The sequence below is a fragment of the Pseudomonas sp. ML2-2023-3 genome (assembly GCF_037055275.1).
Taxonomy (GTDB): Bacteria; Pseudomonadota; Gammaproteobacteria; order Pseudomonadales; family Pseudomonadaceae; genus Aquipseudomonas.
In genome coordinates this window covers 592,501-707,843 of the sequence record NZ_CP146343.1, presented here as the reverse complement: position 1 = coordinate 707,843, position 115,343 = coordinate 592,501, and the positions used below count along the sequence as shown (strand labels likewise).

The window sequence follows — 115,343 nt, the reverse complement described above, 5'->3', positions numbered from 1 at the left end:
GTCGGTCTGTATCAACTGCTCTATACCCGTATTCCGGCCCACGCTGCCATCGGCGAAACCGTAGGCTGCGCCGACAAGCTGAAAAAGCCGTGGGCCAAAGCCCTGCTCAACGCCGTGCTGCGCAACGCCCAGCGCGAGAGCGAAGCCTTGCTGGCCGAGCTGGAGCATGATCCCGTGGTGCGTACCGCCCACCCGCGCTGGCTGCAAAAATCCCTGAAGGCCTTCTGGCCTGAGCAGTGGGAAGCTATTTGCGCGGCCAACAATACCCACCCGCCGATGATTCTTCGGGTTAACCGTCGTCACCACAGCCGCGATGGGTATCTGCAGTTGCTGGTCGAGGCCGGGATCGAGGCCCAGCCGTGTGTCTACAGCCAGGACGGGATCGTGCTGGCCCAAGCCTGCGATGTACGCAATCTGCCGGGCTTTGCCGAAGGATGGATCAGCGTGCAGGACGAGGCCGCGCAACTGGCCGCCAACCTTCTGGATCTGGCGCCGGGCCAGCGTGTGCTTGACGCCTGCTGCGCACCGGGCGGTAAAACCTGCCACATCCTGGAAGTCGAACCTGCACTGGCGGGCGTAGTGGCGGTCGACCTGGAAGCCAAGCGTCTGGTGCGCGTGCGCGAAAACCTTGAGCGTCTGGGCCTGAGCGCCGAGCTGATCGCTGCCGATGGCCGCGACACCGCCACCTGGTGGGACGGCAAGCCCTTCCAGCGCATCCTGCTGGATGCGCCGTGTTCGGCGACCGGTGTTATCCGCCGTCACCCGGACATCAAGCTGACCCGCCAACCCGATGACATTGCCGCGCTCGCAGCCTTGCAAGGCGAACTGCTGGACGCGATGTGGCCAACTCTGGAAGTTGGTGGCATCTTGCTCTATGCCACCTGCTCGACGTTGCCGACTGAAAACACCGACGTGATCGAAGCCTTTCTCGCCCGTACCCCGGGTGCCCGAGAGCTGGATATCGCCGGGCAGTTCGGTCTCAAGCAACCCCACGGCCGCCAGTTGCTGGCGCAAGAGGGCGGGCACGACGGCTTCTACTACGCCAAATTGATCAAAATCGCGGCCGCTCGCGGCTAACTGATTAGGGATTGCAGGCATGAAAATCATCATCCTCGGCGCAGGCCAGGTCGGCGGTACGCTGGCAGAACATTTGGCCAGCGAAGCCAACGACATCACCGTGGTCGACACTGATGGTGAGCGCCTGCGCGACCTCGGTGATCGCCTCGATATTCGGACCGTGCAGGGCCGAGCCTCGCTGCCCAATGTGCTGCGTCAGGCGGGGGCGGATGACGCGGACATGCTGGTGGCGGTCACCAACAGCGACGAGACCAATATGGTCGCGTGCCAGGTGGCCTACACGCTGTTTCATACCCCGACCAAAATCGCCCGGGTCCGCGAGGCGGCTTATCTGACACGCGGCCAGGAGTTGTTCGACAACGACGCAATCCCGGTCGACGTGCTGATCAGCCCCGAGCAGGTAGTAACCAATTACATCAAGCGCCTGATCGAACACCCCGGCGCCTTGCAGGTCATCGACTTTGCCGAAGGCAAGGCACAACTGGTTGCGGTCAAGGCGTACTACGGCGGCCCGTTGATTGGTCAGCAACTGCGCCAGCTCCGTGAACACATGCCGAATGTGGATACGCGAGTAGCAGCGATTTTCCGACGTGACCGGCCGATCACCCCCCGTGGCGATACGGTGATTGAGGCTGACGATGAGGTCTTTTTCATCGCCGCCAAGGCCAACATTCGCGCCGTAATGAGCGAAATGCGCCGTCTCGACGAAAGCTACAAGCGCATTGTGATCGCCGGTGGCGGGCAGATCGGTGAGCGTTTGGCCGAGGCGATTGAAAGCCGGTATCAGGTCAAGATCATCGAGATGAACCCGGCACGTTGCCGTTATTTGTCCGACACCCTCGACAGCACTGTGGTGCTGCAAGGCAGCGCTTCTGACCGCGATTTGATGCTCGAAGAGAACATTGCGGACGCCGACGTATTTTTGGCCCTGACCAACGACGACGAGGCCAATATCATGTCCTCGCTGCTGGCCAAGCGCCTGGGTGCAAAAAAGGTGATGACCATCATCAACAACCCGGCCTACGTGGATCTGATCCAGGGCGGCGAGATCGATATCGCCATCAGCCCCCAGTTGGCCACCATCGGCACCTTGCTGGCCCACGTGCGCCGTGGCGATATCGTCAGCGTGCACTCATTGCGCCGTGGAGCGGCCGAGGCGATCGAGGCGATTGCCCACGGTGATTCGAGGTCAAGCAAAGTGATTGGTCGTCGTATCGGCGAGATCAATCTGCCGCCGGGCACTACGATTGGCGCGATTATTCGCGACGAAGAAGTACTGATTGCCCACGACTCTACTGTGATCAATGCTGGCGACCACGTGATCTTGTTCCTTGTGGATAAAAAGCATATTCGCGACGTAGAGAAGCTGTTCCACGTGGGATTGAGCTTTTTCTAAGGAGTCAGGAATGCTGGAGTCACTAGAGAAAATGCTGGCCAAGGGTGTGGATAACTCATTGCTGCGCTTTGGCCTGGGCAAGGGTTATCTCGACCTTGGGGATAACCTCAAGGCGGCGGAGCACCTGCAACGCTGTGTGGCGTTTGACCCCAAGTATTCCGCAGCCTGGAAGCTGCTGGGCAAGGCGCAACTGGCGGCGGGCGATCGTGTGGCCGCGCGCACGGCATGGGAGCAGGGGATTGCAGCAGCCCAGGCCCATGGCGACAAACAGGCCGAGAAAGAAATGACCGTGTTTTTGAAGAAACTCGATAAAGTCTCCTGACACTGCCCATCCAATGTGAGAGCGGGCTTGCTCGCGATGCAGACAGCGCGGTTCAGTTTTAAAACCGCGTCAATGCAATCGCGAGCAAGCCCGCTCCCACAGGGGTGAGTGGCTTTAGTACCAGCGCGCTTCTCCCGGCGGACGCTTTTTGAAGCGCTTCATGCTCCACATGTACTGGCTCGGGTACGCCCGCACATATTTTTCGACCACCTTGCTCATGGCCGCACACGAGGTTGCCGTGTCGGTGCTGTACATCTCTTCGGGCGCCGCTTCCAGAATCACTTTAAAGCCCGAACCGTCCGGCAGGCGCAGTGCGTGCAGGAACACGCCCACTGCCTTGCCACCCGCCAGCATGTTGGGCACAAACTTGCTGGTCAGGGCCATCGTGCCGAGGAACGGTACAAAGATACCGGCTGACTCTGCTGGCTCCGGGTCGGCCGGAATCCCGACCTGACCGCCTTTTCGCACTTCCTTGATGACACTCAAAATGCCTTCTTTGGTCGATGCGGCCACGCGGTTGCCCAGTTGCACACGTTGTTTTTGCAGCAGTTCGTCTACCGCCTTGAGCTTGGGCGGGCGATAAAAAATGATCGGTTTGCACTGGCTGCAGTAGAAGTGGTTGAGCACTTCCCAGTTACCCAGGTGGCTGGTGATGCCCACTACGCCCTTGCCGGAGGCCAAAGCGTCCTTGAGCACGTCCAGGCCTTCGACTTCACGCACCAGATCAATGGAACGCTGGGCGGGCCAGATCCAGGCGCAAGCGCTCTCGGTCAGGCTTTTGCCGATGTCCTTGAGGCTTTGGCCCACCAGTTGCTCACGGGCGACCGGGTCCATCTCGGGGAAACACTTGGCCAGGTTGATACGCACTACATCACGCGATCGGTTAGGCAGTTTCCACATCAACCAGCCAATGGCCGACCCCACGCGCTGCACCGCGCCCCACGGGAGCATGGCAAACAATCGCAAAGCCCCGACCAGCAAGGCGCCTTTAAACTTTTCCACAGGGTTATCCCATTCAAAACAAAACGGCTTTGTAGTCGCTGACGAGGTACGAGGCTGCGATGGGTTGCGCAGCAGCCCCATTGTTGAAGGTCCTTCGGACCTTATCGCAGCCTTCGGCAGCGACTACAGGATTTAATGCAATAGGCCAGCATTCTAACCGCCGTTTGCCAGTTCGGCGTAACGGTCGCAATAGGTGGCGTGGTCCATGACCATGCCGCTGGCCTGCATAAAGGCGTAGCAAATGGTCGGGCCGACGAACGTGAATCCGGCTTTTTTCAGGCCTTTGCTCATGGCTTCGGCCTCAGGTGTCACAGCCGGAAATTCATGGCGTTCGGTGAAGTGGTTGATCTTCGGCTTGCCGCCCACGAACGACCATAAAAACTCGACGGGGTTGTCCAGCGCCAGCCAGGCCTGGGCATTGCGCCGTGCTCCAGCCACCTTGAGCCGGTTGCGGATGATCCCGGGATCTTGCAGCAACGCTTCTATTTCGGCGTCGCTCATGATCGCCAAACGCTGCACATCGAAGCCGAACATGACCTTGCGATAATGCTCGCGCTTCTTTAAAACCGTGATCCAGGACAAACCCGCCTGGAACCCTTCGAGCAATAACAACTCGAACAGCCCATGCGCATCGCGCAACGGCACTCCCCACTCTTGATCGTGATAAGCGGTGTACAGCGGATCGTCTGAACACCAGAAGCAACGTGCCATATAGGCTCCAGGGGGTGGAGGGGCGACCGAATCGGGTATACTCCCGCTCTTTAAATCGCAGCCCAAGAAACAGGTGAATTTGTGAGCCAGCCTACGCCAGCAGTGCGTACCTTCCAAGACTTGATCCTCGCCCTCCAGCAATACTGGGCCGAGCAAGGTTGTGTGGTGCTTCAGCCCTACGATATGGAAGTGGGCGCCGGCACATTCCATACCGCCACGTTTTTGCGCTCTCTGGGCCCGGAAACCTGGAACGCCGCTTATGTGCAGCCCAGTCGTCGCCCGACTGACGGCCGCTACGGCGAAAACCCTAACCGTTTGCAGCACTACTACCAGTTCCAGGTAGTCTTGAAACCAAACCCGCCAAACTTCCAGGAGCTGTACCTGGGTTCGCTGAAACACATCGGCCTGGACCCTCTGGTACACGACATCCGTTTCGTCGAAGACAACTGGGAATCGCCAACTCTGGGCGCCTGGGGTCTGGGCTGGGAAATCTGGCTTAACGGTATGGAAGTCACCCAGTTCACCTACTTCCAGCAAGTCGGCGGCATTGAGTGCTACCCGGTAACTGGCGAAATCACCTACGGCCTTGAGCGCCTGGCGATGTACCTGCAAGGCGTAGATTCCGTCTACGACTTGGTATGGACTGACGGCCCGTTCGGCAAAGTGACCTACGGCGATGTGTTCCATCAGAACGAAGTCGAGCAATCGACCTACAACTTCGAACACGCCAACGTCGACAAGCTGTTCGAGCTGTTCGATTTCTATGAAAGCGAAGCCAAGCGCCTGATCGAACTGGACCAGCCGCTGCCGTTGCCAAGCTACGAAATGGTGCTCAAGGCGTCGCACACCTTCAACCTGCTTGATGCCCGTCGCGCCATTTCCGTGACCGCGCGTCAGCAGTACATCCTGCGTGTGCGCACCCTGGCCCGTGCGGTGGCTCAGGCCTATCTCGAAGCTCGCGCCAAGCTGGGCTTCCCGATGGCTCCACCTGATTTGCGTGATGAAGTGTTGGCTAAGTTGGAGGCTGCACAATGAGTGCTCAAGATTTTCTGGTTGAACTGGGCACTGAAGAACTGCCGCCAAAAGCCCTCAATACCCTGGCTGATGCGTTTCTCGCCGGGATTGAAAAAGGTTTGCAAGGCGCAGGTCTGAACTTCAGCGCGAAGAAGGTTTACGCCGCGCCGCGTCGCCTGGCCGTGCTGCTGACCCAGCTCGATACCCAGCAACCGGACCGCAGCATCAATATCGATGGCCCGCCACGTCAGGCAGCCTTCGACGCTGAAGGCAACCCGACCCAGGCAGCCCTTGGCTTCGCCAAGAAGTGCGGCGTTGAGCTGAGCGAAATCGATCAGAGCGGCCCAAAGCTGCGTTTCAGCCAGGTGATCGTCGGCAAGCCGACCGCCACCCTGCTGCCGACCATCGTTGAAGATTCGCTCAACGACCTGCCTATCCCCAAGCGCATGCGCTGGGGTGCCCGCAAGGTCGAATTCGTGCGTCCAACCCAATGGCTGGTGATGCTGCTGGGCGATGAAGTGATCGACTGTACGATCCTGGCGCAAAAATCGGGTCGCGATTCCCGTGGTCACCGTTTCCATCATCCGGAAAACGTCACCATCACAGCACCGGCCAACTACCTCGAAGACCTGCGCAAAGCCTACGTGCTGGCAGACTTCAATGAGCGTCGTGAGCTGATTTCCAAGCGTGTAGCCGAGCTGGCGACGATGCAGGAAGGTACTGCAATCGTACCGCCAAGCCTCCTCGACGAAGTTACCGCGCTGGTTGAATGGCCGGTGCCACTGGTGTGCTCGTTTGAAGAGCGCTTCCTGGATGTGCCGCAAGAAGCCCTGATCACCACCATGCAGGACAACCAGAAGTATTTCTGCCTGCTGGACGTTGATGGCAAGTTGCTGCCGCGCTTTATTACCGTGGCCAACATCGAGAGCAAAGATCCGAAGCAGATCATTTCGGGTAACGAGAAAGTGGTTCGCCCACGTCTGACCGATGCCGAGTTCTTCTTCAAGCAAGACAAAAAGCAGACACTCGAAAGCTTCAACCTGCGCCTGCAAAACGTAGTGTTCCAGGCTCAACTGGGCAGCGTTTACGACAAGGCCGAACGCGTGTCCAAACTGGCGGCATTCATTGCCCCGCGCATTGGCGGCGATGCTTCGCGTGCAGCCCGTGCCGGTTTGCTGTCCAAGTGCGACCTGGCCACGGAAATGGTCGGCGAGTTCCCGGAAATGCAAGGCATTGCCGGTTACTACTACGCGCTGAACGACGGTGAGCCTGAAGACGTCGCCCTGGCGTTGAACGAGCAATACATGCCCCGTGGCGCTGGCGCCGAGTTGCCAAGCACCCTGACCGGCGCTGCAGTGGCCATCGCTGACAAGCTGGACACCCTCGTAGGGATTTTCGGCATCGGCATGTTGCCGACCGGCAGCAAAGACCCGTACGCACTGCGTCGTGCCGCGCTGGGTATCCTGCGCATTCTGATCGACAAGAAACTCGACCTCGACCTGACTGAAGCGGTGAACTTCGCTGTCAGCGCGTTCGGTGCCAAGATCAAGTCGGCCGGTTTGGCCGACCAGGTCCTGGAATTCATCTTCGACCGCCTGCGTGCGCGTTATGAAGATGAAGGCGTGGACGTTGCCACTTACCTGTCGGTACGTGCCCTCAATCCAAAATCGGCGCTGGACTTCGATCAACGTGTGCAAGCCGTGCAGGCGTTCCGTCAATTGCCGGAAGCCGCTGCACTGGCCGCCGTGAACAAGCGTGTATCGAATCTGCTGAGCAAGGTTGAAGGCACGGTTTCAACTCACGTTGAAGCCCGCTATTTCGACAATGCCAGTGAATTCTCGTTGTTCTCGGCCATCCAGAAGGCTGACGAAGCGGTACAGCCAATGGCTGCTGCCCGTCAGTACAACGAAGCGCTGACCCGTCTGGCCTCCCTGCGCGAGCCGGTGGATGCGTTCTTCGAAGCGGTGATGATCAACGCTGAAGATGCGAGCGTGCGAGCTAACCGCTATGCATTGCTGGCACGTCTGCGTGGCCTGTTCCTGGGCGTTGCCGATATTTCACTGCTGGGCTGAGGGGTTACCGTTGAAACTGCTGATTCTCGATCGGGACGGAGTGATCAATGTCGACTCCGACGCTTACATCAAGTCAGTTGAGGAGTGGATTCCACTGCCCGGCGCGATCGAGGCCATTGCGCAGTTGAGCAAAGCCGGCTGGACCGTCGCCATCGCGACCAACCAGTCCGGCATTGCCCGCGGCTATTACGATGTCGCCACACTCGACGCCATGCACGCCCGTTTACGGGCGTTGGTGGCGCAGCAGGGTGGCGAGGTCGGGCTGATCGTTTATTGCCCCCATGGTCCTGATGAGGGCTGCGCTTGCCGCAAGCCCAAACCAGGCATGCTCCAGACGATTGCCGCGCATTACGGCGCCGATTTGACCCAATGTTGGTTTGTCGGTGACAGTTTGGGTGACTTGCAGGCTGCGCAAGCCGTCGATTCTCAGCCCGTTTTGGTAAAAACCGGAAAAGGCCTACAAACTTTGGCCAAAGTTCTACCGGTTAATACCCTAATATTTGACGATCTGGCGGCAGTTGCCGCAGAACTTATCCACAAATAGAGCAGGTTTGAACACGCCCCATCACACGGTGGATCGGGTTGTTCAGTCGTGCTCTATCCGCAACGGTAAAAGTCGCTATGTCGATCCTGCAGGCCATCAGAACCTTCTTCTTTTACCTGCTGCTGGGCACCAGCTCTCTGCTGTGGTGCTCGCTGAGCTTTTTTGTCGCCCCCTTTTTGCCGTTCCGTGCGCGTTATCGGTTTATCAACGTGTACTGGTGCCGCTGTGCGCTGTGGCTGACGCGAGTGTTTCTGAACATTCACGTCAACGTGACGGGTGCTGAAAACATCCCGCAACGACCTTGCGTGATTCTGGCCAACCACCAAAGTACCTGGGAGACGTTCTTCCTCTCGGCTTACTTTCAGCCGTTGAGCCAGGTTCTCAAGCGTGAGCTGCTGTATGTACCGTTCTTTGGCTGGGCGATGGCGATGCTGCGTCCGATTGCCATCGACCGTGACAACCCGAAGGCGGCGCTCAAGCACATCGCCAAAAAAGGTGATGAGCTGCTCAAGGACAATATTTGGGTGCTGATCTTCCCGGAAGGGACCCGCGTCCCGTTTGGCCAGGTGGGCAAGTTTTCCCGTGGCGGTACGGCCCTGGCGGTCAACGCCGAGTTGCCGGTACTGCCAATTGCCCACAATGCTGGCAAGTACTGGCCAAAGACCGGCTGGGCTAAAAAGCCCGGTACGATCGAGCTGGTCATTGGTGAGCCGATGTACGCCAACGGCACTGGACCACGGGCGATTGCCGAGCTGAACGACCGTGTTCAAGCCTGGAACGAACAGGCTCAGCGTGACATGGGTTCACTGCCTCCAGTGGCGGCACCCATCACCACCGCCGTGGGTCAGTAAAATTGTGGATAAGGTGTGCACAAGATTTTGATATTTTTCAAAAATCATCTGTAAGTCGATGATTTAAATAGTTATTTCGATTTCAGACTTTTTACCGAAAACCGTGCATAAGTTTTTCTTGGAACATAAAAAAACCGGCTTATTCCAGCCGGTTTTTTTGTGTCTGACAGTCTGACTGACCGCCGTGTTGACATCGCGGACAAGCCCCGCTCCCACCGAACAACTCTGTGGGAGCAGGCTTGCTCGCGATGGGCTAGACCTTGTCGATGTTCACGTTCCTGGTTTCCTTGAGGAAGATCATGCCCACCACCAGGCTGACCCCGGTAATCACCACCGGATACCACAGGCCATAGAAGATATCCCCGGTGAAGACCACCAGCGCAAACGATACCGTTGGCAGGAACCCACCAAACCAGCCATTGCCAATGTGATAGGGCAGGGACATGGAGGTGTAACGGATGCGGGTCGGGAACAGCTCGACCATCACCGCCGCCAGCGGGCCATAGGTCATGGTGGCGATGAGGGTCAGCAATACCATGATCAGCACGACCATCGGCTGATTGACCGAGCTTGGGTCGGCCTTGGCCGGGTAGCCCGCTTCAGTGACTGCAGCGCGCATGGCGGCTTCGTCGAAACCGCTGATTTTCTTCTCGCCCACGGACACCTGAACCTCGGTGCCTGCTGCAACTGACTGCGAGGTGTACGGCAAGCCCTGTTTCACCAGAAAGGTTTTGACCTTGTCGCACGGGCTGTCAAAACGAGCCTTGCCCACCGGGTCAAACTGGAAGGTGCACGTGGCCGGGTCAGCCATCACCACAATCGGTGACTGACGGCTGGCAGTATCAATCTGCGGGTTGGCGTAATGGCTCAATGCTTTGAACAGCGGGAAGTACAACACGGTGGCGAGCAACAGGCCGAGCATCAGGATCGGCTTGCGCCCCACCTTGTCCGATAGCCAGCCGAAGAAGATAAAGAACGGCGCACCGATGATCACGCTGATAATCAGCAACATGTTGGCCTGGGCCGGGTCAATTCTGAGCATCTGCGTGAGGAAGAACAGCACATAGAACTGCGCGGTATAGAAGGTCACCGCCTGGCCCGCGTTGATGCCGAACAGCGCAATCAGAACAATTTTAAGGTTTTCCCATTTACCGAACGACTCGCGGATCGGCGATTTACTGGTCTTACCTTCGGCTTTCATTTTCACGAAAGCCGGCGATTCGTGCATGCTCATGCGAATCCAGGTCGAGATGCCCAGCAGCACGATGGACAGCAGGAACGGCAGGCGCCAGCCCCATACTTCAAACTGATCACCGGTCAGGTAACGGCAGCTCAATACAACCACCAGCGACAGCAACAAGCCCAGGGTCGCGGTGGATTGAATCCAGCTGGTGTTAAAGCCGCGTTTGCCGGGAGCTGCGTGCTCTGCAACATAGGTGGCCGCACCGCCATACTCACCCCCCAGCGCCAGCCCTTGAAGCATGCGCAACACCACGAGCATGATCGGGGCCGCAATGCCGATACTGGCGTAAGTCGGCAACAGACCGACAGCAAAGGTCGAAAGGCCCATCAGAATGATGGTCATGAGGAAGGTGTATTTGCGCCCGATCATGTCACCCAACCGGCCAAAAACCAGTGCTCCGAAGGGTCTGACCAAAAAGCCTGCGGCAAAAGCCATCAAGGCAAAAATGAACGCCGTGGTGTCGTTTACACCCGCAAAGAACTGCTTGCTGAGCACGGTTGCCAAAGCGCCATACAAGAAAAAGTCATACCACTCGAAAACCGTCCCGAGGGATGACGCAAAAATGATTTTCCGTTCTTCACGACCGGTTGTTCCCTTGGCGGGAGCTGCTTGTTCTGCAATTGCGTCTGACATGTTCAATGTCCTCAGCCCTGTTGGGCCACAGTGATTATTGTTTTTGTCCACTGCCGGTTCCGGATGACTGCGCCCGAAACCACGATCGCACTCAAGCGACCGGTGTTTCTACCGCGCGATTGACCTCAGTTGCGTGCTCCAGTGAGTCAAGTGACGCCTGCAGGATTAACTGCGCGGCTTTTTCGCCAATCATCAAGGTCGGTGAACAGGTATTACCCGACACGATGCTGGGCATGATTGAAGCGTCTGCCACCCTCAACCCCGGTACGCCATGAACGCACAACTGGTCATCGACCACTGCCTCGGCGTCCTGGCCCATGCGGCAGGTGCCCACAGGGTGAAAAATGGTCGTCCCGATGCGGGCGGCAGCTTCATACAGCTCTTGCTCGGTTTTCAGGTCCTTGCCAGGCAAGTACTCCTCTGGCGTAAACGCCTGCAAGGCCGCACTGGACACGATGCGCCGGGTCAGGCGAATCGCATCCGCTGCGACTTTCAAATCGTCAGGATGGCTCAGGTAATTGGGATCGATCAGCGGCGCGTCATCCGGATTGGCAGAGCGGATATCGACCCGACCACGGCTTTTTGGGCGCAAGTTACACACCGACGTCGTGAACGCGGGAAAGGTGTGCAGCGGCTCGCCAAAACGCTCAAGGGACAACGGCTGTACGTGGTACTGCAAGTTGGCCGAGGGTTGATCGGGATCGGACTTTACGAATGCACCCAACTGACTGGGTGCCATGGCCAATGGGCCGCTACGGTCGTAGGCATAACGCAGGCCCATGCCGATCTTGCCCCACAGGCTGTTGGCCACCTGATTAAGGGTGCGCGCTTTGGTCAGTTTGAAGATCAGGCGCAGTTGCAGATGGTCCTGCAGGTTTCCACCCACACCGGGCAATTCGTGTTGAACGGTTATCCCCAAGCTTTCCAGCAGGGGGCGGGGGCCAATACCCGAGCGCTGCAAGATCCCAGGAGAGCCAATCGAACCCGCACACAAGATGATCTCGCGACCGGCCGAGAAAACATGCTCAGCGCCTTGCCAGCGGGCACTGACCTGCGTCGCACGGCCATTTTCAAGCAGCACTTTATCGACCTGAACATCAGTCAACACGGTCAGGTTCGTACGCTTGAGCACTGGCCGCAAAAAAGCCTTGGAAGCATTCCAGCGCACACCGGATCGCTGGTTGACCTGAAAGTATCCACAGCCCTGGTTGTCGCCACCGTTGAAGTCGCTAACGCTGGCAACTCCGCTTTCGGCGGCCGCGTTGCGAAAGGCATCCAGAATCGGCCAGGTATAACGCTGCTGCTCAACCCGCCATTCGCCATCAGCGCCATGCAGGTCGGAGTTGCCGGCAAAGTGTTTTTCGCTGCGTTTGAATAGCGGCAGGACGTCTTTCCAGGCCCAGCCCGCATTGCCTTGCTCGGCCCAACGGTCGTAATCGCCCGCCTGACCGCGCATGTAGATCATGCCGTTGATCGACGAGCTGCCGCCCAATACCTTGCCCCGCGGATAGCTCAGGCTGCGACCTTGCAAGCCGACCTGCGCTTCGGTTTTGAAGCACCAGTCGGTGCGCGGGTTGCCGATGCAATACAGGTAACCGACGGGAATATGGATCCACGGGTAGTTATCTTGCCCACCCGCTTCGAGCAGCAACACGTTGTGACGTGAATCGGCAGACAGCCGATTCGCCAGCACTGAACCCGCAGGCCCGGCGCCCACAATGATGTAGTCGTACACCTTACTGGCTGATGGCATTGATCACCTCGCCTTTATTGTTCTTGTCCTACACCATCCTATTGATTAATTTCGAGTTTGAAACGCGTGATTTCACCCATGGCTTGTGCGTTTTTGCACAGCTGATTATCAATCGTGCTGGGGGGCTGACATGTTTGACTGGAATGACCTGCGATACTTTCTGGAACTGCAACGCAGTGGTCGCTTGCTTGCCGCCGCCAAACGCCTGAATACAACCCACAGCACTGTCGCCCGGCATATCGAGAGCATCGAGCAGCACCTCGGCGCTGCGCTGTTCGTGCAACATGCACAAGGTTACGAACTGACGCCCGCAGGCCAGGCATTGCTCAAACACGCTGAAGCCATGGAAAACGTCGCATTGCTGGCGCAAGAGGAAATCACCCAGGCCATCGCTCCCATGGGCAAGATCCGGCTTGGGGTCACTGAAGGGATTGGGATCATGTTCATCACGTCGCGACTACGCGGGTTGTTTGAACGCTACCCTGGGCTGGAAGTGGAGCTGGTGGCGGTGCCGCGCTTTGTCAGCATCCTCAACCGCGAAGCTGAAATCAGCATCCACCTGGAACGCCCCAACGCTGACCTGTTGATCACTCGCAAACTCACCGACTACCGCCTGGCGCTCTACGCCAGCCGCGTTTACCTCGACAAGGCACCGCCCTTGAACAACCGCGATGACCTGGCCAATCACTACTGGATCGGCTACGTCGACGACTTGCTGTTCAGTCAGGAACTGCTGTTTCTCAACAACTTCTGCCGTACCCCGACCGTGACCTTTCGCAGCACCAGCGTCATTGCCCAGCAGCAAGCGGCGAGAGCAGGGCTCGGCATCGCCGTACTGCCCAACTACATGGCCAGCCATGACCCGGAACTGGTGCGCGTACTGCCCGAAGAGTCGGTCCAGCGCAGCTACTGGATCAGCACCCGCCGTGAGCTGCACAAGTCCGTAAGGCTGAGGGTTGTGTGGGATTTTTTGCTGGAGCTGTGCCAGGAAGAGCAGGGGGTTTTGCTGGCGCCGTAGGTGATTTTTTACCAAAAAAAAGGCCAACGCTAAGCGTTGGCCTTTTTTAACTGCACTACACCATCAGAAGTCCAGGTTGGACACTGCCAGTGCGTTGTTCTCGATGAACTCACGGCGCGGTTCTACGGCGTCGCCCATCAAGGTGTTGAAGATCTGATCGGCGCCGATCGCGTCTTCAATGGTGACTTTCAGCATGCGGCGCACGCTTGGGTCCATCGTGGTTTCCCAGAGCTGATCCGGGTTCATTTCGCCCAGACCTTTGTAGCGCTGGATGGTATGGCGCTTGGTGCTTTCTGCCATCAACCATTCCAGTGCTTCCTTGAACTCGGTCACTTGCTTGCGACGTTCGCCACGCTGGATGTATGCACCGTCATCCAGCAGAGTGCTCAGCTGAGCGCCCAGGGTCACAACGGTTTTGTAGTCGTTGCTGCCGAAGAAGTCGCGGTTGAAGGTGATGAAGGTCGAGTGGCCGTGGGAGATCAGTTCGACCTCTGGCAACCAGACATTACGCTCACGGTCTTCACGCAGGCTGGCTTTGTAAACCAGGCCCGATTTCTCAACCAGACGCAGACGCTCTTCGAACTTGGCCATCCAGTCTTGCATGGCCGCGTGGTCGCCCAGCTGCTCCAGAGTAACGGCTGGCAGATAGATGAAGTGCTCGGTCAGCTCCTGCGGGTACAGGCGCGACAAACGCTTGAGGGTCTTCATCACCATGCGGAAGTCGTACACCAGACGCTCCAGCGCCTCACCCGAGATGCCCGGGGCTTCTTCGTTCAAGTGCAGGCTGGCGTCTTCAAGGGCCGACTGGGTCATGTACTCTTCCATGGCCTCGTCGTCTTTGATGTATTGCTCTTGCTTGCCTTTTTTCACTTTGTACAACGGCGGCTGAGCAATGTAGATGTAGCCACGCTCAATCAGCTCCGGCAACTGACGGAAGAAGAAGGTCAGCAGCAGGGTACGGATGTGCGAACCGTCGACGTCAGCATCGGTCATGATGATGATGTTGTGATAGCGCAGTTTTTCGATGTTGTATTCATCGCGGCCAATGCCACAGCCCAAGGCGGTGATCAAGGTGCCTACTTCTTGCGAAGAGATCATCTTGTCAAAGCGGGCTTTCTCGACGTTGAGGATTTTACCCTTCAACGGCAGGATGGCCTGGGTACGGCGGTTGCGGCCCTGCTTGGCGGAACCGCCAGCAGAGTCACCTTCCACGAGATACAGTTCGGACAGCGCCGGGTCTTTTTCCTGGCAGTCGGCCAGCTTGCCCGGCAAGCCTGCGATGTCCAGAGCGCCTTTACGACGAGTCATCTCACGGGCTTTGCGCGCGGCCTCACGGGCACGGGCGGCGTCGATCATCTTGCCGACAATCAGCTTGGCTTCGTTCGGGTTTTCCAGCAGGAAGTCGGAGAAGAACTTGCCCATTTCCTGTTCAACAGCGGTCTTCACTTCGGAAGAAACCAGCTTGTCTTTGGTCTGGGAGCTGAACTTCGGATCCGGTACTTTCACCGAGATGATTGCAGTCAGGCCTTCACGGGCGTCATCACCGGTAGTGGCGACTTTGTGCTTTTTGGCCAGGCCTTCAGCTTCGATGTAGGTGTTGAGGTTACGCGTCAGGGCAGAGCGGAAGCCCACCAGGTGCGTACCGCCATCGCGCTGAGGAATGTTGTTGGTGAAGCACAACAGGTTCTCGTTGAAGCTGTCGTTCCACTGCAAGGCGATTTCTACGCCGATACCGTCTTCACGTTGAACATTGAAGTGAAACACCTGGTTGACCGGGGTCTTGTTGGTGTTCAGGTAGTCAACGAATGCACGCAAGCCGCCTTCGTACTTGAACAGCTCTTCCTTGCCGCTGCGCTCGTCCTTGAGGACGATACCCACACCGGAGTTCAGGAAGGACAGCTCACGAATACGCTTGGCCAGGATGTCCCAGCTGAAGTGGATATTCTTGAAAGTCTGGTCAGACGGTTTGAAGTGGATCTGAGTGCCGGTAGTTTCGCTCTCGCCAACGATGGCCATAGGCGCTTGAGGAACACCGTGGACGTAGGTCTGTTCCCAGATCTTGCCGCTGCGACGTACAGTCAGGACCAGCAGTTCGGACAGGGCGTTTACCACCGAAACACCTACGCCGTGCAATCCGCCGGATACCTTGTAGGAGTTGTCATCGAACTTACCGCCAGCGTGCAGTACGGTCATGATGACCTCGGCTGCAGAAACGCCTTCTTCTTTATGCACGTCCACCGGAATACCGCGGCCGTTGTCGCGCACGGTGATGGACTCGTCCGGGTGGATCGTAATGGTGATGTCGTCGCAATGGCCAGCCAGCGCTTCGTCGATGGAGTTGTCGACTACTTCGAACACCATGTGGTGCAGACCGCTGCCATCGTCAGTATCACCAATGTACATACCGGGACGTTTGCGTACGGCATCAAGGCCTTTCAGCACTTTAATGCTCGTTGAGTCGTACGTGTTTTCTTCGCTCAATGCCTTCACTCCCGATGGTCGTGGGTCTGGGTGATACAGCCCTGTTCCACGTGGAACAGGGCAACTGGCGTTTCCGTCTGCCAGCCTTCCCTCAATAATTCGTGGTCTACACAGGTAATGAATACCTGGCAGCGTAAGTCTTCCAACAAGCGACACAATGCGTTGCGATGCTGCTCATCCAGTTCGGAAGGCAAGTCATCTACTAGATAAATACATTGGCCACGCCGGGCTTGGCTGACCAAATGCCCTTGAGCAATGCGCAGCGCGCAGACCACCAACTTCTGCTGACCCCGCGACAAAATATCTGCTGCGTTGTTTGCACCCAACTTGAGACGCAAATCAGCACGTTGTGGCCCTGCCTGGGTATGCCCCATTTGCTGGTCCCGGTGGACAGACGCGGCGAGTACAGCACTCAGCTCACGGTCTTTGTCCCAACCACGGTAATAGCTCAGCGTTAACCCTTCGAGATCAAGTAGCTCACTCAAGGTCTGCTCAAAGACTGGTTTCAAGGCTTTGATGTAGGCGCGGCGGTATTCATCAATTTCAGCACTGGCCAGGCAAAGTTCCCGGTCCCAGGCCGCTTGTGAAACGGCGTCGAGTGTACCATGCCGCAGCCATGAGTTCCGCTGCCGCAGGGCCTTCTGTAGCCGCTGCCAGGTCGACATGAAGCGGGGCTCAACATGGAACACCCCCCAATCGAGAAACTGCCTGCGGATCTTTGGGGCACCTTCCAGCAAGCGGAAGCTGTCAGGGTTAATCAATTGCAACGGCAGGATCTCGGCCAGCTGCGCAGCACTGCGCGCATTTTGGCCGTCGATACGGATCTGGAACTCCCCTTGCCGGTCCCGCGAGATACCGAGCGCGCTGTGCCCGCCTTCAGCCAGTTCAACCTGACCAAAAACCGTACAGCTCTGCTGCTCGTGCTGGATCACGGGATTGAGCCGCACACTGCGAAACGAACGCGCCAGCCCCAGCAAGTGGATAGCTTCCAGCACGCTGGTTTTTCCGCTGCCGTTGGCGCCGTACAGGATATTGATGCGGGGAGAGGGGGAGAAGGTCACCGGGTGCAGGTTACGCACCGCGGTGACTGTGACACGACTGAGGGACATCTAGCGTGGGCTGTGCATGGTTACAGGCGCATCGGCATAACAACGTAGGCCGAGTCGTCGTTGTCCGACTCTTGCACCAGAGCGCTGCTGTTGGAGTCCGACAGGATCAGACGCACTTGTTCCGTGGTCATGACCCCCAGCACGTCCAGCAGGTAGCTCACGTTGAAGCCGATCTCCAGTGAACCGCCGTTGTACTCAACGCCCACTTCTTCTTCCGCTTCTTCCTGCTCCGGGTTGTTCGCCTGGATTTTCAGCTGGCCATTGGCCAATTGCAGACGGATGCCACGATATTTCTCGTTGGACAGGATCGCGGTACGGCTGAACGCTTCGCGCAATGCCTGACGGTCACCGATAACGACCTTGTCACCACCTTTAGGCAGCACACGCTCGTAGTCCGGGAACTTGCCATCAACCAGCTTGGACGTGAAGGTGAACTCGCCGGTGGTGGCACGGATGTGGTGTGCGCCCAGAACGATGCTCACTTCGCCGTCCGGCTCAGTCAGCAAGCGCGCCAACTCAAGAATACCCTTGCGCGGAACGATCACTTGATGACGGTCTGGCTGGCCGATGTCGGCTTTCATCGAGCACATGGCCAGACGGTGACCGTCGGTTGCCACAGCACGGATGATGCCTGCCGATACTTCCAGCAGCATGCCATTGAGGTAGTAACGAACGTCCTGCTGCGCCATGGCAAAGCTGGTGCGCTCGATCAGACGACGCAATTTGCTCTGCTGCAAGCTGCACGTCAGCGAGCCCGGGCCTTCTTCAACCGTCGGGAAGTCGTTGGCAGGCAGGGTGGACAAGGTAAAGCGGCTACGGCCTGCCTTGACTACCAGCTTGTTGTCATCGAGTTTGATGTCAATCAGTGCGTCGTTGGGCAGGCTTTTGCAGATATCCATCAGCTTGCGCGCAGGCACGGTGATTTCGCCTGGCTCAGCCGGCTCTTCAAGTTGCACTCGACCAACCAGTTCGACTTCAAGGTCGGTACCGGTCAGCGACAGTTGCTGGCCTTCGACAACCAACAGCACGTTGGACAATACCGGCAAGGTCTGGCGGCGTTCAACGACGCCTGCGACCAGTTGCAGGGGTTTCAACAGGGCTTCGCGTTGAATGGTGAAATGCATGGTCTAGTCCCTTGCCTTAATAAGCTGCGCTGGTGTCATCAGGTTGTCAGTGTACGCAGCAGGTTCTTGTAGTCCTCACGGATGTCCGCGTCGGATTCCTTGAGTTCGTTGATCTTGCGGCATGCGTGCAAGACCGTGGTGTGATCGCGACCGCCAAACACATCGCCGATCTCCGGCAGGCTGTGGTTGGTCAGCTCTTTGGACAACGCCATCGCCACCTGGCGTGGTCGCGCCACCGAGCGCGAACGGCGCTTGGACAGCAAGTCCGAAATTTTGATCTTGTAGTACTCAGCCACTGTGCGCTGGATGTTATCCACAGAGACGAGTTTGTCTTGCAGCGCCAGCAGGTCTTTAAGGGATTCGCGGATCAGCTCGATGGTGATGTCGCGGCCCATAAAGTGCGAGTGAGCGATAACACGCTTGAGCGCGCCTTCGAGTTCACGCACGTTGGAGCGAATGCGCTGGGCAATAAAGAAGGCGGCATCGTGAGGCAGATCGACCTTGGCCTGATCGGCCTTCTTCATCAGGATCGCAACACGGGTCTCAAGCTCTGGCGGCTCGACGGCAACCGTCAAACCCCAGCCAAAGCGTGATTTGAGACGCTCTTCAAGGCCTTCGATTTCTTTCGGGTAACGGTCACTGGTCAGAATCACTTGCTGACCGCCTTCAAGCAGGGCGTTGAAGGTGTGGAAGAACTCTTCCTGGGACCGTTCCTTGCGCGCAAAGAATTGAATGTCATCGATAAGCAAGGCGTCTACCGAACGGTAGAAGCGCTTGAACTCGTTGATGGCGTTGAGCTGCAAGGCTTTAACCATGTCGGCTACAAAACGCTCGGAATGCAGGTACACGACCTTGGCATTCGGGTTCTTCTTTAGCAGGTGGTTGCCCACCGCGTGCATCAAGTGAGTTTTACCCAGACCAACGCCGCCATAAAGGAAGAGCGGGTTGTAACCGTGCTTGGGGTTATCTGCCACCTGCCACGCCGCAGCGCGAGCCAGTTGGTTGGACTTGCCCTCAACGAAGTTTTCGAAGGTAAAGGTTCGGTTCAGGTAGCTGGTGTGCTTGAGCGCACCCTCGACCTGGACGGTGCGCTGTTCGGCGCGCACTGGCGCTTGCTGCGAGCTTGCACCGGCCATTGGGTCGAAGCTGGCCCGCGAAGGTTCTTCGCTGGCATGCCCGGACTGTTTTGGCGCGGGTGCAGGAGCGGGTGCCGCTGCTGTGTTGACAGGTGCGCTGGGCGCCGGGGCCTGAGAGGCCGCTGCAGCCAATGGCGCATTAGGGGCAGCACGAGGCGCCGAGCTGCGTTTGCTGCCTATTAACAAGGACAACGCAGGCGCCATGCCATTGCTGTGCTCGTTCAACAGTTCAAGCAAACGGCTCAGGTATTTTTCGTTGACCCAGTCGAGAACGAATCGGTTGGGTGCATACACACGCAACTCGTCGCCTTCGGCTTCGACCTGTAGTGGACGGATCCAGGTGTTGAATTGCTGGGCAGGCAGCTCATCGCGCAAAAGCTCCACGCACTGCTGCCAAAGTTCCACTGACACGGATATCCCCTAAGTTGAAAGCCGGTGAGGCAAAAACAGGTGCCATTGTAGCGACCGTGGCCCCACTTATCCACATGTAGGTGACGTGCATATAAGGAGAGATCCGGCTTTTTACTGTGAACAAAGCGACAAATGGTATGTGCATAAGCTCTGTGGATAAGCGGGCCTAAGCTCGTTGCACAAGTGGGGTCGAAAGTCTGTGCATAAGTCGCCTGTGGATAAAAGCCCCTTTCATGCACAGCTTATCCGAGGGTGCAGCACAGGTGGAGCACGGCTTCTCGACAGTGTTGTCATCTTCTGTACGCCTTGTTTTATATGGCCTTAAGCTAGTTACCCACAGAAGATCGCTTCCCTAAGTTTAATAAGCTTTATAAAAGAGCTTTAAATACTTCGTTTTTTTATTTCTATAGTTGGCAGGTGCAAGACAGGTGCGAAAGGGCAAACATCTATTTAGCGGTAAACGCTGGTTGGAAATTGACCTATTGGCTTGCTTTCTCTAGAATCGCCGGTCTCTTAAAACGGGGGCCATTCCGGCCCGTTGTGGACGAACCAGGTAGCACGACATGAAACGTACTTTCCAACCAAGCACTATCAAACGCGCCCGCACTCACGGTTTCCGTGCACGCATGGCTACTAAAAACGGCCGTGCAGTCCTGTCGCGTCGCCGCGCCAAAGGCCGTGCACGTCTGGCAGTTTGATAATCAGACAATGGTGGTGAGTCAGGACTTCAGTCGGGAAAAGCGGTTACTCACTCCCCGACACTTCAAGGCAGTCTTTGACTCCCCCACCGGCAAGGTTCCGGGGAAAAATCTCCTGCTCCTTGCGCGTAGCAACGATCTTGATCACCCCCGCCTGGGGTTAGTGATCGGGAAAAAGAGCGTAAAGCTCTCCGTTGAGCGCAATCGCCTTAAGCGTTTGATGCGTGAATCGTTTCGTCTCCACCAGGATTTACTGGTTGGTTGGGATATCGTTATCGTCGCGCGCAAAGGTTTGGGTGACGTAGAGAACCCCGAATTGATTCAGCATTTCGGCAAACTCTGGAAGCGTCTGGCCCGTAACACGCCAGTTCCAGCAGTTAAAACCGAAACTGTAGGGGTAGGCAGTCCTGATGCGTAAACTGGCGCTCGTTCCGATCCAGTTTTATCGCTATGCCATTAGTCCTTTGATGGCCAGCCACTGCCGTTTCTACCCCAGTTGTTCCTGCTACGCGTTGGAAGCCATAGAAAATCATGGCCTTCTGCGCGGCGGCTGGCTGACCTTTCGTCGTTTAGGTCGCTGTCACCCGTGGAATCCCGGTGGTTACGACCCGGTTCCGCCTATCCCTACCTCCCGTTCTTCTTGATGGCCGAGTAATCATGGATATTAAACGCACGATCCTGATCGTCGCTCTAGCAGTCGTGTCCTACGTTATGGTTCTGAAATGGAACCAGGATTACGGCCAAGCTGCCCTGCCGACTCAGAATGTTGCCGCCAGCAGCACAACCGCGCCGGCTTTGCCCGATACGGTTTCAGGTAACAACGCTTCAAACAGTGCCGATGTACCCAGCGCCAATACAGATACCAGCACACCGACTGAAACTCCGGTGGCTGCAAGCAAAGACCTCATCCAGGTAAAAACGGATGTTCTGGACATCGCGATCGATCCACAGGGTGGTGATATTGCCCAGCTGCGTCTGCCGCTTTATCCACGTCGCCAGGATCACCCGGATGTTCCTTTCCAGTTGTTCGATAACGGCAACGAACGCACCTATCTGGCACAAAGTGGCCTGACAGGCGTTGATGGCCCGGACGCCCGTCCGTCAGGTCGTCCTGTTTTCAGCGCTGAGAAAAAGAATTTCGAACTGGCCCCAGGCCAGGATCAACTGGTTGTTGATCTGAAATTCAGCGAAAACGGCATCAACTACATCAAGCGTTTCACGCTCAAGCGTGGTTTGTACGATGTACAAGTCAGCTATTTGATTGATAACGAGAGCGGCAAGCCGTGGAATGGCAACCTGTTCGCGCAATTGAAGCGTGACGCCAGCTCCGATCCTTCTTCCAGCACCGCCACCGGCACTGCTACTTACCTGGGCGCTGCCCTGTGGACAAGTTCGGAGCCGTACAAAAAAGTGTCGATGAAAGATATCGACAAGGCTCAGCTGAAAGAAACCGTTCAAGGCGGCTGGGTTGCCTGGTTGCAACACTATTTTGTGACGGCGTGGATTCCACAGAAAGGCGATAACAACGTCGTTCAGACCCGCAAAGACAACCAGGGCAACTACATCATCGGTTTTACTGGCCCAACCTTGACCGTTGAGCCGGGCAAAACAGCTGAAACCAGCGCTACGTTGTACGCCGGTCCAAAAAGCCAGGGTGTACTCAAAGAGTTATCCCCAGGTCTGGAACTGACTGTCGACTACGGCATTCTGTGGTTCATTGCCCAGCCTATTTTCTGGCTGCTGCAACATATCCACAGCCTGGTCGGTAACTGGGGCTGGTCGATTATCTTCCTGACCATGCTGATCAAAGGGATCTTCTTCCCTCTGTCGGCCGCCAGCTACAAGTCGATGGCCCGCATGCGCGCCGTGGCACCAAAACTGGCTGCTCTGAAAGAGCAGTTCGGTGATGATCGCCAGAAAATGTCGCAAGCAATGATGGAGCTGTACAAGAAAGAAAAGATCAATCCACTGGGCGGCTGCTTGCCGATTCTGGTGCAGATGCCGGTCTTCCTGTCCTTGTACTGGGTACTTCTGGAAAGTGTTGAAATGCGCCAGGCGCCGTTCATGCTCTGGATTACCGACCTGTCGATCAAAGACCCGTTCTTCATTCTGCCGATCATCATGGGCGCAACCATGTTCATCCAGCAGCGTCTGAACCCGACTCCGCCGGACCCGATGCAGGCCAAGGTAATGAAGCTGATGCCAATCATCTTCACCTTCTTCTTCCTGTGGTTCCCTGCTGGTCTGGTGCTGTACTGGGTTGTGAACAACTGCCTGTCCATCGCTCAACAGTGGTACATCACCCGTAAAGTTGAAGCTGCTACCAAAAAAGCAGCCGAGTAACCTACTCTGGTGAGCACCACTCAAAACGCCCCCTAGTGGGGCGTTTTGCTATCCGTCACTTTTGTTTTGAGGCCTGTTTTATGAGTGTTCCGGCTGAGACCATTGCCGCAGTAGCGACCGCCCAAGGCCGAGGTGGTGTGGGAATCGTGCGTATTTCCGGCCCGCTTGCCAGTGTTGCGGCGCAAGCGTTCAGCGAACGCGAGCTGAAACCGCGCTACGCCCATTACGGCCCTTTTTACGGCGAAAACCGTGAAGTGCTGGATGAGGGGATTGCGCTGTACTTCCCCGGCCCCAACTCCTTTACCGGCGAAGACGTACTGGAACTTCAAGGCCACGGTGGCCCGATTGTTCTCGATATGCTGCTCCAGCGCTGCATCCAGCTAGGTTGCCGCCTGGCTCGTCCGGGGGAATTCAGCGAGCGGGCATTTTTGAATGACAAACTCGACCTGGCGCAAGCCGAGGCAATTGCCGACCTGATCGAGGCAAGTTCTGCACAGGCTGCACGTAACGCATTGCGTTCCTTGCAAGGCGCTTTCTCACAGCGTGTGCATAACTTGACTGAGCAATTGATCAGTTTGCGTATCTATGTCGAAGCGGCGATTGATTTCCCGGAAGAAGAAATCGACTTTTTGGCCGATGGCCATGTGCTTGGCATGCTGGATAAGGTTCGGGAAGAGTTATCGACCGTTCAACGCGAGGCCGGGCAGGGGGCTTTGCTGCGCGATGGCATGACCGTGGTTATCGCGGGCCGTCCAAACGCCGGCAAGTCGAGTTTGCTCAATGCCCTGGCCGGGCGCGAAGCGGCCATCGTGACCGAAATTGCCGGTACCACCCGGGACGTATTGCGTGAACATATCCACATTGATGGCATGCCGTTGCATGTGGTCGACACCGCGGGTCTGCGTGATACAGACGACCATGTGGAAAAAATCGGTGTACAACGGGCACTCAAGGCCATTGGCGAAGCCGATCGGGTGCTCTTGGTGGTCGATGCCACGGCTCCGGAAGCGGATGACCCGTTTGCGCTATGGCCAGAGTTTCTTGAGCAGCGTCCAGATCCTTCGAAAGTGACCTTGATCCGTAACAAGGCAGATCTGAGCGGAGAAAATATTGCCCTGCAGGTGTGTGACGATGGCCACGTGACGATTAGCCTTAGCGCCAGATCAACGGATGGGCTGGACCTGCTGCGTGAACACCTCAAGGCTTGCATGGGATACGAGCAAACGTCTGAAAGCAGCTTCAGCGCACGCCGTCGGCACCTGGAGGCGTTGCAGCACGCCAGCCGGGCACTTGAGCACGGCAGGGCGCAACTGACCCTGGCGGGCGCAGGGGAGTTGCTGGCTGAGGACTTGCGTCAGGCGCAGCATTCCCTTGGTGAGATTACCGGCGCATTCAGCTCTGATGATCTGCTGGGACGGATCTTCTCCAGCTTCTGCATCGGCAAGTAACAGCACACGTTGTAGTCGCTGCCGAGGAACGAAGGCTGCGAGCGGTTTGCAGGCTATCGCAGCCTTCGTTCCTCGGCAGCGACTACAACGTGTAACACTGCTACAGTTATTCACATTCATACGAGGTGTTAGTCCAATGCGCCATTGATGCCGCCGCGATGTTTGCGGCCAGTTCTTGATTCCCCTGCAACAGGGGGTAGATCTGTGCATCTCTGGAGTGCGTATGACTCTCGTTACCTCTGTAACGCTCAAAGGCGTTTCTTTTCACCTGCCCGATGGCAGTGCTCTCTTCTCGGACCTTGATCTGCATCTCGACCAGCGACGTACTGCTCTGGTGGGGCGCAATGGTGCAGGTAAAAGCGTTTTGGCACGCCTGATAACCGGGGATATCTTCCCTTCAACAGGCCATTGCACCCGAAACGGCACGGTGTATTACCTGGCCCAGTATGTCAGCCCCGACCCCGGTCACACCGTTGCAGACCTTGCCGGCGTACAGCACATCATCAGGGCCCTTGAGCACATCGAGCAGGGCAGCACTGAGCAAGCAGACTTCGACTGCATCGGCGAACGCTGGGGTATCCGTCAGCAATTACTCGACCAGTTGGCCCAGAACAACCTTGCACACTTGACGCCTTCTACCCCCACCTCAGCCCTCAGCGGAGGCGAAGCCATGCGCGTGGCCCTGATGGGGGCCTTCTTGTCTCAAGCTGACCTGTTGATACTGGATGAGCCCACCAATCATCTGGATCGCCAGCACCGTGATGCGCTCCATGAGCAGTTGCAGAACTGGCCCAACGGTTTGCTCGTGATCAGCCATGACCGCGATTTGTTGGAACACATGGAGCGTATTGTTGAATTGTCATCCCAAGGACTCATCAGCTATGGCGGGGGGTTTTCGTTTTATGCACAGGCAAAAGCCGAGCAACTACAAGCGGCGCAGCAACAACTGGCGTCAGCCAAGCTAGAGCGCAAGCGTCAGGAACACGCCATGCGTGAACACAAAGAACGCCTTGAACGCAGCCAATCCCGCGGCCACAAGCAGGCCAGTGATGCCAATCAGGCTAACATTTTGCTGGGCCGGCAAAAGGAGCGCAGCCAGGCCAGTAGCGGCAAGCAGCGAGTACAACAAGACGCTGCACGGGAACATTTGTCTGCCCTGGTACGCCAGGCTGCGAGTCAGGTAGAAGAACAACAGGCCATCTTTGTTTATCCGCCTCATGCTTGCCAAAGCGCACCGTTGCAAATAGCTGAGTTGATCAATGCTCGTCTGCCCCAGGGGGCTGAGTATTTACGCACGATCAATCTCACGCTGACTCGTGGCCAGCGTATTGCCCTGGTGGGAGCGAATGGCTGCGGCAAGTCGACTCTGCTCAAGGTACTGGCCGGTCAACTGTCGGTCATTTCAGGCCAGGCCAGGACCTTCGTAACCACTGCTTATCTCGACCAAGATCTGGGGCTGTTAAAACCTGAGCAGTCCGTACTTGAGCAATTGCTGTCCCAAAATCGGCAGCTCAATGCAGGAGAATTACGCACCCGACTTGCGCAATTGGGTCTCAATGCCGATCGAGTCAACCAGCCATGCCATCGACTGAGTGGCGGTGAGCGCCTGAAAGCCGCCATGGCTTGCGTGTTCTATGCCGCTTCACCGCCGCACCTGCTATTGCTCGATGAACCGGCCAATCACCTGGATCTGCCTTCGGTTCTGGCCCTGCAGGACATGCTTGAGCAGTATTCGGGAACTCTGATTGTCACCTCACACAATGAGGTGTTTTTGGCTGCAATCGGGGTTACCCACAGACTGCAGGCATCACCCACAGGGTGGCTGAACCAGCCCGTCTGATGAGACAGGCTTGTACCGTTTATCACTTTTATGACTCACCGATTGTACGACCGCTTGATGGATTAGCCATTCCAGCGGTTTTCGGCTGCCTGTTTATTGGCCAAAAACCGCATAAATCGTTGAATAAGCTCTGTGTATAACTGGCCCTCAGGTCAGTGGGTAAGTAGGCCTGAAAACTGAAGATAACCACCCCTGTGGATAAGCACCTGTTTTACCCACAGGCTTAAAGCACTTATCCCAACCCCTCATCGGTGCATAACCACAGACTTTTGAATCTCTGTACAGTACGTAGAATATAGCTTGTAGCAATCTATCCACAGAAAGGTGGCTCAGTATAAATAAACATAAAAACAAAGCTTTATAAATTTCTTCTCTATTTATTTATCTATCTTGCCTTTATCCACAGCTGGTTAAATTTTGTGCAAAGGGTTCTTTAAGAAGGGCGAAGTCCCTATACTTCGCGGTCTATCCAAAAAACCCCTAGTAACAGGCACGAGGTGCGTGGTGAATTTCCCTTCCCGTTTTGCAGTGATCGTCATCGGCGGCGGTCACGCCGGAACCGAGGCTGCACTTGCTTCAGCACGCATGGGCGTAAAAACCCTGCTGTTGACCCACAACGTGGAAACCCTCGGGCAAATGAGCTGCAATCCTGCGATTGGCGGGATTGGTAAAAGCCATCTGGTTAAAGAAATCGACGCCCTGGGCGGCGCGATGGCAATGGCTACCGATAAAGGCGGCATCCAGTTCCGTGTACTTAATGGGCGTAAAGGCCCGGCAGTACGGGCAACCCGTGCACAGGCCGACCGCATTCTGTACAAAGCGGCAATTCGCGAAACGCTGGAAAACCAGCCCAACCTGTGGATATTTCAACAGGCTGCTGATGACCTGATCGTTGAACAGGATCAAGTGCGTGGCGTAGTGACCCAAATGGGTCTGCGTTTTATGGCTGATGCTGTGGTTTTGACCACAGGTACTTTCCTCGGTGGACTTATCCACATCGGGATGCAGAATTACTCGGGTGGCCGAGCCGGTGATCCTCCTTCGATCGCCCTGGCACACCGCCTGCGTGAACTGCCCCTGCGAGTTGGTCGCCTGAAAACCGGTACACCACCGCGTATCGATGGCCGCTCTGTAGATTTCTCGGTCATGACCGAACAACCAGGCGATACACCGATTCCAGTGATGTCGTTCATGGGCAACAAAGAACAGCATCCGGCTCAGGTCAGTTGCTGGATTACCCATACCAACGCCCGTACTCACGAAATCATCGCGTCCAACCTCGACCGCTCACCGATGTACTCGGGCGTAATCGAAGGGATTGGCCCGCGTTACTGCCCGTCAATCGAAGACAAGATTCACCGCTTTGCCGATAAGGAAAGCCATCAGGTTTTCATTGAGCCGGAAGGTTTGACCACTCACGAGCTGTACCCGAACGGGATCTCCACATCCTTGCCGTTCGACGTGCAAATCCAGATCGTGCAATCGATTCGCGGCATGGAAAACGCCCATATCGTGCGGCCCGGCTATGCCATCGAATACGACTACTTCGATCCGCGGGACCTGAAATACAGCCTTGAAACCAAGGTAATCGGCGGCTTGTTCTTCGCAGGGCAAATCAACGGCACTACCGGTTACGAAGAAGCCGGGGCCCAAGGTTTGCTGGCTGGCGCCAACGCGGCATTGCTCGCACAGGGCAAGGAAAGCTGGTGCCCGCGTCGCGACGAGGCGTACATCGGAGTATTGGTCGACGACCTGATTACCTTGGGTACTCAAGAGCCGTACCGGATGTTTACATCCCGTGCCGAATACCGGCTGATCCTGCGCGAAGACAACGCCGACATGCGCTTGACCGAAAAAGGTCGCGAATTGGGCCTGGTCGATGATGCCCGTTGGGCCGCTTTCTGCACCAAGCGTGAAAGCATCGCGCAAGAAGAACAGCGCCTGAAAAGCACTTGGGTTCGCCCGGGCACTGAGCAGGGCGATGCCATTGCAGCAAAATTCGGCACGCCGCTGACCCATGAATACAATTTGCTGAACCTGCTGACACGCCCCGAAATCGACTACGCCGGTCTGGTTGAAGTGACCGGGAAAGGCGCAGAAGATCCGTTGGTCGCCGAGCAGGTTGAGATCAAAACCAAGTACGCCGGTTATATCGATCGTCAACAAGACGAAATTGCCCGTCTGCGCGCCAGTGAGAACACCAAACTGCCTGTGGATATCGATTACACGATCATCTCCGGGCTGTCGAAAGAGATCCAGAGCAAGCTGGGCGCAACCCGTCCCGAGACCTTGGGGCAGGCTTCGCGTATTCCAGGTGTGACGCCTGCGGCGATTTCCCTGTTGATGATTCACCTGAAAAAGCGCGGCGCTGGCCGCACGTTGGAGCAAAACGCTTGAGTTCGCTGGTTACCGCGCAACACGCCGAAGAGTTATCCACAGGTGCACGCCAATTGGGCGTAGCACTGTCCGAAAACCAGCATCAGCTATTGCTGGGTTATTTGGCCCTGTTGATCAAATGGAACAAGGCCTACAACCTCACGGCTGTGCGTAACCCGGACGAAATGGTTTCGCGCCATTTGCTCGACAGCCTCAGCGTGATGCCCTTCATCGAAAATGGCCGTTGGCTGGATGTGGGCAGCGGCGGCGGCATGCCGGGCATTCCCCTGGCGATCCTGTTTCCCGAGTCCCAAGTGACCTGTCTGGACAGCAACGGCAAGAAAACCCGTTTTCTGACCCAGGTGAAACTCGAGCTCAAGCTGGATAACTTGCAAGTTATCCACAGTCGCGTTGAAGAGTTTCAGCCAGAGCTGCCATTCAATGGAATTGTTTCCAGGGCTTTCAGCAGCATGGAGAACTTCAGCAACTGGACACGCCATCTGGGCAACAGTGAAACGCGCTGGTTGGCAATGAAGGGCGTTCATCCGGCTGATGAGCTGGTAGCATTGCCGTCTGATTTTCGTCTAGATAGCGAACACGCCTTGACTGTTCCAGGTTGCCAAGGCCAACGCCATCTGCTGATACTGCGCCGCACGGCATGATTGGGAACGCAAGCAAGAATGGCTAAGGTATTCGCAATAGCGAACCAAAAGGGTGGTGTGGGTAAAACCACCACCTGTATCAACCTCGCAGCATCGCTGGTCGCGACCAAGCGCCGCGTGCTTCTGATCGACCTCGATCCACAAGGCAACGCCACCATGGGTAGCGGTGTGGATAAACATGGTCTCGAGAATTCGGTCTACGACCTGTTGATCGGTGAATGTGATCTGGCCCAGGCCATGCACATCTCCGAACACGGTGGGTACCAGCTTCTGCCCGCAAACCGTGATTTGACGGCAGCTGAAGTTGTATTGCTCGAAATGCAGATGAAAGAAAGCCGTCTGCGTACTGCACTGGCGCCGGTTCGCGAGAGCTACGATTACATTCTGATCGATTGCCCGCCGTCTCTGTCGATGCTGACCCTGAACGCTCTGGTTGCTGCCGATGGGGTCATTATCCCCATGCAGTGTGAGTACTTCGCACTCGAAGGCTTGAGCGATCTTGTGGATAACATCAAGCGCATTGCCGAACTCCTGAACCCGAACCTGAAGATCGAAGGCCTGCTGCGGACCATGTACGACCCGCGTCTGAGCCTGATGAACGATGTATCGGCTCAGCTCAAGGAACACTTCGGCGAGCAGCTCTACGACACGGTGATTCCGCGCAACATCCGCTTGGCCGAAGCGCCGAGTTACGGCATGCCGGCGCTGGCGTATGACAAAAATTCCCGTGGCGCGATTGCTTACCTTGCCCTGGCGGGCGAGCTGGTTCGTCGTCAACGTCGTACCACCCGCACGCCTCAGCCAACTTAAGGAAATCCCATGGCCGTCAAGAAACGAGGTCTCGGACGCGGACTGGATGCACTCCTTAGTGGTCCAACGGTCAGCTCGCTGGAAGAGCAAGCGGTCAAGGTTGATCAAAGCGAACTGCAACACTTGCCACTGGACCTGATCCAGCGCGGCAAGTATCAGCCTCGTCGCGACATGGATCCCCAGGCGCTTGAAGAGCTGGCCAGCTCGATCAGGACCCAAGGCGTGATGCAGCCAATCGTGGTTCGCCCGATTGATGGCAACCGCTTTGAGATCATCGCCGGTGAACGTCGCTGGCGCGCCAGCCAACAGGCAGGCAAGGACACCATCCCGGCGATGGTGCGAGATGTGCCGGATGAAACCGCCATCGCGATGGCGCTGATCGAAAACATTCAGCGCGAAGATCTCAATCCGATTGAAGAAGCCGTTGCCTTGCAACGCTTGCAGCAAGAGTTCCAGCTGACTCAGCAGCAAGTTGCCGACGCTGTGGGTAAGTCCCGGGTGTCTGTGGCTAACTTGTTGCGATTGATTTCCTTGCCGGAAGTCATCAAAACCATGCTGTCCCACGGTGACCTTGAAATGGGTCATGCGCGGGCATTGCTCGGTTTGCCTGAAACTCAGCAGGTTGAAGGGGCGCGACACGTTGTCGCACGAGGTCTGACAGTACGTCAGACCGAAGCACTTGTTCGCCAGTGGTTGAGTGGCAAACAAGAGCCTGCTGAACCGGTTAAACCAGATCCGGACATTGCCAGGCTCGAACAGCGTCTGGCAGAGCGCCTAGGCTCTGCGGTGCAGATTCGCCACGGAAAGAAGGGAAAAGGCCAGTTAGTGATTGGTTACAATTCTCTGGATGAGCTTCAAGGAGTGCTTGCTCACATCCGCTGAAACAATTCCCCATGTAGCGTGCAGTCGGAAATCACTACCTGACAGTTGAATAGGGGCTTAAGCGCCCCTATACTCTGCGCGCATTTTGTCGGCACAAATTATGCCAAGTTTTCTGTTTTTGGTAGCCGACCTTTGAGGAGCAGTTGTGATGGAAACCCGCACGCCAAACCGCTTGCCGTTCCATCGCTTGGCGGTTTTTCCGGTTTTGCTGGCTCAATTTGTCGTTTTATTGCTGGCTGCTCTGGGGCTCTGGCAATGGCATGGAGTCGTCGCCGGATATTCAGGACTCTGCGGAGGCCTGATAGCTTTGCTACCCAATGTGTATTTTGCTCACAGGGCTTTTCGGTTTTCCGGCGCCCGAGCAGCGCAAGCCATCGTCCGGTCGTTTTACGCTGGCGAGGCGGGCAAGTTAATTTTGACGGCAGTGCTGTTCGCGCTGACGTTTGCAGGTGTGAAGCCATTGGCGCCGTTAGCAGTATTCGGCGTCTTCGTGTTGACCCAACTGGTCAGCTGGTTCGCTCCCCTGCTAATGAGAACAACACTTTCGAGACCTTAGGGCGTTTGAGGCAACCATGGCAGAAACAACCGCTTCGGGCTATATCCAGCACCACTTACAGAACCTGACCTTTGGGCAGCTACCTGATGGCGGCTGGGGCTTTGCTCACACCGTTGCAGAAGCTAAAGCAATGGGTTTTTGGGCTTTCCACGTCGATACCCTCGGCTGGTCGCTTTTTGTAGGTCTGATCTTCATCCTCGTATTCCGCATGGCGGCCAAGAAGGCAACTTCCGGTCAACCAGGCGCACTGCAGAACTTCGTTGAAGTACTGGTGGAATTCGTCGATGGCAGCGTAAAAGACAGTTTCCACGGTCGCAGTGCAGTTATCGCACCGCTGGCGCTGACCATTTTCGTGTGGGTGTTCCTGATGAACGCCATCGACCTGGTTCCGGTTGACTGGATTCCTCAGTTGGCGATCCTGATCACTGGCGATGAGCACTTCCCGTTCCGTGCCGTACCGACGACTGATCCAAACGCGACCATGGGCATGGCCCTGTCGGTATTCGCGCTGATCATCTTCTACAGCATCAAAATCAAGGGCATCGGCGGTTTTATCGGCGAACTGACCCTGCACCCGTTTGGCAGCAAGAACATTTTTGTTCAAGCGCTGCTGATTCCGGTGAACTTCCTGCTCGAATTCGTGACGTTGATTGCCAAGCCTATTTCGTTGGCTCTGCGTCTGTTCGGCAACATGTACGCTGGCGAACTGGTGTTTATCCTGATCGCCGTGATGTTCGGCAGCGGCCTGCTTTGGCTTAGCGGTCTGGGCGTGGTGCTGCAATGGGCGTGGGCTGTATTCCACATCCTGATCATCACCTTGCAAGCGTTCATCTTCATGATGTTGACCATCGTCTATCTGTCGATGGCACACGAAGATAACCACTAAGATCCGCTTCGGCGAGTCTGGTGCTCCTCTCACCTTCGGGTGAGAGGGCGTCGCAAAATGATTTTGTTTTACCGCTTTAATCTAAAAACCTAAACCATACGACGTAAAAGTCGGGAGGAAAGATGGAAACTGTAGTTGGTCTAACCGCTATCGCTGTTGCACTGTTGATCGGCCTGGGCGCACTGGGTACCGCAATTGGTTTCGGCCTGTTGGGTGGCAAGTTCCTGGAAGGCGCAGCGCGTCAACCAGAAATGGTTCCAATGCTGCAAGTTAAAATGTTCATCGTTGCCGGTCTGCTCGACGCCGTAACCATGATCGGTGTTGGTATCGCACTGTTCTTCACCTTCGCGAACCCCTTCGTTGGTCAACTCGCTGGCTAATCACTCGAATTTTCGAGTTGATTAGAGTGATGGACAACGAACGAGCGAGGTGTTGGCGTGAACATTAATGCAACCCTGATTGGCCAGTCCGTTGCGTTCTTCATTTTTGTACTGTTTTGCATGAAGTTCGTGTGGCCTCCGGTCATCGCGGCATTGCAAGAACGTCAGAAGAAGATTGCGGCTGGACTGGACGCTGCTAACCGAGCAGCTCGCGACCTGGAGTTGGCCCAAGATAAAGCGGGTCAACAACTGCGCGAAGCTAAGGCTCAAGCAGCTGAAATCATTGAGCAAGCCAAGAAACGCGGTACTCAGATCGTAGACGAAGCCCGTGAACAGGCTCGCGTTGAAGCTGACCGTGTGAAGGCTCAGGCTCAGGCCGAGATCGAACAGGAACTGAACAGCGTTAAAGACGCCCTGCGTGCCCAATTGGGTAGCTTGGCTGTTGAAGGCGCAGAGAAGATCCTGGGTGCCACAATCGATCAAAACGCGCACGCGGAGCTGGTTACTAAACTGGCTGCTGAAATTTAAGCGAGGGCGATCATGGCAGAATTGACCACGTTGGCCCGACCTTACGCTAAGGCAGCCTTCGAGCACGCCCAGGCCCACCAGCAACTGGCCTCTTGGTCAGCCATGCTCGGCCTGGCTGCAGCAGTGTCGCAAGACGACACTATGCAGCGCGTGCTCAAGGCCCCGCGACTGACGAGCGCAGAAAAGGCCGCCACGTTTATTGACGTGTGCGGCGACAAGTTCACTGTAGAAGCACAGAACTTCATCAACGTCGTTGCCGAAAACGACCGTCTCCCGCTATTGCCGGAGATCGCCGCTCTGTTTGACCTGTACAAGGCTGAACAAGAGAAGTCGGTAGACGTAGAAGTGACCAGCGCTTTTACATTGGACCAAGAACAGCAAGACAAACTCGCCAAGGTTCTCAGTGCACGACTCAACCGGGAAGTGCGCCTGCAAGTTGCGGAGGATGCCAGCCTTATAGGTGGTGTCATCATCCGCGCCGGCGACCTGGTTATCGATGGCTCGGTTCGCGGAAAACTCGCAAGCCTTGCCGAAGCATTGAAATCTTGAGTTTGAAGGGGCAGCAGAGCAATGCAGCAACTCAATCCTTCCGAAATAAGTGAAATTATCAAGGGCCGCATCGAAAAACTCGATGTGACCTCCCAAGCCCGTAACGAAGGCACTGTCGTCAGCGTATCTGACGGTATTGTGCGGATTCACGGTCTGGCCGACGTAATGTACGGCGAGATGATCGAGTTTCCGGGCAGCGTCTTCGGTATGGCTCTCAACCTGGAGCAAGACTCTGTAGGTGCCGTAGTATTGGGCGCATACACGACTCTGGCTGAAGGCATGAGCGCCAAGTGCACTGGCCGCATCCTGGAAGTTCCGGTTGGTAAGGAACTGCTGGGTCGCGTTGTCGACGCACTGGGTAACCCAGTTGATGGCAAAGGTCCACTGGGCAACACCGAGACTGATGCAGTCGAGAAAGTTGCTCCAGGCGTGATCTGGCGTAAGTCGGTAGACCAGCCTGTACAGACTGGCTACAAGGCTGTCGATGCCATGATCCCTGTCGGCCGTGGCCAGCGTGAGCTGATCATCGGTGACCGTCAGATCGGTAAAACCGCTCTGGCGATCGACGCGATCATCAACCAGAAGAACAGCGGCATTTTCTGTGTATACGTAGCGATCGGTCAGAAGCAATCGACTATCGCCAACGTGGTTCGCAAGCTGGAAGAAAACGGCGCGTTGGCTAATACCATCGTCGTTGCTGCCAGTGCTTCCGAATCCGCAGCGCTGCAGTTCCTGGCACCGTACTCCGGTTGCACCATGGGCGAATACTTCCGCGACCGCGGTGAAGACGCACTGATCGTTTATGACGATCTGTCCAAGCAAGCAGTGGCTTACCGCCAGATTTCCCTGCTGCTGCGCCGTCCACCAGGCCGTGAAGCTTACCCAGGCGACGTGTTCTATCTCCACTCCCGTCTTCTGGAGCGCGCATCCCGCGTATCCGAAGAGTACGTAGAGAAGTTCACCAACGGCGCAGTGACCGGCAAAACCGGTTCCCTGACCGCACTGCCGATCATCGAAACCCAGGCTGGCGACGTTTCCGCGTTCGTTCCGACCAACGTGATTTCCATCACCGACGGTCAGATCTTCCTGGAATCGGCCATGTTCAACTCCGGGATCCGTCCTGCAGTGAACGCCGGTGTTTCGGTATCCCGTGTGGGTGGTGCCGCTCAGACCAAGATCATCAAGAAGCTGTCCGGTGGTATCCGTACCGCTCTGGCTCAGTACCGTGAACTGGCAGCATTTGCCCAGTTCGCATCTGACCTGGACGAAGCGACCCGTAAGCAACTTGAGCATGGTCAGCGCGTTACCGAGCTGATGAAGCAGAAGCAATACGCACCAATGTCGATCGCTGACATGGCGCTGTCGCTGTATGCCGCTGAGCGTGGGTTCCTGACTGACGTCGAAATCACCAAGGTCGGTAGCTTTGAACAAGCGCTGATTGCTTACTTCAACCGCGATCACGCCGAACTAATGGCGAAGATCAACGTTAAAGGTGACTTCAATGACGAAATCGATTCTGGCATCAAAGCCGGTATCGAGAAGTTCAAGGCCACCCAAACCTGGTAAGCCGCAGCGGGAGCCGCAAGGCTCCCGCTTGCTAACCTGATAGGTGTTACATGGCAGGCGCAAAAGAGATTCGCAGTAAGATTGCGAGCATCAAAAGCACGCAAAAGATTACCAGCGCCATGGAAAAAGTGGCGGTCAGCAAAATGCGCAAGGCACAAATGCGCATGGCTGCTAGCCGTCCTTATGCGGAGCGTATCCGCCAGGTTATTGGGCATTTGGCTAACGCCAACCCGGAATACCGCCACCCATTCATGATCGACCGCGAAGTTAAGCGTGTGGGTTATGTGGTTGTGAGCAGTGACCGTGGTTTGTGCGGTGGTTTGAATACCAACCTGTTCAAGGCTTTGGTCAAGGACATGGCGGTAAACCGTGAAAACGGCGTCGAGATTGATCTGTGCGTGGTCGGCAGCAAAGGTGCGGCATTTTTCCGTAACTTCGGCGGTAACGTCGTCGCTGCTATCAGCCATCTGGGTGAAGAACCGTCGATCAATGACTTGATCGGCAGCGTTAAGGTGATGCTGGATGCTTACCTGGAAGGCCGTATTGACCGCCTGTCCGTGGTATCCAACAAGTTCGTCAACACCATGACGCAACAGCCTACTGTGGAGCAGTTGATTCCACTGGTGGCGACCCCGGATCAAAAACTCAAGCACCACTGGGACTATCTCTACGAACCGGATGCCAAAGAGCTGCTAGACGGCTTGATGGTGCGTTACGTGGAGTCGCAGGTGTATCAGGCGGTGGTCGAGAACAGTGCAGCTGAACAAGCTGCGCGGATGATCGCAATGAAGAACGCCACTGATAACGCCGGTGACTTGATCAGCGATTTGCAGCTGATCTACAACAAGGCACGTCAGGCTGCGATCACCCAAGAGATCTCGGAAATCGTCGGCGGCGCTGCCGCGGTTTAACGGTTCAAATATTCAGAGGATCCAGCTATGAGTAGCGGACGTATCGTTCAAATCATCGGCGCCGTGATCGACGTGGAATTTCCACGCGAAAACGTACCGAGCATCTACAACGCGCTGAAAGTACAAAGCGCGGCCGGAACCACTCTGGAAGTTCAGCAACAGCTGGGCGACGGCGTGGTTCGTACCATTGCGATGGGTTCCACCGAGGGCTTGAAGCGCGGTCTGGAAGTCACCGACTCTGGCGCAGCCATTTCCGTTCCAGTCGGTAAAGCGACTCTGGGCCGGATCATGGACGTTCTGGGCAACCCGATCGACGAAGCTGGCCCGATTGACACCGAAGAGCGTTGGGGCATTCACCGCCCAGCACCGTCCTTCGCTGAGCAAGCTGGCGGCAACGACCTTCTGGAAACAGGCATCAAGGTTATCGACCTGATCTGCCCGTTTGCTAAAGGCGGTAAGGTTGGTCTGTTCGGTGGTGCCGGTGTAGGCAAAACCGTAAACATGATGGAACTGATCCGTAACATCGCCATGGAACACAGCGGTTACTCTGTGTTTGCTGGTGTGGGCGAGCGTACCCGTGAGGGTAACGACTTCTACCACGAGATGAAGGATTCCAGCGTACTGGACAAAGTGGCACTGGTTTACGGTCAGATGAACGAGCCGCCGGGTAACCGTCTGCGCGTAGCACTGACTGGCCTGACCATGGCCGAGAAGTTCCGTGACGAAGGTAACGACGTACTGTTGTTCGTTGACAACATCTACCGTTACACCTTGGCCGGTACTGAAGTATCCGCACTGCTGGGCCGTATGCCTTCGGCAGTAGGTTACCAGCCGACTCTGGCTGAAGAGATGGGTACTCTGCAAGAGCGCATCACTTCGACCAAGAACGGTTCGATCACTTCGATCCAAGCGGTATACGTACCTGCGGATGACTTGACTGACCCGTCGCCTGCGACCACGTTTGCCCACTTGGACGCTACCGTCGTTCTGTCCCGTGACATCGCTTCCCTGGGTATCTACCCAGCAGTAGATCCACTGGATTCGACTTCGCGCCAGCTGGATCCGAACGTTATCGGCCAGGAACACTACGACACCGCTCGCGGCGTTCAGTACGTGTTGCAGCGTTACAAAGAACTGAAGGACATCATTGCGATCCTGGGTATGGACGAGCTGTCGGAAACCGACAAGCAGTTGGTATCCCGCGCTCGTAAGATCCAGCGTTTCTTGTCTCAGCCGTTCTTCGTGGCAGAGGTCTTCACTGGCGCTTCGGGTAAATACGTTTCCCTGAAAGACACCATTGCTGGCTTCAAAGGCATCCTCAACGGTGACTACGACCACCTGCCAGAACAAGCGTTCTACATGGTCGGCGGCATCGAAGAAGCGATCGAGAAAGCCAAGAAACTGTAATTCCGGCGCCCGGCAACGGGCGCTAATCAGGTTGAGGCAATCAGATGGCTAATATGATGACAGTCCATTGCGATATCGTCAGTGCGGAAGGAGAAATCTTTTCCGGTCAGGTCGAGATGGTGATTGCGCACGGCAGCCTGGGTGATCTTGGTATCGCTCTGGGTCATGCTCCGCTGATCACTGAACTCAAGCCAGGTCCGATCCGCCTGATCAAATTGGGTGGTGAAGCCGAGGTGTTTTACATCTCCGGTGGTTACCTCGAGGTTCAGCCGAACATGGTCAAGGTTCTTGCCGACACCGTGCAACGTGCTGCCGACCTGGATGAAGCCTCCGCTCAGGAAGCCGTCAAGGCTGCCGAGAAGGCCCTGAACGAAAGAGGCGCAGAATTCGATTACGGATCTGCTGCTGCACGACTGGCCGAGGCTGCAGCTCAGCTGCGCACCGTTCAGCAAATCCGCAAAAAGTTTGGCGGCTAAGCCTCCTGCTTCATTGTGTGATTGATTAAAAAGGGTAGCCTCGGCTACCCTTTTTCTTTTTCCGCGAAATACTTTTTGGTCGCAACCGCTGACCACCCAGGATTGGTAGCCAGTCATGTCTCTCGATATCGTTATTCTCGCTGCAGGTCAGGGAACCCGCATGCGTTCATCCTTGCCAAAGGTTCTGCATCCCGTGGCAGGCAACTCCATGCTCGGCCATGTTATCCACAGCGCTCGCCAGCTCAAGCCGACCGGCATCCACGTCGTTATCGGGCACGGTGCCGAACTGGTCCGCGAGCGTTTGGCAGCTGATGATCTGAACTTTGTGCTGCAAGACAAGCAATTGGGGACTGGCCATGCCGTGGCCCAGGCATTGCCATTTTTGACAGCTCAAAATGTGCTGATCCTTTATGGGGATGTGCCGCTGATCGAAGTTGAGACCTTGCAGCGTTTGCTTAAGCAAGTCGGCCCTGAGCAATTGGGTCTGCTGACTGTGAACCTGGCCGATCCGACCGGTTATGGCCGGATCGTGCGTGACGCCAACGGCAACGTCAGTGCCATCGTTGAGCATAAGGATGCGACCGAAGCCGAACGTGCCATCAGTGAAGGCAACACCGGGATTTTGGCGTTGCCGACCCAGCACCTGGGTGACTGGATGAGCCGCCTTTCGAACAATAACGTCCAGGGCGAGTATTACCTGACCGACGTGATTGCGATGGCAGTGAATGATGGTCTGGTCGTGGCTACCGAACATGCACACGACCCGATGGAAGTGCAGGGCGCCAATGATCGCAAGCAACTCAGTGAGCTGGAGCGTCATTACCAGTTACGCGAAGCCCGACGCTTGATGGCATTGGGTGTGACCTTGCGCGACCCGTCCCGTTTCGATGTGCGCGGTGAAGTGACGGTGGGCCGTGACGTGCTGATCGATATCAACGTGATTCTGGAAGGCCGTGTGGTCATCGAAGATGACGTGGTGATTGGCCCCAATTGCGTGATCAAAGACAGCACCTTGCGCAAAGGCGTGGTAGTTAAAGCCAACAGCCATATCGACGGCGCCGTGATGGGTGAAAACAGCGATGCCGGCCCATTCGCTCGTTTGCGCCCGGGTAGCGTGCTGGATGCCCGTGCCCATGTGGGTAACTTTGTCGAATTGAAAAATGCCCACCTGGGTGAAGATGCCAAGTGCGGCCATCTGACTTACCTGGGGGATGCTGAGGTCGGGCCACGCACCAACATTGGCGCGGGCACGATCACCTGTAACTACGATGGCGCCAACAAGTGGAAAACCGTGTTGGGGGCCGATGTGTTTATCGGTTCGAACAACTCTCTGGTAGCGCCTGTGGATATCTCCAACGGTGCAACCACCGCAGCGGGCTCAACCATCAGCCAGGATGTTGCCCCTGAGCAACTGGCAGTCGGTCGTGCGCGCCAGCGAAATATTGACGGCTGGAAGCGTCCGGTTAAGCAGCCAAAGGCTTGATGTCAACTTATCCACAGATCGGCTTGGCGATCTGTGGATATCAACAAGTCATCCTATAACTGTTTAAAATCAATAAGTTACCTAAAGCCTTATCTACAGCCTGTGGATAAGGCTTTATTTTTATCCGCTTTGAATAACGATAGGTCCCATTAATACAGGGCGACATTGAGTTATTCACAGAAAAAGCCTGCAACATTTTCTTGACGGGGATTTCGAGATAAGGTTTCATTGCTTTCGTTATCTTTCGAAACGAAACTTAAGCCGTTATGTCCAAACGCAATACACCACAACGCAGACACAACATCCTGGCCATGCTTGCAGAGCAAGGCGAAGTCAGTGTGGATGAGCTGGCCAAGCGCTTCGAAACCTCCGAGGTTACGATCCGCAAGGATTTGGCTGCACTCGAAAGTAACGGTCTGCTTTTACGTCGTTACGGTGGTGCTATCACCATGCCGCAAGAACTGGTCAGTGATGTTCCCCAACCGGTTTCACTTTATAAGCAAGCCATTGCCCGCGCGGCGGTTGGCCTGATTAAAGAGCATGCGCGCATCATCATCGACAGCGGCAGCACCACGGCTGCGATGATTCCACAATTGGGCCTGCAGCCGGGCCTGGTGGTGATGACCAACTCCCTGCACGTCGCCAATGCACTCAGTGAACTTGAACACGAGCCTGTGTTGCTGATGACCGGGGGCACCTGGGATCCGCACTCTGAATCCTTTCAGGGGCAGGTTGCCGAACAGGTGTTGCGATCCTACGACTTCGATCAACTATTCATCGGTGCTGACGGCATAGACCTGCAGCGCGGCACGACAACTTTTAACGAGTTGTTGGGTCTGAGCCGGGTCATGGCTGACGTCGCGCGAGAAGTGATCGTAATGGTCGAGTCGGACAAGATTGGTCGCAAGATACCCAACCTGGAACTGCCCTGGAGCAGCGTCCACACCCTTATTACCGATGATCGCCTGCCGCTGGAGGCACGCGAACAGATTCAGGCCCGGGGCATAACACTGTTATGCGCGGCCCTAAGCTAGGAGAATTTTATGTGCGGAATTGTAGGCGCAGTCGCTGAACGCAACATCACGGCCATTTTGCTTGAAGGCCTGAAACGACTTGAATACCGTGGCTACGACAGTGCAGGTGTTGCTGTTTTCACCAACAACGGCACCCTGGAACGCATGCGCCGCAACGGTAAAGTTGCTGAGCTTGAGCAAGCGCTGGCCGGTGAACCACTGGCAGGGCGACTGGGCATCGCTCACACCCGTTGGGCAACTCACGGCGCGCCTTGCGAGCGTAACGCTCACCCGCATTTCTCCGGTTCCGATCTGGCTGTGGTTCATAACGGTATCATCGAAAACCATGAAGCCTTGCGCGAGCAACTTAAAGGCCTGGGTTACGTTTTTACTTCGGACACTGATACTGAAGTCATTGCCCACCTGCTTGAGCACAAACTCAAAGACCACAACGACCTGACTGCTGCCCTCAAAGCCACTGTTAAAGAGTTGCACGGTGCGTACGGTCTGGCCGTGATCAGCGCCAAACAACCGGATCGTCTGGTTGCTGCCCGCAGCGGTAGCCCGCTGGTGATCGGCCTGGGTCTGGGTGAAAACTTCCTGGCTTCCGACCAATTGGCATTGCGCCAGGTAACTGACCGCTTCATGTACCTGGAAGAAGGCGATATCGCTGAAATCCATCGTGACAGCGTTCAGATCTGGGATATAGATGGCCACAGCGTTCAGCGTGAAACCGTGCAGTACAGCGATGGCGCTGAAGCGGCTGACAAGGGTGAATACCGCCACTACATGCTCAAGGAAATCCACGAGCAGCCAGCAGTGGTGCAGCGCACCCTGGAAAACCGCTTGGGTCTGGACCATGTGCTGGTACAAGCCTTCGGTCCACAGGCCAAGGAATTGTTCGCCAAAGTACGCAATGTTCAGATCGTAGCCTGTGGCACCAGCTACCACGCCGGGATGGTGGCTCGTTACTGGCTTGAAAGCCTGGCCGGTATTCCTTGCCAAGTCGAAGTGGCGAGCGAATTCCGTTATCGCAAAGTCGTGGTGCAGCCAGATACCTTGTTTGTTTCGATCTCTCAGTCGGGCGAAACCGCAGACACCCTGGCCGCTCTGCGTAATGCAAAAGAACTGGGCTTCCTTGGCAGCCTGGCGATTTGCAACGTAGGTATCAGCTCGCTGGTGCGTGAGTCTGATCTGACGCTGCTGACCCAAGCAGGTCGTGAAATTGGCGTGGCTTCCACGAAAGCCTTTACCACCCAGCTTGTAGGCCTGTTGCTGTTGACGCTGTCACTAGGTCAAGTGCGCGGCACCCTGGAAGCGGGCGTTGAAGCTCAGCTGGTTGAAGAATTGCGTCGTTTGCCGACACGTTTGGGCGAAGCCCTGGCGATGGACTCGGTTGTCGAAAAAGTGGCTGAATTGTTCGCCGACAAACACCACACCCTGTTCCTGGGTCGTGGCGCTCAGTTCCCGGTGGCAATGGAAGGTGCACTCAAGCTCAAGGAAATTTCGTACATCCATGCTGAAGCGTATCCAGCGGGCGAGTTGAAGCACGGCCCTCTGGCGCTTGTGGATAACGACATGCCGGTAGTGACTGTTGCACCGAACAATGAATTGTTGGAAAAACTGAAATCCAACCTTCAAGAAGTTCGTGCCCGTGGTGGTGAGCTGATCGTGTTTGCAGATGAACAGGCAGGCATGACCAATGGCGAAGGCACCCATGTGATCAACATGCCGCATATCCATGATGTGCTGGCACCGATCCTCTACACCATCCCGCTGCAATTGCTGTCGTACTACGTGGCCGTGCTTAAAGGCACGGACGTCGACCAGCCACGTAACCTGGCTAAATCCGTGACTGTGGAATAAGTGGCAGTACGATAACAGGCAGTGTTTTAGAAAACTAAAACTGTCGCAGGAGCCGGCCAGGTCTGTCCTACCGCCTCCTGCTTTCGTATCTGGCTCCGCTCTTACCCTTGACCATCCAACGGGCCGTTCAGGCACGGAATGCGAGGCCCCGTCCGGGATCCTCGCGCTGATAGACGCACACTGAGCCTACGGCTCAATTACAGGTGGAAGTGGCCTGCAGCCTCCGGCTGGTAAAGCACTTTCCTGATCTCAATCCGGCGGGTCCGATCAGAAATTCGCCAGTCGATAGTATCCCCCTCCTGATAGCCCAGAATGGCGGCGCCGATGTCGGAATACACGGAATGCTTTCCTGCGTTGCTGTCCGCATCTTCAGGGTAGACCAAGGCCACTTCGATCTCTTCGTCGTCCAGTTGCAGCAAGGCCCTGGAGTTCATCGTGACGACATTGCACGCCACCTGTTGCGGCTTGACGACAATGGCACGCTCAAGCTCATGTTCGAGTTCAACAACGACCGGGCCTTGCTCGAGCGCGATCAGACTCTCCAGCCTGGCCTTGTCGATTTCGGTGATGTAGATCCTGGTGGAGTCGCCAACGGCACCTTCTCGCAAGAGCTTGAGATAGCGCCCCGCCGTCATGGAAAATGACTTCAATGTCGGCGATTCGCTCTCAAGCACAAAGCCGCTGCGTAGAAAGGCTTTCAGCGAGCGCGCGTTGTCCGGGTGGATCTTGGCGATGAGCTTCTTGGCCCGCATGTCGAGGAAGGCCAGTTTCATGCCTTCGCGGATCGTGCGGGCGCCAAGGTTCCGGCCCCATTTGTCGCTGTCTCCGATGACCAGAACGATCTCGCAATTTGAGCCGGTTTTGATTAGACGGACAAAACCCACTGGGGCGTCATGCCTGTCAAAGGCCATGAAGAACCGGCCACCCTGGTTGAATAGATGGGTCAGGATCGGCAATTGAGTCCGATCAATGGCTTGCTCAATGGAGCGGGAGACATGACGTGAATCGCTCAGATAGCAGGTAACGCGTTCATCCTCCAACCAATCCATCAACGTCAGCGCGTGTGCACGAGTAATTTCAGGGCACAGCGAAATGAAAGGCTTGTTCATCTTGACCACACTTATTTGTAAAGAATGGAAGCCCTTCATGGCAGGGTCATGACGGTTCTTCGGCAACCGGCTATTTTAAGACATAACGCGACTAATGCCGAATAGCCTGGAATTTTCGAGGAAACCACCGTTTTTTCCCCTTTATCCGACCGTACGTGGATGTCGTGTCATTAGCAGCTGCAACAGTTTTAATGCTCTAAATTCTGTAGCAACAACTCGACCCGCGCTGCGGGTCGAGTTGTTTTCGGGCTGTGGATAAGAGGGATATGAGCTATACAGATCAGTCACTTCTATCGCAAGGTGGTGTGCGGCCTTGAACTGAAAAGGAATATTCGATGTTTAAACAATTTTTTAAACCTGCCCGTACCGGCGCAGTTTTTTTACTGTCTTGCCTGGCTGCCTCTATTGCCTGTGCCACTGAAAAAACCACTTACCCGGATGCTGCCGCCAGCGACCCGGCGAAAATGGGCTGGATGGTCGGCGCGCCGCCACCGCCTGATCGCATTGTGCGGTTTGCCGATGGCAGTTATTTCCAGTTTCCGGCCATGCGCTGGAGTGTTTCCAACTTTCGCCAATTGATGCCCACCACCAATGTTTCACGTGGTCTGGGCGCACCGGTACCGCTGGCTCAAGCCTTGCGCACGGATATCGACGGGTTGACCTTTGTGCCACTGGGCAGCAAGCAACCGATGACCTGGGAGCAATCTCTGGCGGCGAACTACACCGACGGCATTGTTGTATTGCATCGCGGAAAAATAATTTATGAGCGCTACTTTGGCGTCCTGAACCCCGAAGGTCAGCACGGCGCAATGTCGATGACCAAATCGGTGGTTGGCACCATGGGTGCCATGCTGGTGGCTGACGGCACGCTGGATGCCAATAAAAAAATTGCAGAGTATGTGCCGGAGCTGGCCAAGTCGGCTTTTGGCAACGCCACCTTGCGTCAGGTGCTGGACATGACCACGGGGCTCAAATACAGCGAGGATTATGCCGACCCCAATGCTGAAGTCTGGAAGCATGCCCAGGCCGGTAACCCGCTGCCCAAACCCAAGGGCTACACCGGCCCGCAAACCTATATGGAATATTTGCAGACAGTTGAGCCAGAAGGTGAGCACGGCCAGGCATTCGCCTATAAAACAGTTAACACCGATGTACTGGGCTGGGTGATTGCACGGGTGACAGGGCGCAACGTTGCACAGTTACTCTCCGAAAAAATCTGGCAACGCATTGGCGCAGAACAGGCTGCTTATTTTACCGTCGACTCAATCGGCACTCCGTTCGCAGGCGGCGGCTTGAATACCGGGCTGCGGGACATGGCCCGATTTGGCGAGATGATCCGTAATAACGGACAGTACCTTGGGCAGCAAATCGTGCCCAAAACGGTTATCGATGATATTCGTGGTGGTGGCGACAAAGCGGCTTTTGCCAAGGCCGGTTATGACCTTCTCAAAGGCAGCAGCTATCGTGACATGTGGTGGGTAACGCATAACGCCGATGGTGCCTTTATGGCTCGCGGTGTTTATGGGCAGCGCACCTACATCGACCCGAAAGCCGAGATGGTGATTGTGCGCTATGCCTCCAACCCGATTGCCAGCAACTCGGCGAATGATCCGGTGACCATTCCGGCGTTCGAGGCCCTGGCCAAGCAACTGATCGCTCACCCGGAGTGATTACACCCTAAAGCGGCACTAGCGGGTTGCGCACGATCTGTGTGCACCTCTGGTCCACGAAACTGACAGTGTTCGTTATTCGTCTAACCTATAGTTTTGAGATCTGAACTGAAGGAGGAACACAGATGCTCGCGCAACTTCCGCCGGCCTTACAGAAACTTCAACTTCCATTACGGCTAAGGCTGTGGGACGGGCATGAGTTCAATTTTGGCCCGAGCCCCAGCGTCACGATTGTGGTCAAGGACCCGACCCTGGTGGCTCAGTTTACTCATCCCAGTCTGGACCTTTTGGGCAGCGCTTTTGTTGAGGGTCGACTTGAACTTGAAGGCTCGATCAGCGAAGCCATTCGTGTGTGCGATGAGTTGAGTCAGGCATTGCTGGACGATGATGAAGACACCACGCCACCTCGCGTGCATCACGACAAGGCCACAGATGCCGAGTCCATTTCCTATCACTATGACCTGTCCAACGACTTCTATCAGTTGTGGCTCGACCGCGACATGGCCTACTCCTGTGGATATTTTGAAACCGGAGAAGAGAGCCTGGATGAGGCACAGCAAGCCAAGTTTCGTTTGCTGTGCCGCAAGCTGCGACTCAAACCCGGTGAATATTTATTGGATGTTGGTTGTGGCTGGGGTGGGCTGGCGCGTTTTGCCGCGAAGGAATACGGGATCAAGGTGTTCGGGATCACCCTGAGCAAAGAGCAACTCACACTTGCTCGCGAGCGGGTCAACGCCGAAGGCCTGCAAGACAAGGTTGATCTGCAACTGCTGGACTATCGTGACCTGCCTCAAGATGGGCGGTTCGATAAAATCGTCAGCGTCGGGATGTTCGAGCACGTGGGGCACGCCAACCTGCGTGAGTATTGCGAGATCCTGTCCAGGGCTGTGCGTGAGGGCGGGTTGGTGATGAATCACGGGATTACCTCCAAGCACACCGATGGTCGTCAGGTAGGCCGGGGGGCGGGTGATTTTATCGATCGTTATGTATTCCCCAACGGGGAGTTGCCGCATCTGTCGATGATGACTGCCGAAATCAGCGAAGCAGGACTGGAAGTGGTAGATGTCGAAAGTTTGCGTCTGCATTACGCGCGCACGCTGGAGCATTGGAGCCAGCGACTGGAGCACAGCCTTGAGGCTGCCGCCAGGCAGGTGCCGGAACAGGCCCTGCGAATTTGGCGGCTGTATCTGGCGGGGTGTGCTTACGCCTTTGCTCATGGATGGATCAACATTGATCAAATTTTAGCGACCAAGCCCCATGCGGATGGTTCGCTGGAGCTGCCACCAACCCGTGCGGACATTTATCGCTGAGTGTGGTTTTCCCAGGTGATGGGCATCGGGTCTTGTACCGGGTTGTTGTCCAGAACGTAGCGACCATCCTGGAGGCCAATATTTTGATCTACCTGTGCCAAAGCTTTCTGCTCGAAAGTCAGTGACCCTTTTTTGAATACAAGATCGTGGCGGGCAACGTTGCCGCCCCAGTCAGGAGAAGGAAGGGAGATGTAGCTGATACGGTATTGGTCGTCAGTGAAGTCCCCTTCAACCACATACACGCCGTAGTGGTTTTCGCCCGGGGAAATAATTTTGTAGAGACCGTTGTCGTAGTAATAAAGCACGGCTTCTTCAAAAGGTTTTTCGCTGTACATCTTCTTGTAGTGCAGTCGGTGGATATACGTAGGCTGACCGATTTGCACATTGATAAATGGTGGCGCGGGTGCCGGAGCAGGTGTTTTGGCTTGAGCTGAAGCTAATGTACTGATGCTGAAGAGCAAACCCAGGAGCGAGAATTTCATTGTTTTTATTCCTTATGCTGAACGGCCCGGGTTATCCGGGCCGCTCAGTTTATGGAATCTTGTATGACTCTTTTGACTGCACCGCGTAATTCAGACCCTTCCTACAGCCTATAAAACAGGTGAAACCAGCCGGGCCACCCGCATGCCCAACTGCTGTAAACGGTGGGTTGCCTTGATATCCGCTTCGGTGATTTCACGGGCCAGGGCGAAGTCATCGAGCAGCATATGTTCAACCTGTCTGGCGAACGCTTCGTCGACGGTAAGCAACATCACTTCAAAGTTGAGACGGAACGATCGGTTGTCCATATTGGCGCTGCCAATGGCGCTGATTTCGTCGTCGACCAATACCACTTTTTGATGCAAAAACCCCGGTTGATAACGGAAGATCCGCACGCCTGCGCGTACTGCTTCAAAGGCATACAGACTGGACGCGGCATACACAATCTTGTGGTCCGGGCGGGACGGTATCAGGATTCGAACATCCACACCGCGCAGTACGGCCAGCCTTAAAGCGGAGAACACTGCCTCATCGGGAACAAAGTAGGGGGTCGTAATCCACACCCTGCGGTTGGCGGCATGGATGGCTTCAACAAAAAACAGCGAGCAGGTTTCATACGGGTCTGCTGGACCGCTGGCCAGAAACTGGCAGAGCACGCCGCCGTCCGGATAACTCTGGGGCAGGAGCAGGGGGGGCAGTTTGCGTGTGGCCCAGAACCAGTCTTCAGCAAAGGACTCCTGCAGGCAGGCCACCACAGGGCCGGTGACTTCGACGTGGGTATCGCGCCACGGAGACAGCGGCGGTTTGGCGCCCAGGTATTCATCCCCAACGTTGTGCCCCCCAACAAAGCCCCGCACGCCGTCTACCACTACCACTTTTCGGTGGTTACGAAAGTTCACCTGGAAGCGACTGATCCATCCGCCATGTGTGGCAAACGCATAAGTTTGAACACCGCCTGCGCGCAAGGTCTCGGCGTAAATACTGGGCAGTGCATGGCTGCCGATGCTGTCATAGAGCAGATGCACTGCGACCCCTTGTGCGGCTTTTTCCAGGAGCAATGCATGCAGCTTCATGCCGAGGTCATCGTCGTGAACGATAAAAAACTGGACCAGCACGACTTCTTTTGCTGCACGGATGGCGTCGAAAATAGCGTCGAAAGTAGCGGTGCCATTGATCAGCAATCGTACGGTGTTGTTTGCCAGGCAAGGCATGCGCCCTAACCGGGGCATCGCTCGCAGTGATGCATAGGCATTTGAGTTGCGTGCTGCGAGGGCTTCTTCTACCCATGGCCGCCAGCTCAGGTGAGTAATGGCTTCTCGCATCTCCTGATTGGCATCGCGCCGGGCCCGAATGTAATCGTCAAATGTGCTGCGGCCAAAGATCAGGTACGGGATCAGTGTGATGTAAGGAATGAAGAATAATGACATGGCCCAGGCGATCGAGCCTTGCGCCGTCCTGACGGTTAAAACCGCATGTACGGCAGCAATCAAGCCTAAGCTGTGGATTAATAGAATCAGATAACCAAATATGTGCGGGCCTAGATAATCCATGCGTATCCTTGCTCCTCAATGTTCAATGCCAATTACTGACAGACCACGTTCTGTAGTGAATGTCCCCATTTGGGTGCGTTGCAACACTCGCCCTTTTTTGACGTCTAACGCTGACAATAGCGTAGGAGTTACTTGATGAATGTTCGTCTGCTTGGGTTGTTCATGGCCTGTGGTTTGTCGATCCCGGTGGCTCAGGCCCAAATGCTGCAACCGGGGCTTTGGGAACTGAGCTCCAGCAATATGCAGGTAGACGGCCAACAATTACCTGAACTGCAGGTAATGTTAGGCCAATTGCAAAATATGCTGACCCCGGAACAAAAAGCCCAATTGGAAAGCCAAGGGCTGACCATGGCAGGCAAAGGTGTTCGGGTCTGCCTCACCCCTGATCAAGTGAAAACAGATGACATCCCGCTGACTGATCCCAAGTCAGGATGTAACCAGCAGATCACTGAGCGTAGTGGAAATAAGTGGAAGTTTCGCTTTAGTTGTCCAAAAGCTCAGGGCGCAGGTGTGGCAACTTTTGCCAGTGATCGTGAATTCACCACCCAGGTTAATGGCACCTTTAACGCGACCGGGATTCAGCAGAAGGGCAGCATGGACACCCGTGCTGTCTGGTTGGGGCAAAACTGTGGAACAGTCAAACCCCGCACTTGATTAGAACTCGTTTTGCAGCGCCTTGTAGCCGCGTACCAGATCGACATTGGTGCGCGCTACATCCTCTGAAAACTCCGATGCGCTGACACTGACCGGGGCAAACTGGCTCAGGTCAGTGTTTGGCCCGATACGCGTTGTGGAGGGTACGTAGAATTTATCCGGCAGGTCGCGGCCATCGACGACCGAGTTATGCCGCACCACACACCCGTCCCCGAGTTCGCAATTGAACAGCACACTGTTGAATCCGATAAACACTCGATCACCAATACGGCAGGGTCCGTGAACGATGGACCGGTGCGCAATCGAGGTGTTTTCACCAATAGTGACTGCAGCCCCGGACTTCGAGTGAATCACCACACCGTCCTGGATATTGGAATTGGCTCCGATAGTAATCGGGAGCATGCCACCCTCACTGTCTATTTCATCGGCGCGTATCACGGCATATGGCCCGACAAATACATTCTCGCCAATCACTACCTTGCCGCAAATAATCGCGGTTCTATCAACGTAGGCTGACTCGGCGATCTTCGGCAGATCACCGGACGGATTTTTACGGATCATAGTGGTCTCCAGTTCCAGCAGCTTTGGGCTACCGCGTCATGGCTGTGCAAACTTTCAGCGTGTACCACTTTGAGGTTGAAGCCTTTCACTCCCGGTACAACCTTTAACGCGACATTCAGTCGGCGTACCGCATCCTCACAGAACATCAGGTTTTGACCGTTGGCTAATGCGAAGGCTTGCTCATCTGCTCGCTTGACTGCGGTTTGTACGGCGGTACCCAATGCTCCCTCTGCTTCATCGATAAGCAGGTTGATCGGAAACTGCTGCACCTCAGTGCTGAGGCGAGTCTGCAAGTAGGCGGTGCTTCGTTGGCTATGGGGCGTTGCAACAATGCCCTGAGAACTACCAAGCCAGGTTAAAACTTCGGCGTGCTGCAGTGGCTTGTTCGCGAAGTCATTGACGAATTGTTGCTGGATTAACTGACGGGCCAAGGCAGCTGAGCATGGGCAAGTCGATGAGTAATCCACCTCGATTTTTAGTTCCACGTGGAACATTCCGTTTTTCAGAGACGCATCGATACTCACCGGATAGCTCTTCCAGCCACTCAGTGGGCTTACTAAAGCGGGACGTTTTAGCAGCACGTGGGTGTGAATTCGTAGGTAGGCACAGATCGATAAATCGTCATGACTGTCTAGAAATTGCTGCAAAACTTTTTTAAAAACGAGAGGGTTCAGGTCCTGCGACTCGAGCACTTCTAGCGCTAGATAAAGTCGTGACATATGAATCCCGCGGGCTTCACCGTCATCCAGACTTACACCTGCATCAGCTGTTGCTGCGAGCCGCTGGCCGTCAATCAAGACTGGCAGCGCAATACCGCACATTCCAACCCATTCAAGTGGGATAGCTTGTCGAGCGTTTTGTGACGCTATGTCGGGAAGGGTTAGGGCATTCATAAAAGGCTTCCATCGAGGGAGTTGGCGTTTTGTTACTTAATAACAATTCTAATGCTTTGTATTGTTATAATGTATCATTATCGGCGATCAAAAATGATCGAGCCAACAAGCGGGCGCTTTGACCTGCCTATCCTGATGAGGAGCTCCCATGCCTAAACGTCTGCCGGTGACAGTGCTGTCCGGATTTCTCGGAGCGGGAAAAAGCACTCTGCTCAATTACATTTTGCGTAACCGCGACAACTTGCGTGTAGCGGTGATCGTTAACGACATGAGCGAAATAAATATTGATGGCGGTGCAGTTCAGCGTGACGTGACCTTGAATCGTGCTGAAGAAAAACTGGTCGAAATGAGCAATGGCTGCATCTGCTGCACCCTGCGTGAAGATTTGCTGGAGGAGGTCAGTGCATTGGCGAAGGACGGTCGATTTGATTATTTATTAATCGAATCAACGGGTATTTCAGAACCTCTTCCCGTGGCAGAAACCTTCACTTTTCGCGATGACGCAGGGCAGAGCCTGGCAGATAGTGCCCGTCTGGATACTATGGTCACGGTGGTGGATGGCCTTAATTTCTTGCAGGATTATCAAGCGGCAGAGAGCCTGGATTCGCGAGGAGAAATCCTTGATGAATCCGACGAACGGTCAATAACCGATTTGTTGATTGAGCAAGTCGAGTTCGCGGACGTCATCTTGATCAGCAAAATTGACCTCATCAGCAGTGCCGACCGACAAGAATTAATGGCCATTTTGCAGCGTCTGAATACACATGCAGAAATAATCCCCATGGTCATGGGGGAAGTCCCGCTAAATAAAATTCTCGATACCGGGCGTTTTGATTTTGAGCGTGCGGCCCAAGCACCTGGCTGGTTGCAAGAGCTGCGCGGTGAGCATGTACCTGAAACCGAAGAATACGGCATCGCCTCCAGCGCCTATCGCGCTCGCCGTCCGTTTCATCCCGAACGTTTTTTTAATTTCATCGAGCGTCCCTGGACCAACGGCAAATTGCTGCGTTCCAAAGGCTTTTTCTGGCTGGCCAGTAAATATCAGGAGGCGGGCAGTTGGTCCCAGGCAGGCGGCTTGATGCGCTATGGGTTTGCCGGGCGCTGGTGGCGTTTTGTGCCGAGCGACCAATGGCCACAAGATCCGGAAACCAGGGCGGAAATTCTTCAAAAATGGCAGCCAGACACCGCAGATTGCCGTCAGGAATTGGTGTTTATAGGTCAGCACATCGACTTTTCACTTCTCGCCCATGAGCTTGATGCCTGTTTGCTCAGCGATGCCGAAATGGAATTGGGTGAAGCAAGCTGGAAACGACTGAACGATCCCTTTGGTGATTGGTATGAAGAGGTAGCCGCATGAAGAATGCATTTACCTTTATCGCTCAGCCGTTGATCGATCAGGTTCGTGGGCAAACGCCTGAAATCATGACGCGGATTCTGGATGAAGACGTCAACTTGGCTATCTGGCAGCGTCAGTTACCTGTGCATATCGTCGATTTCGGGGCTTTATTACTCGCGTTAGACGAGCCATTGGCTGACGCCATCGTGATAGATATGCCCAACGAAAAGGCTCAGCCCAATTTGGCTGGCTTGGCCGCCAGGTTTAATGATCTGGAGGGCTATGCAGGCTTCATTGCCGACGTTTCCTGGCTGGTGAGCGCCTATGCGTGCCTGTTGGGCGCAAAACGCGTTGGGCTGCGTCTCAGGGCGCTGGATAAGGCCATGTGCCCACGGTTTCATGTGGACCACGTACCTGTGCGACTCATTACCACTTATGCGGGAGTGGGTAGCCAATGGCTGGAAGAAGGGGTGATGGAGCGTTCTCAGTTGGGCCAGCCGCAGGCCGAGCCAACCCGTGGCTCGTTGATTCAGCAGGTGAATGCCGGTGAGGTGGCCTTGCTCAAGGGAGAAAAGTGGCAAGGCAATGAGGGGGCGGGCTTGATCCATCGTTCTCCGGCTCTGGAGCCGGGCGAGCGTCGATTGATTTTGACCCTCGATTGGCTGGCCTGAGGCATATTGCTGCTTTGATCAACATAGAAGCTGGCGATCATGCTGCAAAACATACCCACCCACGTGATTGCCGGGCCACTTGGCGCCGGCAAAACCAGTCTGATTCAGCACCTGATGACGCACAAGCCCGCCCATGAGCGCTGGGCAGTATTGGTGAATGAATTCGGTCAAATAGGTCTGGATGCGGCTCTGATGAGTCAGGGGAACGATGCAATTGCGATTGCCGAAGTGGCTGGCGGTTGTGTGTGCTGCGTCAATGGCGCTCCTTTCCAGATTGGTTTGAGCCGTCTTTTACGCAAGGCCCGCCCCGACCGATTATTGATTGAGCCCTCAGGCTTGGGCCATCCCGCACAGATTTTAAAGCAGCTGAGTGAGGCACCCTGGCGTGGTGTTCTGGCCCTGCAGCCGTGCGTCGTGGTGCTTGATGCGCAAGCCTTGGCCCAGGGCAAACCCTTGCCTGAAGCCCAGCAAGAAGCCTTGAAAAGTGCCGGTTTAGTGGTCATGAATAAATCTAATAGTGTCCCGAATGAGCAACGTGAGCAGATTGCATACAGCCTGCCAAAGTGCCCGATTGTATGGGTCGAATATGGCCGGATCCCTTTAAATACGCTGCCTGCAGCCGACATGAATATCTCTCATGCTGTGGATAACTCGTTGATTTGTAAGGAATTTAATCAAATAGGCAGCGTGTTTTCAGACCCATGTACACCTATTGTGATGACTCAGCTTCAGCCTCAGGCCTGGAGTGTGGGTTGGCGTTGGCATGCCTCAAGGCAATTTGACTTGGGGTTGCTGCGCCAGTGGCTGGAAAGCCTCAATTGGCGCCGTGCGAAGGTGGTTATTCATGGCCCGGAAGGCTGGTTTTCAAGTAATTCTGTGGATAACTCAGTCGCAGCGTGGGTGCCGAGTGAGTGGCGTACGGATTCACGCCTCGAATTAATCTTTGATCAGCCGCAAGACCTGGATGTGCTTCGCTCGGGGCTGGAAAACTGCCTGCACGAGGACGTTTTTTAGGGGGGGCGGGCATGGGGCGCGAGCAAGAAAACAGGGCGTTTTACTTGATTCTGTGCTGGTAAAATTGTCCTACAATATTAAGTGTGCCCATTGATTTACACCGGCCAAAAACCAAGAGAAGTGTCTATCTCAATGGTTTTAGCCTGTTATGCGGGGAAGTTATCCACAGGTACGTTGCAGAAAGGTGCGAGAAGGGCTCAGTGGCGGGTCTTGCTGTGTTCCTGGCGCCATTGGCTGAGTTCAATCACTTGAGCGCTGGGAATTTCGCTGGGCTCAGGCTCGGTCTGGAAGGGATAGGGCGGCAGTTCGATTTTTGCGCTATGGGCACCGAACTGGGTGATGGTCCCGGTATGGCGTTGATCTCCCGTAACCGTGAACTCGAAGTTATACACACGGGCCAGGCGTTTGTTGCCATTGGCATCGGGGATCAGGCCGATTTTTTTGAGTGCCACGTTTTCATCCAGCAACTCGATATCGAGATTTTTGCAGTGCTGTTTGACGCGTTCCAGCGCCCGCTCGCGCAAACCGTGGTTGTGCCACAGCCAGGCTGCGCCAGTGGCCAGCAGCATCAGCACAAACATATTTCCTAGGGTCAGCATTACATGTGCTCCAACAGATTGTGCTCAGCTTAACTGCGTCTTCAACCTGTCGTACAGGCCGCGTTTCGTCGCATACTGCGTGGCTTGAATCCACCCGTAGTCTGGAATCCGGCATGAAACGTACACCTCATTTACTCGCCATCCAATCCCACGTGGTTTTCGGCCATGCCGGCAACAGCGCAGCCGTTTTTCCTATGCAGCGCGTGGGGGTGAATGTCTGGCCTCTGAACACGGTGCAGTTCTCCAACCACACTCAGTATGGTCAGTGGACAGGCGAAGTGTTGGCTCCCGAGCAAATTCCTTCGCTTGTTGACGGAATTGCCGCCATCGGTGAGCTGGGCAACTGTGATGCGGTCTTGTCCGGTTACCTGGGCAGTGCGGCTCAGGGGCGGGCAATCTTGAGTGGCGTGGCGCGTATCAAGGCCGTAAACCCCCATGCGTTGTATCTGTGCGACCCGGTAATGGGTCACCCGGAGAAAGGCTGCATCGTCCCCCAGGAAGTGAGTGATTTCCTGCTCGAAGAAGCGGCCGCGATGGCCGACTTTTTGTGTCCCAATCAGCTGGAGCTGGACAGTTTTTGCGGTCGCCATCCGCAATCGTTGTTCGACTGCCTGGCGATGGCCCGCAGCTTGCTGGCCCGCGGCCCGAAAGCGGTGCTGGTCAAGCATTTGTCTTATCCAGGCAAGCCGGCAGAAAGTTTCGAGATGCTGCTGGTAACAGCAGAAGGGAACTGGCACTTGCGCCGTCCACTGTTGGCTTTCCCGCGTCAGCCTGTGGGTGTGGGCGATCTGACTTCAGGCCTGTTTTTAGCGCGGGTATTGCTGGGCGACAGCCTGGTGGCCGCTTTTGAGTTCACCGCTGCGGCGGTGCACGAGGTGCTGCTGGAAACCCAGGCCTGCACCAGCTACGAATTGCAGTTGATCCGGGCCCAGGACCGCATTGCTCATCCGCGTGTGCGGTTTGAAGCCGTGCCGATCAGTTTGTAAGCAAACTTGAAAACCTTGTGGGAGCAAGCTTGCTCCCACAGGTCATTTACACCGTCTCGTCTTTCAGCTCGCGATAACGCTGCTCCAGTTCCTGACGGATCTGGCGACGTTGCTTGCCCTGAATAAAACGACGCTTGTCTTCACTGTTCAACGGCTGCAGCGGCGGAACAGCGGCCGGTTTACGGTCGTCGTCCACGGCGACCATCGTGAAGAAACAGCTATTGGTGTGGCGCACCGAGCGTTCACGGATATTTTCGGTGACGACCTTGATGCCGACTTCCATTGAGGTGTTGCCGGTGTAGTTGACCGATGCCAGGAAAGTCACCAGCTCACCGACATGAATCGGTTCGCGAAAAATAACCTGATCCACCGACAAGGTGACTACATAACGCCCCGCATAGCGGCTGGCGCAGGCGTAAGCGACTTCATCCAGGTACTTGAGCAGGGTTCCGCCGTGAACATTGCCAGAAAAATTGGCCATGTCCGGGGTCATCAGGACCGTCATCGACAGTTGGGCGTTTCCGGGTTCCATAGCAGCAGGCTCGTGGTTGTGTTGCAGCAGTGAAATGGGTATCTCTGTGGATACTTGTCGATTTTTGAAACAGTAATTAACGGGACGTTGCCGTTTTGACTGCCGTCACGCTTATATCCATCTGTTTCCATATATTGCACCGCCTTTATGCTGGAAGTCGCGGTGTTAACCTGCAAAAGCCCGTTAGTCGGGTAATTCCTACATTTAGAACGGTCGATACGCACAGCCAGTCAGGCGGCGTCTGTCGTCTTGTTGCCTGTTGAAAATTAAACAAGGAGCGCCACGCCATGCATGCCATCAGTTTTATCCAGGATCTGGCAGTCATCATGCTGGTCGCAGGTGTGGTGACGATTCTTTTCCACAGGTTCAAGCAACCCGTGGTGCTGGGCTATATCGTTGCGGGTTTTATCATTGGCCCGCACACCCCGCCGTTTGGCCTGATCCACGATGAAGAAACGATCAAAACCCTGGCCGAGCTGGGGGTTATTTTTTTGATGTTCTGCCTGGGACTGGAGTTCAGCCTGCGCAAGTTGTTCAAGGTCGGGGCCACAGCCTTTATCGCAGCGTTTATGGAAATTACGCTGATGATCTGGATCGGCTACGAAATTGGCCGCTGGTTTGATTGGAACACGATGGATTCGCTGTTTTTAGGCGCGATTCTGGCCATTTCATCGACCACCATCATCGTCAAAGCCCTTAATGACCTGAAAATGAAGAACGAGCGCTTCGCACAGCTGATTTTTGGCGTGCTGATCGTTGAAGATATTTTAGGCATCGGGATTATTGCGCTGCTGTCGAGCATCGCTGTCAGCGGCAGTGTCAGCCCCGAGGAAGTTTTTTCGACAGTCGGTAAATTGTCGTTGTTCATGATTGTGGCGCTGGTCATCGGCATCTTGCTGGTGCCGCGTGTGCTGGCGTATGTGGCCAGATTCGAAAGCAATGAAATGCTGCTGATCACCGTGTTGGGGCTGTGTTTTGGCTTCTGCCTGCTGGTGGTCAAACTGGAATACAGCATGGTGCTCGGGGCCTTTTTGATCGGGGCGATCATGGCCGAATCCCGTCAGTTACTGAAAATCGAGCGCCTGATCGAACCGGTACGTGATTTGTTCAGCGCGATTTTCTTTGTCGCCATCGGACTGATGCTCGACCCGGCGATCCTGCTGGAATACGCGGTGCCCATCGTGGTGATCACCATTGCGGTGGTGCTGGGCAAAATGCTGTCCTGCGGGCTAGGGGCATTTATCGCAGGTAATGACGGACGCACATCGCTGCGGGTTGGGATGGGACTTTCTCAGATTGGGGAGTTTTCTTTCATCATCGCGGCGCTAGGTATGACATTACAGGTCACCAGTAGCTTCCTGTACCCCGTAGCGGTTGCTGTATCCGTACTGACGACCTTGATGACGCCTTATCTGATTCGCGCCGCAGACCCGCTCTCGCTCAAGCTGGCACAGGTGGTACCTGGTCGTGTGTCACGGGTGTTCGGGCTCTATGGCGAGTGGCTGCGCAGTATTCAGCCGCAGGGAGAAGGGGCACTGTTGGCTGCGATGATCCGGAAAATCCTGATGCAGGTTGGGGTCAACCTGGCCCTGGTCATCGCTATTTTCTTCGCGGGTGGTTACTTCGCCCCCCGGATTGGCCGTTACTTGCAGGGCTGGATTCTGGAGCCGAGCTGGCAAAAAGGGATTATCTGGGGCGTGGCCTTGTTGCTGTCGCTGCCGTTTTTGATCGCGGCGTATCGCAAGCTCAAGGCGTTGTCGATGCTCCTGGCCGAGATGGGCGTCAAACCGGAGATGGCCGGGCGTCACACGCAGCGCGTGCGTCGGGTGATCTCGGAAGTGATCCCGATTCTGTCGTTACTGGTGATTTTTCTGCTGTTGTCGGCATTGTCGGCGAGCATCTTGCCCACCAATGAATTGCTGATCGTGATTGCAGTAGTGGCAGCGGGAGTGGCTGCGCTGTTGTGGCGCTGGTTCATCCGGATCCATACCCGCATGCAGGTTGCACTGCTGGAGACGCTGGATAACCACAAGGAAGGGGAGCACTGACAGCCCGCTGACCAATGGCTGGAAAGCGGGCATCAAGCAGGTATCAGCTTTCCAGCCAGACGTCGCGCGCCCAGTGCCAGACCGATTCCCATGTTTCTTCGGTAACGAGCTCTTCTTCGCCGGACCACAGCACCACGGTGCCGTCTTCTTCTACGCAGTAGTAGTCGTCGCCGTCCTGGCAAATAGGGATCAAGCTGCGGTCAACGCCGGCATCCCAAGCGTTGGCTGCCACTTCCGGCAGGTAGGTGTGTGATTGTGGGTCGGTCACGGTGACCGGCTCCAGGCTGCCATACACCACGTCACTGACGGTCAGCAGAAACTCTCTGAAGACAAACGGAATATCAATGAACAGCTGTTCTTCGATTTCCACCAACTGGTCTTCTTCAGGCAGTTCCAGAGGAACTGGTACAGGCTCGTTTTTTTCGCGTAGCTCTTCAATGATCTCTTCCACGACCTCATCCTCATGCTCTATGGCGCGGTTTATATGACGCGCTTTATACAGTAGCTCGTTATAAGTGCAATCGTGAAATGCAAAGCCCCGGACAAGTCCGGGGCTTTGATTAACACATGTGTAGCTTGCGGGATCAGCCGTTCTGACGGATACCGGCTACCAGCCAAGGCTGGTTATCACCTTGCTGACGCTCCATGTTCCAGCTTTCGCTGAAGGCTTCGCCCTGGTCAAAGCGCGAGTTTTTCGACACGCCGCTGAAGGTCAGGGTTGCAATGGTTTTGTCTGCACGGTCGTCCAGGCCGTCCAGTTGCACGGTCAGGTTGTCGATGTAGGTGGACTGGAAGCCATCACCCAGCTCAGCGCGTTCACGCTTGAGGAAGTCGAGCATCTGCGGTGTTACGAACTCGGCGATCTTGTCCATTTCGTTGGCATCCCAGTGCTGTTGCAGGGACTGGAAATGGTTGCGCGCAGCTTCAAGAAAGTTCTGCTCATTGAACCAGGCCGGTGCATTGATCACCGGGCGTGCCGCAGGGGCTGCCGAACCGCCGCCGAAGAAGGACGAAGGTGCTGGCTTGGCGTCAAAGGCTTCGCGTTGCAGTGGAGCGTGACCGGCAGGGGCCATCATCTCGGATTGTTGCTTGCGACGACGGGCCGCGATAAAACGGAAGATCAGGAAGGCGATGACCGCCATGATCAGGATGTCGAAGAACTGCATGCCCTGGAAGCCACCGCCCATGAACATGGACGCCAACAGGCCACCGGCTGCGAGGCCAGCCAGAGGGCCGAGCCAGCGCGAAGCACCACCGGCTTTTGCGGCGGCGCCTGCAGCACCGGCAGCTGCAGGGGCTGCAGCTGGAGCGGCCTGGCGCGTTTGGTGGCTAGGCGCTGCACCAGCGCTTTTGCCGCCGCCGAAGCGCTTGGCGTTCGCGTCGAGGCTCATCGTCAAACCGATGCACAACGCCATGGCGATGCTAAGAAAACGTTTCATAAGGGGTTCCCATTTGTGGATATCACGCGCGCCATGTTGCACAGGTGAGTTGTGACTGGCTAGCGGTGAAGTGTTTCGGGCTTTTGCCTATTTATCTGTAAGAGACAGATTTTTTTACTGTAGGACGCATTGATGTGGGAGCGGGCCTGCTCGCGATTCCCGGCACTCGGTGCATCTGATACACCGAGGTGCTGCCATCGCGAGCAAGCCCGCTCCCACCGTTATCTATCAATCCAGACTATTCCCGCAAAGCTGTCGGGTTGCTGTCAGACCGCTTCAAGTTTGGCGTAGCCCATCATCAGCCATTTGCTGCCTTCGGAGAAGTTCACCTGTACCCGCGCCTGCGCGCCTGCGCCTTCGAAGTTGAGAATGACGCCTTCGCCAAAGACCGCGTGCTTGACCATCTGGCCAAGCTTGAATTCGGTTTCTGGTATTTCCGAACCGCCAAACAGGCTGCTGGCGCTCTGCTTTTGACCACCACCGAAAGGGCGACTGACGCTGTTGGACAGACGAACTTCCTGGATCAGGCCTTTTGGCACTTCTCGCACGAAGCGCGAAACCTTGTTGTAGGTCTCGCTACCGTACAGGCGTCGGGTTTCAGCGTACGTCATGACCAGATTTTGCATGGCGCGGGTAATGCCCACGTAAGCCAGACGCCGCTCCTCTTCAAGGCGGCCGGGTTCTTCCAGGCTCATCTTGTGCGGGAACAAGCCTTCTTCCATGCCCACCAGGAACACATACGGAAACTCCAGACCCTTGGCGCTGTGCAGCGTCATCAGCTGGATACCGTCTTCATGCTCTTCGGCCTGGGTATCGCCAGCCTCCAGTGAGGCATGACCAAGGAGGGCGGCCAATGGCGACAGCTCTTCATCTTCGTCATTGTTCTCGAAGTTGCGCGCTGCGCTGACCAGTTCTTCAAGGTTTTCTACCCGGGCCTGGCCTTTTTCGCCTTTTTCCGCCTGATGGTAGGCAATCAGCCCACTCTGTTCGATCACGGTTTGGGTCATCAGATGCAGAGGCATCTCCATGACTTTTGCCGCGAGGTTCTCGATCAGTTCAATAAAGCCGGAAATGGCGCCTGAAGCACGACCGGGGAGGGCTTTATTGGCAATTAGCTGGCGCATCGCCTCCCACATCGACACATCGCTGTGACGTGCGTGATCGCGAATGGCCTCGACGGTTTTTTCGCCGATACCGCGGGCAGGCACGTTAATCACCCGCTCCAGCGCGGCATCATTGCCACGGCCTTCGAGCAGGCGCATGTAAGCCATGGCGTTTTTGATTTCTGCGCGCTCGAAGAAGCGCTGGCCACCATAAATGCGGTAAGGAATACGTTCGCGCAGCAACGCTTCTTCAAGCACCCGCGATTGGGCGTTGGAGCGGTACAAAATGGCGATATCGCTATGGGCCAGGCCGGTTTTCAAGGCGCTTTCGATGGTCTCGACCACGTAGCGCGCTTCATCGTGTTCATTGAAGGCTGCGTACAAATTAATTGCTTCGCCTTCACCGCCGTCAGTCCACAGCTCTTTGCCCATGCGTCCGGTGTTGTTGGCAATCAGGGCGTTGGCCGCTTTGAGGATGCCTGCCGTGGAGCGATAGTTCTGCTCCAGGCGAATGGTCTCGGCGTCCGGGAAATCGGTTGAGTACTGGTAGATATTTTCGATTTTCGCGCCGCGCCAGCCGTAGATCGACTGGTCGTCATCGCCCACGACCATCAGGCTGTCGCCGCCCTGGGCCAGCAATCGCAGCCAGGCATATTGAACGGCGTTGGTGTCCTGGAATTCGTCGACAAGAATGTGGCGGAAGCGTTTCTGGTAGTGCGCCAGCAAGCCCGGGTTGTCGCGCCACAGATCCAGGGCGCGCAGCAGTAGCTCGGAAAAGTCGATGACACCGGCACGCTGGCACGCGACCTCATAGGCCTCGTAAATATTGCGCATGGTGGCCAGGAACAAGTCGCCGCTGGCCTGGATATGTTTAGGACGCAGGCCTTCGTCTTTTTGACCGTTGATAAACCACTGCGCCTGACGCACCGGCCAGCGCTGTTCATCCAGCCCCAGTTCACGGATCACGCGCTTGACCAGACGTTGCTGGTCATCGCTGTCGAGGATCTGAAAGGTCTGGCTCAGCCCGGCTTCTTGCCAGTGAGCCCGCAATAAACGGTGTGCCAGCCCGTGGAAGGTGCCGACCCACATGCCCGCCGGGTTGATACCCATCAGTTGCTCGATGCGGTGGCGCATCTCGGCGGCGGCCTTGTTGGTGAATGTCACCGACAGGACTGAGTGCGGCGACGCGTTCTCGACCTGGATCAACCAGGCGATACGGTGCACCAGCACACGGGTTTTGCCGGAACCTGCGCCGGCCAGAACCAACTGACGCCCCACACTGGCCGTGACGGCCTGACGTTGGGCATCGTTGAGAGAATTTAACAAGAGAGAGAGATCATCGCGCATCGGGGCATTTTAGGGGCTGTTGACGTTTTATTGCTAGCCACGTAGCGCTCTTGGGCCGAGCGGTCAAAAAGCCTGCCGGTATGGGCTGTGCTGGTTTCATCTATTAAATGATGCCTGTGCGTTTGGTCGCGGGCACAGCTTGTGTATGCTCGGGCAACTTCCTGGCTCCCCTACTGATAAGAATTTCGCCGATGGTTCAGAGTTTAAATTCGCCGGGAATTTTTTTCGGCCTCGGGCTCGGCCTTTTTCTGCTGGTGAGTGGTTTGGGTTGGCAAGTAAAGCGGGTCAATCTGCGTCACAAGGTGCAGCGTTTACGCCATCAAGGTCTGTTCGACGACTTGCAGCAAGCCAATGTCCGCAGTGAGCAACTGAACGCTGAGCTTTTGCGCGAAGTGGAACTGCGCCGTCTCGTTGAGGCGCGCGTTCGCCACCTCGCCCATTTTGATGAACTGACCGGCCTGGCCAACCGTCTCTTGTTCAAGGAGCGACTGGAGGAGGCCAGCCAGCGTGTTCGCCAGGGTTCATGCCACCTGACGTTGCTGCACATCAACCTCGATCGTTTCAAATTGCTCAATGACAATCTTGGGCACGAGCTGGCCGATCATGTGCTGCAAAAAATGGCAGAACGCATCACCAAGGCCTTGCCTGAGGCCAACACCATTGCGCGACTGTCGGGCGATGAGTTTGCCGTGCTGTTTGATGCTTACAGCAGCCTGACCAGTCTGGCGCGGGTAGCGACCCGACTGATGGAAAGACTCGGCCGGCCCTTGGTGGTGGATGGCCATGAGCTGATCATCAGCGTGTCCATGGGCATCAGCCTGCTGCCGGGCAGCGCACGGGACATTGCCACCCTGGTCCACCAGGCCAATAAAGCCATGCGCCAGGCCAAGCATCTGGGCGGCGGCACTTTTCAGTTCTACAGTCACAGCCTGCAACACAGCACCCTGGAGCGTTTGCAACTGGAAAGTCAGTTGCGCAAAGCCATTGCCCAATGCCAGCTCGACGTTTTCTATCAACCTAAACTATGCCTTGCAACGGGGCGCCTGCACGCAGCTGAAGCGCTGGTTCGCTGGGATCATCCGCAGTTGGGTAGCGTCCCTCCGAGCGACTTCATTGCCTTGGCCGAGGAGACTGGCCTGATCAGCGCCATCGGAGAGTTCGTGCTGCGCGAAGCCTGCCGGCAAGCCTGTGAATGGCAGCGCACAGGGCTGGCGCCGATACGGGTGTCGGTGAACCTGTCGGGGCATCAATTGCGCCAGGGCAAACTGGTCAGCCTGGTGCGCCAGGTGCTTGAAGAAACCGGTCTGGCGCCTCACTGCCTGGAACTTGAGCTGACAGAAAGCCAGTTGCTCGACAATGTTGAATACGTCATCGCAACCTTCCAGCAATTGCACGAGCTGGGCGTGAGGCTGGCGATTGATGACTTCGGGACCGGTTACTCCTCGCTCAGTTACCTCAAGCGATTTGCAGTGGATTACGTGAAGATTGATAAAACCTTTATCCACGGCCTGGGGCGCTGCAGTGAAGACGAGGCCATCACCCTTGCGATTATCTCCATGGCCCATAGCCTCGACCTCAAAGTCGTGGCCGAAGGTGTCGAAAACGAGGCGCAGCTGGCATTTCTCAAGGCTCGCCAGTGCGACGAAGTGCAGGGTTATTTGATCAGCCGTCCGGTAAACGCTGCGCAGTTTGGCGATTTGTTACGTGCCGGTGTAGTGGATTTGTAGTGCCAAAAAGGGCTACATCGCCCTGAAGCTGCATGAATCATGGGAAAGATAAGGGTAAGACAGGGTGTATTGGGTGGGCAGAAAGCGAATTCTTGTAGTATAACTACAAGAATGCTACATCCCCGGCGCCTGCCGCTTACAGACCGAGTCCTGCCCTTTGAACCTGCTGCAACATATTGCCCAGTCACGCCACCTGTTACGTAAATCGGAACTCAAGGTCGCCGATCACGTGCTGCTTGATCCTGCGGCTGTAATGCACAGTTCCATGGCCGACCTTGCCCACAGTGTCGGCATCAGTGAGCCCACCATCGTGCGCTTTTGCCGGGCAATTGGCTGTTCCGGGTTCCAGGACTTGAAACTCAAGCTGGCGCAAAGCCTGGCAGCAGGTGCCAGTTTCGGTCAGTTCGCAATCCACGAAGACGATTCGGTTGCGGACTACAGTCTGAAAATTTTTGACACCACGCTGCACACCCTGATGGAAGTGCGCGAGAAGCTTGATCCCGTGGCGCTGCAGCGTGCGGTGACGGCCATGTCGCAAGCGCAGCGGGTCGAGTTTTATGGTTTCGGTGCCTCGGGTGCCGTTGCGGCCGATGCCCAGCACAAGTTTTTTCGCCTTTTACTGACGGCTGCGGCGTACTCCGATCCCCATATGCAAGCGATGTCGGCTGCAACCTTGAAGCCTACGGATGTAGCGATTTGCATCTCCCAGTCGGGCCGTTCCAAAGACTTGCTGATCACCGCCAATCTGGTGCGTGAAAGTGGCGCGACCTTGATTACCTTGTGCCCGAGCCAAACGCCACTGGCGGAGCTGGCGACCGTCAATCTGGCCATCGATGTCCACGAAGACACCGAAATCTACACCCCGCTGACCTCGCGTATTGCCCACCTGGTGGTGATTGACGTGTTGGCGATGGGGGTTGCCATGGCTCGCGGCCCAAGCCTGGTCAACCACCTTAAAAGCGTCAAGCGCAGCCTGCGCAGCTTGCGTCTTTCGCCCAAGTCGCTGAAAAGCCACGAAGATTAATTGTGGGAGCGGGCTTGCTCGCGATGGCATCGCTGAAGCTTTCCTGACAGGCCACGTTGCCTGAATCGCGATCAAGCTCCCTCCCGCACAGTACTCATATTCAGCCTTCATCCCCCTGTCATCCCATCTTCGCCAAGTCGTCATAAACAAAGTCCATCTTGAAACTCCCGTACACGCCTTGGGAGACTCGAAATGGCCCAGCCTTACGAAGAACGCAATAGCGCCGTCAAAACCCGCCGTCAGCAAGAAGACCAGCGCCGCATGGCCTTTCGCCGCGCAATCGAAGACCATGACAATCAGCGCCAGCTAAGGCTTGAAACCTCGGATTATCCCGACCTCAATGCAATCAACTATTGGCAGGCTGCGTCGGCAAGTGACCGTCGAAGCGCTCAACCAGCTCGCTGATTTGCAGGCGCTCACTGCGAATAAACCCCAGAAATGCATGGGCCACCGGTGACAGGCGCTTGGCTTTGGCCTGCACCACGCACCAGCTGCGATACAGCGGCAACTCTTCGACCGGCAACTCGTGCAACAGGCCGGTCGCAAGTTCCAGGCTGACGGCGTGGCGTGTTAATAGCGCCACGCCCAACCCGGCCACTGCGCACTCGCGCTGGGACTCGTTGGACGACACTTCCAGTGTTTGACTGAAGTGAACACGCTTCTCCTTGAAGTATTCCTCGCACGCCATGCGTGTGCCCGACCCCTGTTCGCGCATCAGCAAGGTATACGGCTCCAGGTCCTGCAAACGGAGCGGACCACGGCTGCACAGCGGGTGGTCTGGCGGTGCGACGGCCACAATCGGGTTATTCAAAAACGGCAGAAACTCCAGGCCCATGTCCTGCGGCACCATCGACATGATCACCAGGTCGTCGCGGTTATCCGACAGGCGGCGAACGGCTTGCGCCCGATTGACCACCGTTAGCTGCAGATTGACCTCCGGGTGCTGGCGCTTGAAAGCGGCAAACAGGTGGGGGACGAAATATTTTGCACTCGATTCAACCGCCAGTTTCAGTTGGCCCTGCAGCGACCCGAGCATGTCCGAGAGCTGCATGTCGAGGTTTTCAAGGCGCCCGAAAATATCCCGGCTGGCCAACTGAAGTGCTTCAGCGGCCTCGGTCATGTACAGCTTTTTGCCTACGTAATCGAACAAAGGCTGGCCAATCAGCTCTTCAAGCTGACGAATTTGTAGACTTACGGCGGGTTGTGTCAGCGACATTTCTTCTGCAGCGCGGCTGTAAGAGCGCAAATCACAGACTTCGTTGAATATCTGTAATTGACGAAAAGTGATACGCATCAATGACTTACGCATTTTTATAAAATTATCCGAAGCGGCAAGTGATCTGACTATAAGTCGTTACTTATGCACGACCCAAGAATTATTGATTTTTGTTTATTGTTGCGTGGGTCTAGTGTGACGACACAACGGTTCAGACACATTTGGACACGTGCCGACCTGGTCTAGCAGGTCGTTTGTTCCATGGGCTTTAGGGAAAATCCAAGTGATAAAAAAGATCCTGATCGCCAACCGCGGAGAAATTGCCGTCCGCATCGTGCGTGCCTGCGCCGAGATGGGTATTCGTTCTGTGGCGGTCTATTCCGAAGCGGACCGACATGCCTTGCACGTCAAGCGTGCCGATGAAGCCCACAGCATTGGCGAAGACCCGCTGGCCGGTTATTTGAACCCGCGCAAGCTGGTGAACCTGGCGGTTGAAACCGGCTGTGATGCCCTGCATCCCGGTTATGGTTTTCTGTCAGAAAATGCAGAGCTGGCTGATATTTGCGCCGAGCGCGGAATCAAGTTCATCGGCCCGTCCGCTGAAGTCATCCGCCGCATGGGCGACAAGACTGAAGCGCGCCGCAGCATGATCAAGGCCGGTGTACCGGTCACGCCAGGCACTGAAGGCAACGTTGCCGATATCCACGAAGCACTGCTTGAAGGCGAGCGCATTGGCTATCCGGTCATGCTCAAAGCCACCTCGGGTGGTGGCGGACGCGGGATTCGTCGCTGCAACAGCCGTGAAGAACTGGAACAAGCCTTTCCTCGAGTGATCTCTGAAGCCACCAAAGCCTTTGGCTCGGCAGAAGTGTTCCTCGAAAAGTGCATCGTCAACCCCAAGCACATCGAAGCCCAGATCCTCGGTGACAGCTTTGGCAACGTGGTGCATTTGTTTGAGCGCGACTGTTCAATCCAGCGTCGCAACCAAAAGCTCATCGAAATTGCCCCAAGCCCTCAATTGACCCCGGAACAGCGCGCCTACATCGGCGACCTGTCTGTGCGTGCGGCCAAGGCCGTGGGTTACGAGAACGCCGGTACCGTGGAGTTCCTGCTCGCCGAGGGCGAGGTGTACTTCATGGAGATGAACACCCGGGTGCAGGTGGAACACACCATCACCGAAGAAATCACCGGCATCGATATTGTTCGTGAACAAATTCGCATTGCTTCCGGTCTGCCGTTGTCGATCAAGCAAGAAGACATCCAGCACCGCGGTTTTGCCTTGCAGTTCCGGATCAATGCCGAAGACCCGAAAAACAACTTCCTGCCAAGTTTCGGCAAGATCACCCGTTACTACGCGCCCGGCGGTCCTGGCGTGCGTACCGACACGGCGATCTACACCGGCTACACCATCCCGCCGTATTACGACTCCATGTGTCTGAAGCTGGTGGTGTGGGCCCTGACCTGGGAAGAAGCGATGGACCGTGGTTTGCGCGCCCTCGACGACATGCGTCTGCAAGGGGTCAAAACCACCGCCGCGTATTACCAGGAAATCCTGCGTAACCCGGAATTCCGTAGTGGCCAGTTCAATACCAGCTTCGTAGAAAGCCATCCAGAACTGACCAACTACTCGATCAAGCGCAAACCCGAAGAGCTGGCCCTGGCCATCGCTGCCGCCATTGCCGCCCACGCAGGCCTGTGAGGAAAATTTTCATGTCCAAGAAGATCTTTGTAACTGACACCATCCTGCGTGACGCCCACCAGTCGCTGCTGGCAACCCGCATGCGCACTGAAGACATGCTGCCAATCTGCGACAAGCTCGACAAAGTCGGCTACTGGTCGCTGGAAGTCTGGGGCGGCGCCACCTTTGACGCTTGCGTACGCTTCCTCAAGGAAGATCCGTGGGAGCGTCTGCGCCAGCTGCGTGCCGCCTTGCCTAACACTCGCCTGCAAATGCTGTTGCGTGGTCAAAACCTGTTGGGCTATCGCCACTACAGCGATGACGTGGTCAAAGCCTTCGTTGCTAAGGCGGCTGTCAACGGTATCGACGTGTTCCGTATTTTCGATGCCATGAACGACGTCCGTAACCTGCGCGTCGCCATCGAGGCGGTCAAGGCTGCTGGCAAGCACGCTCAGGGCACCATCGCCTACACCACTAGCCCTGTGCATACCACTGAAGCGTTTGTGGCCCAGGCCAAGCAGATGGAGGCCATGGGTTGCGACTCGGTGGCAATCAAGGACATGGCTGGCCTGTTGACCCCGTTTGCCACTGGCGAACTGGTCAAGGCGTTGAAGGCTGAAATCAGCCTGCCGATCTTTATTCATTCACATGACACCGCCGGTCTGGCTTCCATGTGCCAGCTCAAGGCGATAGAAAACGGTGCCGACCATATCGACACTGCGATCTCCAGCTTCGCGTGGGGCACCAGCCATCCGGGCACCGAGTCGATGGTAGCGGCCCTCAAAGGCAGCGAATACGACACCGGTCTTGACCTGTCGCTGTTGCAGGAAATTGGTCTGTACTTCTATGCCGTGCGTAAGAAGTACCACCAGTTTGAAAGCGAATTCACCGCAGTCGACACCCGTGTTCAAGTGAACCAGGTACCGGGCGGGATGATTTCCAACCTTGCCAACCAGCTCAAGGAACAGGGCGCCCTGAACCGCATGAGCGAAGTGCTGGCCGAGATCCCGCGTGTACGTGAAGACCTGGGCTTCCCGCCGCTGGTGACACCGACGTCGCAAATCGTCGGCACCCAGGCGTTTTTCAACGTACTGGCTGGCGAGCGTTACAAAACCATCACCAACGAAGTGAAGCTCTACCTGCAAGGCGGCTACGGCAAGGCGCCAGGCGAGATCAACGAGCAACTGCGTCGTCAGGCCATCGGTAACGAAGAGCTGATCGACGTACGTCCTGCTGACCTGCTCAAGCCAGAAATGGTCAAGTTGCGTGCTGAGATTGGTGCTTTGGCCAAGTCGGAAGAAGACGTACTGACCTTCGCCATGTTCCCGGACATCGGCCGCAAATTCCTCGAAGAGCGTGCTGCAGGCACCCTGGCCCCGGAAGTATTGCTGCCGATTCCTGAAGCTGGCGGTGTTACCAAGGCGAGCGGTGAGGGTGTACCGACCGAATTCGTGATCGACGTACACGGCGAAAGCTATCGCGTAGACATCACCGGTGTAGGCGTCAAGGCAGAAGGCAAGCGTCACTTCTACCTGTCCATCGACGGTATGCCGGAAGAGGTGGTGTTCGAGCCGCTTAACGAATTTGTGGGTGGCACTTCGAGCAAGCGCAAGCAAGCGAGCGAGCCGGGCCACGTCAGCACTGCAATGCCGGGCAACATCGTTGATGTACTGGTTGCCGTAGGCGACGTCGTCAAGGCTGGCCAGTCAGTACTGATCACCGAAGCGATGAAAATGGAGACCGAAGTTCAGGCCGCCATTGCGGGTAAAATCGTCACCATCCATGTCATCAAGGGCGACCGCGTTAACCCGGGCGAAATTCTGATCGAAATCGAAGCCTGATACCGCCTTTGATACAAACGCTTTAAACCTCGGGGGAGCATGTGCTCCCCTTTTTTTTCGACTGGCTTTTTGTATCTGTATTTTAATGCAGACGGGTGATCCGAAAATCGCCTTTATCTGCATTAAAATGCATTTTCTGGGCGAGAAAAATAACCACAACTGCACTATATTGCAGGTAATGGTTTATTCGACTGTTTGATATGCATTGAATTGCGGGTGCGAGCATGTTTCAGCTAACCCTTCAGCTCTACCGTGCCGGTCAGTGGCAGGACGCGATGACGCTGGCTTTTTCTGAGCCGAATAAAGGGCTCGATGGTCCTTGCCGCTTTGGCTACAAGCAGAAGTACCTGATGCAAAACCTGGAGGCCATTGAAAGCCCCTTTCTTTGCTCGGTGAGTGCTTGTGTGCCCGTTGAGTGGGATACGCACATTCTGAAAAAGGCTCCCGCCTTCCTGCACGACATTGCCCCGGCCGGGGCTGCGAAGAAGATCCTGATCAAGCAAATAGGGCGGGAAAAACCTGAGGACTTGAGCATTGATTTGTTTTTGCTTGGCCGCAGCACGCCTGCGCCGATAGGCCATCTGCGGATTAAAGAGTCGTTTGAGCGGCTTGATTCCCATGCGGCGCTGGGCTTCTCTCGCCAGGACGTGATCGATCGTGACAACAGCTTTCTTGAGTACGCCCACGAGCAGGGGGCTGCGATTGGCGGCGCAACAGGGGCGGGTGGCGAAGCGCCCAAACTGTTGATGTCTGAAGGCGCGGATGGCTTGTTGTATCCCGACGCTACCCTGGCGGACCCTGACGTCAGGCAGCATTGGTTCATCAAGTTTGCTCGCAACAAGGGGTTGGAGCTGGACTGCGACATTTTGCGCAGCGAATTCATGTACTACAAAGCCTTGCAGGCATTGGGTATTGAAACTGTTCCAGCTCAAGGGCTGGCGCTGGAAGAAGGGCGAAAGCCGAGCCTGTGGATGCAGCGCTTTGACCGCAAGGTCACTGGGCAAGGCGTCGAGAGGCTTGCTGTGGAGTCTGTCTATTCTCTTGCCCAGGTCACTGAGCCCGGCAGCGACATGGCTCACGTCGAAGTGCTTGAGCGGTTGGCAGCGCTTTGGAAGCATGCTGGCCAGCAGGATCAGATCCCTGATCTGGTGGCTGAATACTTGCGCCGCGATCTGCTGAACAAAATCCTTGGCAACAGTGATAACCATGGCCGCAACACCGCGATTATTCGAGGTGTTGATTCATTTCGCCTGGCGCCTGTCTATGACCTGGCGCCCATGGTGATGGATGGTGAAGGTATTACGCGTACAACCAAGTGGTCGCGGGAGGTAGAGCGTGCAGGGCAAATTGATTGGCGAGGTGCCTGTGAGTCGCTGAGCTCGATTATTGATCCGGATATGGCGTATCAGCGCTTACGCGCTGATGTCGAGCCGCTACGGGCCCTGCCTGATTTGTTAAGTGCTGAAGGGCTACCGGAGCTGACGATGAACCATCCACAAATCGCGCTTAAAAACCTCGACCAGCGCTTGCGCGAGTGGGGCTTGAAATGACCCTGACTATTGATGCGCGCCAGTTGATGATCGAAAGTATTGAGGCTGATCTTGCTCAGGGCAAAATCGCACTGGGTGAGGCGGTAAAGCGCTTTCGGGTTGATGTGACCGGATTGCAGCAAACCCAGTTTGCCCGCATGTGCAAAATTTCGGTCCGTACCTTGATTCAAATCGAGCACGGCGAAGGCAATCCGACGCTTAAATCCCTGAATGCAGTCTTCAAGCCCTTTGGTCTGCAAATGGGTGTGGTCCGCTTACCGCGAAAATTCTAATCCCCTTCTGTAACAAAAACGCCCAACAGTCCTTGTTGGGCGCATTGATCAAATTTTATACAGTTGATGCTCTGCATTCTTCCAGGGTCTTTATCTGGCCGCTTTCTGGTTGGTTATCCAGTGCCAGCCATTTTTCGAAGCCTGCCGCTATAGAGGGCCATTCCGTACCGATAATGCTGTACCACGTGGTATCACGATTCTTGTCTTTAACTACCATATGCTGGCGAAAGACGCCTTCGTATGTGTACCCCAATCGTACTGCAGTACGCTTTGATCGCGCGTTGTCGTTGTTGCACTTCCACTCCAGGCGTCGGTTGCCCAGTGCGAAGGCTTCCTTGGCCAGCAGGTAGACCGCCTCGGTACTCTTTGGCGAGCGCTGCATGGGGGCGCCGAAGGTCACGTGGCCTATCTCGATGCGCCCGTGCTCAGGGACGATGCACATCAGGCTGATCAAGCCTTGTGCCTCGCCGCTCAACTTATCAACGACGGTATAAAAATGCGGGTCACGACTGGCGGCATGGCTTTGCAACCAGGTATCAAACGTCGGACGCTCATTGAAGGGCCCGTAGGGTAAATAGTCCCAAAGCTTGGGATCAGCCTGCGGCCCCTGTAAGGCTAGCCATAGTTCATCGCCATGCCGTGCCGGGTCGAGCTTTTCCAGACGAATGAATTGCCCTTCAAGGGTTCGGGTATCGGGTGTTTTGGCCGCCAGCCAGTGTTCTAGAGAGTCGGGCATTGCGCGTTCCTTAGTTATTACAAGGTTTTGCGAAACTGGATAAAGCCAGGGCGCTCGGCAATGCGCTCATACAACTGGATCGCCGTGGCGTTGGTTTCCTGAGTCATCCAATAGACTTTGGCACAGTCTTTATCGCGAGCGACGGCATATACGTGCTCGATCAGTTGGCGACCTACCCCTTTACCGCGAACCTGGGGGCTGACAAACAGGTCTTGAAGGTAGCAGGCGTTTTTGATGCTCCAGTTGGTGCGGTGATACACGCACTGCACCATGCCCACGGCCTTGTCGCCTTGCCAGGCAAGGGCCAGAGAGGTCGGCTCAGCCGGATCGAAAAAACGTGTCCAGGTGGATTGGGTAATGTCGTCTGACAGCTCGGTGTTGTAGAAGCGCAAGTAGGCCTGCCAGAGGGGGAGCCACTGTTCGTGATCAGCAGTGGTTGCGGGTTTGATCTGGATTTGAGTCATGTGAGCTATTCCTTGGCCATTAAGTGAGCGAGTACGTGGTCTTGCGGGTTGCTGCTGGCCAGGAGTCCCTTGCGTACGCCCGCCTGGTCAGCGGCGTCGCGGTTCTGGCTGAGTTTGCGTTTGCCGTCCAGGCGGGTGATGGGCAGGCGAAAACCCACAATGGCCTTGAGCATGCTGTCGATGTAGTCCGCTGGCGCATCGCTGACCGACCAGGGTTGGGATCGACCGGCTTCGTGTTTGCTGCTCAAGCGGCTGACCAGCGCCAGTAAACGCTCGGCATCCTCGAAGACTTCTGCGGTGCCATAAGCGTGAACGGCGAGGTAGTTCCAGGTGGGCACGGCTTTACCGTGTTCGGCCTTGCCGGGATAAAAAGACGGGCTGATGTAGGCCTGTTCTCCGGAGAAAATCACCAGGGTTTCGGTCCCTTCAGCCAGGGCCTTGCCGTGGGGATTGGCGCGGGCAAGATGGCCATACAGGGTGCCGCAGGCGCCTTCATCCGGGTTCAGCAGCAAAGGCACATGACTGGCGATCATGCCTTGGCTGGCGTGAGTGACCAGCACGGGCAAGGGCGTGGCCAGCATCTGTTGATGCAACATTGGGATGTCATCTACTGCGAAGGCGCGGGGAACGTACATAGAAATTATCCTTGGCGAATGGCCTCATCCTAGGCAGGCTATTGGTTTGTTGTAAGAGCCATTAATGGTCATTTTCATAGGTCCAATTCATGTCGGATTCAGCGCTTTCCATCGCCTTCAACCCAGCCGGAATCGAGCTTGATCCGAAAAAAGGCCTGAGCCGCCAGCTGTATCAGGCATTGCGCCAGCGCGTGCTCGATGGTCGGTTGAGTGGCGGTGCGCGGTTGCCGGCCAGCCGTGACCTGGCCACTGCTCTTGGTATTTCCCGTAATAGCGTGGTGCGGGCTTATGACCAGTTGTATGCCGAGGGGTTTATTGAGGGGCGAGTGGGTGATGGCACTTATGTCGCAAAACTGCCTGAAAAAGCGCTGCCGATAAAAAAGTTGTCCACCAACTTATCCACAGGGTTTTCAACAGACTTATCCCCAGGGTTATCCACAAAACAGGCTGAATTACCTGTAATTACATCCAGTAAAGTTATCCACAGCACTGCTTTGAGCCGGGTCGCAAAGCATGCCCTTGACCTGCCTCCCAGTGGAGTTCCTCGTGCATTTCGAGTGGGGGTACCGGCGTTTGACTTATTCCCTTTCGAGGTATGGAGCAAGCTGCAGGCGGCTTTTTGGCGTAAGCCAGACTTGCAGCAACTGTGTTACGGCGATCCGGCTGGTGATGAACGCTTGCGTGGACTTATTGCGGCGTATTTGCGCACTTCGCGGGGTTTATCGTGCACTAGTGATCAAATTTTGATCACTAGTGGTGCGCAGCAGGGGATTAGCCTTTGTGCACAGCTGCTGGTGGAGCCGGGCGAGGGGGTGGCTGTGGAGAATCCGGGCTATCGCGCAGCAGCCTATGCGTTCGCGATTGCCGGGGCTCATGTGCAGGGTGTGGCGGTGGATCAGGACGGTATGGATTGTTCGGCACTGGCACACTTGAGCAGCTGCCGGCTGGCCTACGTGACGCCCTCTCACCAGTACCCGAGCGGTGTGACCCTGAGCCTGGCCCGGCGTTTGGAACTGTTGGCCTGGGCTGAGCGCACCCAGGGCTGGATTGTCGAGGACGACTACGATGGCGAATACCGTTACAGCGGTGCGCCGCTGGCCCCGTTGGCGGCTTTGGACCGTAGTGGTCGGGTGATTTATGTCGGCACGTTCGGCAAGGTGGCCTTTCCGGCATTGCGCCTGGGGTACCTGGTGCTTCCCAAAGGCTTGACCGAGCCGTTTGCCCGGCGCCGATCCCTCGATATGCGCCATTCGGAAGTCAGCACCCAGGCGGTCATGGCTGAGTTTATGGCAGCGGGGCATTTTCAGCGGCACATCCGGCGGATGCGTCGTGCGGCCTTGAGTCGACGGGATGTGTTGCTGGCTAATTGGCCCCATGCGCTGGACGGGGTGGGGCCGATGCCGACCATCGCCGCGGGGTTGCATGTTGCCGTGCCGGTGACGAGCTTTGCGCGGGAGCAGGCACTGTTGGCGCAGGCCAAGACGGCCGGAGTGGAAATCAACGGGTTAAGCAGTTATTGGCAGCAAGACTCGATTGAGCCTGTGGATAAAAGAGCGGGGCTGGTGCTGGGGTTTGCAGCGGTGCCCGAAGTGGAGATCAAGGCGGCGCTGGAGCGGCTGGGCAAGGTGTGGAATGGCAGCCGTTGAACCTGTGGGAGCGGGCTTGCTCGCGAGAGGGGCACCGCATTAATTCAGACAGACCGCACCGGCTGAATCGCGAGCAAGCCCGCTCCCACAGGCAGGGCTTGATCATTGCGCGCTTTCAAACCCTTCAAGCACGTTCACCGCATTCACGCCGATTTCCTCAACGGCGTAGCCGCCTTCCATCACAAACAGCGTCGGTTTACCCAGGCGAGCAATGCGTTCGCCCATGCGCAGGTAGTCCGGGCTGTCGAGCTTGAACTGGGAAATCGGGTCGTTCTTGAACGTATCCACACCCAGTGAAACCACGATGACGTCAGCGTCGTAGCTTTCGATTTCGGTGCAGGCCAATTCAAGTGCTGCGCTCCAGCGATCCCAGGCCGAGCCTGCGGCCAGGGGATAGTTGAAGTTGAAACCTTCGCCCGGTCCTTCGCCCAGTTCATCTTCGTAGCCCAGGAAGAATGGAAACTCGGCTTCAGGGTGGCCGTGGATCGAGGTAAACAGCACGTCGCTGCGCTCATAAAAAATCGACTGCGTGCCATTGCCGTGGTGATAGTCCACGTCGAGGATCGCCACTTTGCGACGGCCCTGGTCGAGGAACGCCTGGGCTGCGATTGCTGCGTTGTTCAGGTAGCAATAACCGCCCATCAAGTCGCTGGCGGCGTGATGCCCGGGTGGGCGGCAAAGTGCGAAAGCGCTGTGGGCGCCGTTTTGAATCTCAGCCTGGGCGGTCAGGGCGACTTGCGCTGCGCTGTAGGCCGCTTGCCAGGTACCCGCAGTAATGGGGGCGCCGCCATCAAAGCTGTAATAACCGAGCTGGCCGTGGAGGCTGGTGGGCAAAACTGCGCGCAAGGTTCGGGCTGGCCAGGTGTATGGCAGCAAGTCGCCGTCACGACCGTGTTCTGTCCAGCGATCCCAGGCGCCCTGGAAAAAATCCAGGTACGCGGCGCTGTGGATACGTTCGATGGGGCCCCGACCAAAGTCTTGCGGCGCGCGCACCGGTCCCAGTTCGCGGGTTTGTACCCGCTGCAGAATATGGTCGGCGCGAGAGGGCATTTCGAAGCAAGGCATCAATTGCCCGTCCATCAACTCACAGCGGCCATGATGCAGGTGATGATCGTCCGAGTAGATCGTCAGCATGTTCTTGTTCTCCCAAGGCTTTGGCGGTGGCCTACAGTTTTGCGGCCCGGGGTGTTTGAGAGAACGGCAGGAGCGGCCAAAAGGGGATGGATGTGGCCAACATCACTGACCGAAATTCGCCCCTGAATCAAACACGGAACTGGCTGGGGGCAACCCCGCTCCAGCGTACAAAGGCGTGGCGAAAGCTCGCGGTCTCACTGAAACCCAGGGTTTCGGCAATCCGGTAGATGGGCCAATCGGTGTCGTTGAGCAGCAGCTTGGCCCGTTCGAAGCGCAAGTCGTCGAGCAGGGTTTGATAGCTGCATCCCACGTCGTGCAAATGGCGACGCAGAGTACGCGGCGAGCAGTTCATTTGTTCGGCCAGCCCCTCAAGCCCCGGGGCGGCGTGCATCTGTGCGCCAAGGAGTTGGCGGATGCGTTCCAGCCAGGTTTGCCGCCCGGTGAATTCCAGGTTCTGTTTACGGCAGCGCTCGGCCATCGCCTGATGGGTAACGGCATCGGCCAGCGGCAAGGGATGGTCAAGCCAGCGTTTGGCGAAAGCGAACGCATTGCTGTCGGCCTCGAACACACGCGGGCAGTCGAAGCTTTGCCCGTAGCTGGCGTGGTAATCGGGCGCGCTGTGGGCAAAACGTGCACCCAATAGTGGCAACGGTTGGCCGAGCAGGTCTTCGCAAATGACCTTGAGCGAAACCAGGCATAACTCGGTATTGAATACCGCGAGCTGTGGGCCTTCGCCATACCCGCTGGCGCAGAACCACACCTGATCTCCTTCGACCTCAAGGCTGAGTTCAAAAAGTGTTCCCAGCAGCGCCGGGTAGCGTAAAGCCAGACGCAGTGCGTCACCTAAGGTGGCACTGGTGAGTAGGGCGTAACCCAGCATTCCGTAGGACGACACATGCATTCGCCGGCCCAGCTCCAGGCCGATTTCGCGGCGCAAGGCCACGGCGTTGGCGCACACGCGCATCTCCTGATTGGTCGTGATGCGTGTGTCTGCGCGGCTCAAGTCCGCCGCCCGGATGCCGCTACCCGCCAACAGTGCTTCGCTGGATAAGCCTTCGGCATTGAAGGTGCTGAGCACCAGCGAAACGGCGTTGAGCGTTGTGAGATGAGAGTGGAGCATGCTCGTTTCCTGCATGGAGGTGCAGGACGCGAGCAAGTTGTGTGCCGGGGCGGGCGCAGCTACGCGTCGATCAGGCCAGTTCCCCGCACACGTCCAGCTCGATCAGGCGCCGGACTTCAGCCAGCGGCAAATCGGCACCGAGCAGGGCATGCAGTTTGCCGAACACGGCTTCACGGGTCATGCCACCCCCCGACAGCACGCCAACCCCACGCAAACGGCTGCCAGCTTCGTATACATCCAGTTCCACACCGCCTTCATGGCATTGAGTGATGGCTACCACCACAATGCCGTTCTCCTGCGCCCGTTGCAGGCTGGCCAGGAAGTCCGGGTTATCGCTGGGGCCAGTGCCGCTGCCGAAGCATTCGAGCACCAGCGCTTCGATCCCGCTGCTGAGCAGCGCGTCGAGCTGGGCTGCGCCAATTCCCGGTACCAGTGGCAATACACCCACACTGGCTTCGTGCCCTAGATGGTTGTAGGCCAGCTCGTCCGGCAGTGATGTGGCTTTTGCCACGCCGCCGTTGCGCGTCAACGCGACAAACGGGTTGCGCCCAAAGCTGCGGACTTTTGCGCAACGTGTCGGGGCCATCAATTTGCCGTGGAAGTACAGCTGAACCCCGTGAGGCTGGCCTTGGCCCAGCGCCTGCAGTGCACCGCTGACGTTTTCCCAGGCATCGCTGTCCGGTACGCCTGCTGGCAGCATGGAGCCCGTGAACAGCACCGGTGCTGGCAACCCCAGCAGTTGAAAGCACATCGCCGCCGCACTGTAGGCCAACGTGTCAGTGCCGTGCAGGACCAGGACGCTATCGCAGCCATCTTGCTCGATGGCTTCGATGATCGCGCCACGCAGGCGCAGCCAGTAGGCAGGCGTCATGTTGGCGCTGTCGATCAGCGGGCTCATCTCGCGAAAGGACCACTGCGGCACTGTCAGCGCCGGTTGGCTGGCGAGGTGCTCGCTCATGCGCGCTTCAAAACCCGACGCTGGCACCAGGCCGCCGGCGCTGGCTTGCATGCCGATGGTGCCCCCGGTGTAGAGCACCATGACGCGTTGGGAAGGGTGGTGAGTGGCTGCAGTCATTGTTGAGTCCCCATAAGCAAAAACGCGGCGGTTCTGGAGAACCGCCGCGTCAAGTATCAGCGTTTTGTTTCTTCGACCTTGTCGGCCGGTTTTGGCGGCCAGGCCTTCAGGTCCAGATCCAGATCCGGGAATTTACTGGAATCGAACACCGGTGTCTTGATCCCCGCACGGCGCTGGTCATCGTAGTCCTTGAGCACGCGCATGCAGATCTTGAACAGCATCGCCAGGGCAATCAGGTTAACGAAGGCCAGCATGGTCATGGCGATGTCGGCGAACGCGAAAACGGTCTGCAGGTTTTCGATCGAGCCCCAGAAAATCAATACCAGCACCAGTGCGCGGTAGCCAATCAGCGCCTTGCGGCTTTCACCGACCAGGAAGCGCAGGTTGTTCTCGCCCAGGTAGTAGTTGTAGAGCATCGAGGTGAACACGAACAACGCCAGGGCCACGCTGATGAACACACGGCCCCACTCGCCGACTACGGCCGCCAGGGAGTTCTGGGTCAGGGCAATGCCGTCGCCTTCAAAGCCCGGGGTGTAGAAGCCCGAGAGCAGGATCAGCAAGGCGGTGCAGGTGCAGATCACGAATGTATCGAGGAATACGCTGAACGCCTGAACCACGCCTTGGGCGATCGGGTGTTCAACATCGGCCACGGCGGCCACGTTCGGGGCGCTGCCCAGACCGGCTTCGTTGGCGAATACACCACGTTTGACGCCCATCACGATCGCACTGCCGATCAGGCCGCCAAACACCGGGTCGAGGCCGAAGGCGCTCTTGACGATATGGCCCAGCATGGCTGGCACGTGGTCGAATTGCAGCACGATCACGTAGAGGGTCACGGCGATGTAGGCCAGGGTCTTGACCGGTACCAGCAGGTCAGCCACCGAAGCGATACGTTTGATACCACCGATAAACACCAGGCCCAGCAGAATGGCGATGGCCAGCCCTGAGTAACTGACATCGAAACCGAAGGCATCTTGCAGCGAGTGGGTTACGGCGTGGGCTTGCAGGCCCATGAAGGCGAAGCCGAAGGTGATCAGCAGCAGCACGGCCATCAACTGGCCCATCCACAATTTGCCCAGGCCATGCTTCATATAGAAGGACGGACCGCCACGCAGTTGGCCTTCAGCGTCACGACGCTTGTACAGCTGGCCCAGGGAACATTCGATCAGGCTGCTGGACATGCCGACCAGTGCGGTGACCCACATCCAGAACACGGCACCCGGTCCGCCCAGGGTAACGGCGATGCCGACACCGGCAATGTTGCCCGCGCCTACACGGCCGGCCAGGCTCAGCATCAATGCCTGAAACGAGCTCAGTTCACCGGCGCTGCTGCGCAGGCTGTCTTTGAATACCGAAAACATGTGCAGGAAGTAACGAAACTGAACGAAACGCGAGCGGATCGTGAAGTAGCCACCGAGCCCGACCATAAGCACGATTAGCACTTTCCCTGAGAGGAAGTCATTGATGACTTCAAGCATGGATTATTCCTCGCTGTTTTTATCTGATGGCAACACGGGCGGATCGAAATATCGCGTTACACCTGCTTGAGCAAGGCATAAACGTAGGCGATCAATGTGACCCTGGCCGTGTTGCTGCTTGGTTTACGATGCTGTTTCCGTGCTGGCGATGGCCGCTGGTGCTGGGGCCGGGCACAGGAAGAGGGGCGGCACTATACCTAGGAGCGCAGGAAGCGTCTGCATAAGTGATTGATTTTTCATGTGTGAGTCGTCTTAAAAGGCATCAGTTTGTGTCCGATTTGCCCTTTTTTCAGGCAAAAAAAAGGGCCTGCAGACGTATCTGCAGGCCCTCAAAAGGTGAGAGGTGTCTAGTCCCTCGACCTGGTGAGCGTGTTACAGCATCAGGCCTTGAGAGGCACCAGACGCGGAGCAATCATGTTTTCCGGGCGCAGGATGTCGTCGAGCATGGCGTCGTCGAGCAAGCCTTCTTCGCGCACCAGTTCCAGTACGCCACGGCCGCTTTCAAGGGCGATACGGGCGATACGGGTGGCGTTTTCATAGCCGATGTACGGGTTCAGTGCAGTCACCAGACCGATCGAGTGCTCGACCAGTTCGCGGCAGCGTGCTTCGTTGGCGGTGATGCCGACGATGCAGTGTTCGCGCAGCATGTCCATGGCGCGTTGCAGCAGGCGGATCGAGTCGAAGATCTTGAAGGCGATCAGCGGCTCCATCACGTTCAGTTGCAGTTGACCGCCTTCGGCAGCGATGGTCAGTGCCAGGTCGTTACCGATGATCTGGAACGCAACCTGGTTAACGGCTTCCGGAATAACCGGGTTGACCTTGCCTGGCATGATCGAGCTGCCTGGCTGACGCGCTGGCAGGTTGATTTCGTTGATGCCGGTGCGCGGGCCGCTGGAGAGCAGGCGCAGGTCGTTGCAGATCTTCGACAGTTTGACCGCGGTACGCTTGAGCATGCCGGAGAACAGTACGAAGGCGCCCATGTCGGACGTGGCTTCGATCAGGTCGGCAGCCGGTACCAGCGGGTGACCGCTGATGGTTGCCAGGCGGTTGACGGCCAGCAATTGGTAGCGCGGGTCGGCGTTGATGCCGGTACCGATGGCCGTACCGCCCAGGTTCACTTCGGTCAGCAGCTCTGGTGCCAGTGTTTTCAGGCGTGCCAGGTCTTCACCCAAAGTGGTGGCAAACGCGCGGAACTCTTGACCCAGGGTCATCGGCACGGCGTCTTGCAGTTGGGTGCGGCCCATTTTCAGCACGTGGCTGAACTCAACGCCTTTGGCGGCGAACGCCTGGATCAGGCTGTCGAGGCTGGCAAGCATGGCATCGTGACCCAGCAGCAGACCCAGACGGATCGCAGTCGGATAGGCGTCGTTGGTCGACTGCGCCATGTTGACGTCGTTGTTAGGGTGCAGGTACTGGTACTCGCCCTTCTGGTGGCCCATAGCCTCCAGCGCGATGTTGGCGATGACTTCGTTGGCATTCATGTTGGTTGAAGTGCCAGCGCCGCCTTGAATCATGTCCACCACGAACTCTTCGTGGAAATCGCCGCGGATCAGGCGGGCACAGGCTTCGCTGATGGCAGCGTGCTTGGCGTCGCTCAGATGACCCAGCTCGCGGTTGGCGTCAGCGGCGGCTTGTTTAACCATGGCCAGGCCCACAACCAGCTTCGGGTAGTGCGAGATCGGGACGCCGGACAAGCGGAAGTTATGCACCGCTCGCAGGGTCTGGATGCCGTAATACGCTTGAGCCGGTACTTCGAGTACGCCAAGCAGGTCTTTTTCGGTACGGAAAGATGCAGCGGAGGACATGATAGAAATCATCTCGATATGAACCCGGTCTGGGCCGGAACGCTGCGAATCCTAGGCCTGCAGTCTATTTTGGGCCAATGCCTTTAAACACTATCCTATGCATAAACGGCATAATGGCGACGTGACGCGGCAGGCGCGTCGAGCGTGTGACCCATTTTGGTGCGCGTCCGGGAGGACTCGATGAATCTCGAAAGTAAATGGTTAGAGGACTTCAGTGCCCTGGCTGCTACTCGCAGTTTTTCCCAGGCGGCAGAGCGTCGTTTCGTCACTCAGCCGGCCTTCAGTCGGCGTATTCGAAGCCTTGAAGCGGCGCTTGGGCTGACCTTGGTGAATCGTTCCCGCACCCCGGTGGAGTTGACTGCGGCCGGTCAGCTGTTTTTGGTTACGGCACGTACGGTGGTCGAGCAGTTGGGTGAGGTGTTGCGTCATCTTCATCACCTCGAAGGCGGGCAGGGTGAGGTCATGCAAGTGGCTGCCGCACACTCCCTGGCGCTGGGGTTTTTCCCGCGGTGGATCGCCCAATTGCGTAATGAAGGTCTTAATATCGCCACCCGGCTGGTTGCGACTAACGTCGGAGACGCGGTGCATGCTTTACGCGAAGGCGGCTGCGATTTGATGCTGGCTTTCTACGATCCGGACGCTGCTTTGCAGATGGATCCGGAGATTTTTCCGTCATTGCACCTGGGCAACACCGAAATGCTCCCGGTGTGTGCGGCCGATGCAGAAGGCAAGCCGTTGTTTGACCTTGAAGGTGAAGGCAGTGTGCCGTTGCTGGCCTATAGCGCTGGCGCGTTTTTGGGCCGCTCGGTGAATCTGCTGCTGCGCCAGCGCAGCCTGCGCTTCACCACTATTTATGAAACGGCCATGGCCGACAGCCTCAAGAGCATGGCCCTGGAAGGGTTGGGCATTGCCTGGGTGCCGCACCTGAGCGTGCGTGCCGAGCTGGCGCGAGGTGAGCTGGTGGTGTGTGGTGGCCCGCAATGGCATGTGCCGCTGGAGATTCGCCTGTACCGCTGTGCCCTGGTGCGCAAGGCCAACGTGCGGTTGTTGTGGCGCAAGTTGGAGAACCCGACCGGCCAGGCGCCAACGCCGGCCTGAGGTGATTTTTTCATTTGACCTTAGAGTCAATAAAACCGGGCGTCCGGGCCGTTTTTACCGTGCAAGACAGATGGTCGCCAAAGGTGCTGTCAAAACACCTCTTTGCGGTATACTGCGCGGCCTTCGGCTGGCTTGACCGGCCTTAATTCCTATAACAAGCCACGTCGGATCCTCCACGTGGCTTGTTGTTTTTTGACGCGCCTGCGGGCGCCCAAGAGAAGAGGCGCGACGATGAGTGCACTGGTAGGCGTGATCATGGGCTCCAAGTCCGATTGGTCCACCCTCAGCCACACCGCCGATATGCTGGAAAAACTCGGCATTCCTTACGAAGTGAAAGTGGTCTCTGCCCACCGCACTCCGGATCTGCTGTTCCAGTATGCCGAAGAGGCCGAAGGCCGCGGGATCGAGGTCATCATCGCTGGTGCCGGTGGCGCAGCCCACCTGCCAGGCATGTGTGCGGCTAAAACCCATTTGCCTGTACTGGGTGTTCCGGTGCAGTCGGCCATGCTGTCGGGCGTCGACTCGCTGCTGTCGATCGTACAAATGCCAGCAGGCATTCCGGTTGCAACCCTGGCCATCGGCAAAGCGGGCGCGATCAACGCGGCCCTGTTGTCGGCGAGCATCCTGGGTGCCAAACACCCGCAGTTCCATACCGTTTTGAAAGCATTCCGTGCTGAACAGACAGACAGCGTGCTGGACAATCCAGACCCGCGCGTAGCCTGAGGTTTCTGACGATGAAAATCGGTGTAATCGGTGGCGGCCAACTGGGCCGCATGCTGGCCTTGGCGGGCACTCCGCTGGGCATGAACTTCGCTTTCCTTGACCCGGCTCCCGATGCCTGCGCAGCCGCACTTGGCGAACATCTGCGTGCGGATTACAGCGACCCGGATCACTTGCGCCAACTGGCCGATGAAGTCGACCTGGTGACGTTTGAGTTCGAAAGCGTTCCAGCTGAAACCGTGGCTTTCCTGTCGCAATTCGTCCCGGTGTATCCAAGTGCCGAAGCGTTGCGCATTGCTCGCGACCGCTGGTTCGAAAAGAGCATGTTCAAGGACCTGGGCATTCCGACGCCGGCGTTTGCCGACATTCAGTCCCAGGCGGACCTGGATGCGGCAGTAGCCACTATCGGCCTGCCTGCCGTGCTCAAGACCCGCACCCTGGGTTATGACGGCAAGGGCCAGAAAGTGCTGCGCACACCGGCCGATGTAGTGGGCACGTTTGCCGAACTGGGCAGCGTGTCGTGCCTGCTGGAAGGTTTTGTACCGTTTACCGGTGAAGTGTCGCTGATCGCCGTACGCGGTCGTGATGGCGAGACCCGCTTCTATCCGTTGGTCCACAACACTCACGACAGCGGCATTCTCAAGCTGTCGGTCGCCAGCACGGATCACCCGCTGCAAGCTTTGGCTGAAGGCTACTCCAGCCGTGTGCTCAAACAGCTGGATTACGTCGGCGTGATGGCATTCGAGTTTTTCGAAGTCGACGGTGGCCTCAAGGCCAACGAAATTGCCCCGCGTGTGCACAACTCCGGGCACTGGACCACTGAGGGCGCCGAGTGCAGCCAGTTTGAAAACCACTTGCGGGCCATTGCTGGCTTGCCGCTGGGTTCGACGGCCAAGGTCGGTGAGAGCGCCATGCTCAACTTCATCGGCAGTGTGCCGCCCGTTGAAAAGGTGATCGCGATTGCTGATTGCCATCTGCATCACTACGGCAAGGCGTTCAAGGTCGGCCGTAAAGTCGGTCACGCCAACCTGCGCTGCGCAGACATGGCCACGCTGCAAGCGCAAATCCTCAAGGTTGAAGCCCTGATCGACGAAGCGTAAATCGCTTTCGCCGGGAACCATTGGGTTGTCGCTGCTCTCTGATGGCGTGATGCCAAAGTGCTGACTAGGCTTTGGTAAAACGCCATCTAATCAAGAGGAAGCGCCCATGGGCATCATCGGAACCATTTTCATAGGCTTGATCGTTGGCCTGCTGGCCCGTTTCCTGAAACCGGGTGACGACAGCATGGGCTGGATCATGACCATCCTGCTGGGTATCGGCGGTTCGCTGGCGGCTACCTATGGTGGCCAGGCGCTGGGTATCTACAAGGCGGGCGAGGGTGCCGGTTTTATCGGTGCCGTGGTAGGTGCTGTGATCTTGCTGATCATCTACGGCATGGTGTCGAAAAAGTCCTGATTTAACGCTTTGGTTCTCTCTGCGCCAGCCGCAGAGAGGGCTAAACTGCGCGCGTTCAATCCTTCTTTTATCGAGCCTTGCATGCGCCGTCTTCTACTGACTTTTCTTTTGCTGGGCTCAGGCCTGGTACACGCGGCAGAACTGCCCGAAACCGACTGGCTTGAATTGATGCCGATGTCGGATCAAAAAGCCCTCGAACAAATGCCCGAAATTGACCATGACTCGCCCGAGGCCAATGGTACGTTTACCGACAAGGGTGGTTTGAAGCAGAGCAAGGGTTTGCCGGCCGTGATGTATTCCAGCAAAACCGTTGCGGGCATGAACGGTAAAAATATCCGTCTGGGCGGTTATCCCGTGCCTCTGGAAACCGATGCCAAGGGGCGCAGCACGCTGTTCTTCCTGGTGCCGTACCCGGGCGCCTGCATTCATGTGCCGCCTCCGCCGCCCAATCAGTTGGTGCTGGTGCGCTACCCCAAGGGTCTGAAGCTGGATGACATCTACACGCCGCTCTGGGTCATGGGCACGCTGAAGGTCGAGAAGGTCAGCAATGACCTGGCCGATGCGGCCTATGCGCTGGATGCCAGCAAGGTGCGGGTGGTGGTCGAGGAAGATTTGTAGGGCGCCGAACCTTTGTGGGAGCGAGTAAACCCGCTCCCACAGGTTTTGTGTGTATCAGGCTTTCAGCCGCTTGCTCGCAATGCTCACACCCATCGTATGACTGGCGCCTGGCTCCAGGGTGATCACGTCGTCCATCACATTGGCGGTTTCGATGCACAGCATGCGTTGCCAGCCATCTGCTGCCATATCGCTGAAGCTGGCAGTCTTGTCGATCCACGGGTTCCAGATCACCGCTGAGCGTGAGCCACGGCTGGTCAGCTCAAGGGTGCGCGACCAGTCGGGGTCGACGATGCTCAGTTGCTGCGGTGTGTCGAGATAGATGCGGTCGGTTTCGCCGCTGAAGGTCAAGTCGCCCGACTGTTTGACGTGTTCCCAGTCGTTGAGCGTATCGATGTAGGTCAGGCCTTCTACCCCTTGAACCTGAACCTTGCGCACGTCACTGACCGCGAAGTAACTGTGCAGCGCCTGGCTGATGCTGACCGGGATGTCGCTGCGATTATGGCTGGTGAGGCTGATGTGCAACTGGGTGTCGAGGCGAATGCTCAACGTGAGCGCCACATCGTGGGGCCAGCCGGGCAGGCCGCCTTCGATGTGGGGCAGGCCCAGTTCAATATGCAGCGCTTCGCCCGCATCATCGATCTCCAGCACTTCCCACTCGCGGGTACGTACCAGGCCGTGAGCGGTGGCAGGCTCATCACTGAGGCGCATGGCCTGCACGCTTTGCGGGTTCAGCGCCAGATTGCCAAACCATGGCCAGCACACTGGCACGCCAGTGCGAATGCCTTTGCCCTGTTTGTACTGCGCTTTTTCGTTGAGCCAGATAATGGGAGGCTCATCGCCTATCTGATAGCTGAGTACCTGTGCGCCCTGTTTTGCGATCAACAGTTGTGCCTGACCATGCTGGAAGTGCCAGCACTCCAGTTCGTCCAGGGTGACTGACTCAATGTGGTGCATGGCAGGCTCTCTATGTCAGTGGCAAAGGCAGCAGTGGGCAGGCAAACCGCGAAAGATTCAGCGACGCGGTGGAACGGAGCGGGTACGACCGCTGCCATCAATGGCAACAAACACAAAGACGGCTTCGGTCACTTTGCGCCACTCGCTGGACAACGGGTCGTCACTCCACACTTCAACCATCATCTGGATCGAGCTGCGGCCGATCTCCAGTGCCTGGGTGTAGAACGACAATTGCGCGCCAACGGCCACAGGCACCAGAAACGCCATGCGATCAATAGCGACAGTGGCTACACGGCCACCTGCAACCTTACTGGCCATAGCGGTACCGGCGAGGTCCATTTGTGAAACCAGCCAGCCACCGAAAATGTCACCGAAACCATTGGTTTCACGTGGCAGGGCGGTGATTTGCAAGGCGAGGTCGCCTTGCGGGATTGGATCTTCTTGTTCGAGCTCTAGCATGCCGAAGGGCCTCTGACCCGTGATTCTTCATGAGTACTGCGGGTGAAAAAGCGTCTTTAGAAAAACGATTCAGCCCGAACATACTACGTTCGTCACGTTCTTCATAAGCCGCGCCAAGGGGAAACTCTGCGAAACCGGCTGAAGTCATCCTGCGGGCGTTTTCGCACAGCAACCTCAGAAGTTACCAAGTGTTTCTTACAGCGGGAGTATATCGGGCGACAGCCTGGCCGACGACCTCCTGATACTGCTTTTTGCGTGCGCTGCACGTCTAGCTCTGTGCTTTTGCAAACAATTTGTTATCTTTCAAAACCTGCCCAGCCCCTGCCGGCGAAGTTGCAGCTTTTGCCGAGCCTAATAAGAGAAGCATTACCCCATGATCACAGAGCCTTCCAGTGCTGCACCGCCCTCGCGGCCGTTGACCCGTAATGACTACAAAACCTTGTCGCTGTCTGCCCTGGGTGGTGCGCTGGAGTTTTACGATTTCATTATTTTTGTGTTTTTTGCCACCGTGGTCGGCAAATTGTTCTTCCCGGCGGACATGCCCGAGTGGCTACGCCTGATGCAAACCTTCGGCATTTTTGCTGCCGGTTATCTGGCGCGTCCGCTGGGCGGCATTGTTATGGCGCACTTTGGTGACCTGCTGGGGCGCAAAAAGATGTTCACCTTGAGCATCTTCATGATGGCCGTACCGACCCTGATCATGGGCTTGCTGCCGACCTATGCGCAGATCGGCATGTGGGCGCCGATCCTGTTGCTGCTGATGCGTGTGATTCAGGGCGCCGCCATTGGTGGTGAAGTGCCGGGAGCCTGGGTATTTGTGGCCGAGCACGTACCGCCACGCCATGTGGGCTATGCCTGCGGCACACTGACCTGCGGGCTGACGGCAGGGATTCTGCTGGGCTCGCTGATGGCCACGGCCATCAATACGATTTACACACCGGCTGAAGTCTCTGATTTCGCGTGGCGGATCCCGTTCCTGATGGGCGGTGTATTCGGTTTGTTCTCGGTCTACCTGCGTCGCTGGTTGCACGAGACTCCGGTGTTCGCCGAGTTGCAACTGCGCAAGGCGCTGGCCGCTGAAGTCCCGCTCAAGACCGTGTTGCGTGATCACCGCGGGGCGATTGTGATCTCGATGCTGCTGACCTGGTTGCTGTCTGCCGGGATCATTGTGGTCATCCTGATGACGCCGACGGTTCTGCAAACCATCTACGGTTTTTCTGCGACGACCTCGTTGCAGGCCAACAGCCTTGCGATCGTTTTCTTGAGCTTGGGCTGCATTGCCTCGGGCGCCCTGGCTGACCGCTTTGGTGCGGGCAAAGTGTTTGTGGTGGGTTGCGCCGGGTTGCTGATCAGCTCGTGGACCTTCTATCACAGCCTGCTGCAACACCCCGACTGGCTGTTCCCGTTGTATGCCCTGAGCGGTCTGTTTGTAGGCACCATCGGCGCCGTGCCCTACGTGATGGTCAAAGCTTTCCCGGCGGTGGTGCGCTTTAGTGGTCTGTCGTTTTCCTACAACCTGGCCTACGCCATCTTTGGCGGCCTGACCCCAATGGCCGTGACCTTGTTGCTCAAGGAGAGCCCGATGGGCCCGGCGTATTACGTGGCAATCATTTGCACGATGGGCCTGCTGGTGGGTGCTTACCTGTGGAAGAAGGGGCGCTGATCGACGGCTTGTCTGTCGCGACACCTCATTAGCCTCTCCCTGAAGGCCATCATTTGTAACGAATGATGGCCTTTCATCTAATTGTCACAATCGGTTCATAGAGTAGTCACATGGCCTGCAGATACTGGCCCCCGATTCATCTAACCCCGTTTGTTAGGAGTAAGGCATGAAACTGAAGCGTGTTATGGCGGCCCTGACTTTTGTTGCCGCAGGCGTTGCAACTGCCAATGCGGTTGCCGCTGGTGTTGACCCGGCTATTCAGCCCTATGTGAAGACAACAGGTGTATCGGGCAACCTGTCCAGCGTTGGTTCTGACACCCTGGCGAACTTGATGACCTTGTGGGCCGAGGCTTACAAGAAAGAATATCCAAACGTGAACATCCAGATTCAAGCTGCCGGTTCTTCGACCGCGCCGCCTGCGATTACTGAAGGCACCGCTAACCTGGGCCCGATGAGTCGCAAGATGAAAGACAACGAACTGGCTGCTTTCGAGCAGAAGTACGGCTACAAGCCGACCGCTATCCCGGTGGCAGTGGATGCCCTGGCCGTGTTCGTGCACAAGGACAACCCGATCAAACACATGACCATGGAGCAAGTAGACGCTGTCTTCTCCTCCACGCGTCTGTGTGGCGGCAAATCCGACATCAAGACCTGGGGTGATCTGGGTGTGACGGGCGACCTGGCCAACAAGCCGGTGCAACTGTTTGGTCGCAACTCGGTATCCGGCACTTACGGTTACTTCAAGGAAGAAGCCCTGTGTAAAGGCGACTTCAAGCCTAACGTGAACGAACAGCCGGGCTCTGCCTCGGTGGTTCAGTCGATCAGCAGCTCGCTGAACGGTATCGGTTACTCGGGTATCGGTTACAAGACCGCCAGTGTGAAGACCGTGCCTTTGGCTAAAAAAGGCAGCACCGAGTTCATCGAAGACACCGAAGAAAACGCATTGAACGGCAAATACCCGCTGTCGCGTTTCCTCTACGTGTATGTGAACAAGGCGCCGAACAAGCCGCTGAACCCGCTCGAAGCCGAGTTCATCAAGCTGGTTCTGTCCAAGCAAGGTCAGGAAGTGGTTGTCAAAGACGGCTACATCCCTCTGCCAGCCAAAGTCGCTGCCAAAGCCTTGGCTGACCTGGGCCTGAAAGAAGGCGGCGCTGACGTCGCCAAGAAGTAATGGCTATGTAGTCGCTGCCGAAGGCTGCGAAAAGGATCGCGCAGACCTCAGATCAACGGGTTGCTGCGCAACCCTTCGCAGCCTGCGGCAGCGACTACAGGGTTATTTCACTTCTGCTTCATCTCATTTTTCACTCCGCTGCCGGCACCGTTGGGCGGCGGATTTTTTGCGTCACTGCTTTGTCATCTTTCTGTCATACAGGACCGCTAGGGTGTGCGCATGAATGATCTGGCCAATTCCCCAATGACTACGACATCCGCTCCCAAGCGCATTGATTTCAATACGCCTGAACTGCAGCGCAAGCGCCGTATCCGCGCGCTTAAAGACCACTTGACCCGCTGGTATGTATTTATCGGCGGTCTTGCCGTGCTCGGCGCCATTACCCTGATTTTCTTCTTCCTGGGCTATGTGGTTTACCCACTGTTCCAGGGCGCCGACCTGAATGCCAAGCAGGCGATTACGCCGGTCTGGATGCAGGACGCCGGCAAGCCTTTGATGATCTCCGTCGAGGAGCAGAATCAGGTCGGCATGCGGGTATCCGACAAGGGCATGGTGCTGTTCTTCAATGTGAAGAATGGCGAAGAGCTGTCGCGGGTCAACTTGCCGTTGCCAGCGGGCACGCAAGTGACTTCGCTGGGCGAGGATCAGCCGGGTAATCCGGTGGTTGTACTGGGCTTGTCCAACGGCCAGGCGCTGGTGTTCCGTCACACCTATCGCGTCAGCTACCCGGACAACAAAAAGACCATCACCCCTGCAGTTGAGTACCCCTACGGTGAATCGCCCGTCGTCCTGGACCCGCAAGGCAGGGCACTGGATCACGTTAACCTCAGCGTGAACGATTCGACGCTGGTGCTGGCGGGTTCAACCGGCGCGCAGTTGCATGTGGTGTCGTTGGCCCGCGAAGAAAACATGATGACCGAAGAGGTCACGAACACCGAGACCCGCATCGATCTGCCGCAAATGACCAAGCAGGTTAAAGCGCTCTACATCGACCCGCGTCAGCAGTGGTTGTATGTGGTGAACGATCGGGCCCTGGTGGATGTGTTCAGCCTGCGCGACAAGAGCCTCAACGGTCGTTACACGCTGGCAGATGACGCAACGACCGAGATCACTGCCAGTACGCAGCTGGTGGGTGGCATCTCGCTGATCTTTGGTGATTCGAAGGGCGGTCTGAGCCAGTGGTTCATGGCCCGCGACCCGGATGGCGAACAACGTTTCAAGCATATTCGCAGCTTCCAGATGGGCACTTCGCCGATTGTTGAAATCACTGCCGAGCAGCGTCGCAAGGGCTTCCTGGCCCTGGATGCGGCCGGTGAGATCGGTGTGTTCCACAGCACTGCGCACCGCACCCTGCTGGTCGAAAAAGTTGCCGAAGGCCCTGGCATCATGGCGTTGTCGCCGCGTGCCAACCGCATCATCGTGGAAGAGGGCGGCAAGCTGCTGCCACTGACCTTGAAGAACCCGCACCCGGAAGTGTCCTGGAGCGCGCTGTGGAGCAAGGTCTGGTACGAGAACTACGACGAGCCTAAATACGTCTGGCAGTCGACCGCCGCCAACACGGACTTCGAACCGAAGATGAGCCTTGCGCCATTGACCTTCGGTACGTTGAAGGCTGCGTTCTACGCCATGCTGCTGGCTGCGCCACTGGCCGTAGCTGCCGCGATTTACACCGCTTACTTCATGGCGCCGAGCCTGCGCCGCAAGGTCAAGCCGGTGATCGAGCTGATGGAAGCGATGCCGACGGTGATTCTGGGCTTCTTTGCCGGTCTGTTCCTGGCACCGTATGTCGAGGGGCATCTGCCGGGGATCTTCAGTCTGTTGATGTTGATGCCGATTGGTATTTTGGTTGCCGGTTTCACCTGGAGCCGTCTGCCCGAGTCGATCCGCCTGCGAGTACCGGATGGTTGGGAAAGCATGATCCTGATTCCGGTGCTGCTGTTTGTGGGCTGGCTGTCGCTGTACATGAGCCCGTATATGGAAGCCTGGTTCTTTGGCGGTGACATGCGCATGTGGATCTCCCACGACCTGGGCATTACCTACGACCAGCGCAACGCACTGGTAGTGGGCCTGGCAATGGGTTTTGCGGTTATCCCCAACATCTACTCGATTGCTGAAGATGCCGTGTTCAGCGTGCCTCGTGGCCTGACTCTGGGTTCGCTGGCGCTGGGTGCCACACCGTGGCAAACCATGACCCGCGTGGTGATCCTGACGGCCAGCCCGGGGATCTTCTCGGCACTGATGATCGGCATGGGCCGTGCGGTCGGCGAGACGATGATTGTGTTGATGGCCACCGGTAACACCCCGGTCATGGAAATGAACCTGTTCGAAGGCCTGCGTACCTTGGCGGCAAACGTGGCGGTGGAAATGCCGGAGTCGGAAGTAGGCGGTAGCCATTACCGCGTGCTGTTCCTCTCGGCGCTGGTGCTGCTGCTGTTCACCTTTGTCATGAACACTCTTGCCGAGCTGATCCGTCAGCGTCTGCGCAAGAAATATTCGTCGCTTTAAGGAAGGTAGAAGTCTGTGAAACAGAACTCCCTCAAAGGCTGGTTCAAGAGCGGCGCTCCTGGCGTCTGGATCAGCGGTGGCGCGGTGTCCATCGCCGTCATCATGACTATCGGCTTGCTGTCGGTGATCGCCGTGCGTGGCCTGGGTCACTTCTGGCCTGCCGATCTGATCCACGCCGAGTACAACGTGCCGGGTGATGCCAATCACCTGGTGGTCGGCGAAGTGGTGCAAAAGGAAGAAGTACCCCGCGAGCGTCTGAAAAGCGCGGGCTTGCCAGTCCCTGAGCAGGGCCCGGAGTTCATGACTCGCGAGCTGATCAAGGTCGGCAACCGTGACTTGAACGGCAACGACTTTACCTGGGTGGTCGGCGAGTGGCTGACGAACCAGAGCACGCCGCCAGAGCTGATGGCCATTGAGCGCCGCGAGTGGGGCAACTTTTACGGTTATCTGGTTAACGTGAAAGAAAACGGCAAGGTGGTGGCAGAAGGTGCCGCCGCCTGGCCAGAGCTGCAAGCCCGGGTCAAACGTGTGAATGACCTGGCATCGCAACTCAGCCAGCTTGAGAAAAAAGACATCGGCGCGATCAACTACGGGCTGGAGCGTATCCGCCTGCATGGTCGCAAGCTGGAACTGGAAGGCAAGCTGACCCCGCAGGCACAAGCCGACATGGAAGCCGAACGCGCCGAGCTGAATGCGCGTTACAAGGCCATCGAAGACCGCCTGGGTGAGTTGCACGCACAGTTCAACCGCGACAGCCTCACGGCTCGCGATGCCAACGGCAAAGAGCTGGAAATTGGCATCGGCAAAGTGGTCAAGGCCTACCAGCCGAACGCCATGAACAGCTGGCAGAAACTGGCCATGTATTTCAGCAACATCTGGGAGTTCCTGAGCCAGGATCCCCGTGAAGCCAACACCGAGGGCGGGATCTTCCCGGCTATTTTCGGCACGGTGATGATGACGTTGATCATGGCTGTGATCGTGACGCCGTTTGGTGTGCTGGCAGCGGTTTACCTGCGTGAATATGCCAAGCAAAACACCCTGACCCGGGTGATCCGTATTGCGGTGAACAACTTGGCGGGTGTACCGGCCATTGTTTACGGCGTGTTTGGTCTGGGCTTCTTTGTGTATGTGCTGGGTGGTTCGGTAGACCGCTTGTTCTTCGCTGAAGCATTGCCTGCGCCGACCTTTGGTACGCCGGGCTTGATGTGGGCTTCACTGACGCTGGCGCTGCTGGCGGTGCCGGTAGTGATCGTGGCCACTGAGGAAGGGCTGGCGCGCATTCCGCGTACCGTTCGCGAAGGCTCGCTGGCGTTGGGTGCGACCAAATCCGAAACGCTCTGGAAGATCGTGCTGCCGATGGCCAGTCCGGCCATGATGACCGGCATGATCCTCGCCGTGGCCCGTGCGGCCGGTGAAGTGGCACCGCTGATGCTGGTGGGCGTGGTCAAGCTGGCGCCGTCGCTGCCGCTGGACGGCAACTACCCGTACTTGCACCTTGACCAGAAGATCATGCACTTGGGCTTCCATATTTATGACGTCGGCTTCCAGAGCCCGAACGTCGAAGCTGCACGCCCGCTGGTCTATGCCACGGCGCTGCTGCTGGTGCTGGTCATCGCGACCCTGAACCTGTCGGCGGTGTGGATTCGTAACCACCTGCGCGAGAAGTACAAGGCGCTGGATAGCTGATAGACACATGACCTGTGGGGGCGGGCTTGCCCGCGATGGTATCGGTAAGGTTTCAACGTGAAACCGAGGTGCCTGAATCGCGAGCAAGCCTGCTCCCACAGAAGAAACCCGGTGACTGAAAACCGGAACGAATTTTTAGCGTATGGAGTAACCCATGCAGCATGAATCCTCAGCCCACGGCATCAACATGTCAGCCTTGGGTCGCACCAAACAAAGCTTGAACCTGGACAACGAAGAAGTCGCCATTGAAGTGCCGGGCCTGAATCTTTACTACGGCGAAAAACAAGCGCTGTACGACGTGTCCCTGAATATTCCGAAGCAACGGGTCACGGCGTTTATCGGTCCATCGGGCTGTGGCAAGTCTACGCTGCTGCGTACCTTCAACCGCATGAACGATCTGGTAGACGGTTGCCGCGTAGAAGGCGAGATCAACCTGTACGGCAACAACATCTACCGCAAGGGCGAGGACGTCGCTGAGCTGCGCCGTCGCGTCGGTATGGTGTTCCAGAAGCCTAACCCGTTCCCCAAGACCATTTACGAGAACGTGGTCTACGGCCTGCGGATTCAGGGCATCAACAAAAAGCGCGTTCTGGACGAAGCGGTTGAATGGGCACTCAAGGGCGCGGCGTTGTGGGATGAGGTCAAGGACCGCCTGCACGAATCGGCACTGGGCCTGTCCGGTGGTCAGCAACAGCGTCTGGTGATTGCCCGCACCATCGCGGTAGAACCCGAAGTGTTGCTGCTCGATGAGCCTTGCTCGGCACTCGATCCGATCTCGACATTGAAGGTCGAAGAGCTGATCTATGAGCTCAAGTCCAAGTTCACCATCGTGATCGTGACCCACAACATGCAACAGGCGGCTCGTGTTTCGGACTACACGGCGTTCATGTACATGGGCAAAATGGTTGAGTACGGCGACACCGACACGCTGTTCACCAACCCGGCCAAGAAGCAGACCGAAGACTACATCACCGGGCGCTATGGCTAGTTTGAGCGGCAGTGACCGTTCGACGTATCGACAATTCGGCTAGCCGCTTACAGCGCGCAGCTCACAGCTTTTGCGGAGCAGAACCATGATTTCAAAGGATGGCCTCACCCATCACATTTCCGCGCAGTTCAACGCGGAACTCGAAGACGTGCGCAGCCACCTGCTGGCGATGGGCGGCCTGGTCGAGAAGCAGGTCAATGATGCGGTGACCGCGTTGATCGAGGCCGACTCGGGCCTGGCCCAACAGGTGCGCGAGATTGATGAACAGATCAACCAGATGGAGCGCAACATCGACGAGGAATGCCTGCGCATTCTGGCCCGTCGTCAGCCTGCGGCCTCTGACTTGCGTCTGATCATCAGCATCTCCAAGTCGGTGATCGACCTTGAGCGCATCGGTGACGAAGCGACCAAAATCGCGCGCCGGGCCATCCAGTTGTGCGAAGAGGGTGAGGCGCCGCGGGGTTATGTTGAAGTGCGTCACATCGGCGATCAGGTGCGCAACATGGTGCGCGATGCACTGGACGCCTTTGCCCGTTTCGATGCCGACCTCGCCCTGTCGGTGGCCCAGTACGACAAAATCATCGACCGCGAATACAAGACCGCGCTGCGTGAGCTGGCCACTTACATGATGGAAGACCCGCGCTCGATCTCGCGCGTGCTGAGCATCATCTGGGTGCTGCGTTCGCTGGAGCGTATCGGTGATCACGCCCGCAATATCTCGGAACTGGTGATTTATCTGGTGCGCGGTACTGACGTGCGGCACATGGGCCTCAAGCGCATGCGCGAAGAAGTTCAGGGCACCGGCGCGGATAGCGCTAATGTTGCGCCGCCGCCTGACGATAAATAAGACAGCCTGATCTAAAAAGCGCCCGGCTCATTGCCGGGCGTTTTGGTTTTTGGGCGTTCATATCCAAGGAGCAGTCGATGAGCAAGGTGAGTGTGCTGGTGGTGGATGACGCGTCGTTTATTCGTGACCTGATTAAAAATTGCCTGCGTAACTATTTTCCGGGTATCAGGATCGAAGACGCGGTCAACGGCCGCAAAGCCCAGACCCTGCTGACCCGCGAAGCCTTCGATCTGGTGCTGTGCGACTGGGAAATGCCAGAGATGTCCGGCCTTGAGCTGTTGAGCTGGTGCCGCGAGCAGGACCGACTGAAAACGTTGCCCTTTATCATGGTCACCAGCCGAGGTGACAAAGAGAACGTGATCCAGGCCATTCAGGCAGGGGTTTCGGACTTCGTCAGCAAGCCTTTTACCAACGAGCAGTTGCTGTCCAAAGTGAAGAAAGCGTTCACCAAGGCCGGGTTGCTCGACTCGGTGATGTCCAGCGCACCGGCACGCATGAACTCGGCGTTTGGCAATGATTCGCTCAATGCGTTGACCGGCGGCAAGGCGCAGGTCGTAGCCCCTGCACCGGCGGCCCCTGCACCGCGACCGGTCCCAGTGCCCGCGCCGACACTGACAAGCCGTGGCCAAGGACAACTGCGTTTGCCCAGCGGTATACAGACGTGTGTGATCAAGGCACTGAGCCTTAAGGAGGCGCTGCTGGTGGTGCGTCGCGGCGACGTGCTGCCTCAGGTGCTGGACAGCGCCGTACTGGACCTTGAGCAGGGCGAGAGCGCCGAGGTGGCGCGCTTGAATGGTTATCTGCATGCCATCGTGGCGTATGAGCCAAAACCGGACAGTGCCTGGCTGCAACTGACCTTCCGCTTTGTCGATCAGGATGCCGACAAAATGAACTACCTGTCACGACTGATTGCACACGGCACGGCACAGAAGCATTTTGTGCCGGGTGCGTGAAGTGCCCTTGTGGATCAGGGCAGCTGCAACCCGCCCGATGCCTTGTGGATCGCCCGCAGGTGTTCGCCAATCTGTTTGACGTTGGCTTCAGTCGCTGCAATTTCAGCGGCTCGGGAAGGCTCCAGCAGGCTGCGCACTTCCTTGTCCAGGTCAGTGGTCAGGCGCAGCAGTTGCTGCTGGCGCTGACTGCTTTCGGACTCGAGCATTTCCCACTCCCTGGTTTGGGGCAGGCCGTAGCCATTGCTGCCGAGCAACTCGGCCGGGCGGCTGAGAAAGCCGCTGCTGGCGAGAATTTCCTGCAGGGTCTTGTTGGCCTTGTCCATGCCGCCATCCTTGAGCCCGCGTGCGCCCAGGTACTTTTGTTTGACCTCATCCTGAGCCAGCAGCAGTTGTCGGCGAAAGCCGGCTTGCTCCAGTAGCAACAAGGCTGCGCTGGCGCGCAAGTCGGCTTGCGCGATCCACGGGCGGCGTTCGTCCGCGTTCAGGGCCAACCAGTCTTCGACGGTGGTTTGCTTGATCGGCAAGCGGGTCTTGAGTACATCGAACATCGCCTGGTAGCGATCACGGTAGGAGTCAAAGCGATAACCCAGGCGCAGCGCTTCCTTGGGATCGTCCAGCACGCTGGTATCCGCCAGCCCCCGGGCTTTGAGTACTTCAAGCAAACCGTTGGGCACAATGCTGTCCAGGCCCTTGAGCTGGGCATTGTTGCTGCCGCTGCGCAGCAGTTTCAGGGTCTCGACCGCGCAGTTGTTGGAGATGAAGTAGTAGTCGCCGTCATAGCTCCAGTGCATCTCGGCCGCGTGCTCAACCACTTCCTCGATTTCCGGGCGGCTCAGTTTGAGCGGTACGGAAGCCAGGCTGCGCAGTTCAGTCTTGGTGTATTCGTCGATCACTTGAGCCAGCGGTAATACGAACAGGCGCGAAGGGTAGGCACCGGTCAGGCCGTCCCAACTTGAGAGCTGTACGTCATTGACGAACGCCCGGTAGGACAGCACCAGGTGTTCTTGCAAGTCGAGTCGGCAGTCCGGGCCGCGTGGTCGACCTGGGGCGCAGATCACCAGACGGAGCATGCTGTGACCCCAGCGGCTGGCCCATTCCTGATTGGCTTCGGCCAGCAGGTAGTCGACCGCGTACACCCGCTCCGGGTCTACGGTACCCAGCGGGGTCTTGGCGAAATCGTTGCCGGCATTTAGGAAGGCAAAGCCTTTGGGGCACTCGTCCCTGGCGGCGGGTGCCCAGCCGAAATGTTCTTTGTAGTAGCGATACAGTGCCGGTCGGCGACAGGCATAGGCCGGGTCGAGGAGGAAGTACTCCATGTTGACCGCGACAAACTCCTTGGGGCTGCTGATTTCGTAGAGATCGGGGCTGCGCACGACCTGGTGGTTTTCTTGTTCGCGCTCGCCACGGCGGCCCACGTATTGCTGCCAGCCGGCCAGGTCGAGCAGGCGCGGATCATCACTGAGGGTGAAGCGGCGCTCGGTCTGCCCGCGACATTGATCAGGCAGGCCAATCAGGCCCGCGTTGCTGTTTTGTCGGGTGCAGCGCCGGATCAGCGTGCGCTCGGCTGCGGGCCAGAGTCGGGCGCGATCGTAGAGGTGGGTGAGTTCATGCAAGACGGTGGCGAGCATTTCACGGCGCACGGTGCCGTGGGGGCGGTTGGTCTGCTGGGTGGCAGCCGAACCATCGGTCAGCCCTGCCAGGAGCGTGCGATTGAGGTCCAGCTCGGAGGTCAGCGATGCCTGGCCGTAGGCGTTGCTGGGCATGTCATCCGTCCAGCCCACCAGAATCTGCCGATCCAATTGCTCGATAAAACGCGGTGGCAGGCTCTGCATGGCCTCATCCAGCAAGGCCTGGCTGGCCTGTTGCTCGGCCGGGCTCAGGCCTTCGGTCTTGAGTTGCAGATGCAGCGCGGCCTGGGCGCTGCTGGTGATCAGCAGCAGGCCACAGGCTGCGAGCCAGCGCGTTAGCGACCTCACAGTGCGAGGATGGCTTCGGCGAGATCCTGGTCACTGGCGTTGCGGGCTTCAGGCACGCGGTCACGCAGGGTGCTGAAGGCTGCTTCCAGTTGCACGCCGCGGATATCGCCCTGGCTGGCGACAAAGGTAGCCGCGTCGTCGTGGGCTTCACGCACGACTTTAGAGTCGCGGATGGAGGTCGTGGTGTCGGACGTGAAATCGATGGTGCGACCAAAGGCGCGCACGATGATGTTGCTGGTCTGCACAACGGTTTGTGCTTGCGCTACATCGGCGAGTAGCAAAAAGCCAAGGGTGGCGACAATTAAAGGGCTGCGCATGAAGTATCTCCAGGAAAAGCGGGTATTTATTGGACGAGAATTGTCTGTGCCAGTTCAAGGTCGCTGGCACTCAATTTTGGCGTGTTCTGGCGCAGATAGCGCAAGGCAGACTCCAGCTGCGCTCCTCTTGTCTGACCATCACTGGCAATAAAGACGGCGGCATCATCCTGGGCGGCACGTATCAGTTTGTGATCAAAAGGCGCGGACGTCACTTTACTGGTGACGTAACCACTGAGCACCACATTCTGGGTGGTCATGTCGAAGGCGTTGGCTGATTGAGTCCAGCTGAGTGCAAGAAGAGCTAATAAGGAAAAACGCATGGGTCTCGAGGCTGTTTGAATGAGAGCCAAGGCTAGCGTAATGGTCTGGGCAGGGCCAGCGCGGGGGGGTGTCTTTGTGGGAGCGGGCTTGCTCGCGATGGTGTCGACGCGGTTCAACTGAATGACCGCGCCGCCTGCATCACGAGCAAGCCCGCTCCCAAAAGAGCTGACCCGTTATGGTGTCACTTACATTCAGATCGTCAGAATGGCCTGGGCCAGCTGTGCATCGGTGGCCTGCAATTGCGGGGCTTGCTGGCGAATGGCTTCGAACGCACTTTCGAGTTTTACCCCGCGAATGGTGCCTTCGCTGGCAACAAAGCTGGCAGCGTCATCACGGGCTGCGCGTACGATTTTGTTGTCACGAAACGAACCTGTGGCATCCGATGTCAGATCGGACGTTGCCTTTAGGGTGCCCACAATGCCATCGGTCGTGACGATGAAGCTTGTGGCGTTGGCGCTGGCTGCAACGGCCAGCAGTGCCGCCGCGCTGAGTAGGCGAAGTGTGGACATGGTGAGACTCCTGAATATGAACGTATGAAAATAGACGCTTATGGACCGAATAGTAGGCTCAGGGTTGCGTCAGGCATAGGACGTTTTGGTGGGTACTGTAGGTGAAGTGCTCTAGATCAGGCATTTTGATAACTGTACCTGTTTGTTTTTTGATTATTTAAAACTGTACCTGTCTTTATGCCAAGGCTTGAAACCGTGGTCCATAAACGACAAAACCCGTCAGCGGTAATCCGCGACGGGTTCTGTTTTTTCAATTCAGGTTGCTGGCGGTGGACCGGTGGTCAGGGCCAGCGAGCGCAAGTTAGCGCCAGAACGGCTTGCTCAGCTCTTCGTAACGCTGTGCTTCGCTAATACCGGCATCAGCCAGAAGACGCGAGTCCAGTCGAGCCAATTGATGGCGGCTGGAGATGCGGCGCTGCCACAACATCAGGTTGGCAAGAACGCGCAAAGGCATGGAAGCCTGGGTGTTTACAGAGTTGCTTTCGCTGAACAGTTCGGAACTGAGTGTACGTTCCATGGTGTCATCCTTCCGCTTATGGCGGCATTGGCTAGTGGTTTAACTGATGCCAATGATCCTCCTCTTTGTCCAGTGTCTCTAGATACAGTTCACCTGTATTGCAATGGGCCAGTTAACTGTTTATGCGCGCTGTACGGGCACAAATACGCGTAACTGTACCTGTCCGCACCTAAGTGGTGCGAAATTGGCAAAAGTGGCCGTGAAAGAGTGTGTTGAAGGCGGGAAATGACCAGTACAGCAGTACAGTTTTTGAAATTAAGGGCATAAAAAAGCCGCTGACAAAACGTGTTTACGTCAGCGGCTCTCTAGCTCGCGGGTTACGGCAGCATTTTTCCGGTTTCTTCCAGGTTGATATGCCAGCTCAGGGCTTCACGCAGGATGTGTGGCGTGTGGCCGCCAATCGCGCAGGCCTTGGTGAAGTAGTCATTAAGGGCTTCACGGAAGTCCGGGTGAACACAGTTGTCGATGATGACGCGTGCGCGCTCACGCGGCGCGAGGCCACGCAGATCGGCCAGGCCCTGCTCGGTCACCAGGATATCGACATCGTGCTCGGTGTGGTCGACGTGGCTGACCATTGGTACAACGCTGGAGATCGCGCCTGCCTTGGCAATCGACTTGGTCACGAAAATCGCCAGGTGTGCGTTACGGGCGAAGTCGCCCGAGCCGCCGATACCGTTCATCATCCGCGTACCGCAGACGTGAGTGGAGTTGACGTTGCCGTAGATGTCGAACTCCAGCGCGGTGTTGATGCCGATGATGCCCAGACGACGAACCACTTCAGGGTGGTTGGAGATCTCTTGCGGGCGCAACACCAGTTTGTCCTTGTAGCGCTCCAGATTGCCGAACACGTCCGAGTTGCGACGCTCCGACAATGTGATCGAGCTGCCCGAAGCGAAGCTCATCTTGCCGGCGTCGATCAGGTCGAAGGTCGAATCCTGCAGGACTTCGGAGTACATGGTCAGGTCTTCGAACGGCGAGTCGATCAAGCCGCACATCACCGCGTTTGCGATGTTGCCAATACCCGCTTGCAGTGGACCGAGCTTGTTGGTCATCCGGCCAGCTTCGACTTCCTGCTTGAGGAAGTTGATCAGGTGGAAGGCGATACCGTCGGTTTCGCTGTCAGGCTCGGACACGGTGGACGGCGAATCAGGTTTGTTGGTGATTACGATGGCGACGATTTTTTCTGCCGGGATCGGGATTGCGGTGCTGCCGATGCGATCGTCGACCTTCACCAGCGGGATCGGCGTGCGCGTCGGGCGGTAAGTCGGGATATAGATGTCGTGCAGGCCTTCCAGGTTCGGGTTGTGCGCCATGTTGATCTCGACGATCACCTGTTTGGCGAAAATCGCGAAGCTGGCGGAGTTGCCCACGGAAGTCGTCGGAACGATATGGCCTTGCTCGGTAATGGCTACAGCTTCGATCACTGCGATGTCCGGCAGCTTGAGCTGATTGTTGCGCAGTTGCTCTACGGTCTCGGACAAATGCTGATCGATAAACATCACTTCGCCGGCGTTGATCGCCTTGCGCAAAGTGCTGTCCACCTGGAATGGCATGCGACGTGCCAGTACACCGGCTTCGGTCAATTGCTTGTCAAGGTCGTTGCCCAGGCTTGCGCCGGTCATCAGGGTGATTTTCAGCGGCGACTTTTTGGCACGCTCAGCCAGGGCCTGAGGGACGGCTTTGGCTTCACCGGCACGGGTAAAACCGCTCATGCCGACGGTCATGCCGTCTTGGATAAGGGCGGCGGCTTCTTCGGCGCTCATGACCTTATCGTGCAGGGAGTTCAGGCGAATACGTTCACGGTACATGGATTGTTATCTCGGGCAACGGAAGCAAGAGGCGCAGTCTATTCATTTTCAGAGCCTTTCGTCCCGCTACCATGGTCGAATGCCAGCGGCCGATTTAGAGCCTTTGGTCGGGTTCCTTGGAAAAAGAAAAACCCCGGCCATGACAGCGCCGGGGTTTTCGATATTGCGTTGATACCAGATGTTACTCGACAGCTTTAACCATATCTTCAATAACCTTCTTGGCGTCGCCGAAGACCATCATGGTTTTATCCAGATAAAACAGTTCGTTATCCAGGCCCGCATAGCCACTGGCCATTGAGCGTTTGTTAACGATGACGGTTTTGGCTTTATAGGCTTCGAGGATCGGCATGCCAGCGATCGGCGATTTTGGATCGTTCTTGGCCGCCGGGTTGACCACGTCGTTGGCGCCCAGGACGAGCACTACGTCAGCCTGGCCAAACTCGGAGTTGATGTCTTCCATCTCGAACACCTGGTCGTAAGGCACTTCGGCCTCGGCCAGCAGCACGTTCATGTGACCTGGCATACGGCCTGCAACCGGGTGAATGGCGTACTTTACGGTGACGCCGCGATGGGTCAGTTTTTCGGTCAGTTCCTTGAGCGCGTGTTGTGCCCGGGCAACAGCCAGGCCGTAGCCTGGAACGATGATCACGGTGTCGGCGTTCATCAGCAGGAAGGTGGCATCGTCAGCCGAGCCGGATTTGACCGGACGGGCCTCTTGCGTGCCAGCTGGGCCGCCAGCGTCTGTTGCGCCACCAAAACCACCGAGGATCACGTTGAAGAACGAACGGTTCATCGCCTTGCACATGATGTACGACAGGATCGCACCCGAAGAACCTACCAGCGAGCCGGCAATGATCAGCATCGAGTTGTTCAGTGAGAAGCCGATACCGGCTGCTGCCCAACCTGAGTAGCTATTAAGCATCGATACCACGACAGGCATATCGGCGCCGCCAATCGGGATGATGATCAGCACGCCCAGCACAAACGCCAGGGCCAGCATCAGCGCGAAAGCGTTGAGGTTGCCGGTCAGCATAAAGGTGATGCCCAGTGCCAGCGTGGCCAGGCCCAGTACCAGGTTCAGCTTGTGTTGGCCGCTGAACTGTACCGGTGCGCCCTGAAACAGGCGGAACTTGTACTTGCCAGAGAGTTTGCCGAAGGCGATCACCGAACCGGAGAAGGTGATTGCACCAATGGCTGCACCCAGGAACAGTTCCAGACGGTTGCCTGCAGGAATAGCGTCGCCCAGGTGTTTGACGATACCCAGGGACTGCGGTTCGACCACGGCTGCGATTGCAATGAATACCGCCGCGAGGCCGATCATGCTGTGCATGAAAGCGACCAGCTCAGGCATTTTGGTCATTTCGACGCGTTTAGCCATGATTGAGCCAGCAGTACCACCGACCAGCAGGCCGACAATCACGTAGCCGATGCCAGCCGTCGCGATCTCTGCGCCCAGCTTGTAGATCAGGCCAACCGTGGTAATGATCGCCAGGCCCATGCCGAGCATGCCGAACAGGTTGCCGCGACGTGAGGTGGTGGGGTGCGACAGGCCCTTGAGCGCCTGAATAAAGCAGATTGATGCAACCAGATACAGAACAGTGACCAGGTTCATGCTCATGGCTTGCGCACCTCTTCTTTGGCTTTAGGTGCTTTCTTCTTGAACATTTCCAGCATGCGCCGGGTGACCAAAAATCCACCGAATACGTTTACGGCAGCCAGCGCGACCGCCAGGGTGCCCATGGTTTTGCCCAGCGGGGTAACAGTCAGTGCGGCAGCGAGCATGGCGCCCACAATCACAATGGCTGAAATGGCATTGGTGACGGCCATCAAGGGTGTGTGCAGTGCAGGTGTCACGTTCCATACCACGTGATAGCCCACATAGATGGCCAGCACGAAGATGATCAGGTTGTAGATACCGGGGGAGATGAACTCTTCCATTATTTTTATCCTCAGCCGTTTTTGCGCACGACTTGACCGTCACGGCACATCAGGCACGCGGCGACGATGTCGTCTTCAAGGTTGATCTGGAACTGTCCTTCGGGGGTGAAGACCAGCTTGAGGAAGTCCAGCAGATTGCGGGCGTAGAGCGCCGAGGCGTCTGCAGCAACCATTGCGGCAAGGTTGGTGTGGCCGACGATGGTGACACCGTGCTCAACCACTACTTGGTCGGCGACGGTCAGCGGGCAATTGCCCCCTTGGGCTGCAGCCAGATCGATGACCACCGAGCCGGGTTTCATCTGGGCTACGGTTTCAGCGCTGAGCAGTACCGGAGCTTTACGGCCCGGGATCAAGGCGGTGGTGATCACGATGTCAGCCTGCTTGGCGCGTTCGTGAACAGCCTGTGCCTGGCGTTGCATCCAGCTGGCAGGCATTGGGCGTGCATAGCCGCCTACGCCAATGGCGCACTCACGCTCTTCGTCGGTTTCGTAAGGCACGTCGACGAACTTGGCGCCCAGCGATTCGATCTGCTCTTTAACGGCTGGTCGTACATCGGATGCCTCGATCACTGCGCCCAGGCGTTTGGCCGTGGCGATCGCCTGCAAGCCAGCCACGCCTGCGCCCAGAATCAGTACGCGAGCGGCCTTAACGGTCCCGGCGGCGGTCATGAGCATCGGCATAAAGCGCGGATAGTGGTGGGCGGCGACCAAGACGGCTTTATAGCCGGCGATGTTGGCCTGGGATGACAGCACATCAAGACTTTGCGCACGAGAGGTTCGGGGAGCGGCTTCGAGAGAGAAAGCGGTGATCCCGCGCTCGGCCAGTTTGGCAATGGTTTCATTGCTGAACGGGTTGAGCATGCCAATGAGCACGGTGCCAGTCTTGATCAGGGCCAGTTCGCTGTCACTTGGGGCGACAACCTTGAGAATCAGCTCTGCGCCGAAAGCATCTGTAGCGTTGCCAATAGTTGCGCCGGCGGCTTCATAAGCACTGTCGATAACGCTGGCATTGATACCTGCGCCGCTTTGAACAGTCACTTTATGGCCTTGGCCGATCAGCTTCTTGATGGTTTCCGGGGTTGCAGCAACCCGGGTTTCACCCGTATGGGTCTCGAGAGGAACACCAATGTGCACGTCATATCTCCTGCGTGATCTTTTATAAGAAAGCCAGCGCACTACGGATGGTGCGACTGGGGCGGCCGATCAGCACGATCCCACCAAAGTATGGGTGGGGCGGGGCATTCTGCTGGCAATTTTTTTACCCTTCAAGGACTTATGGAGGGCGACGGGATTTTAACTACAAGTCATGCAGTGACCGAATGTCGCAATGATCGGCTGCATGCCTTTAAATACGAGGCTTTCAGAGGATTTGAGTGTTTTCTGAGTTTTTTTCACATTTCTTTTGGTTATCGCTGCATAACTTTGAGAAATACCCTGCAGGCCTCGTGGTTACTGGCTTGCAGGTTTGTCCAGTTAGACCAAAGTACAGAGTGTTTAAACGCGACATTTACGTACATATGTAGTGTGTTTTTATGTATCACTACATAGTTTGTTTGGACCATGCGGTTTTTCAAATCAGGCTGTAAGTGGCGGCCTGATTGACTAGCCAGTCTCGAAAGGCCTGCAATGAAGCTGATTCGATTTTGCGTTCGGGGATCATCAGGTAGTAAGCCTTGGTGCTGAGCAGGGTGCTCTCGTTGGCAATCACCAGGCGTTTTTCGGCCAGTTCTCGCTGAATCAGAAAGGGGGGGATAAGGGCGACGCCCATTTCATGCATGGCGGCTTGGGCCAGCATCGAGAACAGTTCATAGCGTGGCCCGGTCATGTCGCGAGGTACGTTCATGTCCTGCGCGTTGAACCATTGGCGCCAGGCATAGGGGCGTGTGGTTTGTTGCAGCAGGGGGAGTTCGCAGAGCGCTGGCGGGGTGAGGCTTTGCTGTTCCCCCAATAATGTGGGGCTGCACACGGGGACCGGGTTTTCACCCATCAGGCGGTAGGACGATGTTCCGGACCAGTCGGCATCTCCGAAGTAGATGGCAGCATCAAAGTCGGTATCGGCAAACAGAAAGGGGCGAGTGCGGTTGGTCAGGTTTACCGTGACGTCCGGATGCTGGTGCTGAAAGTCCTTGAGCCGAGGGAGTAGCCATTGCGTCCCGAAAGTGGGCACCACAGCCAGCTCGATGACGTTGGCACCCTGTTGGCCCATGACGGACAGCGTGTCCCGTTCCACGGCATCCAACTGGGTTGCTATGCGTCTGCTGTAAGAAAGGCCTGCTTCGGTCAGTTTTACGCCACGTTTAGAGCGTCGGAAGAGCTCTACACTCAGGAACTCTTCCAGGCTGGCAATCTGTCGGCAAATAGCCCCTTGAGTGAGGGAAAGCTCATGTGCTGCCTTGGTAAAGCTTTCATGGCGTGCGGCCGCTTCGAAGCTGATCAGGGCTGTTGTGCTAGGGATCTTGCGGCGCATGTACGGCTTCCTCACTAAACGAAGTCAGAAAAGGCTATTTATAGAGTTACGGAGTGAGAAATTATCACAGGATGGTGCTGAATCCTCGTTTGTCCTTCTATATAGAAGGGGCCTAGGATCGGCTCACGACATTTTATCTATTACGCGAGGGTTCTCTCATGGCGGGTAAAGCAAGCTTCAACTGGATTGATCCACTGTTGCTGGATCAGCAGCTCACTGAAGAAGAGCGCATGGTGCGTGACAGTGCTGAGCAGTTTGCTCAGGACAAGTTGGCGCCACGTATTCTTGATGCTTTCCGTAATGAGAAGACTGACCCTGCGATCTTCCGTGAAATGGGCGAAACCGGTTTGCTGGGTGCGATGATTCCGGAGCAGTACGGCGGTAGCGGTCTTAATTACGTCAGCTACGGCCTGATAGCTCGTGAAGTGGAGCGGGTCGATTCGGGCTACCGCTCGATGATGAGCGTGCAGTCATCTTTGGTGATGGTGCCAATCAATGAGTTCGGCACCGAGGCGCAGAAGCAAAAATACCTGCCCAAGCTGGCATCTGGCGAATGGATTGGCTGCTTCGGTCTGACGGAGCCTAACCACGGCTCTGACCCGGGCGCGATGATTACCCGTGCTCGCTCGGTTGATGGTGGCTATAGCCTGACGGGCAGCAAGATGTGGATCACCAACAGTCCTATCGCCGATGTGTTTGTGGTGTGGGCGAAAGATGATGAAGGCGACATTCGTGGCTTTGTTCTGGAAAAAGGCTGGAAGGGCCTGACTACGCCCGCGATTCACGGCAAGGTTGGCTTGCGTGCGTCCATTACTGGCGAAATCGTGATGGATAACGTGTTTGTACCCCAAGAGAACATCTTCCCGGATGTGCGCGGCCTGAAAGGTCCTTTTACCTGTCTGAATTCGGCTCGTTACGGGATTTCCTGGGGGGCGCTGGGGGCTGCTGAGTTCTGCTGGCATACGGCGCGTCAGTACACGCTGGATCGTCATCAATTTGGCCGGCCTTTGGCGGCGACCCAGTTGATCCAGAAAAAGCTGGCCGATATGCAGACCGAGATTACGCTGGCCCTGCAGGGTTGCCTGCGTCTGGGGCGGATGAAGGATGAAGGTACTGCGGCCGTTGAGATCACTTCGATCATGAAGCGCAACTCATGCGGCAAGTCGTTGGATATTGCGCGTATGGCTCGCGACATGCTGGGTGGTAACGGTATCTCGGATGAGTTCGGGGTTGCGCGTCATCTGGTCAACCTGGAAGTTGTGAATACCTATGAAGGCACTCATGACGTGCATGCCTTGATTCTTGGGCGTGCACAGACCGGCCTTCAGGCGTTCTATTAACAGGAGCTCGGCTCATGGGTGCTTTATCGCATTTGCGGGTGTTGGATTTGTCTCGGGTGCTGGCGGGGCCGTGGGCCGGGCAAATACTGGCCGACCTTGGGGCCGAAGTTATCAAGGTGGAGCGCCCGGGCAATGGTGACGACACTCGCGCCTGGGGGCCGCCCTTTCTCAAGGATGCTTATGGAGAAAGTACGGGGGAGGCTGCCTATTACTTGTCTGCAAACCGCAACAAGCAGTCGGTCACTATTGATTTCACCAAGCCTGAAGGGCAGCGGCTGGTTCGTGATCTGGCGGCCAAGTCGGACATTCTGATCGAGAATTTCAAAGTTGGGGGGCTGGAGGCGTATGGTCTGGACTATGCGTCACTAAAGGCTTTGAATCCTGACTTGATCTATTGCTCAATTACGGGATTCGGTCAGACCGGTCCCTATGCCAAGCGGGCAGGTTATGACTTTATGGTTCAGGGCCTTGGCGGTCTGATGAGCCTGACGGGGCGGCCTGAAGGTGATGATGGGGCGGGGCCGGTAAAGGTTGGGGTTGCGCTGACAGATATTTTGACCGGGCTTTACTCGGCAGTGGCGATTCTGGCTGCCCTTGCTCATCGTCAGCATGATGGTGGCGGGCAGCATATAGATATGGCGCTGTTGGATGTGCAGGTGGCTTGCCTGGCGAATCAGGCGATGAACTATTTGACTACGGGCGTAGCGCCGCAGCGCCTGGGCAATGCGCATCCGAATATCGTGCCTTACCAGGATTTTCCGACGGCAGATGGCGACTTCATTCTTACGGTAGGGAATGACAGTCAGTTCCGTAAATTTACTGAAGTGGCTGGTCGGCCTGAGCTGGGTGGGGATCCGCGCTTTGCTACCAACAAGCTGCGTGTTGCTAATCGGGCGGAGTTGGTGCCGCTTATCAGGCAGTTAACTGTTTTCAAGACCACGGCTGAGTGGGTGGCGCAGTTGGAGGCGGTTGGTGTTCCCTGTGGGCCGATCAATGACCTGGCTCAGGTATTTGCTGACCCTCAGGTGCGTGCCCGCGGATTGGCGATGCATCTACCGCATGCGTTGGCGGGGCTTGTGCCGCAGGTAGCGAGCCCTATTCGGCTGTCTGAAACGCCAGTGGAGTATCGCAATGCGCCTCCTTTGTTGGGTGAGCATACTCAGCAAGTTCTGGAGCGGGTGCTGGGGTTGGACGCGGGAGTGGTAGAGGGTTTGCGTCGGTCTGGCGTGCTGTAGCTATATAGAGGGGTGCGTCAGCACCCCTCTATATAGGTGTAATTAGGGGTATTTGGAGTTAATTGATAGTTTTACTCAATTAGCCCTTGACTAGGATTTTTAGCGGCCTATAATTCGTCCCACTTCCGGCGCAGTTGAAACGGAAAACTCCTTGAATATCAATGAGTTGGATTGTTTTGCAGTGTCAGCTTCAAGTCATCGAAGCAGGAAATTAGGTGTTGACAGCAGCTTGTAACGCTGTAGAATGCGCACCTCGGTTCAGCGAAGGCTAAACCAACCGCTCTTTAACAACTGAATCAAGCAATTCGTGTGGGTGCTTGTGGAGTCAGACTGATAGTCAACAAGATTATCAGCATCACAAGTTACTCCGCGAGAAATCAAAGATGTAACCAACGATTGCTGAGCCAAGTTTAGGGTTTCTTAAAAACCCAAAGATGTTTGAACTGAAGAGTTTGATCATGGCTCAGATTGAACGCTGGCGGCAGGCCTAACACATGCAAGTCGAGCGGTAGAGAGAAGCTTGCTTCTCTTGAGAGCGGCGGACGGGTGAGTAATACCTAGGAATCTGCCTGATAGTGGGGGATAACGTTCGGAAACGGACGCTAATACCGCATACGTCCTACGGGAGAAAGCAGGGGACCTTCGGGCCTTGCGCTATCAGATGAGCCTAGGTCGGATTAGCTAGTTGGTGAGGTAATGGCTCACCAAGGCTACGATCCGTAACTGGTCTGAGAGGATGATCAGTCACACTGGAACTGAGACACGGTCCAGACTCCTACGGGAGGCAGCAGTGGGGAATATTGGACAATGGGCGAAAGCCTGATCCAGCCATGCCGCGTGTGTGAAGAAGGTCTTCGGATTGTAAAGCACTTTAAGTTGGGAGGAAGGGCATTAACCTAATACGTTAGTGTTTTGACGTTACCGACAGAATAAGCACCGGCTAACTCTGTGCCAGCAGCCGCGGTAATACAGAGGGTGCAAGCGTTAATCGGAATTACTGGGCGTAAAGCGCGCGTAGGTGGTTTGTTAAGTTGAATGTGAAATCCCCGGGCTCAACCTGGGAACTGCATCCAAAACTGGCAAGCTAGAGTATGGTAGAGGGTAGTGGAATTTCCTGTGTAGCGGTGAAATGCGTAGATATAGGAAGGAACACCAGTGGCGAAGGCGACTACCTGGACTGATACTGACACTGAGGTGCGAAAGCGTGGGGAGCAAACAGGATTAGATACCCTGGTAGTCCACGCCGTAAACGATGTCAACTAGCCGTTGGGAGTCTTGAACTCTTAGTGGCGCAGCTAACGCATTAAGTTGACCGCCTGGGGAGTACGGCCGCAAGGTTAAAACTCAAATGAATTGACGGGGGCCCGCACAAGCGGTGGAGCATGTGGTTTAATTCGAAGCAACGCGAAGAACCTTACCAGGCCTTGACATCCAATGAACTTTCTAGAGATAGATTGGTGCCTTCGGGAACATTGAGACAGGTGCTGCATGGCTGTCGTCAGCTCGTGTCGTGAGATGTTGGGTTAAGTCCCGTAACGAGCGCAACCCTTGTCCTTAGTTACCAGCACGTAATGGTGGGCACTCTAAGGAGACTGCCGGTGACAAACCGGAGGAAGGTGGGGATGACGTCAAGTCATCATGGCCCTTACGGCCTGGGCTACACACGTGCTACAATGGTCGGTACAAAGGGTTGCCAAGCCGCGAGGTGGAGCTAATCCCATAAAACCGATCGTAGTCCGGATCGCAGTCTGCAACTCGACTGCGTGAAGTCGGAATCGCTAGTAATCGTGAATCAGAATGTCACGGTGAATACGTTCCCGGGCCTTGTACACACCGCCCGTCACACCATGGGAGTGGGTTGCACCAGAAGTAGCTAGTCTAACCTTCGGGAGGACGGTTACCACGGTGTGATTCATGACTGGGGTGAAGTCGTAACAAGGTAGCCGTAGGGGAACCTGCGGCTGGATCACCTCCTTAATCGACGACATCAGCTGCTCCATAAGTTCCCACACGAATTGCTTGATTCATTGTAGAAGACGATAACTGCAGAGTCGCTCTGTGGTTTTTCTGTCGTAAAGCTTAGAAATGAGCATTCCATCAAACGGTGGTGAATGTTGATTTCTGATCTTTTGATTAGATCGTTCTTTAAAAATTTGGGTATGTAATAGAAAGTTAGACTGGATAACACTTTCACTGGTGTTTATTCAGGCTAAGGTAAAATTTGTGAGCGTTCTTAATTGAACATGCGAATTTTCGGCGAATGTCGTCTTCATAGTATAACCAGATTGCTTGGGGTTATATGGTCAAGTGAAGAAGCGCATACGGTGGATGCCTTGGCAGTCAGAGGCGATGAAAGACGTGGTAGCCTGCGAAAAGCTTCGGGGAGTCGGCAAACAGACTTTGATCCGGAGATGTCTGAATGGGGGAACCCACCTAACATAAGTTAGGTATCTTAAGCTGAATACATAGGCTTAAGAAGCGAACCAGGGGAACTGAAACATCTAAGTACCCTGAGGAAAAGAAATCAACCGAGATTCCCTTAGTAGTGGCGAGCGAACGGGGACCAGCCCTTAAGCTGTATTGATGTTAGCGGAACGCTCTGGAAAGTGCGGCCATAGTGGGTGATAGCCCTGTACGCGAAAACATCTTTGCAGTGAAATCGAGTAGGACGGAGCACGAGAAACTTTGTCTGAATATGGGGGGACCATCCTCCAAGGCTAAATACTACTGACTGACCGATAGTGAACTAGTACCGTGAGGGAAAGGCGAAAAGAACCCCGGAGAGGGGAGTGAAATAGATCCTGAAACCGTATGCGTACAAGCAGTGGGAGCCCACTTTGTTGGGTGACTGCGTACCTTTTGTATAATGGGTCAGCGACTTATTTTCAGTGGCAAGCTTAACCGAATAGGGGAGGCGTAGCGAAAGCGAGTCTTAATAGGGCGTCTAGTCGCTGGGAATAGACCCGAAACCGGGCGATCTATCCATGGGCAGGTTGAAGGTTGGGTAACACTAACTGGAGGACCGAACCGACTACCGTTGAAAAGTTAGCGGATGACCTGTGGATCGGAGTGAAAGGCTAATCAAGCTCGGAGATAGCTGGTTCTCCTCGAAAGCTATTTAGGTAGCGCCTCATGTATCACTGTAGGGGGTAGAGCACTGTTTCGGCTAGGGGGTCATCCCGACTTACCAAACCGATGCAAACTCCGAATACCTACAAGTGCCGAGCATGGGAGACACACGGCGGGTGCTAACGTCCGTCGTGAAAAGGGAAACAACCCAGACCGTCAGCTAAGGTCCCAAAGTTATGGTTAAGTGGGAAACGATGTGGGAAGGCTTAGACAGCTAGGAGGTTGGCTTAGAAGCAGCCACCCTTTAAAGAAAGCGTAATAGCTCACTAGTCGAGTCGGCCTGCGCGGAAGATTTAACGGGGCTCAAACCATACACCGAAGCTACGGGTATCACTTAGGTGATGCGGTAGAGGAGCGTTCTGTAAGCCTGTGAAGGTGAGTTGAGAAGCTTGCTGGAGGTATCAGAAGTGCGAATGCTGACATGAGTAACGATAATGGGTGTGAAAAACACCCACGCCGAAAGACCAAGGTTTCCTGCGCAACGTTAATCGACGCAGGGTTAGTCGGTCCCTAAGGCGAGGCTGAAAAGCGTAGTCGATGGAAAACAGGTTAATATTCCTGTACTTCTGGTTATTGCGATGGAGGGACGGAGAAGGCTAGGCCAGCTTGGCGTTGGTTGTCCAAGTTTAAGGTGGTAGGCTGGAATCTTAGGTAAATCCGGGATTCTAAGGCCGAGAGCTGATGACGAGTTGTCTTTTAGACAACGAAGTGGTTGATGCCATGCTTCCAAGAAAAGCTTCTAAGCTTCAGGTAACCAGGAACCGTACCCCAAACCGACACAGGTGGTTGGGTAGAGAATACCAAGGCGCTTGAGAGAACTCGGGTGAAGGAACTAGGCAAAATGGCACCGTAACTTCGGGAGAAGGTGCGCCGGTGAGGGTGAAGCATTTACTGCGTAAGCCCATGCCGGTCGAAGATACCAGGCCGCTGCGACTGTTTATTAAAAACACAGCACTCTGCAAACACGAAAGTGGACGTATAGGGTGTGACGCCTGCCCGGTGCCGGAAGGTTAATTGATGGGGTTAGCTAACGCGAAGCTCTTGATCGAAGCCCCGGTAAACGGCGGCCGTAACTATAACGGTCCTAAGGTAGCGAAATTCCTTGTCGGGTAAGTTCCGACCTGCACGAATGGCGTAACGATGGCGGCGCTGTCTCCACCCGAGACTCAGTGAAATTGAAATCGCTGTGAAGATGCAGTGTATCCGCGGCTAGACGGAAAGACCCCGTGAACCTTTACTATAGCTTTGCACTGGACTTTGAATTTGCTTGTGTAGGATAGGTGGGAGGCTTTGAAGTGTGGACGCCAGTCTGCATGGAGCCAACCTTGAAATACCACCCTGGCAACTTTGAGGTTCTAACTCAGGTCCGTTATCCGGATCGAGGACAGTGTATGGTGGGTAGTTTGACTGGGGCGGTCTCCTCCTAAAGAGTAACGGAGGAGTACGAAGGTGCGCTCAGACCGGTCGGAAATCGGTCGTAGAGTATAAAGGCAAAAGCGCGCTTGACTGCGAGACAGACACGTCGAGCAGGTACGAAAGTAGGTCTTAGTGATCCGGTGGTTCTGTATGGAAGGGCCATCGCTCAACGGATAAAAGGTACTCCGGGGATAACAGGCTGATACCGCCCAAGAGTTCATATCGACGGCGGTGTTTGGCACCTCGATGTCGGCTCATCACATCCTGGGGCTGAAGCCGGTCCCAAGGGTATGGCTGTTCGCCATTTAAAGTGGTACGCGAGCTGGGTTTAGAACGTCGTGAGACAGTTCGGTCCCTATCTGCCGTGGACGTTTGAGATTTGAGAGGGGCTGCTCCTAGTACGAGAGGACCGGAGTGGACGAACCTCTGGTGTTCCGGTTGTCACGCCAGTGGCATTGCCGGGTAGCTATGTTCGGGAAAGATAACCGCTGAAAGCATCTAAGCGGGAAACTTGCCTCAAGATGAGATCTCACTGGAACCTTGAGTTCCCTAAAGGGCCGTCGAAGACTACGACGTTGATAGGTTGGGTGTGTAAGCGCTGTGAGGCGTTGAGCTAACCAATACTAATTGCCCGTGAGGCTTGACCATATAACACCCAAGCAATTTGCGTCGAAGAGACCAGATTGCGGTGTGTGAAGACGATACAAACCGAAAGTTTGCAACTCACAAAACACCAGACTATTACATACCCATTCGCTGGAGCGTAAACCGAAAGGTGAACGACCTGGCTACCGAATTTCTTGACGACCATAGAGCATTGGAACCACCTGATCCCATCCCGAACTCAGAAGTGAAACGATGCATCGCCGATGGTAGTGTGGGGTTTCCCCATGTGAGAGTAGGTCATCGTCAAGATTAAATTCCAAAATCCCTGTCTGCTCGCGCAGACGGGGATTTTGTTTTTGTATAAGTACAAGCTTTGTAAAAAGCCTGTGCTGTTAACCAGGTCATTTGCCTGGCTAACACTTCGATTATCTCAATCGAAAGTAGCAGGAAATAAGGTGTTGACAGCAGTGTGTAACGCTGTAGAATTCGCCTCCCGCTAACGAGAGATCGAAAGCGCAAGTGGTTGATGTTACAGAGGAAACTTTGAAAACATCTTAAAATAACCGCTTGACAGCAACAGAGGCTGCTGTAGAATGCGCGCCTCGGTTCAGCGAAAGCTAAACCAACCGCTCTTTAACAACTGAATCAAGCAATTCGTGTGGGTGCTTGTGGAGTCAGACTGATAGTCAACAAGATTATCAGCATCACAAGTTACTCCGCGAGAAATCAAAGATGTAACCAACGATTGCTGAGCCAAGTTTAGGGTTTCTTAAAAACCCAAAGATGTTTGAACTGAAGAGTTTGATCATGGCTCAGATTGAACGCTGGCGGCAGGCCTAACACATGCAAGTCGAGCGGTAGAGAGAAGCTTGCTTCTCTTGAGAGCGGCGGACGGGTGAGTAATACCTAGGAATCTGCCTGATAGTGGGGGATAACGTTCGGAAACGGACGCTAATACCGCATACGTCCTACGGGAGAAAGCAGGGGACCTTCGGGCCTTGCGCTATCAGATGAGCCTAGGTCGGATTAGCTAGTTGGTGAGGTAATGGCTCACCAAGGCTACGATCCGTAACTGGTCTGAGAGGATGATCAGTCACACTGGAACTGAGACACGGTCCAGACTCCTACGGGAGGCAGCAGTGGGGAATATTGGACAATGGGCGAAAGCCTGATCCAGCCATGCCGCGTGTGTGAAGAAGGTCTTCGGATTGTAAAGCACTTTAAGTTGGGAGGAAGGGCATTAACCTAATACGTTAGTGTTTTGACGTTACCGACAGAATAAGCACCGGCTAACTCTGTGCCAGCAGCCGCGGTAATACAGAGGGTGCAAGCGTTAATCGGAATTACTGGGCGTAAAGCGCGCGTAGG

98 protein-coding genes, 4 rRNA genes and 1 pseudogene (2 of these 103 only partly in view) are annotated in these 115,343 nt (G+C 56.3%); 64 read left to right on the top strand and 39 right to left on the bottom strand.

Annotated elements, in window-relative coordinates; translation table 11 throughout:
- The 3 genes in view from rsmB to V6P94_RS03140 are tightly spaced (at most 19 nt apart) and all read left to right on the top strand, a layout consistent with a single transcriptional unit that may run on beyond the window.
- Positions 1 to 1,077 carry the 3' portion of a 16S rRNA (cytosine(967)-C(5))-methyltransferase RsmB gene (gene rsmB / locus V6P94_RS03150; RefSeq protein ID WP_133074957.1) on the top strand. The gene continues 234 nt to the left of window position 1, outside the view, so 1,077 of the gene's 1,311 nt are visible here — the last part of the coding sequence; its start codon lies off the left edge, out of view; it ends in the stop codon at positions 1,075 to 1,077.
- 19 nt (positions 1,078 to 1,096) lie between these two features.
- Positions 1,097 to 2,473, top strand: coding sequence for a Trk system potassium transporter TrkA (gene trkA / locus V6P94_RS03145; RefSeq protein ID WP_133074956.1), 1,377 nt, complete (start codon positions 1,097 to 1,099; stop codon positions 2,471 to 2,473).
- Positions 2,474 to 2,483: 10 nt separating this feature from the next.
- The gene (locus V6P94_RS03140; RefSeq protein ID WP_133074955.1) at positions 2,484 to 2,795 is read left to right on the top strand and encodes a tetratricopeptide repeat protein; all 312 of its coding nucleotides are present in this window, start codon (positions 2,484 to 2,486) and stop codon (positions 2,793 to 2,795) included.
- Positions 2,796 to 2,909: 114 nt separating this feature from the next.
- Here V6P94_RS03140 and V6P94_RS03135 read toward each other — a convergent pair whose 3' ends face one another.
- Positions 2,910 to 3,797, bottom strand: coding sequence for a lysophospholipid acyltransferase (locus tag V6P94_RS03135; protein ID WP_016782851.1), 888 nt, complete (start codon positions 3,795 to 3,797; stop codon positions 2,910 to 2,912).
- A 153-nt stretch (positions 3,798 to 3,950) separates the two neighbouring features.
- Positions 3,951 to 4,508, bottom strand: coding sequence for a DNA-3-methyladenine glycosylase I (locus tag V6P94_RS03130; protein ID WP_133074954.1), 558 nt, complete (start codon positions 4,506 to 4,508; stop codon positions 3,951 to 3,953).
- Between the two features lie 81 nt (positions 4,509 to 4,589).
- Between V6P94_RS03130 and glyQ the strand changes: the two genes are divergently transcribed.
- The 4 genes from glyQ (at position 4,590) to V6P94_RS03110 (ending at position 8,989) form a co-directional block, all read left to right on the top strand.
- On the top strand, positions 4,590 to 5,543 hold the full coding sequence (gene glyQ / locus V6P94_RS03125; RefSeq protein ID WP_019828634.1) for a glycine--tRNA ligase subunit alpha: 954 nt from the start codon (positions 4,590 to 4,592) through the stop codon (positions 5,541 to 5,543).
- Entirely contained in the window at positions 5,540 to 7,594 is a 2,055-nt protein-coding gene (gene glyS, locus V6P94_RS03120) for a glycine--tRNA ligase subunit beta (protein ID WP_219261980.1), read from the top strand. The genes glyQ and glyS overlap by 4 nt, the downstream gene beginning before the upstream one ends.
- Before the next feature lie 10 nt (positions 7,595 to 7,604).
- Positions 7,605 to 8,138, top strand: a complete 534-nt coding sequence (gmhB, locus tag V6P94_RS03115; RefSeq protein ID WP_133074952.1) for a D-glycero-beta-D-manno-heptose 1,7-bisphosphate 7-phosphatase — start codon at positions 7,605 to 7,607, stop codon at positions 8,136 to 8,138.
- A gap of 77 nt (positions 8,139 to 8,215) precedes the next feature.
- Positions 8,216 to 8,989 (top strand): 1-acyl-sn-glycerol-3-phosphate acyltransferase, encoded by a 774-nt coding sequence (locus V6P94_RS03110; RefSeq protein ID WP_133074951.1) that lies wholly within the window; start codon positions 8,216 to 8,218, stop codon positions 8,987 to 8,989.
- A 253-nt stretch (positions 8,990 to 9,242) separates the two neighbouring features.
- On the opposite strand, the gene V6P94_RS03105 is transcribed toward V6P94_RS03110, so the two are convergent.
- Both V6P94_RS03105 and V6P94_RS03100 read right to left on the bottom strand, forming a co-directional pair.
- Complete coding sequence (locus V6P94_RS03105) at positions 9,243 to 10,865, bottom strand: MFS transporter (protein ID WP_133074950.1); 1,623 nt, start codon at positions 10,863 to 10,865, stop codon at positions 9,243 to 9,245.
- Between the two features lie 91 nt (positions 10,866 to 10,956).
- Positions 10,957 to 12,618, bottom strand: coding sequence for a GMC family oxidoreductase N-terminal domain-containing protein (locus V6P94_RS03100; RefSeq protein ID WP_133074949.1), 1,662 nt, complete (start codon positions 12,616 to 12,618; stop codon positions 10,957 to 10,959).
- Between the two features lie 130 nt (positions 12,619 to 12,748).
- Between V6P94_RS03100 and V6P94_RS03095 the strand changes: the two genes are divergently transcribed.
- Entirely contained in the window at positions 12,749 to 13,636 is an 888-nt protein-coding gene (locus tag V6P94_RS03095; protein ID WP_219261978.1) for a LysR family transcriptional regulator, read from the top strand.
- 63 nt (positions 13,637 to 13,699) lie between these two features.
- Here the strand turns inward: V6P94_RS03095 and gyrB are convergent, their stop codons facing one another.
- The 4 genes from gyrB to dnaA are packed head-to-tail and all read right to left on the bottom strand — an operon-like array spanning position 13,700 to position 19,897.
- The gene (gene gyrB / locus V6P94_RS03090) at positions 13,700 to 16,117 is read right to left on the bottom strand and encodes a DNA topoisomerase (ATP-hydrolyzing) subunit B (protein WP_133074947.1); all 2,418 of its coding nucleotides are present in this window, start codon (positions 16,115 to 16,117) and stop codon (positions 13,700 to 13,702) included.
- A 5-nt stretch (positions 16,118 to 16,122) separates the two neighbouring features.
- A complete protein-coding gene (recF, locus tag V6P94_RS03085; RefSeq protein WP_019828642.1) occupies positions 16,123 to 17,226 on the bottom strand; it encodes a DNA replication/repair protein RecF in 1,104 nt (367 codons plus the stop codon).
- Positions 17,227 to 17,246: 20 nt separating this feature from the next.
- Positions 17,247 to 18,350 carry a DNA polymerase III subunit beta gene (gene dnaN, locus V6P94_RS03080; RefSeq protein ID WP_133074945.1) on the bottom strand — a complete coding sequence of 368 codons (1,104 nt, stop codon included), beginning with the start codon at positions 18,348 to 18,350 and terminating at the stop codon, positions 17,247 to 17,249.
- A gap of 38 nt (positions 18,351 to 18,388) precedes the next feature.
- Positions 18,389 to 19,897, bottom strand: a complete 1,509-nt coding sequence (gene dnaA, locus V6P94_RS03075) for a chromosomal replication initiator protein DnaA (protein ID WP_133074944.1) — start codon at positions 19,895 to 19,897, stop codon at positions 18,389 to 18,391.
- 563 nt (positions 19,898 to 20,460) lie between these two features.
- Between dnaA and rpmH the strand changes: the two genes are divergently transcribed.
- The 22 genes from rpmH (at position 20,461) to glmS (ending at position 42,577) form a co-directional block, all read left to right on the top strand.
- On the top strand, positions 20,461 to 20,595 hold the full coding sequence (rpmH, locus tag V6P94_RS03070) for a 50S ribosomal protein L34 (RefSeq protein ID WP_003213577.1): 135 nt from the start codon (positions 20,461 to 20,463) through the stop codon (positions 20,593 to 20,595).
- Positions 20,596 to 20,611: 16 nt separating this feature from the next.
- Positions 20,612 to 21,013, top strand: a complete 402-nt coding sequence (gene rnpA / locus V6P94_RS03065; protein ID WP_019828646.1) for a ribonuclease P protein component — start codon at positions 20,612 to 20,614, stop codon at positions 21,011 to 21,013.
- Complete coding sequence (gene yidD / locus V6P94_RS03060) at positions 21,006 to 21,239, top strand: membrane protein insertion efficiency factor YidD (protein ID WP_019828647.1); 234 nt, start codon at positions 21,006 to 21,008, stop codon at positions 21,237 to 21,239. Before rnpA ends, yidD begins: the two co-directional genes overlap by 8 nt.
- A gap of 13 nt (positions 21,240 to 21,252) precedes the next feature.
- Complete coding sequence (gene yidC / locus V6P94_RS03055; RefSeq protein WP_133074943.1) at positions 21,253 to 22,938, top strand: membrane protein insertase YidC; 1,686 nt, start codon at positions 21,253 to 21,255, stop codon at positions 22,936 to 22,938.
- Positions 22,939 to 23,018: 80 nt separating this feature from the next.
- Positions 23,019 to 24,386, top strand: coding sequence for a tRNA uridine-5-carboxymethylaminomethyl(34) synthesis GTPase MnmE (gene mnmE / locus V6P94_RS03050; protein WP_133074942.1), 1,368 nt, complete (start codon positions 23,019 to 23,021; stop codon positions 24,384 to 24,386).
- 223 nt (positions 24,387 to 24,609) lie between these two features.
- Complete coding sequence (locus tag V6P94_RS03045) at positions 24,610 to 26,226, top strand: ATP-binding cassette domain-containing protein (RefSeq protein WP_133074941.1); 1,617 nt, start codon at positions 24,610 to 24,612, stop codon at positions 26,224 to 26,226.
- A gap of 504 nt (positions 26,227 to 26,730) precedes the next feature.
- Complete coding sequence (mnmG, locus tag V6P94_RS03040) at positions 26,731 to 28,623, top strand: tRNA uridine-5-carboxymethylaminomethyl(34) synthesis enzyme MnmG (RefSeq protein ID WP_219261974.1); 1,893 nt, start codon at positions 26,731 to 26,733, stop codon at positions 28,621 to 28,623.
- Positions 28,620 to 29,264, top strand: a complete 645-nt coding sequence (gene rsmG, locus V6P94_RS03035; protein WP_133074939.1) for a 16S rRNA (guanine(527)-N(7))-methyltransferase RsmG — start codon at positions 28,620 to 28,622, stop codon at positions 29,262 to 29,264. The genes mnmG and rsmG overlap by 4 nt, the downstream gene beginning before the upstream one ends.
- Positions 29,265 to 29,282: 18 nt before the next feature.
- Positions 29,283 to 30,074, top strand: coding sequence for a ParA family protein (locus V6P94_RS03030; protein WP_046809500.1), 792 nt, complete (start codon positions 29,283 to 29,285; stop codon positions 30,072 to 30,074).
- Positions 30,075 to 30,083: 9 nt separating this feature from the next.
- Positions 30,084 to 30,956, top strand: coding sequence for a ParB/RepB/Spo0J family partition protein (locus V6P94_RS03025; protein ID WP_133074938.1), 873 nt, complete (start codon positions 30,084 to 30,086; stop codon positions 30,954 to 30,956).
- Positions 30,957 to 31,104: 148 nt separating this feature from the next.
- A complete protein-coding gene (locus tag V6P94_RS03020) occupies positions 31,105 to 31,512 on the top strand; it encodes a F0F1 ATP synthase subunit I (protein WP_003437994.1) in 408 nt (135 codons plus the stop codon).
- A gap of 16 nt (positions 31,513 to 31,528) precedes the next feature.
- Positions 31,529 to 32,398: a F0F1 ATP synthase subunit A gene (gene atpB, locus V6P94_RS03015; RefSeq protein WP_095036260.1), complete on the top strand. Its 870-nt coding sequence runs from the start codon at positions 31,529 to 31,531 to the stop codon at positions 32,396 to 32,398.
- Between the two features lie 122 nt (positions 32,399 to 32,520).
- The gene (gene atpE / locus V6P94_RS03010; RefSeq protein WP_002555987.1) at positions 32,521 to 32,778 is read left to right on the top strand and encodes a F0F1 ATP synthase subunit C; all 258 of its coding nucleotides are present in this window, start codon (positions 32,521 to 32,523) and stop codon (positions 32,776 to 32,778) included.
- Positions 32,779 to 32,835: 57 nt separating this feature from the next.
- On the top strand, positions 32,836 to 33,306 hold the full coding sequence (locus V6P94_RS03005) for a F0F1 ATP synthase subunit B (protein ID WP_016782874.1): 471 nt from the start codon (positions 32,836 to 32,838) through the stop codon (positions 33,304 to 33,306).
- 12 nt (positions 33,307 to 33,318) lie between these two features.
- Positions 33,319 to 33,855 carry a F0F1 ATP synthase subunit delta gene (locus V6P94_RS03000; protein ID WP_046809499.1) on the top strand — a complete coding sequence of 179 codons (537 nt, stop codon included), beginning with the start codon at positions 33,319 to 33,321 and terminating at the stop codon, positions 33,853 to 33,855.
- Positions 33,856 to 33,876: 21 nt separating this feature from the next.
- Entirely contained in the window at positions 33,877 to 35,421 is a 1,545-nt protein-coding gene (atpA, locus tag V6P94_RS02995; RefSeq protein ID WP_019828665.1) for a F0F1 ATP synthase subunit alpha, read from the top strand.
- A 50-nt stretch (positions 35,422 to 35,471) separates the two neighbouring features.
- Positions 35,472 to 36,332, top strand: coding sequence for a F0F1 ATP synthase subunit gamma (gene atpG / locus V6P94_RS02990; RefSeq protein WP_133074937.1), 861 nt, complete (start codon positions 35,472 to 35,474; stop codon positions 36,330 to 36,332).
- 27 nt (positions 36,333 to 36,359) lie between these two features.
- Complete coding sequence (atpD, locus tag V6P94_RS02985) at positions 36,360 to 37,739, top strand: F0F1 ATP synthase subunit beta (protein ID WP_016782877.1); 1,380 nt, start codon at positions 36,360 to 36,362, stop codon at positions 37,737 to 37,739.
- A gap of 56 nt (positions 37,740 to 37,795) precedes the next feature.
- Positions 37,796 to 38,215: a F0F1 ATP synthase subunit epsilon gene (locus V6P94_RS02980; protein WP_133075339.1), complete on the top strand. Its 420-nt coding sequence runs from the start codon at positions 37,796 to 37,798 to the stop codon at positions 38,213 to 38,215.
- Positions 38,216 to 38,330: 115 nt separating this feature from the next.
- Positions 38,331 to 39,698, top strand: a complete 1,368-nt coding sequence (gene glmU, locus V6P94_RS02975) for a bifunctional UDP-N-acetylglucosamine diphosphorylase/glucosamine-1-phosphate N-acetyltransferase GlmU (protein ID WP_133074936.1) — start codon at positions 38,331 to 38,333, stop codon at positions 39,696 to 39,698.
- A 266-nt stretch (positions 39,699 to 39,964) separates the two neighbouring features.
- On the top strand, positions 39,965 to 40,732 hold the full coding sequence (locus tag V6P94_RS02970) for a DeoR/GlpR family DNA-binding transcription regulator (protein WP_019828670.1): 768 nt from the start codon (positions 39,965 to 39,967) through the stop codon (positions 40,730 to 40,732).
- A 9-nt stretch (positions 40,733 to 40,741) separates the two neighbouring features.
- Positions 40,742 to 42,577 (top strand): glutamine--fructose-6-phosphate transaminase (isomerizing), encoded by a 1,836-nt coding sequence (glmS, locus tag V6P94_RS02965; RefSeq protein ID WP_133074935.1) that lies wholly within the window; start codon positions 40,742 to 40,744, stop codon positions 42,575 to 42,577.
- A 197-nt stretch (positions 42,578 to 42,774) separates the two neighbouring features.
- On the opposite strand, the gene V6P94_RS02960 is transcribed toward glmS, so the two are convergent.
- Positions 42,775 to 43,725, bottom strand: a complete 951-nt coding sequence (locus V6P94_RS02960; protein WP_326427635.1) for a GNAT family N-acetyltransferase — start codon at positions 43,723 to 43,725, stop codon at positions 42,775 to 42,777.
- A 296-nt stretch (positions 43,726 to 44,021) separates the two neighbouring features.
- On the opposite strand from V6P94_RS02960, the gene V6P94_RS02955 reads away from it, so the two are divergent.
- Positions 44,022 to 45,356, top strand: coding sequence for a serine hydrolase (locus tag V6P94_RS02955; protein WP_133074933.1), 1,335 nt, complete (start codon positions 44,022 to 44,024; stop codon positions 45,354 to 45,356).
- 125 nt (positions 45,357 to 45,481) lie between these two features.
- Complete coding sequence (gene cfaB, locus V6P94_RS02950; RefSeq protein WP_338649011.1) at positions 45,482 to 46,666, top strand: C17 cyclopropane fatty acid synthase CfaB; 1,185 nt, start codon at positions 45,482 to 45,484, stop codon at positions 46,664 to 46,666.
- Here the strand turns inward: cfaB and V6P94_RS02945 are convergent.
- Both V6P94_RS02945 and cls read right to left on the bottom strand, forming a co-directional pair.
- Positions 46,657 to 47,148 carry a hypothetical protein gene (locus V6P94_RS02945; RefSeq protein WP_133074931.1) on the bottom strand — a complete coding sequence of 164 codons (492 nt, stop codon included), beginning with the start codon at positions 47,146 to 47,148 and terminating at the stop codon, positions 46,657 to 46,659. The genes cfaB and V6P94_RS02945 overlap by 10 nt on opposite strands.
- Positions 47,149 to 47,256: 108 nt before the next feature.
- Entirely contained in the window at positions 47,257 to 48,696 is a 1,440-nt protein-coding gene (gene cls / locus V6P94_RS02940; protein WP_133074930.1) for a cardiolipin synthase, read from the bottom strand.
- 135 nt (positions 48,697 to 48,831) lie between these two features.
- On the opposite strand from cls, the gene V6P94_RS02935 reads away from it, so the two are divergent.
- Positions 48,832 to 49,350, top strand: a complete 519-nt coding sequence (locus V6P94_RS02935; RefSeq protein ID WP_133074929.1) for a DUF3617 domain-containing protein — start codon at positions 48,832 to 48,834, stop codon at positions 49,348 to 49,350.
- Here the strand turns inward: V6P94_RS02935 and V6P94_RS02930 are convergent, their stop codons facing one another.
- Positions 49,351 to 49,911: a DapH/DapD/GlmU-related protein gene (locus V6P94_RS02930; protein ID WP_133074928.1), complete on the bottom strand. Its 561-nt coding sequence runs from the start codon at positions 49,909 to 49,911 to the stop codon at positions 49,351 to 49,353.
- Positions 49,908 to 50,804 carry a GTP cyclohydrolase FolE2 gene (gene folE2, locus V6P94_RS02925; protein WP_133074927.1) on the bottom strand — a complete coding sequence of 299 codons (897 nt, stop codon included), beginning with the start codon at positions 50,802 to 50,804 and terminating at the stop codon, positions 49,908 to 49,910. Before folE2 ends, V6P94_RS02930 begins: the two co-directional genes overlap by 4 nt.
- 148 nt (positions 50,805 to 50,952) lie before the next feature.
- On the opposite strand from folE2, the gene zigA reads away from it, so the two are divergent.
- From zigA to V6P94_RS02910, 3 genes are read left to right on the top strand one after another with little or no spacing between them, the layout of a single operon-like run.
- Positions 50,953 to 52,161, top strand: coding sequence for a zinc metallochaperone GTPase ZigA (gene zigA / locus V6P94_RS02920; RefSeq protein ID WP_133074926.1), 1,209 nt, complete (start codon positions 50,953 to 50,955; stop codon positions 52,159 to 52,161).
- Positions 52,158 to 52,811 (top strand): DUF1826 domain-containing protein, encoded by a 654-nt coding sequence (locus tag V6P94_RS02915; protein ID WP_133074925.1) that lies wholly within the window; start codon positions 52,158 to 52,160, stop codon positions 52,809 to 52,811. Before zigA ends, V6P94_RS02915 begins: the two co-directional genes overlap by 4 nt.
- Positions 52,812 to 52,850: 39 nt before the next feature.
- Positions 52,851 to 53,825, top strand: coding sequence for a GTP-binding protein (locus tag V6P94_RS02910; protein ID WP_133074924.1), 975 nt, complete (start codon positions 52,851 to 52,853; stop codon positions 53,823 to 53,825).
- Between the two features lie 197 nt (positions 53,826 to 54,022).
- On the opposite strand, the gene V6P94_RS02905 is transcribed toward V6P94_RS02910, so the two are convergent.
- Positions 54,023 to 54,424, bottom strand: a complete 402-nt coding sequence (locus V6P94_RS02905; protein WP_019826913.1) for a DUF3301 domain-containing protein — start codon at positions 54,422 to 54,424, stop codon at positions 54,023 to 54,025.
- A 113-nt stretch (positions 54,425 to 54,537) separates the two neighbouring features.
- On the opposite strand from V6P94_RS02905, the gene pdxY reads away from it, so the two are divergent.
- Positions 54,538 to 55,410 carry a pyridoxal kinase PdxY gene (gene pdxY, locus V6P94_RS02900; RefSeq protein ID WP_133074923.1) on the top strand — a complete coding sequence of 291 codons (873 nt, stop codon included), beginning with the start codon at positions 54,538 to 54,540 and terminating at the stop codon, positions 55,408 to 55,410.
- A gap of 46 nt (positions 55,411 to 55,456) precedes the next feature.
- Here pdxY and V6P94_RS02895 read toward each other — a convergent pair whose 3' ends face one another.
- Positions 55,457 to 55,942: an acyl-CoA thioesterase gene (locus tag V6P94_RS02895; RefSeq protein WP_019826917.1), complete on the bottom strand. Its 486-nt coding sequence runs from the start codon at positions 55,940 to 55,942 to the stop codon at positions 55,457 to 55,459.
- A gap of 287 nt (positions 55,943 to 56,229) precedes the next feature.
- Between V6P94_RS02895 and V6P94_RS02890 the strand changes: the two genes are divergently transcribed.
- Positions 56,230 to 57,990 (top strand): cation:proton antiporter, encoded by a 1,761-nt coding sequence (locus V6P94_RS02890; protein ID WP_219261967.1) that lies wholly within the window; start codon positions 56,230 to 56,232, stop codon positions 57,988 to 57,990.
- A 43-nt stretch (positions 57,991 to 58,033) separates the two neighbouring features.
- Here V6P94_RS02890 and V6P94_RS02885 read toward each other — a convergent pair whose 3' ends face one another.
- The 3 genes from V6P94_RS02885 to uvrD form a co-directional block, all read right to left on the bottom strand.
- Positions 58,034 to 58,441, bottom strand: coding sequence for an SMI1/KNR4 family protein (locus V6P94_RS02885; protein WP_016782918.1), 408 nt, complete (start codon positions 58,439 to 58,441; stop codon positions 58,034 to 58,036).
- 133 nt (positions 58,442 to 58,574) lie between these two features.
- Entirely contained in the window at positions 58,575 to 59,429 is an 855-nt protein-coding gene (locus V6P94_RS02880; protein ID WP_133074921.1) for a Tim44 domain-containing protein, read from the bottom strand.
- A gap of 266 nt (positions 59,430 to 59,695) precedes the next feature.
- Positions 59,696 to 61,879 carry a DNA helicase II gene (gene uvrD / locus V6P94_RS02875; protein WP_338649010.1) on the bottom strand — a complete coding sequence of 728 codons (2,184 nt, stop codon included), beginning with the start codon at positions 61,877 to 61,879 and terminating at the stop codon, positions 59,696 to 59,698.
- Between the two features lie 401 nt (positions 61,880 to 62,280).
- Here uvrD and V6P94_RS02870 point away from each other — a divergent pair.
- The 3 genes and pseudogenes from V6P94_RS02870 to V6P94_RS02860 all read left to right on the top strand — a co-directional run.
- A pseudogene (locus tag V6P94_RS02870) lies at positions 62,281 to 63,606 on the top strand (putative bifunctional diguanylate cyclase/phosphodiesterase); the annotation flags it as partial.
- A 157-nt stretch (positions 63,607 to 63,763) separates the two neighbouring features.
- Positions 63,764 to 64,630 (top strand): transcriptional regulator HexR, encoded by an 867-nt coding sequence (gene hexR, locus V6P94_RS02865; protein ID WP_133074918.1) that lies wholly within the window; start codon positions 63,764 to 63,766, stop codon positions 64,628 to 64,630.
- A 192-nt stretch (positions 64,631 to 64,822) separates the two neighbouring features.
- Positions 64,823 to 65,035 (top strand): PA3496 family putative envelope integrity protein, encoded by a 213-nt coding sequence (locus V6P94_RS02860; RefSeq protein WP_133074917.1) that lies wholly within the window; start codon positions 64,823 to 64,825, stop codon positions 65,033 to 65,035.
- Here V6P94_RS02860 and V6P94_RS02855 read toward each other — a convergent pair.
- Positions 64,977 to 65,939, bottom strand: a complete 963-nt coding sequence (locus V6P94_RS02855; RefSeq protein WP_133074916.1) for a LysR substrate-binding domain-containing protein — start codon at positions 65,937 to 65,939, stop codon at positions 64,977 to 64,979. The genes V6P94_RS02860 and V6P94_RS02855 overlap by 59 nt on opposite strands.
- Before the next feature lie 190 nt (positions 65,940 to 66,129).
- Between V6P94_RS02855 and V6P94_RS02850 the strand changes: the two genes are divergently transcribed.
- From V6P94_RS02850 to V6P94_RS02835, 4 genes are all read left to right on the top strand, one after another.
- Positions 66,130 to 67,545 (top strand): acetyl-CoA carboxylase biotin carboxylase subunit, encoded by a 1,416-nt coding sequence (locus tag V6P94_RS02850; protein ID WP_019826929.1) that lies wholly within the window; start codon positions 66,130 to 66,132, stop codon positions 67,543 to 67,545.
- An 11-nt stretch (positions 67,546 to 67,556) separates the two neighbouring features.
- Complete coding sequence (gene oadA / locus V6P94_RS02845) at positions 67,557 to 69,365, top strand: sodium-extruding oxaloacetate decarboxylase subunit alpha (RefSeq protein ID WP_133074915.1); 1,809 nt, start codon at positions 67,557 to 67,559, stop codon at positions 69,363 to 69,365.
- Positions 69,366 to 69,589: 224 nt separating this feature from the next.
- Entirely contained in the window at positions 69,590 to 70,915 is a 1,326-nt protein-coding gene (locus V6P94_RS02840; RefSeq protein ID WP_133074914.1) for a HipA domain-containing protein, read from the top strand.
- Positions 70,912 to 71,187: a helix-turn-helix domain-containing protein gene (locus V6P94_RS02835; RefSeq protein ID WP_048362256.1), complete on the top strand. Its 276-nt coding sequence runs from the start codon at positions 70,912 to 70,914 to the stop codon at positions 71,185 to 71,187. The genes V6P94_RS02840 and V6P94_RS02835 overlap by 4 nt, the downstream gene beginning before the upstream one ends.
- A 55-nt stretch (positions 71,188 to 71,242) precedes the next feature.
- Here V6P94_RS02835 and V6P94_RS02830 read toward each other — a convergent pair whose 3' ends face one another.
- Genes V6P94_RS02830 through V6P94_RS02820 form a run of 3 tightly spaced genes read right to left on the bottom strand, consistent with a single transcriptional unit; the run spans position 71,243 to position 73,022 of the window.
- Complete coding sequence (locus tag V6P94_RS02830) at positions 71,243 to 71,923, bottom strand: GNAT family protein (RefSeq protein WP_338649009.1); 681 nt, start codon at positions 71,921 to 71,923, stop codon at positions 71,243 to 71,245.
- A gap of 17 nt (positions 71,924 to 71,940) precedes the next feature.
- Positions 71,941 to 72,387 (bottom strand): GNAT family N-acetyltransferase, encoded by a 447-nt coding sequence (locus V6P94_RS02825; protein ID WP_133074912.1) that lies wholly within the window; start codon positions 72,385 to 72,387, stop codon positions 71,941 to 71,943.
- A 5-nt stretch (positions 72,388 to 72,392) separates the two neighbouring features.
- Positions 72,393 to 73,022 (bottom strand): FMN-binding negative transcriptional regulator, encoded by a 630-nt coding sequence (locus V6P94_RS02820; protein WP_133074911.1) that lies wholly within the window; start codon positions 73,020 to 73,022, stop codon positions 72,393 to 72,395.
- Between the two features lie 89 nt (positions 73,023 to 73,111).
- Between V6P94_RS02820 and V6P94_RS02815 the strand changes: the two genes are divergently transcribed.
- On the top strand, positions 73,112 to 74,668 hold the full coding sequence (locus V6P94_RS02815) for a PLP-dependent aminotransferase family protein (protein ID WP_338649008.1): 1,557 nt from the start codon (positions 73,112 to 73,114) through the stop codon (positions 74,666 to 74,668).
- Positions 74,669 to 74,770: 102 nt separating this feature from the next.
- On the opposite strand, the gene V6P94_RS02810 is transcribed toward V6P94_RS02815, so the two are convergent.
- The 5 genes from V6P94_RS02810 to aspA all read right to left on the bottom strand — a co-directional run bounded on the left by V6P94_RS02810 (position 74,771) and on the right by aspA (position 81,280).
- Positions 74,771 to 75,802 (bottom strand): histone deacetylase family protein, encoded by a 1,032-nt coding sequence (locus V6P94_RS02810; protein WP_133074909.1) that lies wholly within the window; start codon positions 75,800 to 75,802, stop codon positions 74,771 to 74,773.
- 127 nt (positions 75,803 to 75,929) lie between these two features.
- Positions 75,930 to 76,922, bottom strand: a complete 993-nt coding sequence (locus tag V6P94_RS02805; protein WP_133074908.1) for an AraC family transcriptional regulator — start codon at positions 76,920 to 76,922, stop codon at positions 75,930 to 75,932.
- Positions 76,923 to 76,992: 70 nt separating this feature from the next.
- Complete coding sequence (locus V6P94_RS02800) at positions 76,993 to 77,997, bottom strand: asparaginase domain-containing protein (RefSeq protein WP_133074907.1); 1,005 nt, start codon at positions 77,995 to 77,997, stop codon at positions 76,993 to 76,995.
- A 56-nt stretch (positions 77,998 to 78,053) separates the two neighbouring features.
- Positions 78,054 to 79,475, bottom strand: coding sequence for a sodium:alanine symporter family protein (locus V6P94_RS02795; RefSeq protein WP_133074906.1), 1,422 nt, complete (start codon positions 79,473 to 79,475; stop codon positions 78,054 to 78,056).
- 380 nt (positions 79,476 to 79,855) lie between these two features.
- Positions 79,856 to 81,280 carry an aspartate ammonia-lyase gene (gene aspA / locus V6P94_RS02790; RefSeq protein WP_019826952.1) on the bottom strand — a complete coding sequence of 475 codons (1,425 nt, stop codon included), beginning with the start codon at positions 81,278 to 81,280 and terminating at the stop codon, positions 79,856 to 79,858.
- Between the two features lie 180 nt (positions 81,281 to 81,460).
- Between aspA and V6P94_RS02785 the strand changes: the two genes are divergently transcribed.
- The 5 genes from V6P94_RS02785 (at position 81,461) to V6P94_RS02765 (ending at position 85,171) form a co-directional block, all read left to right on the top strand.
- Positions 81,461 to 82,378 carry a LysR substrate-binding domain-containing protein gene (locus tag V6P94_RS02785; protein WP_133074905.1) on the top strand — a complete coding sequence of 306 codons (918 nt, stop codon included), beginning with the start codon at positions 81,461 to 81,463 and terminating at the stop codon, positions 82,376 to 82,378.
- Between the two features lie 231 nt (positions 82,379 to 82,609).
- Positions 82,610 to 83,101, top strand: a complete 492-nt coding sequence (gene purE, locus V6P94_RS02780; protein ID WP_016782937.1) for a 5-(carboxyamino)imidazole ribonucleotide mutase — start codon at positions 82,610 to 82,612, stop codon at positions 83,099 to 83,101.
- A gap of 11 nt (positions 83,102 to 83,112) precedes the next feature.
- Complete coding sequence (locus V6P94_RS02775; protein ID WP_133074904.1) at positions 83,113 to 84,198, top strand: 5-(carboxyamino)imidazole ribonucleotide synthase; 1,086 nt, start codon at positions 83,113 to 83,115, stop codon at positions 84,196 to 84,198.
- Between the two features lie 106 nt (positions 84,199 to 84,304).
- The gene (locus V6P94_RS02770) at positions 84,305 to 84,553 is read left to right on the top strand and encodes a GlsB/YeaQ/YmgE family stress response membrane protein (protein WP_088378553.1); all 249 of its coding nucleotides are present in this window, start codon (positions 84,305 to 84,307) and stop codon (positions 84,551 to 84,553) included.
- 81 nt (positions 84,554 to 84,634) lie between these two features.
- Positions 84,635 to 85,171, top strand: coding sequence for a DUF3299 domain-containing protein (locus V6P94_RS02765; protein WP_019826960.1), 537 nt, complete (start codon positions 84,635 to 84,637; stop codon positions 85,169 to 85,171).
- Between the two features lie 54 nt (positions 85,172 to 85,225).
- Here the strand turns inward: V6P94_RS02765 and V6P94_RS02760 are convergent, their stop codons facing one another.
- Both V6P94_RS02760 and V6P94_RS02755 read right to left on the bottom strand, forming a co-directional pair.
- Positions 85,226 to 86,125 carry a D-hexose-6-phosphate mutarotase gene (locus tag V6P94_RS02760; protein ID WP_133074903.1) on the bottom strand — a complete coding sequence of 300 codons (900 nt, stop codon included), beginning with the start codon at positions 86,123 to 86,125 and terminating at the stop codon, positions 85,226 to 85,228.
- A 57-nt stretch (positions 86,126 to 86,182) separates the two neighbouring features.
- On the bottom strand, positions 86,183 to 86,584 hold the full coding sequence (locus tag V6P94_RS02755) for an acyl-CoA thioesterase (RefSeq protein ID WP_003438129.1): 402 nt from the start codon (positions 86,582 to 86,584) through the stop codon (positions 86,183 to 86,185).
- Positions 86,585 to 86,957: 373 nt separating this feature from the next.
- Between V6P94_RS02755 and V6P94_RS02750 the strand changes: the two genes are divergently transcribed.
- From V6P94_RS02750 to V6P94_RS02720, 7 genes are all read left to right on the top strand, one after another.
- Positions 86,958 to 88,247 (top strand): MFS transporter, encoded by a 1,290-nt coding sequence (locus V6P94_RS02750; RefSeq protein WP_133074902.1) that lies wholly within the window; start codon positions 86,958 to 86,960, stop codon positions 88,245 to 88,247.
- A 166-nt stretch (positions 88,248 to 88,413) separates the two neighbouring features.
- Positions 88,414 to 89,418 (top strand): phosphate ABC transporter substrate-binding protein PstS, encoded by a 1,005-nt coding sequence (locus V6P94_RS02745; RefSeq protein WP_133074901.1) that lies wholly within the window; start codon positions 88,414 to 88,416, stop codon positions 89,416 to 89,418.
- Between the two features lie 219 nt (positions 89,419 to 89,637).
- Complete coding sequence (locus V6P94_RS02740; protein WP_133074900.1) at positions 89,638 to 91,923, top strand: ABC transporter permease subunit; 2,286 nt, start codon at positions 89,638 to 89,640, stop codon at positions 91,921 to 91,923.
- A 15-nt stretch (positions 91,924 to 91,938) separates the two neighbouring features.
- Positions 91,939 to 93,609: a phosphate ABC transporter permease PstA gene (pstA, locus tag V6P94_RS02735; RefSeq protein ID WP_133074899.1), complete on the top strand. Its 1,671-nt coding sequence runs from the start codon at positions 91,939 to 91,941 to the stop codon at positions 93,607 to 93,609.
- Between the two features lie 154 nt (positions 93,610 to 93,763).
- A complete protein-coding gene (gene pstB, locus V6P94_RS02730; protein ID WP_133074898.1) occupies positions 93,764 to 94,597 on the top strand; it encodes a phosphate ABC transporter ATP-binding protein PstB in 834 nt (277 codons plus the stop codon).
- A gap of 85 nt (positions 94,598 to 94,682) precedes the next feature.
- Complete coding sequence (phoU, locus tag V6P94_RS02725) at positions 94,683 to 95,444, top strand: phosphate signaling complex protein PhoU (RefSeq protein ID WP_133074897.1); 762 nt, start codon at positions 94,683 to 94,685, stop codon at positions 95,442 to 95,444.
- Positions 95,445 to 95,521: 77 nt separating this feature from the next.
- Entirely contained in the window at positions 95,522 to 96,397 is an 876-nt protein-coding gene (locus V6P94_RS02720; protein ID WP_133074896.1) for a response regulator, read from the top strand.
- Between the two features lie 14 nt (positions 96,398 to 96,411).
- Here the strand turns inward: V6P94_RS02720 and V6P94_RS02715 are convergent, their stop codons facing one another.
- The 10 genes from V6P94_RS02715 to V6P94_RS02670 form a co-directional block, all read right to left on the bottom strand.
- Positions 96,412 to 98,373 (bottom strand): DUF4105 domain-containing protein, encoded by a 1,962-nt coding sequence (locus V6P94_RS02715; RefSeq protein ID WP_219261955.1) that lies wholly within the window; start codon positions 98,371 to 98,373, stop codon positions 96,412 to 96,414.
- Positions 98,370 to 98,690 (bottom strand): DUF2388 domain-containing protein, encoded by a 321-nt coding sequence (locus V6P94_RS02710; protein ID WP_133074894.1) that lies wholly within the window; start codon positions 98,688 to 98,690, stop codon positions 98,370 to 98,372. The genes V6P94_RS02715 and V6P94_RS02710 overlap by 4 nt, the downstream gene beginning before the upstream one ends.
- A gap of 26 nt (positions 98,691 to 98,716) precedes the next feature.
- A complete protein-coding gene (locus V6P94_RS02705; RefSeq protein ID WP_133074893.1) occupies positions 98,717 to 99,010 on the bottom strand; it encodes a DUF2388 domain-containing protein in 294 nt (97 codons plus the stop codon).
- 192 nt (positions 99,011 to 99,202) lie between these two features.
- A complete protein-coding gene (locus V6P94_RS02700) occupies positions 99,203 to 99,520 on the bottom strand; it encodes a DUF2388 domain-containing protein (protein ID WP_133074892.1) in 318 nt (105 codons plus the stop codon).
- Between the two features lie 301 nt (positions 99,521 to 99,821).
- Positions 99,822 to 100,037, bottom strand: a complete 216-nt coding sequence (locus V6P94_RS02695) for a DUF1127 domain-containing protein (protein WP_019826986.1) — start codon at positions 100,035 to 100,037, stop codon at positions 99,822 to 99,824.
- Positions 100,038 to 100,354: 317 nt separating this feature from the next.
- On the bottom strand, positions 100,355 to 101,845 hold the full coding sequence (locus V6P94_RS02690; protein WP_133074891.1) for an acetyl-CoA hydrolase/transferase family protein: 1,491 nt from the start codon (positions 101,843 to 101,845) through the stop codon (positions 100,355 to 100,357).
- A 181-nt stretch (positions 101,846 to 102,026) separates the two neighbouring features.
- On the bottom strand, positions 102,027 to 103,463 hold the full coding sequence (locus V6P94_RS02685; RefSeq protein WP_133074890.1) for an NAD(P)(+) transhydrogenase (Re/Si-specific) subunit beta: 1,437 nt from the start codon (positions 103,461 to 103,463) through the stop codon (positions 102,027 to 102,029).
- On the bottom strand, positions 103,460 to 103,783 hold the full coding sequence (locus V6P94_RS02680; protein WP_019826992.1) for an NAD(P) transhydrogenase subunit alpha: 324 nt from the start codon (positions 103,781 to 103,783) through the stop codon (positions 103,460 to 103,462). Before V6P94_RS02680 ends, V6P94_RS02685 begins: the two co-directional genes overlap by 4 nt.
- A gap of 11 nt (positions 103,784 to 103,794) precedes the next feature.
- The gene (locus tag V6P94_RS02675; protein WP_133074889.1) at positions 103,795 to 104,916 is read right to left on the bottom strand and encodes a Re/Si-specific NAD(P)(+) transhydrogenase subunit alpha; all 1,122 of its coding nucleotides are present in this window, start codon (positions 104,914 to 104,916) and stop codon (positions 103,795 to 103,797) included.
- 436 nt (positions 104,917 to 105,352) lie between these two features.
- Positions 105,353 to 106,249 carry a LysR family transcriptional regulator gene (locus V6P94_RS02670; RefSeq protein WP_338649006.1) on the bottom strand — a complete coding sequence of 299 codons (897 nt, stop codon included), beginning with the start codon at positions 106,247 to 106,249 and terminating at the stop codon, positions 105,353 to 105,355.
- 158 nt (positions 106,250 to 106,407) lie between these two features.
- Here V6P94_RS02670 and V6P94_RS02665 point away from each other — a divergent pair, with 158 nt between their 5' ends.
- The 6 genes from V6P94_RS02665 to V6P94_RS02640 form a co-directional block, all read left to right on the top strand.
- Complete coding sequence (locus V6P94_RS02665; RefSeq protein WP_046809476.1) at positions 106,408 to 107,589, top strand: acyl-CoA dehydrogenase; 1,182 nt, start codon at positions 106,408 to 106,410, stop codon at positions 107,587 to 107,589.
- 14 nt (positions 107,590 to 107,603) lie between these two features.
- Complete coding sequence (locus V6P94_RS02660; RefSeq protein WP_133074887.1) at positions 107,604 to 108,824, top strand: CaiB/BaiF CoA-transferase family protein; 1,221 nt, start codon at positions 107,604 to 107,606, stop codon at positions 108,822 to 108,824.
- A gap of 440 nt (positions 108,825 to 109,264) precedes the next feature.
- Positions 109,265 to 110,801 (top strand): 16S ribosomal RNA (locus tag V6P94_RS02655).
- 324 nt (positions 110,802 to 111,125) lie between these two features.
- Positions 111,126 to 114,017: ribosomal RNA gene (locus tag V6P94_RS02650) — 23S ribosomal RNA — on the top strand.
- Between the two features lie 151 nt (positions 114,018 to 114,168).
- Positions 114,169 to 114,284: ribosomal RNA gene (rrf, locus tag V6P94_RS02645) — 5S ribosomal RNA — on the top strand.
- Between the two features lie 480 nt (positions 114,285 to 114,764).
- Positions 114,765 to 115,343 (top strand): 16S ribosomal RNA (locus tag V6P94_RS02640); it runs 958 nt beyond the window's last position.
- Together the 16S, 23S and 5S rRNA genes form the textbook arrangement of a ribosomal RNA operon.

Coding starts and splice junctions, on each gene's coding strand:
- trkA (WP_133074956.1), top strand. CDS start 1,097: ATGAAAATCATCATCCTCGGCGCAGGCCAGGTCGGCGGTACGCTGGCA.
- V6P94_RS03140 (WP_133074955.1), top strand. CDS start 2,484: ATGCTGGAGTCACTAGAGAAAATGCTGGCCAAGGGTGTGGATAACTCA.
- V6P94_RS03130 (WP_133074954.1), bottom strand. CDS start 4,508: ATGGCACGTTGCTTCTGGTGTTCAGACGATCCGCTGTACACCGCTTAT.
- glyS (WP_219261980.1), top strand. CDS start 5,540: ATGAGTGCTCAAGATTTTCTGGTTGAACTGGGCACTGAAGAACTGCCG.
- V6P94_RS03110 (WP_133074951.1), top strand. CDS start 8,216: ATGTCGATCCTGCAGGCCATCAGAACCTTCTTCTTTTACCTGCTGCTG.
- V6P94_RS03105 (WP_133074950.1), bottom strand. CDS start 10,865: ATGTCAGACGCAATTGCAGAACAAGCAGCTCCCGCCAAGGGAACAACC.
- V6P94_RS03100 (WP_133074949.1), bottom strand. CDS start 12,618: ATGCCATCAGCCAGTAAGGTGTACGACTACATCATTGTGGGCGCCGGG.
- V6P94_RS03095 (WP_219261978.1), top strand. CDS start 12,749: ATGTTTGACTGGAATGACCTGCGATACTTTCTGGAACTGCAACGCAGT.
- recF (WP_019828642.1), bottom strand. CDS start 17,226: ATGTCCCTCAGTCGTGTCACAGTCACCGCGGTGCGTAACCTGCACCCG.
- dnaN (WP_133074945.1), bottom strand. CDS start 18,350: ATGCATTTCACCATTCAACGCGAAGCCCTGTTGAAACCCCTGCAACTG.
- rpmH (WP_003213577.1), top strand. CDS start 20,461: ATGAAACGTACTTTCCAACCAAGCACTATCAAACGCGCCCGCACTCAC.
- yidD (WP_019828647.1), top strand. CDS start 21,006: ATGCGTAAACTGGCGCTCGTTCCGATCCAGTTTTATCGCTATGCCATT.
- yidC (WP_133074943.1), top strand. CDS start 21,253: ATGGATATTAAACGCACGATCCTGATCGTCGCTCTAGCAGTCGTGTCC.
- mnmE (WP_133074942.1), top strand. CDS start 23,019: ATGAGTGTTCCGGCTGAGACCATTGCCGCAGTAGCGACCGCCCAAGGC.
- V6P94_RS03045 (WP_133074941.1), top strand. CDS start 24,610: ATGACTCTCGTTACCTCTGTAACGCTCAAAGGCGTTTCTTTTCACCTG.
- V6P94_RS03030 (WP_046809500.1), top strand. CDS start 29,283: ATGGCTAAGGTATTCGCAATAGCGAACCAAAAGGGTGGTGTGGGTAAA.
- V6P94_RS03025 (WP_133074938.1), top strand. CDS start 30,084: ATGGCCGTCAAGAAACGAGGTCTCGGACGCGGACTGGATGCACTCCTT.
- V6P94_RS03020 (WP_003437994.1), top strand. CDS start 31,105: ATGGAAACCCGCACGCCAAACCGCTTGCCGTTCCATCGCTTGGCGGTT.
- atpB (WP_095036260.1), top strand. CDS start 31,529: ATGGCAGAAACAACCGCTTCGGGCTATATCCAGCACCACTTACAGAAC.
- atpE (WP_002555987.1), top strand. CDS start 32,521: ATGGAAACTGTAGTTGGTCTAACCGCTATCGCTGTTGCACTGTTGATC.
- V6P94_RS03000 (WP_046809499.1), top strand. CDS start 33,319: ATGGCAGAATTGACCACGTTGGCCCGACCTTACGCTAAGGCAGCCTTC.
- atpA (WP_019828665.1), top strand. CDS start 33,877: ATGCAGCAACTCAATCCTTCCGAAATAAGTGAAATTATCAAGGGCCGC.
- atpG (WP_133074937.1), top strand. CDS start 35,472: ATGGCAGGCGCAAAAGAGATTCGCAGTAAGATTGCGAGCATCAAAAGC.
- atpD (WP_016782877.1), top strand. CDS start 36,360: ATGAGTAGCGGACGTATCGTTCAAATCATCGGCGCCGTGATCGACGTG.
- V6P94_RS02980 (WP_133075339.1), top strand. CDS start 37,796: ATGACAGTCCATTGCGATATCGTCAGTGCGGAAGGAGAAATCTTTTCC.
- glmU (WP_133074936.1), top strand. CDS start 38,331: ATGTCTCTCGATATCGTTATTCTCGCTGCAGGTCAGGGAACCCGCATG.
- V6P94_RS02970 (WP_019828670.1), top strand. CDS start 39,965: ATGTCCAAACGCAATACACCACAACGCAGACACAACATCCTGGCCATG.
- glmS (WP_133074935.1), top strand. CDS start 40,742: ATGTGCGGAATTGTAGGCGCAGTCGCTGAACGCAACATCACGGCCATT.
- V6P94_RS02960 (WP_326427635.1), bottom strand. CDS start 43,725: ATGAAGGGCTTCCATTCTTTACAAATAAGTGTGGTCAAGATGAACAAG.
- V6P94_RS02955 (WP_133074933.1), top strand. CDS start 44,022: ATGTTTAAACAATTTTTTAAACCTGCCCGTACCGGCGCAGTTTTTTTA.
- cfaB (WP_338649011.1), top strand. CDS start 45,482: ATGCTCGCGCAACTTCCGCCGGCCTTACAGAAACTTCAACTTCCATTA.
- V6P94_RS02945 (WP_133074931.1), bottom strand. CDS start 47,148: ATGAAATTCTCGCTCCTGGGTTTGCTCTTCAGCATCAGTACATTAGCT.
- cls (WP_133074930.1), bottom strand. CDS start 48,696: ATGGATTATCTAGGCCCGCACATATTTGGTTATCTGATTCTATTAATC.
- V6P94_RS02935 (WP_133074929.1), top strand. CDS start 48,832: ATGAATGTTCGTCTGCTTGGGTTGTTCATGGCCTGTGGTTTGTCGATC.
- V6P94_RS02930 (WP_133074928.1), bottom strand. CDS start 49,911: ATGATCCGTAAAAATCCGTCCGGTGATCTGCCGAAGATCGCCGAGTCA.
- folE2 (WP_133074927.1), bottom strand. CDS start 50,804: ATGAATGCCCTAACCCTTCCCGACATAGCGTCACAAAACGCTCGACAA.
- zigA (WP_133074926.1), top strand. CDS start 50,953: ATGCCTAAACGTCTGCCGGTGACAGTGCTGTCCGGATTTCTCGGAGCG.
- V6P94_RS02915 (WP_133074925.1), top strand. CDS start 52,158: ATGAAGAATGCATTTACCTTTATCGCTCAGCCGTTGATCGATCAGGTT.
- V6P94_RS02910 (WP_133074924.1), top strand. CDS start 52,851: ATGCTGCAAAACATACCCACCCACGTGATTGCCGGGCCACTTGGCGCC.
- V6P94_RS02905 (WP_019826913.1), bottom strand. CDS start 54,424: ATGCTGACCCTAGGAAATATGTTTGTGCTGATGCTGCTGGCCACTGGC.
- pdxY (WP_133074923.1), top strand. CDS start 54,538: ATGAAACGTACACCTCATTTACTCGCCATCCAATCCCACGTGGTTTTC.
- V6P94_RS02895 (WP_019826917.1), bottom strand. CDS start 55,942: ATGGAACCCGGAAACGCCCAACTGTCGATGACGGTCCTGATGACCCCG.
- V6P94_RS02890 (WP_219261967.1), top strand. CDS start 56,230: ATGCATGCCATCAGTTTTATCCAGGATCTGGCAGTCATCATGCTGGTC.
- V6P94_RS02880 (WP_133074921.1), bottom strand. CDS start 59,429: ATGAAACGTTTTCTTAGCATCGCCATGGCGTTGTGCATCGGTTTGACG.
- uvrD (WP_338649010.1), bottom strand. CDS start 61,879: ATGCGCGATGATCTCTCTCTCTTGTTAAATTCTCTCAACGATGCCCAA.
- V6P94_RS02860 (WP_133074917.1), top strand. CDS start 64,823: ATGGCCCAGCCTTACGAAGAACGCAATAGCGCCGTCAAAACCCGCCGT.
- V6P94_RS02855 (WP_133074916.1), bottom strand. CDS start 65,939: ATGCGTAAGTCATTGATGCGTATCACTTTTCGTCAATTACAGATATTC.
- oadA (WP_133074915.1), top strand. CDS start 67,557: ATGTCCAAGAAGATCTTTGTAACTGACACCATCCTGCGTGACGCCCAC.
- V6P94_RS02840 (WP_133074914.1), top strand. CDS start 69,590: ATGTTTCAGCTAACCCTTCAGCTCTACCGTGCCGGTCAGTGGCAGGAC.
- V6P94_RS02835 (WP_048362256.1), top strand. CDS start 70,912: ATGACCCTGACTATTGATGCGCGCCAGTTGATGATCGAAAGTATTGAG.
- V6P94_RS02830 (WP_338649009.1), bottom strand. CDS start 71,923: ATGCCCGACTCTCTAGAACACTGGCTGGCGGCCAAAACACCCGATACC.
- V6P94_RS02825 (WP_133074912.1), bottom strand. CDS start 72,387: ATGACTCAAATCCAGATCAAACCCGCAACCACTGCTGATCACGAACAG.
- V6P94_RS02820 (WP_133074911.1), bottom strand. CDS start 73,022: ATGTACGTTCCCCGCGCCTTCGCAGTAGATGACATCCCAATGTTGCAT.
- V6P94_RS02815 (WP_338649008.1), top strand. CDS start 73,112: ATGTCGGATTCAGCGCTTTCCATCGCCTTCAACCCAGCCGGAATCGAG.
- V6P94_RS02810 (WP_133074909.1), bottom strand. CDS start 75,802: ATGCTGACGATCTACTCGGACGATCATCACCTGCATCATGGCCGCTGT.
- V6P94_RS02805 (WP_133074908.1), bottom strand. CDS start 76,922: ATGCTCCACTCTCATCTCACAACGCTCAACGCCGTTTCGCTGGTGCTC.
- V6P94_RS02800 (WP_133074907.1), bottom strand. CDS start 77,997: ATGACTGCAGCCACTCACCACCCTTCCCAACGCGTCATGGTGCTCTAC.
- V6P94_RS02795 (WP_133074906.1), bottom strand. CDS start 79,475: ATGCTTGAAGTCATCAATGACTTCCTCTCAGGGAAAGTGCTAATCGTG.
- aspA (WP_019826952.1), bottom strand. CDS start 81,280: ATGTCCTCCGCTGCATCTTTCCGTACCGAAAAAGACCTGCTTGGCGTA.
- V6P94_RS02785 (WP_133074905.1), top strand. CDS start 81,461: ATGAATCTCGAAAGTAAATGGTTAGAGGACTTCAGTGCCCTGGCTGCT.
- purE (WP_016782937.1), top strand. CDS start 82,610: ATGAGTGCACTGGTAGGCGTGATCATGGGCTCCAAGTCCGATTGGTCC.
- V6P94_RS02775 (WP_133074904.1), top strand. CDS start 83,113: ATGAAAATCGGTGTAATCGGTGGCGGCCAACTGGGCCGCATGCTGGCC.
- V6P94_RS02770 (WP_088378553.1), top strand. CDS start 84,305: ATGGGCATCATCGGAACCATTTTCATAGGCTTGATCGTTGGCCTGCTG.
- V6P94_RS02765 (WP_019826960.1), top strand. CDS start 84,635: ATGCGCCGTCTTCTACTGACTTTTCTTTTGCTGGGCTCAGGCCTGGTA.
- V6P94_RS02760 (WP_133074903.1), bottom strand. CDS start 86,125: ATGCACCACATTGAGTCAGTCACCCTGGACGAACTGGAGTGCTGGCAC.
- V6P94_RS02755 (WP_003438129.1), bottom strand. CDS start 86,584: ATGCTAGAGCTCGAACAAGAAGATCCAATCCCGCAAGGCGACCTCGCC.
- V6P94_RS02750 (WP_133074902.1), top strand. CDS start 86,958: ATGATCACAGAGCCTTCCAGTGCTGCACCGCCCTCGCGGCCGTTGACC.
- V6P94_RS02745 (WP_133074901.1), top strand. CDS start 88,414: ATGAAACTGAAGCGTGTTATGGCGGCCCTGACTTTTGTTGCCGCAGGC.
- V6P94_RS02740 (WP_133074900.1), top strand. CDS start 89,638: ATGAATGATCTGGCCAATTCCCCAATGACTACGACATCCGCTCCCAAG.
- pstB (WP_133074898.1), top strand. CDS start 93,764: ATGCAGCATGAATCCTCAGCCCACGGCATCAACATGTCAGCCTTGGGT.
- phoU (WP_133074897.1), top strand. CDS start 94,683: ATGATTTCAAAGGATGGCCTCACCCATCACATTTCCGCGCAGTTCAAC.
- V6P94_RS02720 (WP_133074896.1), top strand. CDS start 95,522: ATGAGCAAGGTGAGTGTGCTGGTGGTGGATGACGCGTCGTTTATTCGT.
- V6P94_RS02710 (WP_133074894.1), bottom strand. CDS start 98,690: ATGCGCAGCCCTTTAATTGTCGCCACCCTTGGCTTTTTGCTACTCGCC.
- V6P94_RS02705 (WP_133074893.1), bottom strand. CDS start 99,010: ATGCGTTTTTCCTTATTAGCTCTTCTTGCACTCAGCTGGACTCAATCA.
- V6P94_RS02700 (WP_133074892.1), bottom strand. CDS start 99,520: ATGTCCACACTTCGCCTACTCAGCGCGGCGGCACTGCTGGCCGTTGCA.
- V6P94_RS02695 (WP_019826986.1), bottom strand. CDS start 100,037: ATGGAACGTACACTCAGTTCCGAACTGTTCAGCGAAAGCAACTCTGTA.
- V6P94_RS02690 (WP_133074891.1), bottom strand. CDS start 101,845: ATGTACCGTGAACGTATTCGCCTGAACTCCCTGCACGATAAGGTCATG.
- V6P94_RS02685 (WP_133074890.1), bottom strand. CDS start 103,463: ATGAGCATGAACCTGGTCACTGTTCTGTATCTGGTTGCATCAATCTGC.
- V6P94_RS02680 (WP_019826992.1), bottom strand. CDS start 103,783: ATGGAAGAGTTCATCTCCCCCGGTATCTACAACCTGATCATCTTCGTG.
- V6P94_RS02670 (WP_338649006.1), bottom strand. CDS start 106,249: ATGCGCCGCAAGATCCCTAGCACAACAGCCCTGATCAGCTTCGAAGCG.
- V6P94_RS02665 (WP_046809476.1), top strand. CDS start 106,408: ATGGCGGGTAAAGCAAGCTTCAACTGGATTGATCCACTGTTGCTGGAT.
- V6P94_RS02660 (WP_133074887.1), top strand. CDS start 107,604: ATGGGTGCTTTATCGCATTTGCGGGTGTTGGATTTGTCTCGGGTGCTG.